This window comes from Micromonospora sp. NPDC050784, assembly GCF_044456765.1.
Lineage (GTDB): Bacteria > Actinomycetota > Actinomycetes > Mycobacteriales > Micromonosporaceae > Micromonospora > Micromonospora foliorum.
Genome location: NZ_JBITGG010000004.1, coordinates 1 through 114,400, shown reverse-complemented (window position 1 = coordinate 114,400; position 114,400 = coordinate 1). Strand labels below are relative to the sequence as shown.

General features: G+C 72.2%; 108 protein-coding genes, 3 tRNA genes and 1 pseudogene (1 of these 112 cut by a window edge). 74 read left to right on the top strand and 38 right to left on the bottom strand.

Annotation, left to right across the window (positions count from 1 at the left end):
• From ACIBD9_RS06895 to ACIBD9_RS06880, 4 genes are all read right to left on the bottom strand, one after another.
• A protein-coding gene (locus ACIBD9_RS06895) for a tyrosine-protein phosphatase (protein ID WP_396715231.1) crosses the window boundary here: on the bottom strand, positions 1-279 show its start. It extends 492 nt beyond the left edge of the window; 279 of the gene's 771 nt are visible here — the first part of the coding sequence; the start codon lies at positions 277-279; its stop codon lies off the left edge, out of view.
• 55 nt (positions 280-334) lie between these two features.
• The gene (locus ACIBD9_RS06890) at positions 335-793 is read right to left on the bottom strand and encodes a PRC-barrel domain containing protein (RefSeq protein WP_141908179.1); all 459 of its coding nucleotides are present in this window, start codon (positions 791-793) and stop codon (positions 335-337) included.
• A 143-nt stretch (positions 794-936) separates the two neighbouring features.
• Positions 937-1,467 (bottom strand): carboxymuconolactone decarboxylase family protein, encoded by a 531-nt coding sequence (locus ACIBD9_RS06885; RefSeq protein ID WP_396715229.1) that lies wholly within the window; start codon positions 1,465-1,467, stop codon positions 937-939.
• 2 nt (positions 1,468-1,469) lie between these two features.
• Positions 1,470-1,661 carry a hypothetical protein gene (locus tag ACIBD9_RS06880; protein WP_396715227.1) on the bottom strand — a complete coding sequence of 64 codons (192 nt, stop codon included), beginning with the start codon at positions 1,659-1,661 and terminating at the stop codon, positions 1,470-1,472.
• 317 nt (positions 1,662-1,978) lie between these two features.
• Between ACIBD9_RS06880 and cimA the strand changes: the two genes are divergently transcribed.
• The gene (gene cimA / locus ACIBD9_RS06875; protein WP_396715225.1) at positions 1,979-3,562 is read left to right on the top strand and encodes a citramalate synthase; all 1,584 of its coding nucleotides are present in this window, start codon (positions 1,979-1,981) and stop codon (positions 3,560-3,562) included.
• Positions 3,563-3,813: 251 nt separating this feature from the next.
• On the opposite strand, the gene ACIBD9_RS06870 is transcribed toward cimA, so the two are convergent.
• Positions 3,814-4,800 (bottom strand): endonuclease/exonuclease/phosphatase family protein, encoded by a 987-nt coding sequence (locus ACIBD9_RS06870; RefSeq protein ID WP_396715223.1) that lies wholly within the window; start codon positions 4,798-4,800, stop codon positions 3,814-3,816.
• A 337-nt stretch (positions 4,801-5,137) separates the two neighbouring features.
• Between ACIBD9_RS06870 and ACIBD9_RS06865 the strand changes: the two genes are divergently transcribed.
• The 7 genes from ACIBD9_RS06865 to arfB all read left to right on the top strand — a co-directional run bounded on the left by ACIBD9_RS06865 (position 5,138) and on the right by arfB (position 10,697).
• Complete coding sequence (locus ACIBD9_RS06865) at positions 5,138-5,647, top strand: hypothetical protein (protein ID WP_396715221.1); 510 nt, start codon at positions 5,138-5,140, stop codon at positions 5,645-5,647.
• A gap of 286 nt (positions 5,648-5,933) precedes the next feature.
• Positions 5,934-6,983: an AAA family ATPase gene (locus tag ACIBD9_RS06860; RefSeq protein ID WP_396715219.1), complete on the top strand. Its 1,050-nt coding sequence runs from the start codon at positions 5,934-5,936 to the stop codon at positions 6,981-6,983.
• A gap of 14 nt (positions 6,984-6,997) precedes the next feature.
• The gene (locus ACIBD9_RS06855) at positions 6,998-7,993 is read left to right on the top strand and encodes a DUF58 domain-containing protein (RefSeq protein ID WP_396715670.1); all 996 of its coding nucleotides are present in this window, start codon (positions 6,998-7,000) and stop codon (positions 7,991-7,993) included.
• Entirely contained in the window at positions 7,990-8,949 is a 960-nt protein-coding gene (locus tag ACIBD9_RS06850) for a VWA domain-containing protein (RefSeq protein WP_387167987.1), read from the top strand. Before ACIBD9_RS06855 ends, ACIBD9_RS06850 begins: the two co-directional genes overlap by 4 nt.
• Positions 8,950-8,987: 38 nt before the next feature.
• A complete protein-coding gene (locus ACIBD9_RS06845; protein WP_396715216.1) occupies positions 8,988-9,842 on the top strand; it encodes a S1C family serine protease in 855 nt (284 codons plus the stop codon).
• Positions 9,843-9,940: 98 nt separating this feature from the next.
• Complete coding sequence (locus tag ACIBD9_RS06840; protein ID WP_238659950.1) at positions 9,941-10,237, top strand: hypothetical protein; 297 nt, start codon at positions 9,941-9,943, stop codon at positions 10,235-10,237.
• A gap of 34 nt (positions 10,238-10,271) precedes the next feature.
• The gene (gene arfB / locus ACIBD9_RS06835) at positions 10,272-10,697 is read left to right on the top strand and encodes an alternative ribosome rescue aminoacyl-tRNA hydrolase ArfB (RefSeq protein ID WP_396715214.1); all 426 of its coding nucleotides are present in this window, start codon (positions 10,272-10,274) and stop codon (positions 10,695-10,697) included.
• Positions 10,698-10,727: 30 nt separating this feature from the next.
• Here the strand turns inward: arfB and ACIBD9_RS06830 are convergent, their stop codons facing one another.
• Both ACIBD9_RS06830 and ACIBD9_RS06825 read right to left on the bottom strand, forming a co-directional pair.
• On the bottom strand, positions 10,728-11,594 hold the full coding sequence (locus tag ACIBD9_RS06830) for a 3-methyladenine DNA glycosylase (RefSeq protein ID WP_396715212.1): 867 nt from the start codon (positions 11,592-11,594) through the stop codon (positions 10,728-10,730).
• 34 nt (positions 11,595-11,628) lie between these two features.
• Positions 11,629-13,107 (bottom strand): hypothetical protein, encoded by a 1,479-nt coding sequence (locus ACIBD9_RS06825; protein WP_396715210.1) that lies wholly within the window; start codon positions 13,105-13,107, stop codon positions 11,629-11,631.
• Positions 13,108-13,281: 174 nt separating this feature from the next.
• Between ACIBD9_RS06825 and ACIBD9_RS06820 the strand changes: the two genes are divergently transcribed.
• The 4 genes from ACIBD9_RS06820 (at position 13,282) to ACIBD9_RS06805 (ending at position 14,718) form a co-directional block, all read left to right on the top strand.
• Positions 13,282-14,085, top strand: a complete 804-nt coding sequence (locus ACIBD9_RS06820) for a fumarylacetoacetate hydrolase family protein (RefSeq protein ID WP_396715208.1) — start codon at positions 13,282-13,284, stop codon at positions 14,083-14,085.
• A gap of 108 nt (positions 14,086-14,193) precedes the next feature.
• A tRNA-Gln gene (locus ACIBD9_RS06815) sits at positions 14,194-14,265 on the top strand.
• Positions 14,266-14,398: 133 nt separating this feature from the next.
• Positions 14,399-14,471 (top strand) — tRNA-Glu (locus ACIBD9_RS06810).
• Positions 14,472-14,645: 174 nt separating this feature from the next.
• Positions 14,646-14,718, top strand: a tRNA-Glu gene (locus tag ACIBD9_RS06805).
• Positions 14,719-14,926: 208 nt separating this feature from the next.
• On the opposite strand, the gene ACIBD9_RS06800 is transcribed toward ACIBD9_RS06805, so the two are convergent.
• Positions 14,927-15,613, bottom strand: coding sequence for an IclR family transcriptional regulator (locus ACIBD9_RS06800; protein WP_007456408.1), 687 nt, complete (start codon positions 15,611-15,613; stop codon positions 14,927-14,929).
• A 49-nt stretch (positions 15,614-15,662) separates the two neighbouring features.
• On the opposite strand from ACIBD9_RS06800, the gene leuC reads away from it, so the two are divergent.
• From leuC to ACIBD9_RS06780, 4 genes are all read left to right on the top strand, one after another.
• Positions 15,663-17,108, top strand: coding sequence for a 3-isopropylmalate dehydratase large subunit (gene leuC, locus ACIBD9_RS06795; protein WP_196921480.1), 1,446 nt, complete (start codon positions 15,663-15,665; stop codon positions 17,106-17,108).
• A gap of 14 nt (positions 17,109-17,122) precedes the next feature.
• A complete protein-coding gene (gene leuD, locus ACIBD9_RS06790; protein ID WP_396715206.1) occupies positions 17,123-17,710 on the top strand; it encodes a 3-isopropylmalate dehydratase small subunit in 588 nt (195 codons plus the stop codon).
• A gap of 172 nt (positions 17,711-17,882) precedes the next feature.
• Complete coding sequence (locus ACIBD9_RS06785) at positions 17,883-18,566, top strand: HU family DNA-binding protein (protein ID WP_238660403.1); 684 nt, start codon at positions 17,883-17,885, stop codon at positions 18,564-18,566.
• Between the two features lie 162 nt (positions 18,567-18,728).
• Positions 18,729-20,684 carry an endonuclease/exonuclease/phosphatase family protein gene (locus ACIBD9_RS06780; protein WP_396715204.1) on the top strand — a complete coding sequence of 652 codons (1,956 nt, stop codon included), beginning with the start codon at positions 18,729-18,731 and terminating at the stop codon, positions 20,682-20,684.
• A 103-nt stretch (positions 20,685-20,787) separates the two neighbouring features.
• Here ACIBD9_RS06780 and ACIBD9_RS06775 read toward each other — a convergent pair whose 3' ends face one another.
• The 5 genes from ACIBD9_RS06775 to cofC are packed head-to-tail and all read right to left on the bottom strand — an operon-like array spanning position 20,788 to position 26,520.
• Positions 20,788-21,666 (bottom strand): NUDIX domain-containing protein, encoded by an 879-nt coding sequence (locus ACIBD9_RS06775; RefSeq protein WP_396715202.1) that lies wholly within the window; start codon positions 21,664-21,666, stop codon positions 20,788-20,790.
• Positions 21,654-23,174, bottom strand: coding sequence for a CHAD domain-containing protein (locus ACIBD9_RS06770; RefSeq protein WP_396715200.1), 1,521 nt, complete (start codon positions 23,172-23,174; stop codon positions 21,654-21,656). The genes ACIBD9_RS06775 and ACIBD9_RS06770 overlap by 13 nt, the downstream gene beginning before the upstream one ends.
• A gap of 24 nt (positions 23,175-23,198) precedes the next feature.
• Entirely contained in the window at positions 23,199-25,562 is a 2,364-nt protein-coding gene (locus ACIBD9_RS06765) for an RNA degradosome polyphosphate kinase (protein WP_396715198.1), read from the bottom strand.
• 54 nt (positions 25,563-25,616) lie between these two features.
• Positions 25,617-25,814 (bottom strand): cold-shock protein, encoded by a 198-nt coding sequence (locus ACIBD9_RS06760; protein WP_030335323.1) that lies wholly within the window; start codon positions 25,812-25,814, stop codon positions 25,617-25,619.
• Between the two features lie 58 nt (positions 25,815-25,872).
• Positions 25,873-26,520: a 2-phospho-L-lactate guanylyltransferase gene (cofC, locus tag ACIBD9_RS06755; protein WP_396715196.1), complete on the bottom strand. Its 648-nt coding sequence runs from the start codon at positions 26,518-26,520 to the stop codon at positions 25,873-25,875.
• 128 nt (positions 26,521-26,648) lie between these two features.
• Between cofC and ACIBD9_RS06750 the strand changes: the two genes are divergently transcribed.
• The 5 genes from ACIBD9_RS06750 (at position 26,649) to ACIBD9_RS06730 (ending at position 31,560) form a co-directional block, all read left to right on the top strand.
• The gene (locus tag ACIBD9_RS06750) at positions 26,649-27,386 is read left to right on the top strand and encodes a lysophospholipid acyltransferase family protein (RefSeq protein WP_396715194.1); all 738 of its coding nucleotides are present in this window, start codon (positions 26,649-26,651) and stop codon (positions 27,384-27,386) included.
• Positions 27,383-28,390, top strand: coding sequence for an NAD(P)H-dependent glycerol-3-phosphate dehydrogenase (locus ACIBD9_RS06745; protein ID WP_387168029.1), 1,008 nt, complete (start codon positions 27,383-27,385; stop codon positions 28,388-28,390). The genes ACIBD9_RS06750 and ACIBD9_RS06745 overlap by 4 nt, the downstream gene beginning before the upstream one ends.
• A gap of 8 nt (positions 28,391-28,398) precedes the next feature.
• Positions 28,399-29,517, top strand: a complete 1,119-nt coding sequence (locus ACIBD9_RS06740; protein WP_396715192.1) for a cystathionine gamma-lyase — start codon at positions 28,399-28,401, stop codon at positions 29,515-29,517.
• A gap of 7 nt (positions 29,518-29,524) precedes the next feature.
• A complete protein-coding gene (locus ACIBD9_RS06735; protein ID WP_396715190.1) occupies positions 29,525-30,304 on the top strand; it encodes a putative protein N(5)-glutamine methyltransferase in 780 nt (259 codons plus the stop codon).
• A gap of 206 nt (positions 30,305-30,510) precedes the next feature.
• Positions 30,511-31,560 (top strand): ROK family protein, encoded by a 1,050-nt coding sequence (locus ACIBD9_RS06730; protein ID WP_396715188.1) that lies wholly within the window; start codon positions 30,511-30,513, stop codon positions 31,558-31,560.
• A gap of 41 nt (positions 31,561-31,601) precedes the next feature.
• On the opposite strand, the gene ACIBD9_RS06725 is transcribed toward ACIBD9_RS06730, so the two are convergent.
• Together ACIBD9_RS06725 and ACIBD9_RS06720 are read right to left on the bottom strand one after the other, a co-directional pair.
• Positions 31,602-31,802 carry a DUF397 domain-containing protein gene (locus ACIBD9_RS06725; RefSeq protein ID WP_124817266.1) on the bottom strand — a complete coding sequence of 67 codons (201 nt, stop codon included), beginning with the start codon at positions 31,800-31,802 and terminating at the stop codon, positions 31,602-31,604.
• A gap of 5 nt (positions 31,803-31,807) precedes the next feature.
• Positions 31,808-32,653 carry a helix-turn-helix domain-containing protein gene (locus ACIBD9_RS06720; RefSeq protein ID WP_396715185.1) on the bottom strand — a complete coding sequence of 282 codons (846 nt, stop codon included), beginning with the start codon at positions 32,651-32,653 and terminating at the stop codon, positions 31,808-31,810.
• Between the two features lie 278 nt (positions 32,654-32,931).
• On the opposite strand from ACIBD9_RS06720, the gene ACIBD9_RS06715 reads away from it, so the two are divergent.
• Positions 32,932-33,150, top strand: coding sequence for a hypothetical protein (locus ACIBD9_RS06715; protein WP_238657534.1), 219 nt, complete (start codon positions 32,932-32,934; stop codon positions 33,148-33,150).
• 196 nt (positions 33,151-33,346) lie between these two features.
• Positions 33,347-34,447 (top strand): D-alanine--D-alanine ligase family protein, encoded by a 1,101-nt coding sequence (locus tag ACIBD9_RS06710; protein WP_387168046.1) that lies wholly within the window; start codon positions 33,347-33,349, stop codon positions 34,445-34,447.
• A gap of 54 nt (positions 34,448-34,501) precedes the next feature.
• On the opposite strand, the gene ACIBD9_RS06705 is transcribed toward ACIBD9_RS06710, so the two are convergent.
• Together ACIBD9_RS06705 and ACIBD9_RS06700 are read right to left on the bottom strand one after the other, a co-directional pair.
• Positions 34,502-35,185 carry a DUF3515 family protein gene (locus tag ACIBD9_RS06705; protein ID WP_396715183.1) on the bottom strand — a complete coding sequence of 228 codons (684 nt, stop codon included), beginning with the start codon at positions 35,183-35,185 and terminating at the stop codon, positions 34,502-34,504.
• A gap of 9 nt (positions 35,186-35,194) precedes the next feature.
• Complete coding sequence (locus tag ACIBD9_RS06700) at positions 35,195-35,428, bottom strand: Lrp/AsnC ligand binding domain-containing protein (protein WP_030487446.1); 234 nt, start codon at positions 35,426-35,428, stop codon at positions 35,195-35,197.
• A gap of 96 nt (positions 35,429-35,524) precedes the next feature.
• Between ACIBD9_RS06700 and ACIBD9_RS06695 the strand changes: the two genes are divergently transcribed.
• Positions 35,525-36,514, top strand: a complete 990-nt coding sequence (locus tag ACIBD9_RS06695; RefSeq protein ID WP_387168052.1) for a thiamine-phosphate kinase — start codon at positions 35,525-35,527, stop codon at positions 36,512-36,514.
• 29 nt (positions 36,515-36,543) lie between these two features.
• Entirely contained in the window at positions 36,544-37,005 is a 462-nt protein-coding gene (locus tag ACIBD9_RS06690) for a GNAT family N-acetyltransferase (RefSeq protein ID WP_387168055.1), read from the top strand.
• Between the two features lie 256 nt (positions 37,006-37,261).
• On the opposite strand, the gene rpmB is transcribed toward ACIBD9_RS06690, so the two are convergent.
• A complete protein-coding gene (gene rpmB / locus ACIBD9_RS06685) occupies positions 37,262-37,453 on the bottom strand; it encodes a 50S ribosomal protein L28 (RefSeq protein WP_007456456.1) in 192 nt (63 codons plus the stop codon).
• 287 nt (positions 37,454-37,740) lie between these two features.
• Here rpmB and ACIBD9_RS06680 point away from each other — a divergent pair, with 287 nt between their 5' ends.
• Together ACIBD9_RS06680 and recG are read left to right on the top strand one after the other, a co-directional pair.
• Positions 37,741-39,354 (top strand): DAK2 domain-containing protein, encoded by a 1,614-nt coding sequence (locus tag ACIBD9_RS06680; protein WP_396715180.1) that lies wholly within the window; start codon positions 37,741-37,743, stop codon positions 39,352-39,354.
• Positions 39,351-41,549, top strand: coding sequence for an ATP-dependent DNA helicase RecG (recG, locus tag ACIBD9_RS06675; protein ID WP_396715178.1), 2,199 nt, complete (start codon positions 39,351-39,353; stop codon positions 41,547-41,549). The genes ACIBD9_RS06680 and recG overlap by 4 nt, the downstream gene beginning before the upstream one ends.
• Before the next feature lie 65 nt (positions 41,550-41,614).
• On the opposite strand, the gene ACIBD9_RS06670 is transcribed toward recG, so the two are convergent.
• A complete protein-coding gene (locus ACIBD9_RS06670; RefSeq protein ID WP_396715176.1) occupies positions 41,615-42,757 on the bottom strand; it encodes a cell wall anchor protein in 1,143 nt (380 codons plus the stop codon).
• Between the two features lie 397 nt (positions 42,758-43,154).
• On the opposite strand from ACIBD9_RS06670, the gene rsmD reads away from it, so the two are divergent.
• From rsmD to ACIBD9_RS06625, 9 genes are all read left to right on the top strand, one after another.
• Positions 43,155-43,718, top strand: coding sequence for a 16S rRNA (guanine(966)-N(2))-methyltransferase RsmD (gene rsmD / locus ACIBD9_RS06665; protein ID WP_396715174.1), 564 nt, complete (start codon positions 43,155-43,157; stop codon positions 43,716-43,718).
• Positions 43,715-44,197: a pantetheine-phosphate adenylyltransferase gene (coaD, locus tag ACIBD9_RS06660; protein WP_091393067.1), complete on the top strand. Its 483-nt coding sequence runs from the start codon at positions 43,715-43,717 to the stop codon at positions 44,195-44,197. Before rsmD ends, coaD begins: the two co-directional genes overlap by 4 nt.
• A gap of 260 nt (positions 44,198-44,457) precedes the next feature.
• The gene (locus tag ACIBD9_RS06655; protein WP_030335287.1) at positions 44,458-44,955 is read left to right on the top strand and encodes a hypothetical protein; all 498 of its coding nucleotides are present in this window, start codon (positions 44,458-44,460) and stop codon (positions 44,953-44,955) included.
• Between the two features lie 109 nt (positions 44,956-45,064).
• Positions 45,065-45,628 carry a DUF177 domain-containing protein gene (locus ACIBD9_RS06650; RefSeq protein WP_091393061.1) on the top strand — a complete coding sequence of 188 codons (564 nt, stop codon included), beginning with the start codon at positions 45,065-45,067 and terminating at the stop codon, positions 45,626-45,628.
• 5 nt (positions 45,629-45,633) lie between these two features.
• Positions 45,634-45,807: a 50S ribosomal protein L32 gene (gene rpmF, locus ACIBD9_RS06645; protein ID WP_030335284.1), complete on the top strand. Its 174-nt coding sequence runs from the start codon at positions 45,634-45,636 to the stop codon at positions 45,805-45,807.
• A gap of 114 nt (positions 45,808-45,921) precedes the next feature.
• Entirely contained in the window at positions 45,922-46,905 is a 984-nt protein-coding gene (locus ACIBD9_RS06640; protein ID WP_238659900.1) for a phosphate acyltransferase, read from the top strand.
• Positions 46,902-47,825: a ribonuclease III gene (rnc, locus tag ACIBD9_RS06635; protein ID WP_396715171.1), complete on the top strand. Its 924-nt coding sequence runs from the start codon at positions 46,902-46,904 to the stop codon at positions 47,823-47,825. Before ACIBD9_RS06640 ends, rnc begins: the two co-directional genes overlap by 4 nt.
• A complete protein-coding gene (gene mutM / locus ACIBD9_RS06630) occupies positions 47,818-48,675 on the top strand; it encodes a bifunctional DNA-formamidopyrimidine glycosylase/DNA-(apurinic or apyrimidinic site) lyase (RefSeq protein WP_387168079.1) in 858 nt (285 codons plus the stop codon). Before rnc ends, mutM begins: the two co-directional genes overlap by 8 nt.
• 220 nt (positions 48,676-48,895) lie before the next feature.
• Positions 48,896-51,115 (top strand): MMPL family transporter, encoded by a 2,220-nt coding sequence (locus tag ACIBD9_RS06625; protein WP_396715168.1) that lies wholly within the window; start codon positions 48,896-48,898, stop codon positions 51,113-51,115.
• Positions 51,116-51,166: 51 nt separating this feature from the next.
• Here the strand turns inward: ACIBD9_RS06625 and ACIBD9_RS06620 are convergent, their stop codons facing one another.
• Together ACIBD9_RS06620 and ACIBD9_RS06615 are read right to left on the bottom strand one after the other, a co-directional pair.
• Positions 51,167-52,009 (bottom strand): endo alpha-1,4 polygalactosaminidase, encoded by an 843-nt coding sequence (locus tag ACIBD9_RS06620; protein WP_396715166.1) that lies wholly within the window; start codon positions 52,007-52,009, stop codon positions 51,167-51,169.
• Between the two features lie 117 nt (positions 52,010-52,126).
• Positions 52,127-53,290, bottom strand: coding sequence for a CAP domain-containing protein (locus ACIBD9_RS06615; protein WP_396715164.1), 1,164 nt, complete (start codon positions 53,288-53,290; stop codon positions 52,127-52,129).
• Positions 53,291-53,662: 372 nt separating this feature from the next.
• On the opposite strand from ACIBD9_RS06615, the gene ACIBD9_RS06610 reads away from it, so the two are divergent.
• The 3 genes from ACIBD9_RS06610 (at position 53,663) to ACIBD9_RS06600 (ending at position 58,441) form a co-directional block, all read left to right on the top strand.
• The gene (locus ACIBD9_RS06610; RefSeq protein WP_030487463.1) at positions 53,663-53,857 is read left to right on the top strand and encodes a hypothetical protein; all 195 of its coding nucleotides are present in this window, start codon (positions 53,663-53,665) and stop codon (positions 53,855-53,857) included.
• Between the two features lie 349 nt (positions 53,858-54,206).
• Complete coding sequence (gene smc / locus ACIBD9_RS06605) at positions 54,207-57,821, top strand: chromosome segregation protein SMC (RefSeq protein WP_396715162.1); 3,615 nt, start codon at positions 54,207-54,209, stop codon at positions 57,819-57,821.
• Entirely contained in the window at positions 57,821-58,441 is a 621-nt protein-coding gene (locus tag ACIBD9_RS06600; protein ID WP_396715160.1) for an HAD family hydrolase, read from the top strand. The genes smc and ACIBD9_RS06600 overlap by 1 nt, the downstream gene beginning before the upstream one ends.
• A 7-nt stretch (positions 58,442-58,448) precedes the next feature.
• On the opposite strand, the gene ACIBD9_RS06595 is transcribed toward ACIBD9_RS06600, so the two are convergent.
• The 5 genes from ACIBD9_RS06595 to ACIBD9_RS06575 all read right to left on the bottom strand — a co-directional run bounded on the left by ACIBD9_RS06595 (position 58,449) and on the right by ACIBD9_RS06575 (position 63,493).
• Positions 58,449-58,970: a DinB family protein gene (locus ACIBD9_RS06595; protein WP_396715158.1), complete on the bottom strand. Its 522-nt coding sequence runs from the start codon at positions 58,968-58,970 to the stop codon at positions 58,449-58,451.
• Positions 58,971-59,014: 44 nt separating this feature from the next.
• The gene (locus tag ACIBD9_RS06590) at positions 59,015-59,509 is read right to left on the bottom strand and encodes a universal stress protein (protein ID WP_238661341.1); all 495 of its coding nucleotides are present in this window, start codon (positions 59,507-59,509) and stop codon (positions 59,015-59,017) included.
• Between the two features lie 9 nt (positions 59,510-59,518).
• Entirely contained in the window at positions 59,519-61,138 is a 1,620-nt protein-coding gene (locus ACIBD9_RS06585) for an MDR family MFS transporter (RefSeq protein ID WP_396715155.1), read from the bottom strand.
• Positions 61,139-61,314: 176 nt separating this feature from the next.
• Positions 61,315-61,755 carry a MarR family transcriptional regulator gene (locus ACIBD9_RS06580; protein ID WP_354971450.1) on the bottom strand — a complete coding sequence of 147 codons (441 nt, stop codon included), beginning with the start codon at positions 61,753-61,755 and terminating at the stop codon, positions 61,315-61,317.
• Positions 61,756-61,765: 10 nt separating this feature from the next.
• Complete coding sequence (locus tag ACIBD9_RS06575; protein WP_396715153.1) at positions 61,766-63,493, bottom strand: alkaline phosphatase D family protein; 1,728 nt, start codon at positions 63,491-63,493, stop codon at positions 61,766-61,768.
• Between the two features lie 182 nt (positions 63,494-63,675).
• Here ACIBD9_RS06575 and ftsY point away from each other — a divergent pair, with 182 nt between their 5' ends.
• The 9 genes from ftsY to ACIBD9_RS06530 all read left to right on the top strand — a co-directional run bounded on the left by ftsY (position 63,676) and on the right by ACIBD9_RS06530 (position 75,047).
• Entirely contained in the window at positions 63,676-64,857 is a 1,182-nt protein-coding gene (gene ftsY, locus ACIBD9_RS06570) for a signal recognition particle-docking protein FtsY (RefSeq protein WP_396715151.1), read from the top strand.
• Positions 64,858-64,863: 6 nt separating this feature from the next.
• Positions 64,864-65,727 (top strand): aminoglycoside phosphotransferase family protein, encoded by an 864-nt coding sequence (locus tag ACIBD9_RS06565; protein ID WP_196921516.1) that lies wholly within the window; start codon positions 64,864-64,866, stop codon positions 65,725-65,727.
• 309 nt (positions 65,728-66,036) lie between these two features.
• The gene (locus ACIBD9_RS06560) at positions 66,037-67,449 is read left to right on the top strand and encodes an ammonium transporter (protein WP_396715148.1); all 1,413 of its coding nucleotides are present in this window, start codon (positions 66,037-66,039) and stop codon (positions 67,447-67,449) included.
• A 25-nt stretch (positions 67,450-67,474) separates the two neighbouring features.
• On the top strand, positions 67,475-67,813 hold the full coding sequence (locus tag ACIBD9_RS06555; RefSeq protein ID WP_172862163.1) for a P-II family nitrogen regulator: 339 nt from the start codon (positions 67,475-67,477) through the stop codon (positions 67,811-67,813).
• A gap of 17 nt (positions 67,814-67,830) precedes the next feature.
• Positions 67,831-70,161, top strand: a complete 2,331-nt coding sequence (locus tag ACIBD9_RS06550; RefSeq protein WP_396715147.1) for a [protein-PII] uridylyltransferase — start codon at positions 67,831-67,833, stop codon at positions 70,159-70,161.
• A gap of 250 nt (positions 70,162-70,411) precedes the next feature.
• Positions 70,412-71,575, top strand: coding sequence for a sensor histidine kinase (locus ACIBD9_RS06545; protein ID WP_396715145.1), 1,164 nt, complete (start codon positions 70,412-70,414; stop codon positions 71,573-71,575).
• Positions 71,572-72,228, top strand: coding sequence for a response regulator transcription factor (locus tag ACIBD9_RS06540; RefSeq protein ID WP_124776265.1), 657 nt, complete (start codon positions 71,572-71,574; stop codon positions 72,226-72,228). Before ACIBD9_RS06545 ends, ACIBD9_RS06540 begins: the two co-directional genes overlap by 4 nt.
• Before the next feature lie 114 nt (positions 72,229-72,342).
• A complete protein-coding gene (ffh, locus tag ACIBD9_RS06535) occupies positions 72,343-73,902 on the top strand; it encodes a signal recognition particle protein (protein WP_328650570.1) in 1,560 nt (519 codons plus the stop codon).
• Positions 73,903-73,967: 65 nt separating this feature from the next.
• Complete coding sequence (locus tag ACIBD9_RS06530) at positions 73,968-75,047, top strand: amidohydrolase family protein (protein WP_396715142.1); 1,080 nt, start codon at positions 73,968-73,970, stop codon at positions 75,045-75,047.
• Positions 75,048-75,623: 576 nt separating this feature from the next.
• On the opposite strand, the gene ACIBD9_RS06525 is transcribed toward ACIBD9_RS06530, so the two are convergent.
• The gene (locus ACIBD9_RS06525) at positions 75,624-76,226 is read right to left on the bottom strand and encodes a TetR family transcriptional regulator (RefSeq protein WP_396715140.1); all 603 of its coding nucleotides are present in this window, start codon (positions 76,224-76,226) and stop codon (positions 75,624-75,626) included.
• 261 nt (positions 76,227-76,487) lie between these two features.
• On the opposite strand from ACIBD9_RS06525, the gene proS reads away from it, so the two are divergent.
• The 12 genes from proS to ACIBD9_RS06465 all read left to right on the top strand — a co-directional run bounded on the left by proS (position 76,488) and on the right by ACIBD9_RS06465 (position 84,713).
• Positions 76,488-77,894: a proline--tRNA ligase gene (gene proS, locus ACIBD9_RS06520; protein ID WP_238658287.1), complete on the top strand. Its 1,407-nt coding sequence runs from the start codon at positions 76,488-76,490 to the stop codon at positions 77,892-77,894.
• A gap of 1 nt (position 77,895) precedes the next feature.
• A complete protein-coding gene (locus ACIBD9_RS06515) occupies positions 77,896-78,564 on the top strand; it encodes a DUF402 domain-containing protein (protein ID WP_396715138.1) in 669 nt (222 codons plus the stop codon).
• 229 nt (positions 78,565-78,793) lie between these two features.
• The gene (rpsP, locus tag ACIBD9_RS06510; protein WP_196921527.1) at positions 78,794-79,282 is read left to right on the top strand and encodes a 30S ribosomal protein S16; all 489 of its coding nucleotides are present in this window, start codon (positions 78,794-78,796) and stop codon (positions 79,280-79,282) included.
• Positions 79,257-79,517, top strand: coding sequence for an RNA-binding protein (locus ACIBD9_RS06505; RefSeq protein ID WP_172862164.1), 261 nt, complete (start codon positions 79,257-79,259; stop codon positions 79,515-79,517). The genes rpsP and ACIBD9_RS06505 overlap by 26 nt, the downstream gene beginning before the upstream one ends.
• On the top strand, positions 79,517-80,071 hold the full coding sequence (rimM, locus tag ACIBD9_RS06500) for a ribosome maturation factor RimM (RefSeq protein ID WP_396715135.1): 555 nt from the start codon (positions 79,517-79,519) through the stop codon (positions 80,069-80,071). Before ACIBD9_RS06505 ends, rimM begins: the two co-directional genes overlap by 1 nt.
• Before the next feature lie 11 nt (positions 80,072-80,082).
• Positions 80,083-80,856, top strand: coding sequence for a tRNA (guanosine(37)-N1)-methyltransferase TrmD (gene trmD, locus ACIBD9_RS06495; RefSeq protein WP_396715133.1), 774 nt, complete (start codon positions 80,083-80,085; stop codon positions 80,854-80,856).
• 144 nt (positions 80,857-81,000) lie between these two features.
• A complete protein-coding gene (gene rplS, locus ACIBD9_RS06490) occupies positions 81,001-81,357 on the top strand; it encodes a 50S ribosomal protein L19 (protein ID WP_030487486.1) in 357 nt (118 codons plus the stop codon).
• 181 nt (positions 81,358-81,538) lie between these two features.
• A complete protein-coding gene (gene lepB, locus ACIBD9_RS06485; RefSeq protein WP_396715131.1) occupies positions 81,539-82,408 on the top strand; it encodes a signal peptidase I in 870 nt (289 codons plus the stop codon).
• A gap of 10 nt (positions 82,409-82,418) precedes the next feature.
• Positions 82,419-83,054 (top strand): signal peptidase I, encoded by a 636-nt coding sequence (gene lepB / locus ACIBD9_RS06480; protein ID WP_396715129.1) that lies wholly within the window; start codon positions 82,419-82,421, stop codon positions 83,052-83,054.
• Positions 83,055-83,101: 47 nt separating this feature from the next.
• The gene (locus tag ACIBD9_RS06475) at positions 83,102-83,587 is read left to right on the top strand and encodes an NUDIX hydrolase (RefSeq protein ID WP_387168135.1); all 486 of its coding nucleotides are present in this window, start codon (positions 83,102-83,104) and stop codon (positions 83,585-83,587) included.
• Positions 83,581-84,393 carry a ribonuclease HII gene (locus ACIBD9_RS06470; protein WP_396715127.1) on the top strand — a complete coding sequence of 271 codons (813 nt, stop codon included), beginning with the start codon at positions 83,581-83,583 and terminating at the stop codon, positions 84,391-84,393. The genes ACIBD9_RS06475 and ACIBD9_RS06470 overlap by 7 nt, the downstream gene beginning before the upstream one ends.
• On the top strand, positions 84,390-84,713 hold the full coding sequence (locus ACIBD9_RS06465) for a DUF2469 domain-containing protein (RefSeq protein ID WP_007075222.1): 324 nt from the start codon (positions 84,390-84,392) through the stop codon (positions 84,711-84,713). Before ACIBD9_RS06470 ends, ACIBD9_RS06465 begins: the two co-directional genes overlap by 4 nt.
• A gap of 63 nt (positions 84,714-84,776) precedes the next feature.
• Here the strand turns inward: ACIBD9_RS06465 and ACIBD9_RS06460 are convergent, their stop codons facing one another.
• Positions 84,777-85,919 (bottom strand): sulfite oxidase, encoded by a 1,143-nt coding sequence (locus tag ACIBD9_RS06460; RefSeq protein ID WP_396715125.1) that lies wholly within the window; start codon positions 85,917-85,919, stop codon positions 84,777-84,779.
• 134 nt (positions 85,920-86,053) lie between these two features.
• Between ACIBD9_RS06460 and ACIBD9_RS06455 the strand changes: the two genes are divergently transcribed.
• Positions 86,054-86,494: a DUF4240 domain-containing protein gene (locus ACIBD9_RS06455; protein ID WP_396715668.1), complete on the top strand. Its 441-nt coding sequence runs from the start codon at positions 86,054-86,056 to the stop codon at positions 86,492-86,494.
• 142 nt (positions 86,495-86,636) lie between these two features.
• Positions 86,637-87,311, top strand: a complete 675-nt coding sequence (locus tag ACIBD9_RS06450; RefSeq protein WP_396715123.1) for a murein hydrolase activator EnvC family protein — start codon at positions 86,637-86,639, stop codon at positions 87,309-87,311.
• On the opposite strand, the gene ACIBD9_RS06445 is transcribed toward ACIBD9_RS06450, so the two are convergent.
• The 6 genes from ACIBD9_RS06445 to ACIBD9_RS06420 all read right to left on the bottom strand — a co-directional run bounded on the left by ACIBD9_RS06445 (position 87,232) and on the right by ACIBD9_RS06420 (position 93,559).
• Entirely contained in the window at positions 87,232-88,413 is a 1,182-nt protein-coding gene (locus tag ACIBD9_RS06445; protein WP_396715121.1) for an aminotransferase class V-fold PLP-dependent enzyme, read from the bottom strand. The genes ACIBD9_RS06450 and ACIBD9_RS06445 overlap by 80 nt on opposite strands.
• 119 nt (positions 88,414-88,532) lie before the next feature.
• The gene (locus ACIBD9_RS06440; RefSeq protein WP_396715119.1) at positions 88,533-89,510 is read right to left on the bottom strand and encodes a tyrosine recombinase XerC; all 978 of its coding nucleotides are present in this window, start codon (positions 89,508-89,510) and stop codon (positions 88,533-88,535) included.
• A gap of 370 nt (positions 89,511-89,880) precedes the next feature.
• A complete protein-coding gene (locus ACIBD9_RS06435; RefSeq protein ID WP_396715117.1) occupies positions 89,881-90,084 on the bottom strand; it encodes a hypothetical protein in 204 nt (67 codons plus the stop codon).
• Positions 90,085-90,428: 344 nt separating this feature from the next.
• Positions 90,429-91,652, bottom strand: coding sequence for a DNA-processing protein DprA (gene dprA / locus ACIBD9_RS06430; RefSeq protein ID WP_396715115.1), 1,224 nt, complete (start codon positions 91,650-91,652; stop codon positions 90,429-90,431).
• A complete protein-coding gene (locus ACIBD9_RS06425) occupies positions 91,649-93,169 on the bottom strand; it encodes a YifB family Mg chelatase-like AAA ATPase (RefSeq protein ID WP_396715113.1) in 1,521 nt (506 codons plus the stop codon). Before ACIBD9_RS06425 ends, dprA begins: the two co-directional genes overlap by 4 nt.
• A 30-nt stretch (positions 93,170-93,199) precedes the next feature.
• Positions 93,200-93,559 (bottom strand): YraN family protein, encoded by a 360-nt coding sequence (locus ACIBD9_RS06420; RefSeq protein ID WP_124817753.1) that lies wholly within the window; start codon positions 93,557-93,559, stop codon positions 93,200-93,202.
• Between the two features lie 334 nt (positions 93,560-93,893).
• On the opposite strand from ACIBD9_RS06420, the pseudogene ACIBD9_RS06415 reads away from it, so the two are divergent.
• From ACIBD9_RS06415 to frr, 5 genes and pseudogenes are all read left to right on the top strand, one after another.
• Positions 93,894-95,106, top strand: a pseudogene (locus ACIBD9_RS06415) (hypothetical protein).
• A gap of 421 nt (positions 95,107-95,527) precedes the next feature.
• On the top strand, positions 95,528-96,430 hold the full coding sequence (rpsB, locus tag ACIBD9_RS06410) for a 30S ribosomal protein S2 (RefSeq protein WP_238660328.1): 903 nt from the start codon (positions 95,528-95,530) through the stop codon (positions 96,428-96,430).
• Positions 96,431-96,564: 134 nt separating this feature from the next.
• The gene (tsf, locus tag ACIBD9_RS06405; RefSeq protein WP_387168164.1) at positions 96,565-97,392 is read left to right on the top strand and encodes a translation elongation factor Ts; all 828 of its coding nucleotides are present in this window, start codon (positions 96,565-96,567) and stop codon (positions 97,390-97,392) included.
• A gap of 161 nt (positions 97,393-97,553) precedes the next feature.
• Positions 97,554-98,321, top strand: coding sequence for a UMP kinase (pyrH, locus tag ACIBD9_RS06400; protein ID WP_030487501.1), 768 nt, complete (start codon positions 97,554-97,556; stop codon positions 98,319-98,321).
• 82 nt (positions 98,322-98,403) lie between these two features.
• Positions 98,404-98,961, top strand: a complete 558-nt coding sequence (frr, locus tag ACIBD9_RS06395; protein ID WP_088946658.1) for a ribosome recycling factor — start codon at positions 98,404-98,406, stop codon at positions 98,959-98,961.
• A 52-nt stretch (positions 98,962-99,013) separates the two neighbouring features.
• Here frr and ACIBD9_RS06390 read toward each other — a convergent pair whose 3' ends face one another.
• Positions 99,014-99,460, bottom strand: a complete 447-nt coding sequence (locus ACIBD9_RS06390) for a hypothetical protein (RefSeq protein WP_396715110.1) — start codon at positions 99,458-99,460, stop codon at positions 99,014-99,016.
• 380 nt (positions 99,461-99,840) lie between these two features.
• Between ACIBD9_RS06390 and ACIBD9_RS06385 the strand changes: the two genes are divergently transcribed.
• From ACIBD9_RS06385 to ACIBD9_RS06375, 3 genes are all read left to right on the top strand, one after another.
• Entirely contained in the window at positions 99,841-101,220 is a 1,380-nt protein-coding gene (locus ACIBD9_RS06385) for a phosphatidate cytidylyltransferase (RefSeq protein WP_396715108.1), read from the top strand.
• A 104-nt stretch (positions 101,221-101,324) separates the two neighbouring features.
• On the top strand, positions 101,325-102,482 hold the full coding sequence (gene rlmN, locus ACIBD9_RS06380; protein WP_396715106.1) for a 23S rRNA (adenine(2503)-C(2))-methyltransferase RlmN: 1,158 nt from the start codon (positions 101,325-101,327) through the stop codon (positions 102,480-102,482).
• A 31-nt stretch (positions 102,483-102,513) separates the two neighbouring features.
• Positions 102,514-103,689, top strand: a complete 1,176-nt coding sequence (locus ACIBD9_RS06375) for a DivIVA domain-containing protein (RefSeq protein WP_396715104.1) — start codon at positions 102,514-102,516, stop codon at positions 103,687-103,689.
• An 85-nt stretch (positions 103,690-103,774) separates the two neighbouring features.
• Here the strand turns inward: ACIBD9_RS06375 and ACIBD9_RS06370 are convergent, their stop codons facing one another.
• Positions 103,775-103,996: a DUF2631 domain-containing protein gene (locus ACIBD9_RS06370; protein WP_091400308.1), complete on the bottom strand. Its 222-nt coding sequence runs from the start codon at positions 103,994-103,996 to the stop codon at positions 103,775-103,777.
• Positions 103,997-104,194: 198 nt separating this feature from the next.
• Between ACIBD9_RS06370 and ACIBD9_RS06365 the strand changes: the two genes are divergently transcribed.
• Both ACIBD9_RS06365 and ACIBD9_RS06360 read left to right on the top strand, forming a co-directional pair.
• Positions 104,195-105,775, top strand: a complete 1,581-nt coding sequence (locus tag ACIBD9_RS06365) for a Rieske 2Fe-2S domain-containing protein (protein ID WP_396715102.1) — start codon at positions 104,195-104,197, stop codon at positions 105,773-105,775.
• Between the two features lie 133 nt (positions 105,776-105,908).
• Positions 105,909-106,607 carry a TMEM175 family protein gene (locus ACIBD9_RS06360; protein WP_396715100.1) on the top strand — a complete coding sequence of 233 codons (699 nt, stop codon included), beginning with the start codon at positions 105,909-105,911 and terminating at the stop codon, positions 106,605-106,607.
• Here ACIBD9_RS06360 and ACIBD9_RS06355 read toward each other — a convergent pair.
• Both ACIBD9_RS06355 and ACIBD9_RS06350 read right to left on the bottom strand, forming a co-directional pair.
• A complete protein-coding gene (locus ACIBD9_RS06355) occupies positions 106,596-108,191 on the bottom strand; it encodes a phytoene desaturase family protein (protein WP_396715098.1) in 1,596 nt (531 codons plus the stop codon). The genes ACIBD9_RS06360 and ACIBD9_RS06355 overlap by 12 nt on opposite strands.
• Before the next feature lie 148 nt (positions 108,192-108,339).
• Positions 108,340-109,194: a YhjD/YihY/BrkB family envelope integrity protein gene (locus ACIBD9_RS06350; protein ID WP_396715096.1), complete on the bottom strand. Its 855-nt coding sequence runs from the start codon at positions 109,192-109,194 to the stop codon at positions 108,340-108,342.
• Positions 109,195-109,245: 51 nt separating this feature from the next.
• On the opposite strand from ACIBD9_RS06350, the gene ACIBD9_RS06345 reads away from it, so the two are divergent.
• Together ACIBD9_RS06345 and ACIBD9_RS06340 are read left to right on the top strand one after the other, a co-directional pair.
• A complete protein-coding gene (locus ACIBD9_RS06345) occupies positions 109,246-109,797 on the top strand; it encodes a GNAT family N-acetyltransferase (protein WP_396715094.1) in 552 nt (183 codons plus the stop codon).
• A 450-nt stretch (positions 109,798-110,247) separates the two neighbouring features.
• On the top strand, positions 110,248-114,219 hold the full coding sequence (locus tag ACIBD9_RS06340; RefSeq protein WP_396715092.1) for a CARDB domain-containing protein: 3,972 nt from the start codon (positions 110,248-110,250) through the stop codon (positions 114,217-114,219).
• Positions 114,220-114,400 lie beyond the last annotated feature (181 nt).

Genomic DNA, 114,400 nt, shown 5'->3' with positions numbered 1-114,400 from the left:
GTCGTGCTCCGGGTGGATGTGCCGGTAGGTCAGCCCCTGGTACGCCGGCACCCGGCCGTCGCGCTCCACCTCGGTGGGGCGGCGCAGGTCGATGACGGTGCGGATCCCGATCGCGGCGAACGCGTCCTGGTCCTGCTCGGTGAGGCGGTGCAGCGAGTCGGAGCGGTAGAGGCGGCCCCGGCGTACGGATCTGTCGTCGTGGCCGACGTAGCCACCGACGTCGCGGAAGTTGAAGGTGGCCGGGAGCGAGAGCTGGGGGTTGTCCTCGGTGGTGTCCACGTCCACACGGTAACGGCCGGTGGGACAGCGCCCCACCGGCCGTCGGGTCGAACGGTCAGCGCGCCGTGCCGGGCGGGAGCGCGCCGTACGTCTCGTCGTAGTAGCCACCCAGCTGATCCCGGTAGCTCGGGTCGCTGTGGCTGGTCTCGTCGTACTCCGGGGCGGCCTTGATCTGGTCCCGGGTCCGGTCGACGGAGACGGTGCGCTGGTCGTGGTCGACCTGGTTGACGGTGCCGGCCGGCAGCATCACCTTCTTGCCGAAGATCCAGGGCCCGGTGTCCACGACCAGATAGCTGCCGCCCACCTCGTGGCTGGCGCTGTCGATCTTGCCGATGCCGCCGTCGGTGGCCTCGACCTTGTAGCCGACCAGGTCGGCGTCGGCCACCCCGGCCTGGTCGCGGTAGCGCCAGGGGTCGAACGTGCCGGCCGGCGCGCCGCCGGGCACCGTGCCCTGGTCGCCGCCGCGCAGCGGGTCCGGCCCGGCGTGGGTGGCGTGCGGATCGATCCTGTCCATGCCGTTCACTCCTGACTGTCACCGATCACCTCATGTCTCCGCAGGAGCTACCCGGCCGTCGGCGGCCGGAAACGGCGACAGGCTCCGGCACGGGGACGGGCGAGGCCGCGAGGTGCGGCATCGGCCCACCGGGGCGTACCTGCTCAGGCCAGTGCGGCCTCGGCGTCCAGGGTGACCGCGGCGGCGTTCACCACGGCGGAGATCCGCAGGGCCTCGTGCAGCTGATCCCGGGTGAAGCCGCTGGCGCGCAGCTTCTTCTCGTGCAACTCCAGGCACACCCCGCAGCCGGTGATGGCGGACACGGCGAGGCACCAGAGCTCGAAGTCGCCCTTGTCCACGCCTGGCCTCGCGATGATCCGCATCCGCAGTCGGGCCGGCATCGAGGTGTACCCCTCGTCGCCGATGAGGTGCTTGGCCCGGTAGTAGATGTTGTTCATCGCCATGATCGCCGCGGCGCCCTTGGCCGCCTCGACACCCTCCGGCCCGAGGTGCCCGAGCGCCTCGGCCGCGATCTCTCGCAGCACCACCGGGTTACGGGCGGTCACCGCACAGGCCAGCGCGGTGCCCCAGGTCTGCGCCGGGGTCAACGCCGAGGTGCCGATGGTGGAGCCCAGGTTGAGCTCGATGTCCCTGGCGTACTCCGGCAGGGCCGCCCTGATCGCGTCCAGGCCCATGGTCAGACCCCGGCGAGGGTCTCGTCGGCGATCTCCGCCGGGCTGATGGAGGTGAAGTCCATCGGCCCGACGAAGACCACACGCCACGTGCCCTCGTGGGACGGGTGGTTGATCGTCTTGGACGCGTTGTTGGCGCCCAGCGATTCGCAGGCGGTGAGGTTGTGCTCAGGTAAGCGGTCACTGACGGTGAGCACAGGTCCTCCTTGCCGACGGCACGGTGGCCGTCGTTGGATCCGTTCCCGATGCTTCCGCATGGCTGTTTCTCCCGATGGGTGGCCCGGGTGGCTTGTGAAGCCGATCACGAGCAGCGGTTCGGGCTGCACGAACCCTCCGTGACCATCCCGCTATGTGGATTGTTCCTCCCAAATTCGCGGGAGGGGTGGCAGAGTGGCGAACGTGACCAGCACCGTCCTGATTATTGCGACCTAGCGCGCCGGCTCTCCCCTCTGCCGAGCGCGCAGACCTCCCGCATCCGCGGGAGGTCTTTTTGTTGCTCCGAGAAAGGATCCTGATGACGTTCCAGGTCTTCGACACCACGTTGCGCGACGGCGCCCAGCGCGAGGGGCTCACCTACTCGGTGGTCGACAAGCTGGCCGTGGCCCGGCTGCTCGACGAGTTCGGCGTCGGCTTCATCGAAGGCGGCTGGCCGGGCGCGGTGCCCAAGGACACCGAGTTCTTCCGCCGCGCCCGCACCGAGCTGGACCTGCGGCACGCCGTACTCGTCGCGTTCGGCGCCACCCGCAAGGCCGGCGTTCCGGTCGCGGACGACCCCCAGGTGCGCGCCCTGCTGGACGCGCAGACCGCGGCGGTGGCCCTGGTCGCCAAGGCCGACACCCGGCACGTCGAGCGCGCGTTGCGCACCACCGGCGCGGAGAACCTGGCGATGATCCACGACACCGTCAGCCACCTCGTCCGCGAGGGCCGACGGGTCTTCGTCGACGGCGAACACTTCTTCGACGGCTACCGGCACGACCCCGCGTACGGTGCGGCCGTGGTGCAGACCGCGCTCGCCGCCGGCGCCGAGCGGATGGTGCTCTGCGACACCAACGGCGGCATGCTGCCGTCCCAGGTGACCGCCGTGATCCTCGACCTGACCGACCGGCTGGGGATCGACGCCGGGCTGCTCGGCATGCACGCCCAGAACGACACCGCCTGCGCGGTGGCCAACACGATCGCTGCCGTGGAGGCGGGGGTCCGCCACGTGCAGGGCACCGCCAACGGGTACGGCGAACGCCCCGGTAACGCCGACATCTTCGCGGTCGTCGCCAACCTCCAACTCAAGCTCGGCATGCCCGTCCTACCGGAGGGCTGCCTGGCGCAGATGGTGCGGGTCTCGCACGCCATCGCCGAGATCGCCAACATCGCCCCCGACACCCACCAGGCGTATGCCGGGGCCGCTGCCTTCGCCCACAAGGCGGGGTTGCACGCGAGCGCGATCAAGGTCGACCCGTTGCTCTACAACCACGTGGACCCGTCGGTGGTGGGCAACGACATGCGGATCCTGGTCACCGAGATGGCCGGTCGGGCCAGCGTCGAGCTCAAGAGCCGTGAGCTTGGCCTGGACCTGGCCGGCAGTCCGGACGCCCTGACCCGGGTCACCAAGCGGGTCAAGGAGTTGGAGGCGGGTGGCTGGTCCTTCGAAGCCGCCGATGCCTCCTTCGAGTTGCTGGTCCGCTCCGAGCTGCCGGAGGGCAGCCCGGCCCGACCGTTCACCCTGGAGTCGTACCGGGTGTTGGTCGAGCACCGTGAGGACGGCGCGGTGGTCTCCGAGGCGACCGTCAAGATCCGGGTTCGCGGTGAGCGGGTGATCGCCACCGCCGAGGGCAACGGCCCGGTCAACGCCCTCGACGAGGCGCTGCGGGTGGGGCTGGCGCGGCACTACCCGCAGCTGCGCGACTTCGAGTTGGCCGACTACAAGGTGCGCATCCTGGAGGGCAGCCACGGCACCGGCGCGGTCACCCGGGTCCTGCTCGAAACCTCCGACGGCGGCGGGCGGGACTGGACCACTGTCGGCGTCCACCCGAACGTGGTCGAGGCCAGCTGGCACGCCCTGGTGGACGCCCTCACCTACGGCCTGGCCCCCACCTCCGTCTGAAACCCTCTGCCTCCCCGCCCCACCCCGCCCACCCCACCCCACCCCGCCCACCCCACCCCGCCCACCCCACCCCGCCCACCCCACCCCACCCAGCCCCGCCCGCCTCGCCCCACCCCCTGCCGGCGTCGATCATGGAGTTGTGGTGGTGGGCGTTCCGGGCTCCGGTGCCCAAAACGCCCACCACAAGTCCATGATCGACCGGGGCGGGGCGGGGCGGGGTGGGGTGGGGTGGGGTGGGGTGGGGTGTGGGGTTAGGGGGTGGGGAGGGTGAGGGTGGTGTGGACGGCGCGGTGGTCGCTGCCGGGTACGGCGAACACCCGTACCGAGCGGACCGCTATCCGGTGGTCGACCAGGACGTGGTCGATGGTGACCGGCGGGATGAGATCCCCGTCGTACGGACCCCAGGTGCCGGTCAACCCTTCCCCGGCGGCGTCGGCGGCGTCGACGTAACCGGTGCGGAGCAGGGCCCGCAGGGGGCTGTGGTCGAGGGTGGCGTTGAAGTCACCGGCGAGGATCCGCAGGCCACCGTCCGGGGTGGCCGGTGGTTGGGCGGTCAGGTCGGCACGCCAGGCGTCCACCTGGTCCAGCGCGTACGGCGCCGAGGGGTGGGCCGATTCGACGCGGACCGGGGGTGCGCCGGGGACGGTCACCGTCGCGTACGCCTGGGTGAAACCCCAGCCGTCGAGGTTGCGTCGCACGCCCGGATCGGTGACCGGCCACCGCGAGTAGAGCCCGGAGCCGGGTGTGCCGACCTCCGCGTTGAGCTGCCGGTGCGGCAGCAGGGTGGCGAGGCCGAGTTGGTCCAGGGCGGCCTGCGCGTCCGGTGTGAACTCCTGCACGGTGAGCACGTCCACCTGGTGTCGCCGGACCAGCTCCACAAGCGTCCGCGCGTCGCCGGCGCCGGCGAGCAGGTTGGCGGTGAGCAGCCGCACGGTCGGTCCGGCTGCCGTCGGCTGCGGGCTGGCCAGCGCCCGAGGTGCGACGGCGCCGAGCAACGCCACCGCCGCCAGGGCCGCGAGCGCCGCCGGCCACCAGCGCCGCAGCGCGAGCGCGAGGCCCAGGACCAGCACACTGACACCCGCGACGTACGGCGTGAAGGCGAGCGCCTGCACCAACGGCCCCCGGTCCAGGCCGATCAGCCGGACGGCGGCCCAGAGAGCTGTCGGCCCGGCCGTCAGCCAACAGAGCACGCTGCCGAGCCGAGCGCTCCGGCGTGGGGGTGCGGCGTCGACGATCATGGCGGTGATCATAGCCGGCGCGCCGAAAGCATTTCATGAATGGTGATGCGCTCACCTTTCACAATTATCTGACGGTTGCTCTACAGCCCGGAAAAGTGAGATCAACTATTGACGTAAAGCTTTTTGCGGTGCTACGTTCCATCTGGCTTAAACGACGCAACTCTGAGTAGTAATCCCAGCTCAGAGGGGATGTAGATCGTTAATAAATCGACCTCGCCGGGTGTAAGTGAATCGACTTTCCCCCGCTCCACCGCCGTCGTTCGCCTATTTGTGGGCAGCCATCCGTCCCGCCCCGCGGGTCGGCCGAATTCGCACGGTCACACAAGGGGGACCTGTTATGGAAACATCCTTCCGACGCAAGGCGGCAGCGGTCACGTTCGCTGTCCTGGCGCTCACTCTGGTCGGCGGAGGGATCGCCGTCGCCCAGCCGTCGGCGAAGGCGCCGCAGGCCGCCGCCAAGCCGGTGGACCGGGGTACGAACAGCCAGCCGCCGGTCACCGCCGAGTCCGCACGCTCGGCGAAGGCCGCGCTGAAGGCCGGCGGGGTCACCACGATGGCCGCCGCCACCTGGTTCACCGTCGTCAACGCCAACGGCACCAAGGCGCGCGGCACCGGCACGGTGATCAAGTACGGCCCCGGCCAGTACGAGGTGCAGTTCGGCTCCAACGTGTCGGCGGGTGCCTTCCTGGCCACCATCTCCCGGCCCGACGCCTGCTGCATCCCGCCGGGTGGCGAGGTCTCCGTCGCCCCGCGGCTGCAGACACCCAACGGGGTCTACATCGAGACCCGCAACTCGGCCGGAACGCCTGCCGACCGGGGCTTCACCCTGCTCACCCACACACCCTGACCGAACCGACACCCGGCCCCCGTCGCCTCCGGCACGGGGGTCGGACCCTGTCCGCCCCGCGCCCTGCCTGCCCCGCCTGTTCGGCCGGTGCGTGCGCGCCCAGGAGTGCAGGACGTCGTGCGTTTGGTGCCTAGGTGGGGCATCCCACGACACGATTGTGCTCTCCTCGGCCGGGTCGCGCCGGTCGTCACCCTTCCGCGCGGCTCATCCCCATTCCGGCCACTCCGGGCCGGTCCGGGCCGCACAATCCGACGTTTGCCGGGCGTGTGCCAGGGAAGCAAGCACCGTGACGGACATCTCGGACACCCTGGCCAGCATGCCCAGCCCGGTCGATCCGGAGCCGACCGGCATCGAGCTGGAACAGACCCTCTTCGAGGTCAAACGCGTGATCGTCGGGCAGGATCGCCTCGTCGAACGCCTGCTCACCGCCCTGGTCGCCAACGGACACTGCCTCCTGGAGGGGGTACCCGGCGTGGCCAAGACACTGGCCGCGCAGACCCTCGCGACAGTGGTCGGCGGCACCTTCTCCCGGATCCAGTTCACCCCGGACCTGGTGCCCTCCGACATCGTCGGCACCCGGATCTACCGGGCGTCCAAGGAGACCTTCGACATCGAGCTGGGCCCGATCATGGCCAACCTGGTGCTGGCCGACGAGATCAACCGGGCCCCGGCCAAGGTCCAGTCGGCGCTGCTGGAGGCGATGGCCGAACGGCAGGTTTCGATCGGCGGGCGCAGCTGGCCGGTCCCGGAGCCGTTCCTGGTGCTGGCCACCCAGAACCCGATCGAGTCCGAGGGGGTCTACCAGCTCCCGGAGGCGCAGCGTGACCGATTCCTGATGAAGGTGGTGGTCGACTACCCCAGCGACGCCGACGAGCTGGCCATCCTCTACCGGATGAGCACCGACCGGCCGACCCCGCGCCGGGTGCTCGACGCGCAACGGCTGCGCGACCTCCAGGTCCACGCCGAGCGGGTCTTCGTCCACCACGCGTTGGCCGAGTACGTGGTGCGCCTGATCCTCGCCACCCGCGACCCGGGCCGCTTCGGGCTGCCGGAGATCGCCCCGCTGTTGGCGTACGGGGCCAGCCCCCGGGCCACCCTGGGCCTGGTCGCGGCCGCCCGGGCACAGGCCCTGTTGCGGGGGCGGGAGTACGTGCTGCCCGAGGACATCCGTGAGCTGGCCGTCGACGTCCTCGCCCACCGGCTGGTGCTCTCCTTCGACGCGGTGGCCGACGGGGTGTCGGCCGAGAGCCTGGTGCGCCGGCTCGTCGAGGCGGTGCCACCGCCCCGGCTGGCCGCCGGACACCCGCAGCAGGCGCCGGATCTGGCGGCGGCATGAGACGCGCGACCGCCGTGCCCGCCGACCCCGGCCTCGCCGAGCTGGCCCCGGACCAGCGCCTGCGCCGCCTGGAGTTGACCGTCACGCGCCGACTGAACGGCCTGCTGCACGGCCAGTACCGCGGCCTGCTGCCCGGTCCGGGCAGTGAACCGTCCGGCAGTCGCGAGTACCGGCCGGGCGAGGACGAGGTCCGCCGGATGGATTGGGCGGTGACGGCCCGAACCGCCGTGCCGCACGTCCGACAGGTCGACGCCGACCGGGAGTTGACCACCTGGCTGCTCGTCGACGGCAGCGCCAGCATGGAGTTCGGCACCGCCGAGCTGGACAAACGGGAGCTGGCCGTGGCCGCCGTCGCGGCGGTCGGTTTCCTGACCGCGGGCGTCGGCAACCGCCTCGGTGCCCAGGTGCTGCGCGCCGACGGGGTACGTCGCTTTCCGGCCCGCAGCGGGCGTACCCATCTGCTCGCTCTGCTCCGCGCGCTGCTCGCCGCCCCGCGGGCCACCGCCCCCACCGACCGGCCGGGGCGCGGACCGGCGGCCAGACCGCCCGATCTGGCCGACGGGCTCGACGCGCTGCACCGGATCGCCAACCGGCGCGGGCTGGTCGTGGTGGTCTCCGACTTCCTCGACGGCCTGCCCGACGACCCCGGCCAGGCAGCTCCGTGGGAGCGGACCATGCGTCGGCTGGCCGTCCGGCACCAGGTGCTCGCGATCGAGGTGACCGACCCGCGTGAGCTGGAACTACCCGACGTCGGCCTGATCACGCTCGTTGACCCGGAGACCGGTCGGCACCGCGAGGTGTGCACATCGGACCGTGGGCTGCGTGAGCGGTACGCCGAGGCCGCCGCCGTCCAGCGCGAACAGGTCCACCAGGCGTTGCGCCGCAGTGGGGCCACCCATCTGCCGCTGAGCACCGACGGGGACTGGAGCGCGGACATCGTCCGGCACGTGCACGCCCAGCGTCGGTTGGCCGCCGCGCCGGTCGGTCAGCCCCGGGGAGGTGCCGCGTGATCTGGCAGTCGCCGCTGCGACTCTGGCTGCTGCTCGGCGTGCTCGCCCTGGTCGTCGCGTACCTGGTCGTGCAGCGCCGACGCAGCCGGTACGCGGTCCGCTTCACCAACCTGCGGCTGCTGGACCGGGTGGCGCCGGAGCGGCCCGCCTGGCGTCGGCACGTACCGGCCGGTCTCTTCCTGGCCATGCTGGCGCTGCTCGTGGTCGGCTTCGCCCGCCCGAGCGCCGAGGTCCGGGTGCCCCGGGAACGGGCCACGGTGATGGTGGCGGTGGACGTCTCCACGTCGATGCTCGCCACCGACGTCGAACCGGACCGGTTGGCCGCGGCGAAGGAGGCTGCCCGGCGCTTCGTCGAGGGCCTGCCCGACGAGTTCAACGTGGGTCTCGTCGCGTTCGCCGGCAGCGCCGCCGTGCTGGTGCCCCCGGGCACCGACCGGGACGCCCTCGACGAGGGGATCGACCGGCTCGCCGAGGGCATCACCGGCGTCCAGGGCACCGCGATCGGCGAGGCCATCAACACCTCGCTCGGCGCGGTCAAGAGCCTGGACAGCGAGGCCGCGAAGGAGACCCCACCCGCCCGGGTCATCCTGCTCTCCGATGGCGCCAACACCTCCGGGATGGACCCGATGGAGGCGGCCGCGGAAGCGGTAAAGGCGGAGGTGCCGGTACACGCGATCTCGTTCGGCACACCGTCCGGGTTCGTCGACCGAGGGGGACGGCCCATCCAGGTGCCGGTGGACGGACAGACCCTCAAGGCGGTCGCCGAGGAGACCGGCGGGATGTTCCACGAGGCCAGCACCACCGAGGAGCTACGGGCCGTCTACGACGACATCGGCAGCTCGGTCGGCTACCGCACCGAGCGGCAGGACATCTCGGCCCGGTTCATCGGCCTCGGACTGGTGTTCGCCATGGGCGCCGCCGCCGGCTCGATGCGCTGGTTCTCCCGGCTGCCCTGACCGCCGCGCACAACCGACGTCGACCGTGAGGAGTACGCATGGCAGTGCAGACCGGACTGGGCGAACCGCGCGGTCCCTGGTTCATCTCACCGGAACTCGACCCGGACGGGCGCGGGTGGTGGGACGCGCCCGAACGGGACCCGGGCGGGCGACGGCCTGGGCGGCTACTCGCCGTGTTGGGCGTGGTGGCGGTCTCGGCCGTCTCCGGTGCTCTCGCCGGTGGCGTGGTGGCCAGCCGGGACGGGGCTGGTGGCCCGGCCGCGGCGTCCGCAGCCCCGGTGCCGGCCGAACTGGTCACCGCGGCCGAGCGGACCGTACCCGGGGTGGTGTCGGTGCTGGCCGGCGGCGCGACCGGCGGGTCCGCGACCGGCTCCGGCTTCGCCGTGGACGACCAGCAGCACCTGATCACCAACGACCACATCCTGGCCAAGGGGGGTGGCGGGCCGGTGACCGTGGAACTGCCCGACGGCCGCCGGTTCGCCGCCGAGGTGGTCGGCCGGGAGCCGCGCTCCGACCTGGCGGTGCTGAAGGTGCCGCCGTCGGCCGGTCTCACCCCGCTGCCCCTGGCCAAACCGGGCGCGACCCGGGTCGGTGAGCCGGTGCTCGCGGTGGGTTCACCGCTCGGTCTGGCCGGAACGGTCACCGCGGGCATCGTCAGCGCTCTCGACCGGCAGGTACGGCTCGGCAACAACCGGCACAGCGCGGTGCAGACCGACGCGTCCATCAACCCCGGCAACTCCGGTGGGCCACTGGTCAACGCGCGCGGGGAGGTGGTCGGGGTGAACACCGCCATCGCCACCATCGACGGCAACGGCTCGATCGGCATCGGGTTCGCCATCCCGATCGACCAGGTGCAGCAGACCGCCGACACGATCATCGGCAAGGGCGGCTGAGCTGCCCGAACGCCCTGACGGGGGCCGCCACTGTCAGATATCCGGCCGGACGGCATCGGGCCATGGAAATATTACGCTCGGTATGGATACTGGCGGAGGTGGAGCGTCCTCTTCTCACGGTCCTCCTGCTGGTGGGCCTGGTCATCGGATGTGCAGTGGGGTCGGCGTACGCCCGGGCACGACGCGGGTGGAACGATTACCAGACCGTCAAGAAATCGGTGCCGGGCGCCCGCCGGGGCGCCTGGTCGCTGATCCGCGGCGTCGCCGTGAAGGCCGCGGTCATCGGGGTGCTGCTCTTCGGCGCGGTGGCGTACGCGGCGGTCGGCTCCGACGAGGAGACCGCCGGGCCAGCGCCCAGCCAGTCCCCGACGCAGAGTGAGCCTCCGCACCGGTAACCCCTGGCGGGTCGTGGCGGGTTAGCCTCGGGACGTGGACGACGGACTGCGGGTGACCGACCGGTGGGTCGTCCCCGCCGGAGAGCTACGGGAGCGCTTCTCCCGCTCGTCGGGGCCGGGCGGGCAGGGTGTGAACACCGCCGACTCCCGGGTCGAGCTGAGCTACGACCTGGCCAACTCCCCGGCCGTGCCCGAGTGGCTGCGACCGCGGGCGCTGGCCCGGCTGGCCAACCGCCTGGTCGACGGGGTGCTGACGATCGCCGCCAGCGAGCACCGGGCCCAGCTGGCCAATCGCGAGGCGGCCCGGGCACGGATGACCGCCCTGCTGCGCGAGGCTGCCGCGTCCCCACCTCCAGCCCGCCGAGCGACCCGCCCGTCCCGCGGGGCCAAGGAGCGCCGGCTGGCCGAGAAGAAACGCCAGTCCCAGCGCAAGCGGGACCGCCGCGCCGACGACGACTGATCCGCGCCGACGACTGATCCCGGGACGACGCTAGTCCGGGACGGCGGCGAGCAGCCGGTCGCGCAGGAGCGCGGCCCGCTCGGCGAACCCGCGCTGCGCCGCCGCGTACTCCGCCCGACCGTCCGGAGTCTCCACCCGCACCGGCGGGTAGCCCAGTGCCGCCAGGTCGTACGGGCTGGCCCGCATGTCCAGCGTGCGGATGTCCCGGGCCAGGTCGAACGCGTCGGCCACCAGCTCCGAGCAGACCAACGGCGACAACTTGTACGCCCACTTGTACAGATCCATGTTGGCGTGCAGGCAGCCCGGCTGCTCGTGCGCGTGCTGCGTGTCCCGGGTCGGGGTGAGCAGGTTCAACGGCCGGGCCGGCGGGGTGAAGAACCGGAACGCGTCGAAGTGGCTGCACCGCACGCCCCGCTCCTCGACGACCGCCGCGGTGCGCTCCGCGCTCAGCCGCAACGGCCAGGCGTTGTGCCGCAGCTCCTCCCGGGTCTGCCGGTAGACCATCGCCCACTCGTGCATCCCGAAGCAGCCGAAGTGCGGTGCCCGTCCACGCGTCGCCGCCAGCAGGGAGCGGATCCAGGCGATCGACTCGCCGCGGCGCGCGCGTACCCCATCGGTGTCGAGGGTGACCCCGGCGGCGCCGGCGCGGTAGTCGCGGCCGAATTCGGCCGGATCGGCGTCTCGCAGCTCGACCCCGGGCCCCGGGTGCCAACGACGCAGCTGGGCCGGGCGGTGCGAGTAGTAGGTGAACAGGAAGTCGGCCACCGGATGCCGCTCACCGCGTCGTCGCCGGGCCAGGTGCGGGGTCAGCCACACGTCCACCCGCTCCTCGTGGGCCCGCCGGCGGGCCTGCCACTGCGCCACGTCGAGCACGGCGGGGGCGAGGGCGGCGGTCACGCACCCCAGGGTACGACCGCCGCCCGCACACCGGTCAGGGCATGTGCACCCGGACGCCGGCGGAGAACACCCCGCTGCGCAGCTCCAGCTGCTGGGGCGGGTCCCGCCCGTCGACAGTGAAGACCAGCGGGAGCACCATCCGGGTGCCTGCCGCCATCGGGTCGGCGAAGACGTCCCGACCCAGGTTCGCCGTCCGGGTGGCCGACTCGTCGGCGCTCACCCAGCGCCCGCCGGGCAGGTACGCCCGTTGCAGCTCGCTGTGCCAGGGCTGGTGGTCGCCGGTGACGTTGCGCACCCCCACGGTGGCCTCGCAGTGCCGGCCGTTGGCCGGTGCGGCACCGCCGCCGTTGGCCTTCCCGGCGGTGCCGGGCGCGCCGCAGGTCATCCGGTACACGGTGAATTCGAACGCCGACTCGCGCAACGGCACGCCCAGCGCCCCGGTGACCCCGGTGCCCATCCACGCGCCGCTGGTGGGCTGCTTCTGCGTGTCGATCGCCGCGACCTGCCGGGTCGCCGTCCAACCCGCGGTGCCGACGACGCCGGCCAGCACTACGACTGCCGCGCCCACCAACACCCAGACCGGCGGGGTACGCCGACGCCGTACCGGGCTCGGGGCGGCCGCCCGGGGATAGATCGTCCCGCGGTCACCCCCGGCCCCACCGGCGGTGGATAGTGCGGCAGCCGTCACCCGACGCCCGCGCCGACGTCGCCACACCCACACCAGGGCGGCGCTGATCAGCAGCAGGACCGCCAGTCCGGCGAGCAGCACCGGGTAGCGGCGCCACGGCGGTGCCTCGGTCACCTCGGCCGCCGGTGCCGCTGCCGCCTGCCAGGTGGCCGTGGCGCAGTCGTACGGCCGGCTGCCGTCACTGGTGAACGCGCAGGTCGGCGCGGTCAGCGGCCGGCCTGGCGCGGTCGCGGCGAGTGCGGTGCCCAGCGTGGTGGTGCTGTGTGCGGGCAGCCGCAACCGCCAGGTCACCTCCGTGGCCGATCCGGCGGCCGGGGTGGACCGGCCACCACCGCTGATCGCGGTGGTCGACGCCCCGGGCGGCAGTTCCTGACGCACGGTCGTCTGAAGCGGCGAGTTGCTCACGTTGCGCACCTGGATCCGGTACCTCGGTGCCGGGCTGCTCTCCGTCGCGACCGCCACGGTGACCTGTTGCGGGGGCGCCGACGCCGGTGCCCGGGTCGGCGGTGCCATCGCCGGTGGTGCCGAGGGCGGAGTGGGCTGGGTCACCCGCGCGACCATCGCCACCGGTCGCCGGGTGGCCGCCGGTGTGGCCCCCGCCGGCTCTGGCGTGGCGGCCGTTGGTCGTGGCGTGCCGGCCAGCGGTTGTGGCGTGGTGGCCGTTGGTCGTGGCACGGCGGCCGGTGGTTGTGGCGTGGCGGCCGGTGGTCGTGGCGCGGCCGCCGCCTCCGGAGCCGCCGTCGGCAGGGCCGGCACGGCGGCGAGGATGCCGAGGCAGTGCACGAACACTGCGAGGGCTCTGTGGTGTCGTGTCGATGCAGGCATACGAACGAACCTCCGGAGCCGACGCTAGGTGCGGGTCGCCTCCGTGCGGGTACGAAGTCGGGAAGTCCGCCCCGGTCACCTCCAGCTCCGGTAGGGTGCCGCGTGCTGACGGGTTGAGCACACCCGACCGCCGGTCCTGGCCGGTTGGGGTGCCGGCGGGGCTAGATTGGCCGGGTGCGTATCGCTCGTTTTGCCCATGCCAAGGGAATGTCGTTCGGTGCCGTCGAAGGCGAACCGGAGGCCGGGCCGCAGGGCCTGACCATCGCCGAGATCGAGGGCCACCCGTTCGGCCAACTCACCTTCAGTGGGGCCCGGTGGGCCCTCTCCGACGTTCGGCTGCTCTCGCCGATCCTGCCCAGCAAGGTCGTCTGTGTCGGCCGCAACTACGCCGACCACGCCGCCGAGCTCGGCAACGACGTGCCCAAGGAGCCGCTGCTCTTCCTCAAGCCGTCCACCTCGGTGATCGGCCCCCGGGACGCCATCCGACTGCCGATCTTCTCCAAGCAGGTCGAGCACGAGGCGGAGTTGGCGGTCGTGATCGGGGCGCCCGGCGCGCGCCGCGCCGACCGGGCCGCCGCCGAACGCGCCATCTTCGGCTACACCTGCGCCAACGACGTCACCGCTCGGGACCTCCAGCGTTCGGACGGGCAGTGGACCCGGGCCAAGGGCTTCGACTCGTTCTGCCCGATCGGCCCGTGGATCACCACCGGGCTGGACGTCTCCGACCTGGAGATCCGCTGTGAGGTGGGTCGCAACCCGGAGGAGATGGAGGTACGCCAACTCGGCCGGACGAAGGACATGGTCTTCGACGTCCCGGGCCTGGTGTCGTACATCTCGCACGTGATGACTCTGCTGCCCGGCGACGTCGTTCTCACCGGCACTCCGGCCGGGGTTAGCCCGCTTGTCGAGGGGGATACCGTCACCGTGCGGATCGACGGCATCGGTGAGCTCACCAACCCGGTGGTCCCCGTCGCCTGATCCGTCTGATGCCCCTGTTTCCGCAGCTCACGGGTGGTTCGGGGGGATCGGATTTGGCCTGCCGGCACCGGGAGGGTAAAGTTCACTCCCGGCGCCGCAAGGGGCCAATGGGGTATGGGGTAATTGGCAGCCCGACTGATTCTGGTTCAGTTAGTCTAGGTTCGAGTCCTGGTACCCCAGCGCTGCTGGAATTCGCGAGAATTTCCAGACGCTGGATTCTGACGGAGTTCGACTCCGCCCCTTCGGGGGCGGAGGGTGGTCTTCGGTAGAGTGCAGCTCCTCCGCCGCTAAGGTGGGGGAGCAAAGTTGTTCTGGCCCCGTCGTCTAGCGGCCCAGGACGCCGCCCTCTCAAGGCGGTAGCGCCGGTTCGAATCCGGTCGGGGCTACATCGTGCACAGCCCGTCTCACCCCGTGAGGCGGGCTGTTTCGTGTCCGCCGCCGGGCGCGTTCCGGCTCGCCGCCGGGCCCTCGGGTGACCCCGCACCCCGCGCTCGTACCCGGGCGCGGTGCCGCTAGACTACATTCGCACCGCCCGCGAGGGTGGTGAACGGAAAAGTTCTGGCCCCGTCGTCTAGTGGCCCAGGACGCCGCCCTCTCAAGGCGGTAGCGCCGGTTCGAATCCGGTCGGGGCTACAAGCAAAGGCTCATCTCGCTTCCGCGAGATGAGCCTTTCTCGTCCCCCGGCCCTTCTCCGTCCCCCTCCCTGCCCGACCCCCGCTCGCCGCGCTGATCAAGAACTTTGCGTCACCGGCTCCGGCGTGTCGTGACGCAAACTTCTTGATCACCGCCAGCGGACGGGTGGGGGAGAGGGGGGAGGGGAGGGGTGGGGCGGGGGCTGCGGTTAGAGGCCGGATAGGCGTTGGCCGGCTCGGACCACGGCCATGGCGTGGCGTTCGCCGGGGCGGCGGCCGAGGCGTTCGATCGGGCCGGAGATGCTGACCGAGGCGATCACCCGGCCGGTGCGGTCGCGGATCGGGGCGGAGACGCTCGCCACACCGGCCTCCCGCTCGGCGACGCTCTGCGCCCAGCCGCGGCGGCGTACCTCGGCCAGGGTGCGGCCGGTGAACTTGCTGCGCGGCAGCAGCGGCATCACCGCCTCTGGCGGCTCCCAGGCGAGCAGGATCTGGGCTGCGGATCCGGCCGTCATCGGCAGCACCGAGCCGACCGGAACGGTGTCCCGTAGACCGCTGGCGCGCTCCGCCGCCGCCACGCAGATCCGCTCGTCGGCGCGGCGCAGGTAGAGCTGTGCGCTCTCACCGGTGGCGTCGCGCAACGCGGCCAGCAGTGGCTCGGCGGCGGTCAGCAGAACGTCCGGTGCGGCGTTGGCCAGCTCGCCCAGGCGGGGGCCGGGCCGCCATCTGCCCTGGGTGTCCCGCACCAGCATTCGGTGGATCTCCAGGGCCTGGGCCAGGCGATGTGCGGTGGCCCGGGGCAGCTTGGTGCGTTCAACGAGTTCGGCCAGGCTGGCGCCGTCCACGCAGGCGGCCAGGATGACCACCGCCTTGTCGAGAACGCCGACACCGCTCATACTGTGTCCCACAAGCCGAAACTTACCTCCCAGAATTTAGGATGTCCAGATGGTGGGAGTCACTCCTGAGCCGAGGACCCTGGCCGAGAAGGTCTGGGACGCGCACGTCGTACGGTCCGCCGCTGGTGAGCCGGACCTGCTCTTCATCGACCTGCACCTGCTGCACGAGGTGACCAGCCCGCAGGCGTTCGACGGGCTGCGGCTCGCCGGGCGCCGGGTGCGTCGTACCGACCTGACCCTCGCGACCGAGGACCACAACACCCCGACCGGGTACGCCGACCCGGCGTTCCGCCTCCGCCGTGGTGACCTGCTCACCATCGCGGACCCCACGTCGCGTACGCAGATCGAGACGTTGCGCCGCAACTGCGCCGAGTTCGGGGTGCGGTTGCACCCGCTCGGCGACGACAACCAGGGCATCGTGCACGTGATCGGCCCGCAGCTCGGTCTCACCCAGCCGGGCCTGACGATCGTCTGTGGCGACTCGCACACCGCCACCCACGGCGCCTTCGGCGCGCTCGCCTTCGGCATCGGCACCAGCGAGGTGGAGCACGTGCTGGCCACCCAGACGCTGCCGCAGAGCCGGCCGAAGACGATGGCCGTGAACGTCACCGGCCGCCTCGCCCCCGGCGTGACCGCGAAGGACCTGGTGCTCGCGCTGATCACGCAGGTCGGCACGGGTGGGGGTCGCGGGCACATCGTGGAGTACCGCGGCGAGGCGATCCGCGCCCTCTCCATGGAGGGGCGGATGACCATCGCCAACATGTCCATCGAGTGGGGCGCCAAGGCCGGCATGATCGCGCCGGACGAGACCACCTTCGCGTACCTCAAAGGTCGACCGAACGCGCCGCAGGGCGCGGACTGGGACGCGGCGGTGGCGTGGTGGCGGACGCTGCCCACCGACGAGGGCGCGCGTTTCGACGCCGAGGTGACCCTGGACGCCAGCCGGATCACCCCGTTCGTCACCTGGGGCACCAACCCCGGGCAGGGGGCGCCGCTGAGCGCACCGGTGCCGGACCCGGAGGAATTCACCACCGACTCGGAGCGCACCGCCGCCCGTCGGGCCCTGGAGTACATGGACCTGCGCCCCGGCACCCCGCTGCGGGAGCTGCCCATCGACGTGGTCTTCGTGGGGTCCTGCACCAACGGCCGGCTGGAGGACCTGCGGGCGGCCGCCGACGTGCTGCGTGGCCACCGTGTCGCCGACGGCGTCCGGATGCTCGTGGTGCCCGGCTCCGCCGCCGTACGGGAGGCCGCCGAGGCCGAGGGGCTGGACAAGGTCTTCGCCGACGCCGGGGCCGAGTGGCGGTTCGCCGGCTGCTCCATGTGTCTGGGGATGAACCCCGACACGCTGAAGCCGGGCGAGCGCTCCGCCTCCACCTCGAACCGCAACTTCGAGGGCCGTCAGGGCCGGGGTGGGCGTACCCACCTGGTCTCCCCGCCGGTGGCCGCCGCCACCGCAGTGGTCGGCCGGCTGGCCGCCCCCGCCGACCTGTAGAAGGGACCGACGAGATGGACAAGTTCACCACCCACACCGGCACCGCCGTGCCGCTGCGCCGGTCCAACGTGGACACCGATCAAATCATCCCCGCCGTGTACCTCAAGCGGGTGACGCGGACGGGCTTCGCCGACGGGCTGTTCAGCGCCTGGCGGGAAGATCCGGCATTCGTGCTCAACGATGAAAACTATTCCGGGGCGTCGATCCTCATCGCCGGCCCGGAGTTCGGCACCGGCTCCTCCCGTGAGCACGCCGTCTGGGCGCTACGGGACTGGGGCTTCCGCGCGGTGGTGGCCCCGCGCTTCGGTGACATCTTCCGCGGCAACGCCCTCAAGGAGGGTCTGTTGCCGGTCGAGTTGGAATTGAAAGCCGTCGAAGAGTTGTGGGACCTGATCGAGGCGGATCCGACCACTCCGGTGACCGTCGACCTGACCGCCCGTCAGCTCCGGGCAGGGGACGCCAACTGGTCGTTCCCGCTGGACGACTTCAGCCGTTGGCGGCTTCTGGAAGGCCTCGACGACATTGGACTCACCCTCCGCCACGCCGCCGACATCGACTCCTACGAGGCGCGTCGACTGCCGTTCCTGCCCTCCGTGGCATAGCCGTTAGGTCGCTCGCACAGCGGATTTCACCCCCATCGGTCCATCCGGTGGGGGTGAATCCGTTACGACACAAGGGCTTTTTTCTACCGAATGTTTGTGTCCCGGCAGCACAGGGCATACCGTGCGCGCAGAATGGCTCGCGACGAGTCAGTTGCACAATCGGGAGGAAGTCGTGAACAAGGCCGAGCTCATCGAGGCGCTCGCCGTTCGCCTGGGGGACCGGAAGATGGCGACGGCCGCGCTCGACGCGGTCCTCACCGAGGTCCAGGCGGCGGTCACCAAGGGCGAGAAGGTGGCGATCACCGGATTCGGAGCATTCGAAAAGCGTGTGCGTGGCGCGCGAACAGCGCGCAACCCGCGTACCGGCGAGGCGGTGAAGGTCAAGAAGACGTCAGTCCCGACCTTCCGCCCCGGCGCCGGGTTCAAGGAGATGGTGGCCAGCGGCAAGGTGCCGAAGGCCACGGTGGCGGCCAAGAAGACCGCCGCCAGCACCGCCACGGCCAAGGCGGCGGGCACGAAGGCGACCGGTACCAAGGCGACCACCGCGAAGGCGGCGGGCACCAAGGCGACCACGGCCAAGGCGGCCAGCAAGAAGACCGCCCCGGCCAAGGCGAGCAAGACCGCCACGGCGACCAAGACGGCCGCCAGCAAGAAGACCGCCCCGGCAAAGGCGAGCAAGAGCACCACGGCGACCAAGACGGCCGCCAGCAAGAAGACCACCGCGGCGAAGAAGACCACCGCGGCGACCCGGTCGACCGCGGCGAAGAAGACCACCGCGACGGCGAGCAAGAGCACGGCGGCCAAGAAGGCGCCGGCGAAGAAGGCTCCGGCCAAGAAGGCGGCCAGCAAGCGCTGACCGACCCGCACCGCAAGGGCGTCCACCCGTGGGTGGGCGCCCTTCCGGCGTACCGGGGCGGTCTCTCGGTGTACGGAGACCGTTGACCCGGTTGCCCCGCTCGCGCAGAATCGCCGTGCCGGCCCACCCTCCGCCGGTCCGCCGACGGGAAATGGGGCGCCGGTGCGCTACCGCCAGCTCACCACCGGGACGCTCGCGCTGGGCGTGCTTCTCCTCATCGACGTGCTGCGGGTCTGGCTGCCCGGCATCATCACCATCTTCGGTCAGGCGGCGTCCACCCCGGCCGAGCTGATGGGGGCGTTCGCCCTCGGCTGGTTCGTGCTCGCGCTGGGCGCACCCGCCGTGGTCCGCCGAGTCGGAGCCCGCCCGGTCGCGGTCGTCGCCGCTGTCGCGCTCGCCGTCGCCCGGCTCACGCTCACCGCCGCTCCCGGCGGGCGTACGCAGCTCTGGTTGGCCACCGCCGGGTTGCTCGCCGGGCTGGTCTGGCTGGTCGGCGTTGCCGCCGACACCGACCGACCGGTCCCGGGGCTGGCGTTGGGGTTCGCGGTCAACGCGGCTCTGCACGCCGTGCTGGACACCGTCGACCTGGTCTGGCGGGGCGACTGGGTGGCCTGGCTGCTCAGCGCCGTCGCGGTGGTGGGGTTCCTGGTCGGCACGGCGCAACCCGCCCAGCGCCTCGGTCCCGCCCTCGCTGGCCCCGCTGAAGCCCCTACCGGCCCCGCTGGGTCCCCGGTCGGTCCTGGTGGATCTGCGGCCTGGCTGCTGGCCGGGCCCGCGCTGCTGCTGGCCGGAATGGTGGCGCTCTCCCCGGCCCTGGCCCGGACCGGGATGTCGTACCTGGTCGCCGGGGATGGTGTGGCTCGTTCGCCGCTGTTCGGCCTGGCACCGGTGCCGGTGGCGGTCGCCGGGTTCCTGTGCGCCGCGTTGACCCGGCCGCCACACGGGTGGGGCCGAGCGTACGGCCCGGTGGCGTTGCTCGTCGGCGCGGTGCTGTTCGCCCTCGACCGGGGTGACCTGCTCCTGCCGGCCATCCTCCTCGCCGCGGTCGGTCTCGGGGCCTGCCTCGCCCTGACCGACAACGCCAGCCACCCGGACAGCGGCACCGTGAGCGCCGGCACCGTGAGCGCCAGCGCCTCCCGGCGGGGGTACGCGGTCGCCGCCGGCATGCTCGTCTTCGCGCTGGGTGCGGTCGGCTACTACTCGGCCTACGACCTCGGATACCCCAACGCGGCGGTGCCCGTGGTGGTGGCCGTGCTGATCGCCGCCGTGGCGTTCACCGCCCGTCCCGTCGTCCACCGGCTTCCCGGGCCGTTTCCACCGCTACGGACCGCCGCCGCGGTCACCGCGCTGGCCCTGCTGGCGCCGGTGCTCGCCGACGAGGCACCGGTGGCCAGCAACCGGGAGGGCCCGCCGGAGCGGTTGACCGTGGTGGCGTACAACATCCGGATGGGTTTCGGGCTGGACGGCCGGTTCGACCTGACCGGGCTCGCCGAGGTGGTCGACCGGCAACGGCCGGACGTCGTGCTGCTCAGCGAGGTGGATCGGGCGTGGCTGCTCAACGGCGGGCACGACACCCTGGACCTGCTGTCCGACCGGCTTGGTATGCCGTACGTCTTCGGGCCGGCAGCCGACCCCGTGTGGGGTGACGCCGTGCTCAGCCGTTGGCCGGTGCGCGATCCGCGGACCCTGCCGCTGGCCGCCGTCGGTGCGCCCACCGGAGCGCAGGCCCTCGCCGTCACGCTGGACCTCGGCGACGGTGTCCGTACCGCCGTGGTCAGCACCCACCTGCAACCGCCGCCCGGCAAGGGACCGGTGGTCCAGGCCCGCGCGGTCGCCGACTTCGCCACCGGGTACGCGGCCGGTCGGCCGCTGGTGGTGGCGGGTGACCTGAACACCGAGCCGGGCGACGAGGCGTTCGCCGAGTTTGCCAAGGCGGGCCTGGTCGACGCGTTGGCCGCCGCCCGACCTTTGGCGACCAGCCCGGCGGACGACCCGCGCCAGCAGATCGACCACGTCTTCGTCTCGCCCGACCTGAGCCCGGGTGATCCGGTCGCGCCGCGCAGCACGGCCAGCGACCACCTGCCGGTCGCGGTGACAGTGACCCTTCCGCCCCGCTGAAGCCCTTCCGCCCCGCTGAAGCCCTTCCGCCCCGCTGAAGCCCTTCCGCCCCGCTGAAGCCTGCCGCCCCGCTGACGAGAGCGGGCCCGTGCGAACGCGGGCCCTACAGGCGATCGGCGGCCAGCAGCCGATCGGCGGCGAAGGCGAGCAGCCAGCCGCCGCCCTTCGGGGTGGCGAAGTCCTCATCGGTGCGGCCGGCCAGCCGCTTCAGGGCGCCCGGCAGGACCTTGCCCTGGCTGCACACCGCCGCCTGCCCACCGGTGCCGGCCAGCTCCAGCAGCCGAGCGGCGGTGGCCAGAACCTGCTCGTCGCTCTGCTGGCCGGGTTGTGGCTCGTCCAGGTCGCCGCAGACCTCGATCGGCAGGTCGAGCAACGCGGCGGCCGGGTCGAGGGTCTGTACGCACCGTCGCGGCGACGCCGACACCAGCCGGGCCGGTCGGATCAGGGCGATCAGCCCGGCCAGCGCGTTCGCCTGGGCCCACCCCTCGGCGTCCAGCGGCCGTCCGACGTCCGGGCCGGACCAGGTGGCCCGCTTACCGGCGTGCGCGTGCCGGACCAGCGCGACGGTCGCCGTCACCGGCGGCAGCGCGGCGAACGCCGCCAACACCTCGGCGTCGTGGGGGTAGCTGACCAACCGGATCGCGTCGTCCACCGCGAGCCAGCGGATGGCGTCCACCTCGGTGCCCGGTTGGAAACCGCCGCTGGCCACGGCGAGCATCGACCAGTAGTCGACCAGCTTGGGTTGCCCCTCACTGCGGTAGCGCACGGACGGCAGCCGAACCTGCGGCACGCCCCGCACGTCGGACTCCTCGGCCACCTCACGGACCGCCGCGGTCAGCGCGTGCTCGCCCGGCTCCAGCTTGCCCTTCGGCAGCGTCCAGTCGCCGTAGCGGGGGCGGTGCACCACGCAGACGCGTACGCCGTCGTCGGTCGGCCGCCAGGCCACCCCGCCCGCCGCCCGGATGCCCGTCACGGCAGCCAACTGGTCCGCCGTCGCCGGGTGGCCCGGTGCCAGGCGGCCGGGAGGAGACCCCGCATCCGGCGTACCGACAGGCGTTCCCGCTCGGCCAGCCGCCCGGCGGTGACCGCCAGCTCGTGGTCGTCCGGCCGCTCGGCGGCGATCTCCAGCCAGGTGTCCGCCGCCACCGCCGCGTCCTGGTGCTCGCCGAGCACGTCCTGCACCTGGGCGAGGGCGCGGGACAACCGGCGCGCGCCCTTGCCGACCGTCGGGGTTACCGCGTTGACCGCGTACCGGGCCTGCTTGCCCTCCTTGCGAACGGCGTGCCAGCGGTCGTCCGGCGACTGCGCGTCGAGCCCGTCGACGCCGTCCGGCCCGGCCAAGCGCCGCCAGGGGCGCGCCACAAGCGCGGGCAGCGCCTGCGCGGCGGGTGCGGCCGCCCGGCGGGTGAGTCGGGGCGCGCGGGCGGCCAGCACCAGGGCGTCCACCAGGGCCAGGTAGCGCGCGGAGCGCAGCGTCTCGTCGATGGCGGTGAGCGCCCGCCGCTGCCGTTCGGCGAGCACCTCGTCGAGCCGGTCCACCGCGCCCTGGTCGAGCGGGCTCAGCGGGTCGGCGTCGGCGGTACGGCGCAGCCGCGCGCGCAGCACCTCGGCGTCGCGGGCCGCGCCGAGGACACCGGCCAACCAGCGCAGCTCGGTGCGCAGCGGGCGGGACCAGGTCTTGCGCAGCAACGGTTTGAAGGTGCGCAGATCACTGCGCAGGCGTCGACAGGCCACCCGCATCTGGTGCACGGCGGTGTCGTCGCCGGCGGCCGGGGCGCGCAGCCGGACCAGCGGGTCGTGCGCCAACAGTCGGCGGATCTCCTTGCGTACCGCCTCGGTCACCACGTCACCGGCGCTCGGCTCGGCGGGCAGCCCGGCCGGCGCGACCAGGTCCGGATCGGCCTGCGCCGTCGCGCCCAGCGCCCGTACGTGCTTCGGCGTGAACGACCCGCCCTGGGCGCCAGCCTCCCGCAGCACCTCGCCGACCCGGTCGAGCAGCTCCCGCTCGCCGGCCTTCAGCTCCACCTCCAGCTCGCGGAACGTGTCGGTGGTGGTGCCGGCGTCGTCGAGCACGGTCACCCGGTCGTCCACCACCTCGGCGAGCACCGTGCCGGCCCGGTCACACACCTCGTACGCGTGCCGCACCGTCCGCACCACCGTCACCGGGCCCAGCGGCGCTCCCCGGTGCAGGACGGTGACCAACTCCACCAGCTCCGGTGGCGGCTGCCCCTTCGGCCCGGGACGGGAGATCTCGTGCCGGACGCCCGGCGTTCCGGTGGGGAGTTTCACCGTCCAGGGCAGCTCGTCACCCCGGCGGTGACGCAGCGAGGCACCGGCCCGGGCCAGCCGCAGGTCGACCGTGTCGAGGTAGCGGGCCACCAGTGTCACCGGTGGCAGCTCCCGGACCCGACCGCCGGCCGGGGCCGTGCCGGCCAGGTCCGGCAGCACGTAGGCGTCGTCCACCTCGTACTTCTGCTCCTCCTCGACCATCAGCCCAGCCTATGCGCTGCGCGGTCAGCTGGCCGTGCCACCGACGCGGCGCAGCAGCAGTTCCTGCAGATGGGCCCGGGGGGCGTTGTCACCGCCGGTACGCCGGGTCCAGGTGCCGTCGCCGGCCAGCTCGAACGCGTCCACTTCGGGGCTCATCGCGGCGGTGAGCACCTGGTCCAGCTCGGCGCGTGCGATCGGGTCGGTCACCTGCACCAGCGCCTCCACCCGACGGTCCAGGTTGCGGTGCATGAGGTCGGCCGAGCCCATCCAGAACTCGGCCTCGCCGTTGTTGCCGAACCGGAAGACCCGGGAGTGTTCCAGGAACCGGCCGAGGATCGAGCGGACCCGGATGTTCTCCGACAACCCCGGCACCCCGGGGCGCAGCGTGCACATGCCCCGGATGAGCAGGTCGACGTGGACGCCGGCCCGGGAGGCCCGGTACAGCGCGTCGGTCACCCCCTCGTCGACCAGAGAGTTGACCTTGAACTGGACCAGGCCGGGCATGCCCAGGCGGACGTGCGAGATCTCCCGCTCGATCCGCTCGATGAGCCCGCTGCGGATGCCCTGCGGGGCGACCAGCAACCGCCGGTACGCGGTCTGCCGGCTGTACCCGGTGAGCACGTTGAACAGGTCGGTGAGGTCGGCGCCGATCTCCGGGTCGGCGGTGAGCATGCCGAAGTCCTCGTACAGTCGGGCCGTCTTCGGGTGGTAGTTGCCGGTGCCGATGTGGCAGTAGCGACGGATCTGGTTGCCCTCCTGCCGGACCACCAGCGCGGTCTTGCAGTGCGTCTTCAAGCCGACCAGGCCGTACACCACGTGACAGCCGGCGCGTTCCAGCGTGCGGGCCCAGCCGATGTTGGCCACCTCGTCGAAGCGGGCCTTCACCTCCACCAGCACCACCACCTGCTTGCCGGCGGCGGCCGCGTCGACGAGCGCGTCGACGATCGGGGAGTCGCCGCTGGTCCGGTAGAGGGTCTGCTTGATGGCCAGCACGTTCGGGTCGGCGGCGGCCTGCTCGATGAAGCGCTGCACGCTGGTGGCGAACGAGTGGTACGGGTGGTGCACGAGGATGTCCCCGTCGCGCAGGGTGGAGAAGACGCTGCGGGGCACCTCGCCCTCGGCGAGCCGGGGGTGGGTGGCCGGCACGAACGGCGGGTCTTTCAGGTCCGGCCGGTCCGCCTCGCCGTAGACCTGCCACAGCGCGGACAGGTCCAGCAGGCCGGGCACCCGCAGGACGTCCTGGTCGTCCATGTCCAGTTCGCGAACGAGTAGCTCCAACATGTGGTCGGAGATGGACGCGGCGACCTCCAGGCGGACCGGGGGACCGAACCGCCGCCGGGCCAGCTCCCGCTCCAGGGCCTGGAGCAGGTCCTCGTCGCGGTCCTCGTCGACCTCCACCTCGGCGTTGCGGGTGACCCGGAACAGGTGGCACTCGACCACCTGCATGCCACTGAACAACTGCCCCAGGTGCACCGAGATCAGGTCCTCCACCGGCAGCATCCGGACACCCGGCTGGTCCCGGTCCACCCGGACGAAGCGGGGGACGTTGTTGGGCACCTTCACCCGGGCGAACAGCTCCGAACCGCCGTCGGGATCACGAACCGCCACCGCCAGGTTCAGCGACCGCCCCGAGATGTACGGGAACGGGTGCGCCGGGTCCACCGCGAGCGGGGTCAGCACCGGAAAGATGTGCTCCCGGAAGTAGGTGCGCAGCCGCTCCCGCTCGCCGTCGCCCAGCTCACCCCAGCGCAGGATCCGGATGCCCTCGTCGGCCAGCTTGGGCAGCACGTCGTCGACGAAGCAGGCGGCGTGCCGGGCACCCAGGGCGGCGGTCCGCTCGGCGATCAGCTCCAACTGCGTCCGCAGGGGCAGCCGGTCTCCGCCACGCACCGGCAGGCCGGCGGAGAGCCGCCGCTTCAGCCCGGCGATGCGCACCATGTAGAACTCGTCGAGGTTGCTGGCGAAGATGGCGAGGAACTTGGCCCGCTCCAGCAGCGGGGTGCGCTGGTCCTCGGCCAGGGTGAGCACCCGGGCGTTGAAGTCGAGCCAGGACAGCTCCCGGTTGAGGAACCGGTCCTCGGGCAGCGGCGGGGCCGCCGGGGGCTCGTCGTCGTCCTCCTGCCCGGAACCTGTCGGCAGGTCGTCCGGCAGGACCGGGTGGACGTCACCGGCGGACGGGCCGTCCGCCTCGATTTTCGGCGCGGGCTCGATGACCTCGTCCAGCCCGGAGGAGGCGGCGCCGGGATCGTCGGCGAGCGTGTCGGCGCGGGCGGCGCCGGCGCGTTCGGCGCGGGACGGGCGGAAGCGTCCGTCGGTGCCGCGCGTGCGGGAGCCGTTGCGGAGGTCGGTGGCGGGCGGGTGGGCCGGTTGCTCGCGAGGGGTGCTCACCCGCTCATAATCACCCGATTACGGTAAACGCAAAATGAACTTGGGCTCGCCGGCTCAGATCATCGTCGGCAATGTCACCCGGACGACCTCGCCGTCGGGATCGGTGTCGATGCGAACCCGCTGGCCGAGCCGGAGAAGTCGCAGCCCGGAGGCGTCGAAGGCCCGGGCGGGGAAGCGCATCTCGGTGCCGTCGTCGAGCAGCAGGACACCGCTGCGCGTCGCCGCGTCGTAGCTGGCCACCGTGCCCTGCATGTTGGCACCGTACACCCGGGGGTTCACCCCGTGGCGCGGGCTCAGCCCACCGGGTGGCTCAGCCGGCGGCGCGGGCGGGGCGACCGGCGGCCACGAGCGCGGCCGTGCGCGGCCCGAGCCCGAGCCGGGCGGCGGCGGCCAGGTCCGCGGCGGTGTCCACGTCCCGGCGCAGGCTGGGCCAGTCGCCGTCGAGCGGCAATGCCCCGCTTGCCGCGTGCGCGACCGCCGAGCCCACCCCGAAGCGAGGATCCAGCGGCACGCCCGGCGGGGCGGTGAGCAGCACCGTGCCCCCGCCGGGTGCGTCCGGCAGGAACCGGCGCACCGCGGGTCGGCCGTTCTGCGCCGCGAGCAGCGCGCCGGCCAGCTCGGCCGGGCGCAGCGCCGGCACGTCCGCGGTGATCCCGGCCACCCAATCGGCGGCGGCCCCGGCCGCCCCGTGCCGGAACGCGGGGTTCAGACCTGCGTCCGGTTCGTCGGCCAGCACCCGGGCGCCGACGGCCCGCGCCGCCGCCGCCACCCGGGCGTCGTCGGTCACCACCAGGGCCTCGGCGACCGCCGGGCAGGCCAGCACCGCGCGGAGCGTGTCGGCCGCCAGGGCCAGCGCCAACTCCTCGTGGGGTACGCCGGGCAGCGCGCCCCGCAGTCGGCTCTTCGCCACGGCCAGCCGCTTCACCGGCACCACCACGGTCCACCTCGGCTGACTCACGTCCGCAATCCTGCCAGCCGGACGACAGGCCCCTCGCTGGCCGTACCGGGGGCGAGCAGGCATGATTTCCGCTGCGGGTGTCGCGGGCGGGATTTCGCGGCGGGGTTGGGGCGCGACGAGGAGGCACAGTGGCACGGCGGAGGCTGGGGTTCTGGCAACGGTTCGCCGTGGGGCTGGTGAAGCCGGTGATGACCGTCTGGACCCGGCGTACCTGGCGTGGTCAGGAGCATCTCCACCGCGACGGCGGCGTGATCATCGTGGCGAACCACATCTCCCACGCCGACCCGCTGGTGTCCGCGCACTTCATCTACGACTCCGGGCGCTGGCCGCAGTACCTGGGCAAGGCCAGTGTGTTCCGGGTGCCGGTGGTCGGCTGGATCCTGCACCGGTGCCGGCAGATCCCGGTCGAGCGGGGCAGCGTGGACGCCGTCCGTTCGTTGGACGCACTGGTCGCCGCGCTCGACGAGGGTGGCGCGGTGGTGATCTACCCTGAGGGCACCACCACGCGACAGCCGGACCTCTGGCCGATGAAGGCGAAGACCGGTGCGGCCCGGCTGGCCCTGGCCACCGGCGCCCCGGTCGTACCGGTGGTGATGTGGGGGCCGGAACGGATCTTCGACCCGCGGACGACGCGGGTCAGCCTGCGCCCCCGAATCCCGGTGACCGTTGCCGCCGGGGAGCCGATCGACCTGAGCCGTTGGGCGGACGCCCAGCCGACCCGGGCCACCCTCGAGGAGATGACGGACACCATCATGTTGCGGCTGCGGGACATGCTCGCCGAGATTCGTGGTGGTACCCCGCCGCCACTGTGGGAGCGACCGGCCCGGTCCTCCGTCGGCCGCGAGCAGCGGGATGAAGCGGCATGAGCGGTCACGTCGCGGTGCTCGGTGCCGGTTCCTGGGGCACCGCCTTCGCCAAGATCCTCGCGGACGCGGGGCGGGACGTGACGGTGTGGGCCCGCCGCGCGCCGGTCGCCGAGTGCATCCGGGCCGAGCGTCGCAATCCGGAGTACCTACCCGACCTGCTGTTGCCGGCCCGGGTCACCGCCACCGCCGACGCCGTCGAGGCGATCACCGGCGCCGAGCTGGTGGTGCTGGCCGTGCCGTCGCAGACCCTGCGGGGCAACCTCGCCGAATGGGCCGGGCACCTGCACCCGGACTCCACCCTGGTGTCGCTGATGAAGGGCATCGAGCTGGGCACCACCAAGCGGATGAGCGAGGTCATCGTGGAGACCGCCGGGGTCGCCGCGGACCGGGTGGTCGTCGTGTCCGGCCCGAACCTGGCCCCGGAGATCGCCGCCGAGCAGCCCGCCGCGACAGTGGTCGCCGGGACGAACAGCGACCGCGCCACGCTCGTCCAGTCGTCGATCCGGACGCCGTACCTGCGTCCCTACACCAACGACGACGTGATCGGCTGTGAGCTGGGCGGGGCGGTCAAGAACGTGATCGCCCTGTCGTACGGCATCGCCACCGCGATGGGATTCGGTGACAACACCCGGGCCATGCTGATGACCCGCGGGCTGGCCGAGACGGCCCGGCTGGGCGTGGCGCTCGGCGCGGACCCGATCACCTTCGCCGGCCTCGCCGGCATGGGTGACCTGGTCGCCTCCTGCTCGTCTCCATTGGCCCGCAACCGCACCTTCGGGGAGCACCTGGGCCGGGGCGAGACGCTGGAGCAGGCCCAGGCCGCCACCCGGCAGACCGCCGAGGGCGTGAAGAGCTGTCTGGCGATCCGCGACCTGGCCCGGGCGCACGGCGTGGAGATGCCGATCACCGAGCACGTCGAGCGGATCTGCCACGAGGGGATGGACCCGCGCCTCGCCGTGGAGACCCTGATGAGCCGCACCGCCAAACCCGAGTCGTACGAGTGAGGAACCCGATGAGCGAGTGGGGCGACGGCACCCGTTGCGTACGCGCTGGCCTGCCCGAACCGGCACCGGGGGACCCGTTCCTGCCCGGCCCGGTCTTCGCCGCGCCGTACCACCTCGACCCGTTTGAGGGCCAGGGCACGTCGCCGAACGGCTACGGTCGCCCCGACAACCCGACCCGGCGGCTGCTGGAGGCGGCGGTGGGCGAGTTGGAGGGTGGTGACTGCCGGGTCTTCGCGACCGGTCAGGCGGCCATCACCGGCCTGCTGCTCACCCTGCTGCGGCCGGGGGACACCGTGGTGCTCCCCACCGACGGATACTTCCCGGTCCGGGCGTTCGCCACCAGCGTGCTGGAGGCCATCGGCGTCCGGGTGGTGTTCGTGCCGACCGTCGGGCCGTACCCGTCGTTCGAGGGCGTCCGGCTGGTGCTGGTGGAGACGCCCGCCAACCCGGGCCTCGACGTGGTCGACGTGGCGGCCCTGGCCGAGCGGGCGCACGCCGCCGGGGCGCTGCTCGCGGTGGACAACACCACGGCCACCCCGCTCGGTCAGCGCCCGTTGGATCTCGGCGCCGACCTCGTGGTCGCCTCCGGCACGAAGGCGCTCACCGGCCACTCCGACCTGCTGCTGGGCTACCTGGCCAGCCGGTCGTCCGAGCTGATCGACGCGGTGACGACCTGGCGTACCACCACCGGTGCGGTTCCGGGAGCGTTCGACGCCTGGCTGGCCCACCGGTCACTGGCCACTCTCGACCTGCGGCTGGCACGGCAGAGCGCGAACGCCGCCGCGGTCGTCGACCTGCTCGCCAGCCGGTCGGACGTGACCGGCCTGCGGTGGCCGGGGCGTCCGGACGACCCCGCGTACCCGGTGGCCTCGGCGCAGATGCGCCGGATACCGGGGGTGCTCTCGTTCGACCTGGGCGACGCCGACCGGGTGGGTCGATTCATCGAGGCCGCCCGGCTGGTGGCGGCGGCGACCTCCTTCGGTGGCCTGCACACCACGGCGGACCGGCGGGCGCAGTGGGGCGACGACACCGCTCCCGGCTTCGTCCGGCTCTCCTGCGGCGCGGAGGACACCACCGATCTGGTGGCCGACATCGCCGCAGCGCTCGACGCCGCCGGCCCGGCCTGAGTTGGCGTTGCCGTCCTCCTCCGACCGGGCCGCTCTGGTGGGCCGGTTGCGGGCCGCCGGTTGCGTCTACGCCGAGGACGAGGCCGAGCTGCTGCTGGCCGCCGCGCGCAGCCCGGCGGCGTTGGCCGACCTGACCGACCGTCGGGTGGCCGGCGAACCGTTGGAGTACCTGCTCGGCTGGGCGGAGTTCTGCGGCCTGCGGATCGCCGTCGACGAGGGCGTCTTCGTGCCCCGTGCCCGGACCGCGCTGCTGGTCGAGGTGGCGGCCGAACTGACCGGCGCGGCGCCGGCCGTGGTCGACCTCTGCTGCGGCTCCGGGGCCACCACTGTCGCGCTGGCGCACCGGCTCGCGCCGCGCTGGCTGGCCGCCGCCGACATCGACCCGGCGGCCGTGGCATGTGCGCGCCGCAACGTCGTCGGGCTGAACGCCGAGGTGTACGAGGGCGACCTCTTCGCGCCGCTGCCCCGGCAGTGGCGGGGTCGGCTGGACCTGGTGGTCGCCAACGCACCGTACGTTCCGACCGACGCGGTCGCGCTGATGCCGCCGGAGGCGCGACTGCACGAGGCCCCGGTGGCGCTCGACGGGGGCCCGGACGGGCTCTCCGTGCTGCGTCGGGTCGGTGCCGACGCCGCCGGGTGGCTGACCCCCGGCGGCCACCTGGTGGTAGAAGCCGGCACCACCCAGGTAGAAGCCCTCTGCGAGGCATTCCAAGCAGCCGGCCTGATACCAACCGTGCGCCACAACGAAGACCTGGACGCGACAGCCGTACTCGCCCTCCGCCCCTGACCCCAGTCGATCATGGAGTTGTGGTGCCCGTTGAGCGCCGTGACGGGTTCTTTGTCCCCCACCAAAACTCCTTGATCGGCCGTGGAGAACTGCCGGGGCGCTCGGGTGCACGCCGGGCTGAGGCTGCTCGGGCGGGCCGGGCGTGGCGGGGGAGAGGGGTTGGCACTAGCCTCGGCTCACACTCATGACGGCGGGAGGCGGTTTCGGTGGGCAGCGCAGGGGTGCCGGTGGTCGTCGGGCTGGACAACGGCGGCACCAGCAACAACGCCACCGTGCTGACGGTGGACGGCCACTTCCTGGTGGACGGGCTGTTGGAGATCCCCAGCGAGGTGCGGTCCGGGCCGGAGGCGGCGATCGAGGCGTTGGCCCGGGCGCTGGACGGCGCCCTGGCACAGACCGGCGTGCCGCGTGACCTGGTCCGGGCGGTCGGGCTGGACACTCCCGGTCCGGCCAGCGCCGAGGGCGTCATCTCGTCGCGGGGCTCCACCAACTTCTCCCAGCCGGCTTGGCGCGGCTTCGACGTGCGAGGGGCGTTGGAGCGCCGGCTCGGCCTGCCGGTGATCTATCACAACGACGGCAACGCGGCCGCGCTCTACGCCCACCACGTCTACTTCGGCGCCGACGCGATGAACCGCTCGTCGGTGTCCGCGATCGTCGGCACCGGCCTCGGCGGCGGTGTGGTCGAGGGTGGCCGGGTGATCGCCGGTGCGGCCGGGATGGCGGGGGAGTTGGGCCACGTGCACATCCCGCTGAGCGGGCTGCTCGGCCCGGGCCAGCCGGAGCCCACCTGCGCCTGCGGCTTCACCGGGGATGTGGAGAGCGTCGCCTCGCTGACCGGCATCGAACGCAACCTGCTGCCGTACTGGCTGACCCGGTACCCCGACCACCCGCTCGCCGCCGAGCCGGTGGCCCGGGCGGCCAAGCTGGTCCGGGGGTACGGGGAGCGGGAGGACGCCCTCGCGCGGGACCTCTTCACCCAGCAGGCGATGGCGTTGGGGCGGCTGTTCACCGTCGCCGCGAACTTCACCGACCCGCACGCGTACTTCGTCGGCGGCGGGGTGGTGGAGGCGGCACCGGAGTTCCGCGACTGGTTCCTGGCGACGGTCCGCGAGCACACCGTGCTCCGCGAGGAGCAGGCGGCGGTGGCCACCTTCGCGTTGGTGCCGGACCGGGACATGGCCGGTGCCCGAGGCGTCGCGATCGCCGCGCTGGAGACGCTACGCGCCGTTCCCGAGCCCAGTCCGCTGGTTGCCTGAGCCGGCGCGGGGCTCGACCCGCGCCGGCTCGGCACCTCTGGTCAGCGCTGGGGCGGCGCCTGGGCGAAGGCGGCCCAGGCCGCCGTTGGGAACAGCAGGGCCGGGCCGGCCGGGTCCTTGGAGTCGCGGACGGCCACGAGCCGGGGAATCGCGGCCACCTCCACGCAGGCGCCTTCGTCGCCGCTGCGGCTGCTCTTGCGCCACGGCGCCGCGGCCAAGGCCGCTGTGATCATCGGGGTCATCGGTCCTACCGTCCCTTCAGGACTGACAGGAGCATCTCGCGGCTGTCCGCCGGGCTGAGCGCCACGCTTCGGAGATGCTCCATGATCTTGGTGCAGGTACGCGTCTCGCCGGCGCGGTCGAGGATCATCTGCCCCGCCACGGTCTCCACCGACGCGATGATCGGGTCCTCCGGGTCGGCGAACTCGAGGATGTGCAGGGAACCCCGGGTGCCCCGGTGGTAGCCGGCGGAGAGCGGAATCACCTGGACGCTGATGTTCGGCAACTCGGCCATCTTGACCAGGTGCCGTAGTTGCCCGTTCATCACCGACTCGTCACCGACCGGGCGTAGCAGCGCGCCCTCGTCGATGATCGCGTCGAGGATGGGCGGCTGGTCAGCGGTGAGCCGCTGTTGCCGGTCGAGCCGGATCTTGACCCGCTGCTCCACCAGGTCGTCGCCGAGGGTGTGCGGCCCGCCGCGCATCACGCCACGGATGTAGTCCGCGGTCTGCAACAGGCCGGGCACCACCGAGGGCTCGAAGTTGGCGATGGCGGTCGCCTCGGCCTCCAGTGCGATGAAGTCGATGGTGCGTGGATCCAGCAGGTAGGAGTACGACACCCACCAGCCCGGCTTGCGGGCGTCCTTGGCGAGCTGCACCGCCGCGGCCACCTCCTCGGCACCCACCCCGTACGACGTGAGCAGGGCGCGCACGGTGGCCGGGCTGATCAGGGTCTGGGCGTTCTCGTACCGGGAGAGGGTGCTGCGGGTGCTGTTGATCTCATCCGCCGCTGTCTCCAGCGTCAGCCCGGCGGCTTCCCGGTGGTGGCGCAGGGCGATGCCGAGCCGGCGGGCACGGGCGGTCTTCGGGGCCATGCATCGATGGTCGCACACATTTGCGGGAACGTGTGCATGAGAGAACGTCGATGAGAGTTGCATTCACGGCTGTACACGTGTCAATCTGTTATCGCGTCCTCACCGCCGGTTGTCGTGGCGACGGTGGTGGTGAGCGACCGGAGGGGATGGGGCGCGCGGCGATCGGGTTTCTCCCCCGTACCCGATCGTCGCGTGCCGCCCCGCCATCCCGGCCTGCCGGAAGGAGACGACGTGCGAACCCGTCCGGAGCCGACCGCCGTACCATCGGGCGGCGTGCGATGACCCGCTTCCTCGTGGTGCTCACCGACGTGCGTCCCGTAGAGGGCGTCCACCGCAACGAGCGAGTCGCGCCGGAACGGCGCCGGCAGGTCGTCGGCGCCAGCAGCCGGGAGGCCGCCGACCGCATCGCCGGAGCGTTCATGGCGCTGGGCATGGTGCGCGCCGGCCGGCAGCGGGTGAAGGTGATCGCGGTCGGCCGCCGGCACTCCCGGGACTGAGCAGACCCAGGTCAGCGGGTCTTTGACGCCACTACCGACCGATCACGCACCGTATATCCTCCGATGACCGATTGCCGTGTCGTGCCGTGGCTCGCCGGGTATCGCCTCGCCCTGTGGCCACGCACAGTAAGGTCAACCGGGTGAGCGCCACCGGCGAGCACGACCAGCCGCAGTCGCGTACGAAGAGGTGACCGGAGTGACCACCCCAGGCAAGACCCGCGTGGCGATCGTCTTCGGCGGCCGCAGCCCGGAGCACGGCATCTCCTGCGTCAGCGCCGGCAGCGTGTTCGGCGCCCTCGACCCGGACGAGTTCGAGGTGGTGCCGGTGGGCATCACCCGGGCCGGCCAGTGGGTACTGACCAACGGAGACCCCGCCCAGCTCGCGATCAACGCCCGTCAGCTGCCGGAGATCACCGCCGACTCCGGCGACGACATCGTGCTGCGCGCCGACCCCACCGGCAACGGCCTGATGGTGCTCGACCCGACCGAGGGCCCCCGGGCGCTGGCCGACGTGGACGTGGTCTTCCCGGTGCTGCACGGCACCTACGGCGAGGACGGCACCATCCAGGGAATGCTGGAGATGGCCGGCATCCCCTACGTCGGGGCGAACGTGTTCGCCTCCGCGGCCGCCATGGACAAGGAGTTCACCAAGAAGCTCTGCGCCGTCGAGGGCATCCCGGTCGGCACGTACGCCGTGCTGCGCAACGGGATGACGCTCAGCGAGCAGGACAAGGAGCGGCTCGGCCTGCCGGTCTTCGTCAAGCCGTCCCGGGCCGGGTCGTCGTTCGGCGTCAGCAAGGTCACCGACTGGGCCGAGCTGGACGCGGCCGTCGCCGCCGCCCGGCAGTTCGACCCGAAGGTCATCATCGAGGCCGCGATCGTCGGCCGCGAGATCGAGTGCGGTGTGCTGGAGGGCGAGGCCGGTGGCGCGCCCGAGGCGTCCGTGCTGGCCGAGGTGCGGGTCGTCGCCGACCACGACTTCTACGACTTCGAAGCGAAGTACCTCGACGACTCCTGCGAGTACGACATTCCGGCCGACCTGCCGGAGAAGGTGACCCGTCAGGTGCAGGAGTACGCGGTCCGCGCGTTCACCGCGCTGGACTGCGCCGGTCTGGCCCGGGCCGACTTCTTCGTCACCCCGGAGCTGGACGTCTACCTCAACGAGATCAACACGATGCCCGGCTTCACCCCGACGTCGATGTTCCCGCGCATGTGGGCGGCCTCCGGCCTGGAGTACCCGAAGCTGGTCAACCGGCTGATCCGTACCGCCCAGCGGCGCGGCGTCGGCCTGCACTGAGCCGTCCGGCCCCGCCCGCGCAGGTCAGCCGGCGCGGGCGGAGTCGGTTCGAGGTCAGTGCTGGCAGCCGGACGGGATGGCGCCGCCGGAGGGCACGCTCGCCACGATCGTGCTGGAGATCGTCGGCAACCACTGCAACGGCTGCTCGTATGAGCGCGGGACGCGCACGGTGATCAGCGTCTCCCGGTCGACCGTGGAGAGGACCGCCGCGTCGGCCTGCTCGGCGAGGTGCCAGCAGACCTGATTGACCGTCCAGACCTCGTCGGTGCTGGGGAAGGCCGGCTCGGTGCCGCCGCAGGCCACGGTGAGCGCTGGGTCGCCGTACGCGGCGTTCTGCTCCGGACCGGCGGTGACCGGCCGCTGGGCCAGGTCGCGGATGCTCGCCGGAAGCTGGGAGAGCAGGGCCCGGCAGACCGTGGCCGGGCGGGCGGCCAGCGCCGGGGCGGCCATCTCCACCGGGGCGGTGGACTGCACCCGGGCGGTGGTCGCGGAGGGGGTCGGCGCGGCAGCCGGCGTTCCCGGGCCGAGCTTGCTGAAGGCCAGCACGGCCACCAGCAGCGTGATCGGCAGCGCGATCAACGTGGCCAGCAGGGCCGCGCCGCGCATGGTCCGATCGCGGCCGGCCGGCGCGGCGGCGGCGGGATCGGTCGACTCGCGGTTACCGTCAGCCGGCTCGGGCGTCCCGTCGGCCGCGTCGCGCGCCGCGTCGTCGTCCAGAGCCGAGGAGGAGGTCGTCATCTCGTCCACTTACAGCCGCACCACCGAACACGTGAGGGTGCGGGTGATGCCGGGCACCATCTGCACCTTGCTGACAATAAGTTTGCCGAGCTCGTCGACGGTGTTCGCCTCGGTGAGGACGACCACGTCGTACGGCCCGGTGACGGCGTCGACGCGTACCACGCCGGGGATGTCCGCGATGAGACCCGCCACGTCACGTGCGCGGCCGACCTCGGTCTGGATGAGGATGTACGCCTGTACCACGACTCGACCTCCGTCCGTCGCCGCCCGGGAGCGGCCCGAAGGGTGAAACTACCTTACGGAGCAGGTCTGATCCCTATCGGTCGTCAAGGAGCAGCGGTGAGCGAGCACGGCGGAGCCGGGCAGCACGGGCGGAACGCCCGCGGTGGCGTCGGTGTGTCCGGCATCGGGGAGTTCGGGCTGATCGGAAGGATCACCGCCCGGCTGTCGTACGGGCCGACCACCCTGCTCGGGCCGGGCGACGACGCGGCGGTGGTGGCCGCGCCGGACGGCCGGGTGGCGGCCTCCACCGACGTGCTGGTCGACGGGCGGCACTTCCGACGGGACTGGTCCTCGGCGCGCGACGTCGGGCACCGGGCGGCAGCGGCCAACCTGGCGGACATCGCGGCGATGGGTGCCACGCCGACCGCCCTGCTGGTCGCTCTGTGCATGCCGGCGGACCTGGACACCGGCTGGGCGGAGGAGTTGGCCGACGGGCTCTCCGCCGAGGCCGCGACGGTCGGCGCGAGCGTCGTCGGCGGGGACATGTCGGCCAGCCCCACCCTGACCGTCGCGGTCACCGCGCTGGGTGACCTGGCGGGCCGTCCCCCCGTGCTGCGGTCCGGCGCCCGACCCGGGGACGTGCTCGCCCTGGCCGGGCGCACCGGGTACGCGGCGGCCGGGCTGACCGTGCTGACCCGGGGCTTCCGCACCCCCCGGCTGTTGGTCGAGGCGTACCGGCGGCCGCAGGTCCCCTACCAGGCCGGCCCGCAGGCCGCCGAACTCGGCGCCACCTCCATGATCGACGTGTCGGACGGGCTCCTGGCCGACCTCGGGCACGTCTCGGCGGCCAGCGGGGTGGCGATCGACGTACGCCGGGACGGGTTCGAGGTGCCCCGGCAGATGGCCGACGCGGCGCAGGCACTCGGCGTCGACCCGTACACCTGGATCCTCGCCGGTGGCGACGACCACGCGCTGGCCGCGACCTTCCCCCCGGCGGTGGTGCTGCCGCCGGGCTGGCGGCGGATCGGCCTGGTCACGGACGGTGCCGGTGTGACGGTCGACGGCGTCGCCCACGACGGCCCGACCGGCTGGGACCACTTCCGGTGAGGCCCGGGCGTCGCCGTACCCTGGACACCGTGAGTGAGATCGAGATCCGGGCGGTGCGGTTCGACGCACCGGTGGCACAGCACCTGATCCACGCCGCACTGGCCGACCTCGGTGCCCGCTACGGCGGCACCGGCGACGACACCCCGGTGGACGCGGCCGAGTTCGAGCCGCCCAACGGCGCGTTCCTGGTCGCCTACCTGGCCGGCGAGCCGGTCGGCTGCGGTGGCTGGCGCAGCCACGGCGCGGACACCGCCGAGCTGAAGCGGATGTACACGGCCCCGGCGGCGCGGGGGCGGGGGGTGGCCCGCGCGGTGCTGGCGGCCGTCGAGCGCTCAGCCCGCGAGCAGGGCCGCAAGCGGGTGGTCCTGGAATGCGGTGACAAGCAGCCCGAGGCGATCGCCATGTACGGCTCCGCCGGGTACGAGCGGATCCCGAACTTCGGCTTCTACAAGGACGCGGAGGGCTGCATCTCCTTCGGCCGCACCCTCTGAGTCGCGGGCCAGCCAATGGCGGGCCCGGCCTGGCCGGTGTCTCCCTTTGGAGCTGATGTCGTAAACCAATCGCCCAGCGTCCGTGACCGTGGCCTGCGCCAAGCCTGGCCGGTGTGCCGCGTCACGGTCGGCCCGGCCGGACCTGCGGGTCAGGCGTTGGCGGGCCGGCGTGCGGCGTCGGCCCACGGACACGACTCAGCCGGCGAACCCTCGGGGTTCGCCGGCTGAGCCGAACGAGAAGGTGGGTGCTACCGCGTCAGGCGCGGGTGACCTTGCCGGCCTTGATGCACGAGGTGCAGACCTGCAACTTCTTGGTGTTGCCGCCACCGGCCGGGGTACGCACCGACTGGATGTTCGGGTTCCAGCGGCGGTTGGTCCGCCGGTGCGAGTGGGACACGTTGTGGCCGAAGCCCGGTCCCTTGCCACAGACGTCGCACACGCTAGCCACGGGATACTCCTGGGATTGATACGTTCATGAGGTCGCCGGCAGGTGCTGCCCGGGCAACCTGGTCAGGTTACCCGATGAGTCGCCGACCCGGCCAACCGGCCCGGTCCGGCGCTCGCCCGTGCCCCGGCTCACGCCTGGTCGTGGGCCCGTCCGCCCGACGGTGGGCCGGCCCGGCGGCAAGGGTACCGGAGGGGCTCGTCGCCGCCGCGGCCAGCGGCGGATCGGGGCGCGGAGGACACGCCGGACGAGTCCGACGGGTGTCGGTGCGCGCCAGTAGGCTTCTGCCCGTGCTGGACACCCTCGACGCCGCCGCGGTCCGCCGCTGGTGCGCGAGCGGGTTGGCCGCACTGAAGCGCCACCAGGGCGAGATCGACCAGCTCAACGTCTATCCGGTGCCCGACGGCGACACCGGCACCAATCTGGTGCTCACCCTCACCTCGGCCCAGCAGGCCCTCGCCATGGATCTGGACACTCTCCCCGACAGCGGGCCGACCGCCCACGGGCACGCGCTGCGGCTGATGGCCCAGGGCGCGCTGCTCGGCGCGCGGGGCAACTCCGGGGTGATCCTCTCGCAGATCCTGCGTGGTTTCGCCGACCAGGCCGCCGGGGTGCCGGCGGTGCGCGGCCGGGAGTTGGCCGCCGCGCTGCGCTCCGGCACCGCCGCCGCGTACACCGCGGTCTCCCGGCCGGTCGAGGGCACCCTGCTCACCGTGGTCGCGGCCGCCGCCGCCGCGGCCGAGGGCGCCGACAGCGACGACCTGCCGGCGGTGGCCAGCGTCGCGGCCCGGGCGGCGACCGCGGCGCTCGCCCGCACCCCGGAGCAGCTGCCCGCGCTGGCCCGCGCGGGCGTGGTCGACGCCGGTGGCCGAGGGCTCTGCGTGCTGCTCGACGCCCTGGTCGAGGTGCTGACCGGGGAGCGCACGGCCCGGCCCGCGCCGACGCCGCGCTCCGCCCGCCCGGCAGCCACCGTCGCCCGCGAGACCGGTTCCGACGAGTACGCGTACGAGGTGCAGTTCCTGCTCGACGCCCACGCCGAGGCGGTCGCCGGGCTGCGGCGGGCACTGGACGCCCTGGGAGACTCGCTCGTCGTCGTCGGCGACGGGCGTGAGCCGGAAGGCACCTGGAACGTGCACGTGCACGTCAACGACGTGGGCGCGGCGGTCGAGGCCGGTGTCGCCGCCGGTCGGCCTTACCGGATCTCGGTGACCCGTTTCGCCGACCAGCCGGAGTCGCCCTCCGGCCCGGTGGTGGCCGGCCGGGCCGCGGTGGTGGTGGCCACCGGCGGCGGCATCGCCGACCTGTTCGCCGCGGAGGGGGCCACCGTGGTGCCGGGCAACCCGTCCACGGGTGAGTTGCTGGACGCCGTCCGCAGCACCGGCGCGGCCCGGGTGGTGGTGCTGCCCAACGACGCCAACACCGAGGCGGTGGCGAGCGCGGCCGCCCGCGAGGCCCACCGGTACGGCATCAAGGTGAGCGTGGTGCCGACCCGCTCGCCGGTGCAGGCCCTCGCAGCCCTCGCGGTCCGCGACGGTGACCGCCGTTTCGAGGACGACGTCATCGCGATGGCCGAGGCCGCCGGCGCCTGCCGTTACGCCGAGGTCTGCCACGCCAGCCGGGAGGCGCTGACCGTGGCCGGCCCGTGCCGTCCCGGTGACGTGCTGGCGCTGGTGGAGGGGGAGGTGCACCTGATCGGCAGCGACCTCACCGACACCTGCGCGGCAGTGGTCGACCGGATGCTCGGTGGTGGTGGCGAGATGGTCACCCTGTTGGCCGGGGTGGACGCCCCGGCCGGGCTCACCGATGCCGTCCGCGCGCACGTCGCGCGACGCTGGCCGTTCGTCGAGGTGCACGCGTACTCGGGCGGCCAGCCGTTTTATCCGCTCCTGGTAGGGATCGAATGAGCGAACCAGCCACGGTGGACACTCCGCTGAAGAAGCTGGTCGGGGACAAGACAGCCAAGGCGCTGGCCTCGCACCTCGACCTGCACACCGCGGGTGACCTGGTCTACCACTTCCCGCGTCGCTACGACGAGCGTGGTGAGCACACCGACATCCGCTCACTGGACGTCGGTGAGCAGGTCACCGTGCTGGCCCAGGTGCAGCGCACCGCTGTGCGCCCGATGCGTCAGCGGCGGGGCAACCTACTGGAGGTGACCGTCGGCGACGGCTCCGGCGGGGTGCTGACGTTGACCTTCTTCGGCAACCAGGCGTGGCGCGAGCGGGAGCTGCGCCCCGGCCGGTGGGGCCTGTTCGCCGGCAAGGTCACCGAGTTCCGGAGCAAACGGCAGCTCAACGGCCCGGAGTACGTCCTGCTCGGCGAGGGTGGCGACGGCGAGGCGGCGGTCAGCGACGACATCGAGGAGTTCGCCGGTGCGCTGATCCCGGTCTACCCGGCCGCCGCGGCCGTGCCGACCTGGGTGATCGCGCGCTGTGTGCGCGTCGTCCTGGACACGTTCACCCCACCGGACGACCCGCTGCCGAGCGCCGTGCGGGCCAGCCGCAAGCTGGTCGGGCTGGGCGCCGCGCTGACCGAGATCCACCGGCCGTCCAGCAAGGAGGCGCTGCACCAGGCGCGGCGACGCCTCAAGTGGGACGAGGCCTTCGCCGTGCAAGTGACCCTGGTGCAGCGCAAGCACCGAGCCGCCGACTGGCCGGCCCGGCCCCGCCCGGCGCGCCCGGGCGGGCTGCTGGAGGCCTTCGACGCCCGACTCCCGTACGAGCTGACGACCGGTCAGCGTGAGGTGGGTGTGGAGATCGCGGCGGACCTGGCCACCCCGCACCCCATGCACCGCCTGTTGCAGGGCGAGGTGGGCTCGGGCAAGACGGTGGTGGCGCTGCGGGCGATGCTCCAGGTGGTCGACGCGGGCGGGCAGGCCGCGCTGCTGGCGCCCACCGAGGTGCTGGCCGCCCAGCACCACCGCGGCATGCTCGACCTGCTCGGGCCGCTCGGGCGGGCCGGTGAGCTGGGCTCCGCCGAGCACGCCACCCGGGTCGAACTGGTCACCGGCTCGCTGGGCGCGGCCGCCCGCCGCCGGGCACTCGGTGAGGTGGCCAGCGGCGCCGCCGGCATCGTGCTCGGCACCCACGCCCTGCTCTACGAGGGGGTCGACTTCGCCGACCTCGGCCTCGTGGTGGTCGACGAGCAGCACCGCTTCGGTGTGGAGCAGCGCGACGCCCTGCGGGCCAAGGCCGACCAGCCGCCGCACGTGCTGGTGATGACGGCCACCCCGATCCCGCGCACGGTGGCGATGACCGTCTACGGCGACCTGGAGGTCTCCACGCTCTCCCAGCTGCCCCGGGGGCGGTCGCCGATCGCCTCGCACGTGGTGCCGGCCGCCGAGAAGCCGGCCTACCTGGAACGGGCCTGGCGTCGGCTGCGCGAGGAGGTGACCGCCGGCCACCAGGCGTACGTGGTCTGCCCGCGCATTGGTGACGGCCCGACTGGTGACGAAGAACCGCCACCCGAGGACGACAACGGGCGGCGGCCGCCGCTGGCGGTGACCGAGGTGGCTCCGCTGCTGGCCGAGGGTCCGCTGCACGGCCTGCGGATCGGGGTGCTGCACGGTCGCCTGCCGGCCGACGAGAAGGACGCGGTGATGCGTTCCTTCGCGGCCGGTGACCTGGACGTGCTGGTGGCGACGACAGTGGTCGAGGTCGGCGTGGACGTGCCGAACGCGACCGTGATGATCGTGCTGGACGCCGACCGGTTCGGTGTCTCCCAGCTGCACCAGTTGCGGGGCCGGGTCGGCCGGGGCGCCGCCGCCGGGCTCTGCCTGCTGGTCAGCGAGGCGGCCGAGGGGTCGTCGGCGCGGGAGCGGCTGGACGCGGTGGCGTCCACGAGCGACGGTTTCAAGCTCGCCGAGCTTGATCTGGAGCAGCGCCGAGAGGGCGACGTGCTGGGTGCCACCCAGTCGGGGCACCGCTCACACCTGCGGTTGCTGTCCCTGCGCCGCGACGCCGACCTGATCCGCGACGCCCGCGCCGAGGCGATCACCCTGATCGAGGACGACCCGGAGCTGACCCGCAGTCCGGCGCTGGCCGCCTCGGTGGCCGCCCTGGTGGACGAGGACCGCGCGTCGTACCTGGAAAAGGGCTGACCAAGACGGCTGAGGGCGCGCCGACCGGATGGTCGACGCGCCCTCAGGTGTCAGAGCGGGTTGTCTCAGGCGGTGAAGCGAACCCGACGACGACGGGCCACCACGAACAGGGCGACACCGGCGGCGAGCAGCACCACGGCGCCGGTGATGATGCCGCCGGTGGCAGCACCGGTCAGCGGCAGAGCCGGCTCGTCCTTGTCGCCGCCACCCTGACCCGGGGTGCAGTCGGCCGGCTTCTCCCAGGCGATCGGGCTGCTGTCGTCGAGACCCTCGGCGGTCGGGGTCACGGTCAGACCCTCGTGGGCCGGGAAGGTGACGGTGCCGCTCTTGCCCGGCTCGACGGTCAGCGTCTGGGCCTTGCCCTTGTTCGGGGTGAAGGTGATGGTGATCGTCTTGCCATCCGCCGGGTTGGCGATGTCGAAGATCAGCTCGGTGCAGGTCGACTTGTAGCTGCCGGCCGGCTCGCCCGGCTCGACGCAGTTCTCAGCGGTGGCGGGCGTGCCCTCGAAGAGCGGCTTGTCCAGCCCGTCGGCGACCACCTTGATGGAGGTGGCGTTCTTGGCGGGCACCTTCACCGACTTGTTCTCGCCGGGTGCGACGGTGGCGTCCTTGGTGAAGTCGCCGGCACCGGTGATGGTGAACTTCGCCGGAGCGGTGGCGTCCTCGGCGTTGCCGAGCTTGACGACGACGTCGCCGTCACAGTCCGCGGCCACGTTGGCGGTCGGCTTGGGGGTCGCCGGAACCGGCGGCTGCTCCTTGGCGCAGGTGCCACTGAACTCGATCGACGCCGAGCGCAGCTCCTTGTCCTCGAACTCGTTGTTCCACATGGCCCGCACCGCCAGGGTGGCCTTGGTGGTCTTCGCGTCCAGGCGCTGGGTGGCGGTCACCGCGTCCTTGACGGCGTACGGGTAGACCTTCTCGTCGGTCGCCGTGATGCCGGCGATGGTGGCGTCGCTGGCGGTGTCACCGACGTACGTCTTCGCCGAGACCTCGCTGAACTTGTAGCTGGTGACGTCGCCCGGGGCGAAGGTCTTGACGGTCCAGGTGGCCACCCACTCGCCGGTGGCGGTGTCACAGTCGGCCTTGACCTGGATCTCGCTGTGATGGGCGCTGGCGGGTGCGGCGAACGTCACGACGCCGGCGAGGCCGATCAGCGCGCCTGCGGCGATGGCCGCGACGCGCCGGAACGGAGACTTGGGAGGGTTCACGCCTGCTCCTGGTGAGGGGGTACGGATCGCGTGGCGGGAGGCCGGGAGGCATCGTGACCGGGGAGTCACCTGCTCACCGGGGCGTCGCGCGACGCGGTGGTGTTCCCGCAGCGAAAGCGGGGACAGGGGGAGACTGTACTGATGGGTGGTTAATGAGGGGAGTTCAGATCATTGCCATCCGGCAATGTAGTCGATTCGTGATCTTTGATATACCGAAGGTGCCGGTCCGATCACTGGGGACGGTCCGCCCGGTCGCGGCTCCACCGTGGATGCCGCGCCGTCGGGGCTGCTCAGGTGCTCCGCGTCGGCGCCGGCCGGTCGGCTCCCCGGATCCGCGCCGTGCTGACCGCGTCCGCGCCGCATCGCGTAGCGTCGCGGGCATGAGCAGGAGGAAACGGTGACCCGGATCGTGGCCGGGACGCTCGGCGGCCGGCGGATCGCCGCGCCTCCCGGCGCCGGCACCCGACCCACCTCGGACCGGGTCCGGGAGGCGCTCTTCAGTGCCGTCCAGGCCGAGGTCGATCTCGACGGCGCCCGCTTCGCCGACCTGTACGCCGGCTCCGGCGCGGTCGGGCTGGAGGCGCTCTCCCGGGGGGCCCGGCACGTGCTGCTGGTCGAGTCCGACCCGCGGGCGGCCCGGGTGATCCGGGAGAACGTGGCGGCCCTCCGTGCCGGCCCGGCGGCCCGTCTGGTCACCGGCAAGGTGGCGACGGTGCTGGCCGCCGGCCCGGACGGCGAGCCGTACGACGTGGTCTTCGCCGACCCGCCGTACGCGGTGCCGGACGAGGAGATCACCGCCATGTTGTCCGCGCTCGTCGGCGGCGGCTGGCTGGTGCCCGACGCGTTGGTGGTGGTGGAGCGGTCCCGCCGGACCAGGGAGTTCGACTGGGTGGACGGGATCACCCCCGAGCGCAGTCGCCGTTACGGCGAGACCACCCTTTGGTACGGTCGCCGATCATGAGACGTGCGGTGTGTCCCGGTTCGTTCGACCCGGTCACCAACGGACACCTCGACATCATCGGGCGGGCCAGTCGGCTCTTCGACGAGGTGATCGTCGGTGTGTTGGTGAATCAGTCGAAGAGTGGCCTGTTCACCGTCGAGGAGCGCATCGAGATGCTCCGCGAGGTGACCTCGTCGTACGGCAACGTGCGGGTCGAGTCGTTCCGAGGGCTGCTGGTGGACTTCTGCCGGGCCCAGCAGGCCAGTGTGCTGATCAAGGGCCTGCGGGCGGTCAGCGACTTCGACTACGAGTTGCAGATGGCCCAGATGAACATCGGTCTGGCCGGCGTCGAGACGCTCTTCATGCCGACCAACCCGCTCTACTCGTTCCTCTCGTCGAGTCTGGTCAAGGACGTGGCCAAGTGGGGTGGCGACATCTCCGCCCACGTCCCCGATCCGGTCCGCGAAGCCCTCCAGGCCCGCCTGGGCCCCCGCCCCTGACCTGCCCTGACCCCGTCACCTCCGCGATCTTGCACTTATGGTGCCCGGTTCGCCCCTTCCGGGGTGCTTTGGCGTAACCAAAAGTGCAAGATCGGCGCGGGTGTGGCGGTGGGGTGGGCGCGGGGTGACTATGTCGCGACTCGCCGGGTTGGGGTGAGTGGGGCGGCGGTGGGGCGGGCACGACATGATTGGTGGCGCGGGGAACGGCCGTAGCCCGCATCATGGAGGTCGGCCGACGAACGACAGGAGTGAGGTAGCCGGTGGACCCGCTCGATCGCATCGACGAACTGATCGCCATCCTGGAGCAGGCCCGCTCCGTCCCGATGTCGCGCAACAACTGCATGGTCGACCGGGGTGAGATGATCGCTGCCCTCGATGAGATGCGCGCCGATCTCCCCGCCGACCTGCGTCGCGCCGCCGCGCTCCTGGAGGAGCGCGACAAGATCATGGAAGCCGGTAAGCGCGAAGCGGACCGGATCATCAGCGAGGGTGAGGCAGAACACGCCCGCCTGGTCTCGGTGAACGAGATCACCGTGTCGGCCGAGCACGAGGGTGCCCGGATCATCGGCGAGGCCCGCGCCGAGGCGCAGCGCCTGCGTGAGGAGGTCGACGACTACGTCGACACCGCCCTGGCCAACTTCGAGCAGTTCCTCACCCGGGCGCTGGCCTCGATAGAGCGCGGCCGGGACAAGATGCACGCGCTGCGGGAGATCGGCACCTTCGCTGGGGACGAGGCGGAACGCCCGCTACCCTTCTGAGCGGCACCTCACCAGCCGACTTCTCAGGCGGGCGTCGCCCCCGGTTCGACGGTCCGGGCGTCGTCCAGGTAACCTTTTTTGTCGGCCTCTCACCGGCCGGAGTCTAACTATGCCCAAGCACTCGCCTTCGACACTCAACCCCAGGTCGCCGTTGGTCCTCGACACGAGGGACCTGCCGCGTCGCCCTGGCGCGTTGCGTGAGGTCCGGCGGGTCGTGCCGGCACCGGCGGACCTCGGTGTGGAGTTGATCGGCGTGCCGGAGGGCGCGGACCTCGACCTCGATCTGAGGTTGCAGTCGGTGTCCGAGGGCGTGCTCGTCTCCGGGACCATCACCGGTCCCGTCCGGGGCGAGTGCGGCCGTTGCCTGCGCGAGATCAACGACTCGATGGGCGTGACGATCCAGGAGCTGTACGCGTACGAGGACAGCACCACGGACGCCACGACCGACGAGGACGAGGTGGGCCGGATGCAGGGCGATCTGATCGACCTGGAGCCGGCGCTGCGGGACGCGTTGGTGCTCACGCTGCCGACCAACCCGCTCTGCCGGGAGGACTGCCCAGGACTGTGCCCTGAATGCGGGGCGCACTGGGACGATCTGCCGGCCGACCACAGTCACCAGCAGATCGACCCGCGTTGGGCGGGCCTGTCGCAACTGACCGTTACAGAGGAGTAAGAACCGTGGCCGTCCCGAAGCGCAAGATGTCGCGCAGCAACACCCGGTCCCGCCGGGCGAACTGGAAGGCGACCGTGGTCGCGACCGTTGCGTGCCCGCAGTGCAAGTCCCCGAAGCTGCCGCACGCCGCCTGCTCCGTCTGCGGCACCTACAACGGCCGCCAGGTTCTCGAGGTCTGACCTGGACGCCGAGTGACGCCCCCGACCCCAGGTCGGGCGGCGCGCGCACCCTGGCATTCGCCCGGTGCTCCGGCTCCCTCCGACGCCGGCCGGCCCACTCCGGCCGGCGTTCCGGTGGAGCCGGGCGCCGCGCGGATCGCCGTTGACCTCCTCGGCGGGGACGACGCTCCCGCCGTCGTGGTTGACGGCGCTCTGCGGGCCATGCGCGCCGACCCTGACCTGCATCTGCTTCTCGTCGGTCCGACCGAGGTCGCCGACGAGCTGATTGCTGCCCTCGATCCGGCGCAACGCGCCCGGATCACGGTGCGGCCCGTCCGCGATGTCGTCGGCATGGCCGACCATCCCAGCGCCGCCCGCGCCGAGAGCACCGTCCGGGCCGCGGTCACCGCCGTCCGGGACGGAACCGCCGACGCCCTGGTCTCCGCCGGCGCCACCGGCGCCACCGTCACCGCCGCCGTGCTCGGCCTCGGCCGCTCCCCGGAGATCCGCCAACCCGCGCTGGCCGCCACCCTGCCCGCCGTGGCGGGGCCGGTGGTGTTGCTCGACGTCGGCGGCTCCCTGGAACCCCGTCCGGCCACCCTCGCCCGGCACGCCGTGCTCGGCGCCGCGTACGCCGCGGTGGCCCACTCGATCGCCGCGCCACGGGTCGGGCTGCTCTCGGTCGGCACCGAGGCCGGCAAGGGCGACCGGGTCCGCCGCGCCACCGACCCTCTGCTCGCCGTCGAACCGCTGCCCGGTGGGGCGCGCTACGTCGGTCTGGTCGAGGGGTACGACGTGGCCCTCGGCGCGCGCGCCGATGTGGTCGTCACCGACGGCTTCACCGGTAACGTGCTGCTCAAGGCCATCGAGGGCGCGTACGCGATGGCCGGCGGCCCACCTGCCGAGGGCGGCGCGCCCCGCGCGGCGGCCCTGCTGGGCGTCGCGGGGACGGTGGTCGTCTGCCACGGGTCCGCCCGCGCCGACGACGTCGCCTCGGGCATAGCTCTCGCCGCCCACCTGTGGCGGCGGCGCGCCACCGAACTGGTCTCCGCGTTGCTCGACGGCAACGCCGCGACGGATCGCACCGATCGCTCCACCGACACCGAGGTACGCACATGAGCAACGACAAGCGGCGGCGGGCGTCCGTCGGTCACCTGGAAGCCGCCTTCGGAGTGAGCCTGGAACCCGAGCTGCTCCAGCGCGCGTTGACCCACCGGTCGTACGCGTACGAGAACGGCGGGCTGCCCACCAACGAGCGGCTGGAGTTCCTCGGCGACTCGGTGCTCGGCGTGGTGATCACCACGGCGCTCTTCCACAACCACCCGGATCTGCCCGAGGGGCAGTTGGCCAAGCTGCGGGCCAGCGTGGTCAACATGCGGGCGCTCGCCGACGTGGCCCGCGGCCTGGGCCCGGACGGGCTCGGCGCGTACCTGCTGCTCGGTAAGGGCGAGGAGACGACCGGTGGCCGGGACAAGGCGAGCATCCTCGCCGACACGCTGGAGGCGCTGCTCGGCGCGATCTACCTCCAGTACGGCCTGGACACCACGGGGATCGTCATCCATCGGCTCTTCGACCCGCTGATGGCCGAGTCGGCCGGTCGCGGGGCCGCACTGGACTGGAAGACCAGTCTCCAGGAGCTGACGGCGGCGCTCGGGCTCGGCGTGCCGGAGTACCGGATCGAGGGCACCGGCCCGGATCACCTCAAGACGTTCACGGCCTGGGTGGTGGTGGCCGGCAACCGGTACGGCGGCGCCGAGGGGCGCAGCAAGAAGGAGGCCGAGCAGCGGGCCGCCGAGGCGGCCTGGCGGACGCTCGCCGAGCAGAACGGCCAGAACGGCGACGACGGCCAGGATGGTCGGGCCGGCGACGACCGCCAGGACCAGCCGGTCGACCGGAACGACCCGGGCGACCGGGACGAGCCGTTCGGGCCGCTGGAGCGCGCCGACCGGGCGGCCCAGGCCGAGCGGGCCGACCACCTGGCGCAGGCGCTGCCGGCCGGGGGTGCCGACGGCCACGAGACGGGTTCGCGGCATGCCTGAGCTGCCCGAGGTGGAGACCGTCCGGCAGGGGGTGGCCCAGTGGGTCGTCGGCCGGCGGATCGCCTCGGTCGAGGTTCGACACCCACGCGCGGTCCGTCGGCATGCTCCGGGGGACGTGCACTTCGCCGACGTGCTCGCCGGCCGGACGGTGCTGGACGCCCGCCGTCGCGGCAAGTACCTGTGGCTGCCACTGGACAGCGGTGACGCGATCGTCGGGCACCTCGGTATGTCGGGTCAGCTGCTGCTCCAGCCACCCGGCACGACGGACGAGACCCACCTGCGGGTCCGGTTCCGGTTCGCCGACGACGGCCCGGAGCTGCGCTTCGTCGACCAGCGCACGTTCGGCGGGCTCTCGGTGAGCGAGGGCGGTGCCGAGTTGCCCGACGAGATCGCGCACATCGCCCGCGACCCGATGGACCCGGAGTTCTCCGACGAGGCGTTCGTCGCGGCGCTGCGCCGCCGGCACACCGAGGTGAAGCGGGCCCTGCTCGACCAGACCCTGATCTCCGGGGTGGGCAACATCTACGCCGACGAGGCGCTCTGGCGGGCCCGGCTGCATGGCGGGCGACCCACCGACGCGCTGACCGGCCCGGCCGCGCACCGCCTGCTCGGCCACGTCCGCGACGTGCTGGCCGAGGCGATCAGCGAGGGCGGCACCAGCTTCGACGCCCTCTACGTCAACGTCAACGGCGAGAGTGGCTACTTCGACCGGGCGCTGAACGCCTACGGCCGCGAGGGCGAGCCGTGCCGCCGGTGCGGTTCGCCGATCCGCCGCGAGGCGTTCATGAACCGCTCCTCGTACAGCTGCCCGCGCTGTCAGCCACGGCCCCGGGGTTCCCTTCGGGGATGACCCGGAGCCAGCTCGGGGCGGTGCCGGCGAGTCGCCGCGGGTCGCTCCGGGCTGGACCCCGGTGTCCCTCCGGATCGCGGGCTGACACCCGACGAACGCACCCCCGCTCCCGGTCTGGTGGTTCCAGGGTGGGCCGGGGTCGATCCCCGATGTGACCGCCTCGTCACGCACCTAACGTCAGCACCGTTGACAGGGGGTTGACGTGACAGGGGGACCCGAGATGGGGAGAAGACCGGTGACGGTGCGGCTGGCGCGGTGGAGCGCCGAGCACCCGTGGCGGGCGATCGCACTGTGGGCCGTGTTCGTGGCGGTGTGCTTCGTCGGCGGCAGCGCCGCCGGACTCAACGAGGCCACGAGCAACGACCAGGCGATCGGCGAGGCGGGGCGGGCCAGCCTGATCGTGGACGCCGGTGACTTCGAGGACCCGGCCGTGGACAACGTCCTCATCACCTCCCGGGGTGGCGCGTTGGACCAGGCGGCGGCGAAGGTGGCGGCCGACGACGCGGCGGCCCGGCTGCGTACGGTCGCCGGGGTGGCCGGGGTGGGCCAGCCGGTCACCGCGCGGGACGGCTCGGCGCTGCTTCTGCCGATCACCATGTCGGGCGACCCGGAGACGGCCTCGGAGCGGGTACAGCCGTTGCGGGACACCACCGCCGCCGTGCAGGCCGCGCACCCCGAGCTGCGCGTCGAGCAGGTCGGCGGGCCGTCGATCGGTCAGGCCCTCGACGACACCCTGGGCAAGGACTTCAAGCGCGCCGAGCTGCTCAGTCTGCCGGTCACCCTGGCGATCCTGATCATCGCGTTCGGCGCGCTGATCGCGGCGAGCGTGCCGGTGCTGCTGGCACTCTCCTCGGTCGCCGCCGCGATGGGTCTGTCCACCCTCGCCTCGCACCTGGTGCCGGCGACCGACACCACGGCACCGGTGATCCTGCTGATCGGCATGGCGGTCGGGGTCGACTACTCGCTGTTCTACATCCGTCGGGAGCGGGAGGAACGCGCCAAGGGCCGGTCCGGTCTGGACGCGGTGGAGATCGCCGCGGAGACCTCCGGGCACGCCGTGGTGGTCTCCGGCTTCGCGGTGATCATCTCGATGGCCGGGCTGCTGCTCGCCGGCGACGTGGTCTTCTCGTCCCTCGCCATCGGCTCGATCCTCGTGGTCGCCGTCGCGGTGATCGGTTCGCTGACCGTCCTGCCCGCCCTGCTGGCCCGGCTCGGTCGCTGGGTGGACCGGCCCCGGGTGCCGTTGCTCTGGCGACTGACCGCGCCGCGTACCGGCCGGCACGGTGAGCCCCGCGCGCCCCGGCTGTGGCCCGCGGTGCTCCGGCCCGCGCTGCGCGCCCCGGTGGTGACGCTTGTCATCTCGGTCGGGCTGCTGCTCGCGTTGGCCGCGCCGGCGCTCGGGATGAAGCTGAAGTTCCCCGGCATGGAGGACCTGCCCCGCACCACCCCGGCCATGCAGGCGTACGACCGGCTCACCGCCGCCTTCCCGAGCGCCGGCACCAATCACGTGGTGGCCGTCCGGGCGCCCGCCGACCAGACCGACCGGGTGCGCGCCGCCCTCACCGACCTGTCCACCCGGGCGGCCGGCGATCCGCTGTTCGCCCCGGCCGAGGCGGACGGCCCGAAGATCGAGGTATCGGCCGACCGGCGGGTCTCGGTGCTGGACATCCCCACCCCGTACGCCAGTCGGGACGACAGGTCGGTGCAGTCGTTGGAGAAGCTGCGCGGGGACCTGGTCCCGGCCGAGCTGCGCGGCATCCCCGGCATCGAGTACGCGGTGGGCGGGGGCGTGGCCGACAGCGAGGACTACGCCCAGCACGTCCGGGACAAGTTGCCGCTGGTCATGGGGTTCGTGCTGGTGCTGACCTTCCTGGTCATGGCGTTCACCTTCCGGTCGGTGGTGATCGCGGCCAGCTCGATCGCGCTGAACCTGCTCTCCGCCGGCGCCGCGTACGGCCTGCTGGTGCTGATCTTTCAGGGCGAGTGGGCGCAGGGTTTGCTCGGCTTCACGTCGATGGGCGCGATCGTGTCCTGGCTGCCGCTGTTCCTCTTCGTGGTGCTCTTCGGCCTCTCGATGGACTACCACGTCTTCGTGGTCAGTCGGATCCGCGAGGGTGTCCGGTCCGGCCTGTCCAACCGCGACGCCGTGTCGTACGGGATCACCTCGTCGGCCGGGGTGGTGACCAGCGCGGCGATCGTGATGGTCGGGGTCTTCTCGATCTTCGCCACGCTGAGCACGATCGACATGAAGCAGCTCGGCATCGGTCTGGCGGCGGCGATCCTGCTGGACGCCACCATCATCCGGGGAGTGGTGCTGCCGGCGTTGATGACCATGCTCGGCGACGCCAACTGGTGGGCCCCGCGCTTCCTGCGTCCGCGTCCGGCGCCCGCGCCCACCGATCCGCCGGCCACCGCCCCGGAGCTGGTGCCGGTGCCCTGACCTCCGAACGCTCTGGGCCGGGCCGCGACCGCGGCCCGGCCCGGCCGTGGCTCAGGGCAGGGGGCAGGCTTCCCGGGACGCGTCCAACGTGCGGTCCTTGCGGATCGACGCGAAGCCGTAGCCGACGGTGGTGACGCAGAAGTCGTCGGTCGAGCCGGTGTACTCGACGTGGAAGACCGGCTTGCCGGCGTCGGTGAACGGCAGCAGCTTGGCGCACTGGGCCAGCCGGACGCACTCCTCGTTGACCGCGAAGTCGAAATCCGGGGCCAGCGCGGCGAGCTGCGGCACGTCGTTGGCCAGCCCGGGGGAGAGGCTCAGCGAGCGGGCCAGCTCGGCCAGCCGGCGGTTGAACAGCAGTTGGTCGTCGAAGTCGAGCGGAAATCCGGTGCGGGCCGCGTACCCGTCGGCGTCGAAGAGCGCCACCGCGCCGAAGCCCTTGCCCCGGCAGAGGCGGAACCGGTCGGCCAGCACCGGCCGGAGCGCGTCCCAACTCCGGACGTCCAACCACCGGCTGTCGGGTCGACGCCCGGCCGCCCCCCGGACGACCTCGGGGAACCGGCTGGCGTCCGGGTCGGCGGAGCGGACCGAACCCACGCTCACCTGACAGATCAACCGGCGGTCCCGGGAGCGCAGCTCGGCGGTCTGCGCGGCGGTGGTGGCCACCGGGTCGAGCAGGAAGACCTCGGCGTCCACCGCCGGGTCGAGTGGGCCGCTGACCTGCCACTGCCACTGCCAGTGCCGGGCCTGTTCCGCCGGCCACGCGGTGGGCGCGCCGGGCGGGGTCAGTGCGGGCCGGCACCCGTACACCGGCACCACCAGCACGAGAGCGACGCCGGCGGACAGGACGCGGCGCAGTGGGCGTACGGCGATGCGTCGCCGCGGCCGGATCCGCATCGGCAGCTCCCGGGTCCCGGACGGCCGGTCGCCGCCCGCACCGGTACGCGGCCCCCACGCTCCGGCCCGACGTACCTCACCGGGTCAAACGAGCGCGGGGGCGGGAACGACGCGCGGTCAGCGCGGTGCCGCGAAGACCTGCGTCCAGTACGGTCCGTTGCTGCTGGCGATGCCGACGCCGATCTGCGTGAACGCGCAGTTGAGGATGTTGGCCCGGTGACCGGAGCTGTTCATCCAGGCGTCCATCACCGCGGCCGGGTTCTGCTGGTTCCAGGCCACGTTTTCGCCGTACGTGCGCCAGGCGTAACCGACCCGGTCCAGCCGCGTGCCGGCGTTGCTGCCGTCGCTGCCGGTGTGCGACATGTTCTGGTGGTCGGCCTGGTCCTGGCTGTGCCGCTGGGCGGCCGTCATCAGCTTGGTGTCGATGCTCAGCGCCTTGCAGCCGGCCTTGGCCCGCTCGGCGTTGACCAGGTCCACCACCTCGCGGGCCTGGGCGCTGACGGTGCCGCCGGTGCCGTTGGTACCGGTGGAGCTGCCGGTGTTGCTCGGCGCGCTGCTGCGCTGGACGCTGCGGCGCGACGCGGCGGTGCTCCGCGTCGACGCCGGCGTGGGCTTGACGACCCTGCTCGGCGACGGGCTCGGAGAGGCCGTGCTGGGGGTGGCGGACGGGGAGGGCGCGGCGAGGGTGTCCAGTGCCGGCTCCTCGGTCGGCGGCGCCGACGTGACGAAGGTGTCGTCGATGGCCGTCGGTTGCGCGGCCCCGTCGTCACCGCCGGGCAGGGTGAGCGCGCCGACGCCGAAGCTCACCACGAGGGTGGCGGCCGCGGCGGCGCCTCCGATCATCAGTGGCCGGCGCCAGCGGCGTGGGGAGCGGTGCCGTCCCTCGCCGGGTCGTCCGGTCTCGGCGGTGCCGTGCCAGCCGTCGGTGGTCTGCGGGTCGGTGTCGGTGTGCCAGCCGCCGGGCGTCTCGGTGTGCCAGCCGCCGGTGGTGTCCTGGGCCGGGCGGCTGTCGCCCCAACCGCCGGTCTCGCCTTCCGGCTGGTGGGCCGGCCCGGCGAGGGTGTGGGCGTCGGCCGGCTCGGCGGGGGTCGCCGGGCCCGACTGCCAGCCACCGGTGGGCTGTTCGCGGTGCCACTCGTCGCCCGGCTGACCGGGTTCGTCGCCGAAGAGGTAGGCCGAGCGGGGCTCCGGGCGGTCGTGCAGCCAGGCCGGCTCGTCGGTCGGTCCCTCGGCGCGCCGGGGGGCGCCGTTCGGGTCCATCGGATCGGTCCAGCCGTACACGCCTATGCCTCCAGGGGTCGGTTGCGGGCCGGGCTGACGCTACGGCGCGCCTACGACCTGCGGCAACGTGGCTAAGAAAGAGTTAAGGGGAAGTCGGACGCCAGGGTGCGGACTTCCGCGGATCCGGGCGTACAGTAAAGGCGTCCGGACAGAGAGTGTCCGTGCCTTGCGGCAGCCCCCCGACAAGTGGACAGGTCGACGTGGAGATGATCTACGGCCTGCGAGAACTTGACGAAGGAGGGGTTTGCGGCTCAATATATAGGTGTCGCCAGTCGCGCCCGGTCATGCCCAGATACAGCCTGGAATGACAGCCGCGTATGAATTGGGCGCGCGTTGGCCGGCCTTTCCGGCAGCGCATATCAAGGAGTCAGCATGGCGAAGGCCCTCTACGGCCACGTAGGTGCAGCGCCCGACCGGCGTCTGCTCGACGAGGTCACCCGACTGCGTTCCAGGGTTCAGGCACTGGAGTTCGAGATCACGCGTCTGCGTGCCGACAATGATCGGCTCGCGGCGGCTGCGGCGGAGGCGGACGATCTACTCCGTCTGGCCGAGCCGGCGCTGACCTGATCTCCAGGTCGTAAAAACTGAATCGCACCATCGCAAAAATGCGCGCCGACACCTCTGTGCCGGCGCGCAACACTGTCCGGCACCTTTTCGACGGCGAACGATTCATGATCTTGCGATGGGTCGCCCGGGAAGCACTCCTCGCAGTTCCCGAAAAGCGCCTCGACGGATAAGCCGATCATGAAAGGCGTTTGTCTTTCTCGCGGCTGACGGAACAACAGCGCGCCCACGGTCGACGCGACGTGGGGCGGGTCGCGTGCCGGCCCGCTCCCACCGCCGGGTTAGTCTGCGAGTTCACCCAGGTCCCCGCAGCCGGCGACGGTACGGCGGCCACCGGACGAGGATCGAGTAGGTGTATCTCAAGAGCCTGACGGTGAAGGGGTTCAAGTCCTTCGCCTCCGCCACGACGTTGAAGCTGGAGCCCGGGATCACCTGTGTGGTGGGCCCGAACGGCTCAGGCAAGTCCAACGTCGTCGACGCCATCGCCTGGGTCCTCGGCGAGCAGGGCGCCAAGGCCCTGCGGGGCGGCAAGATGGAGGACGTCATCTTCGCCGGCACCGCCGGCCGGGCGCCGCTGGGTCGCGCCGAGGTCACCCTCACCATCGACAACACCGACGGCGCGCTGCCGATCGAGTACACCGAGGTCTCCATCACCCGCCGGATGTTCCGCTCCGGTGAGAGCGAGTACGAGATCAACGGCAACTCCTGCCGGTTGCTCGACATCCAGGAGCTGCTCTCCGACTCCGGCATCGGCCGGGAGATGCACATCATCGTCGGGCAGGGCCGCCTCGACGGCATGCTGCACGCCAAGCCGGAGGACCGCCGGGCGTTCATCGAGGAGGCGGCCGGCGTCCTCAAGCACCGCAAGCGCAAGGAAAAGGCGCTGCGCAAGCTCGACGCGATGCAGACCAACCTCAACCGCCTCACCGACCTCACGGCCGAGCTGCGTCGTCAGCTCAAGCCGCTGGGCCGGCAGGCCGAGGTGGCCCGGCGCGCCGCCGCCATCCAGGCCAACCTGCGTGACGCCCGGTTGCGCCTGCTCGCCGACGACCTGGCCACGCTGCGGACCACACTGGACCGGGAGATCGCCGACGAGACCGCGCTGCGCGAGCGGCGCGAGCAGATCGAGGGTGAGCACGCCGAGGTGCAGGGCCGGCTCGGCGAGCTGGAGGCCGCCCTGGCGGAGGACGCTCCGCTGCTGGCCGCCGCCCAGGACACCTGGTACAAGCTCTCCGCCCTGCAGGAACGCTTCCGCTCGATCGAGCAGTTGGCCCGCGAGCGGTTGCGGCACCTCAGCGCCACCGGCGACGACGAGCGACCCGGCCGCGACCCGGACCAGCTGGAGGCCGAGGCGGAGCGCGTCCGCGAGCAGGAGGAGGAGCTGCGCGGCGCGCTCACCGACGACCAGATCCGCCTGGCCGAGGCGGTCGAGCACCGTCAGGAGCTGGAGCGGCAGCTGGCCGCCGCCGAGCGCGAGCTGGTCGCCGCGGCCAAGGCCATCGCCGACCGACGGGAGGGGATGGCCCGGCTCACCGGCCAGGTCAACTCCGCCCGGGCCCGGACCACCAGCGCCGGCGAGGAGATCGAACGCCTCGCCATCGCGCACGCCGACGCGCTGGGCCGCGCCGAGCAGGCGCAGGCCGACCTGGACGCGGTCGCCGCCCAGTCCACCGAGGCCGACCGGGACAACGCCGACCTGGACGCCCGGCACGCCGAGGCGGTCGCCGTGCAGGAGCGGGCGCAGGCCACCGTGCGGTCGCTGTCCGACGCCGAGCGGGCGGCGGAGAAGGACGCCGCCACCTGGAAGGCCCGGGAGGAGGCACTGGCGCTCGGGCTGCGGCGCAAGGACGGCGCCGGGGCGCTGCTCGCCCGCGCCGGCGACGTGCCCGGCCTGCTCGGCAGCCTCGCCGGGCTGCTCACCGTCGCGCCGGGCCACGAGGCCGCGCTGGCCGCCGCGCTCGGCGGTCTCGCCGACGCGGTCGCCGTCAGCGGGGTGGACGAGGCCGTCGAGGCGATGCGCCTGCTCAAGATCTCCGACGCCGGTCGGGCCGGCCTGCTGGTCGGTAGCCCGGCGGGGCCCGGTATGACCGGCTCCGCGGACGCGCTGCGCCCGAAGCTGCCGGACGACGCCCGGTGGGCGCCCGACCTGGTGGAGTGCAGCGCCGAGCTGCGTCCGGCGGTGCACCGGGCCCTGCGGGACGTGGCACTCGTCGACGATCTCGCCGCCGCCGCCGAGCTGGTCGCCAGCAACCCCGAGCTGCGGGCGGTCACCCCGGACGGTGACGTGGTCGGGGCGTACGCGGCGGCGGGCGGGTCGGCCAAGGCCCCCAGCTACATCGAGGTGCAGGCCGCCGTCGAGGAGGCCCGCGCCAACCGGCTCACCGCCGAACGCGCTGGCCTGGAGCTGCGTGACCAGTTGGTCGAGGCGCGCGCCGAGGTGGCAGCCGCCAAGGAGGCCGTGCAGCACGCCGCCGCCGAGAAGCGCGAGGCGGAGAGCCACCGCAACGCCGCCGCTCGCCGGTTGGCCGAGCTGGGCGCGGCGGCCCGGTCCGCGAAGGCGGAGACCGACCGGCTCGGCGACTCCCGCTCCCGCGCCGAGGCGGCCCGGCAACGGGACCTCACCGCGCTCGCCGAGCTGGAGGAGCGGCTACGGCTGGCCGAGGAGACCCCGGTCGACGCCGAGCCGTCCACCGAGGAACGGGACCAACTGGCGGCCATGGTGCCGCAGGCCCGGCAGAACGAGATGGAGGTCCGGCTCGCCGTGCGTACCGCCGAGGAGCGGGTTTCCTCGATCGCCGGCCGGGCCGACTCACTCGCCCGGCAGGCCACCGCGGAGCGGGCCGCCCGGGAACGTGCGGCGGCCCGGCGGGCCGCCCGCGCCCGGGGGGCGGGCATCGCGCGGTCCGTCGCCGGTGGCGCCCGGGAGGCGTTGACCCGGTTGACCACCTCGATCGCGACCGCCGAGGAGCACCGCGACGCGGTCGCCCTGGAGCGCGCCGCGCGGGAGGCGGAGCTCCAGGAGGTACGCGGAGCGGCCAAGCGGCTCGGCGCGGAGCTGGAGCGGCTGACCAGCCAGGTGCACCGCGACGAGGTGGCCCGGGCCGAGCAGCGACTGCGCATCGAGCAGTTGGAGGCGAAGGCCGCCGAGGACTTCGGGCTGGACGTGGAGACGCTGGTCGCCGAGTACGGCCCCACCCAGCCCGTTCCGCCGACCCAGGTGGACGTCGCGGCGGCCGAACGGGACGGTCTGCCGGTGCCCGAGCCGGTGCGCTACGAGCGGCCGGTGCAGGAGAAGCGGGCCGCGAAGGCGGAACGCGAACTCGCCCTGCTCGGCAAGGTCAACCCGCTCGCGCTGGAGGAGTTCGCCGCCCTGGAGGAGCGTTTCAAGTTCCTCTCCGAGCAGTTGGAGGATCTCAAGGCCACCCGTCGGGACCTGCTCACCGTGGTCAAGGATGTGGACGAGCGGATCCTGGAGGTCTTCGCCAGCGCCTTCGAGGACACCGCCCGGGAGTTCGAGCAGGTGTTCACCGTGCTCTTCCCCGGCGGCGAGGGCCGGCTGATCCTCACCGAGCCGGATGACCTGCTCACCACCGGCGTCGAGGTGGAGGCGCGCCCGCCGGGCAAGAAGATCAAGCGGCTGTCGCTGCTCTCCGGTGGTGAGCGGTCGCTGACCGCGGTGGCCATGCTGGTGGCGATCTTCCGCGCCCGACCCAGCCCGTTCTACATCATGGACGAGGTGGAGGCGGCCCTGGACGACGTCAACCTGGGCCGGCTGATCCTGTTGCTGGCACAGTTGCGGGAGAAGAGTCAGCTGATCGTCATCACGCACCAGAAGCGGACGATGGAGATCGCCGACGCGCTCTACGGCGTGACCATGCGCAGCGGGGTCACTCAGGTGATCAGCCAACGGCTCAACCGGGCCGACGAGGACGACCAGCGGCACGGCCGCGGCGAGGAGAACGGGTAGTGGCTCGGGAACGCGCGACGGCGCTCCTGCTGGATCTGGATGGCGTGCTGCGCCGGTTCGACCCGGCGGTCGCCGCCGAGGTGGAGCGGGAGTACGGCCTCGCCGACGGGGTTCTCCTCGAGATCGCCATGCAGTGGGGCCGGCTTCAGCCGGTGCTCACCGGCCGGCTCAGCCACGCCGAGTGGGTGAGCAGCGTGGCGGACGCGCTCGCCGAGCCGGCCGGTGGCCCGGACCGGGCCCGCGCGGCGGTGGAGCAGTGGCAGCGCTACCGGGGTGAGGTGGACACCGAGGTGCTCGACTTCGTCCGCGAGGTACGTGCCGCCGGGATCAGGGTCGGCCTGGCCACCAACGCCACCGACCTGCTCGACGCCGACCTGACCGCGCTCGGCCTGGTCGGCGAGCTGGACGTGGTGGTCAACTCCTCCACGCTCGGGGTGCACAAGCCCGCCCCGGAATACTTCCAGGCCGCCTGCCAGGCGCTGGCCACCCCGCCGGCCCGGGTGCTCTTCGTCGACGACGAGGACTGGGCCGTACGGGGTGCCCGGTCCGCCGGGCTGTCGGCGCACCGTTGGGGCGGCCACGCCGACCTGCGCTACCTGCGGGCGGCCCTGGACTACTGAGCGCCTGTCACTCGCCGGTGACGCCGTCGATGCGTTCCCGGATCAGGTCGGCGTGACCGTTGTGCCGGGCGTACTCCTCGATCATGTGGACGTACACCCAGCGGAGGTTGAAGGTGCGCTTCTTCGCGCTGACCTCGGTGAACGTCTCGTCGAGCGAGTGACCGGCGGCAGCCTCGCGGGCCAGCGCCACCTCGCGGTGGAAGGTGGCGAAGTCGGCCTCGGCGTTGGCCGCGCTGACGTCGTGGTCGGCGTCCGGTGTCTCCGGGGTGAAGTACGGGTAGTCGACCTGCTGGCCGGCGAAGTTCTCCCGGAACCACCAGGCCTCGACCTCGGCCAGGTGCCGGACCAGGCCGAGCAGTGTCAGCCCGGAGGGTTCCACGCTCGGCGTCCGCAACTGCTCCTCGGTCAGGCCGGCGCACTTGAGCAGCAGTGTCTGTCGGTGGTAGTCGAGCCAGCCGTCGAGCATGGTGCGCTCGTCGCCGACGTACGGTTCGGGGGTCCGGGTGATCTCCGGTGCGATCCAGGTCATGCCGCGCATCCTGCCCGGCACCTCGGACACGCCGCGACGGGTTATCAGGGCACCACGACGACGGGCCAGCGTCCGGCGCGGACCAGCCGGGTGGCGACCGAGCCGACCAGCCGGTGTCCGGCCTGCTCGGAGGCGCCGACCACCACCATGTCGGCCTGGAACTCGTCGGCCGCCGCGCGCAGCTCGGCGTACGCGTCGCCGCGCCGCACCAGCAGGGTCACCGGAATGCCCCACTGCTCGGCGCCGCGCCGACACTCCCGGCGCAGCTCGTCGGCCAACTCGTCGTGGGTGCGCTGGACCGCGCCGGCGTCCATGCCGGGCACCAGGGCGGTCAGCCCGCTCGGCGAGCTGACGAAGACCACCACCAGGGCGGCGCCCTGCCGACGGGCCAGGCCCGCGGCGTAGGAGCCGGCCCGCTCGGAGGTACGGGTGCCGTCGACGCCCACCATGATCATTCGAGGCCCGTCCGTGCCGCGCTCGAAGGGCAACGGTCGGGTCCGGGGGCCGTACTCCTCGCGGTCCGGTGCTCCCACGCCCATGGCTCTACCTCACCTCTGCTCGCCGGTACGGATCACGGGTGCGCCAGCCCCGGCGGCGAGTGTCGATTCCCGCTCGACCTCGTCGGAAACCGGGTTGCCGTTGTGCTGGCGCAGTGGCACCTCCTTGATGAAGGCCACCGCGATCAGCGCGATCAGGGCGAACGGGGCGGCGGCCAGGAAGATGTCACCGGCGCCGTGGCCGTACGCGCTCTCCACCACGGCCCGCAGCGGGCCGGGCAGGGTGTGCACGTCGGGCAGGGCGCCACCGCTGCCGGAGCTGGACGCCGGGATGCCGAGTTGGGCCAGCCCGTCGGCGGTGTAGTCCTTGACCTTGTGGGCGAGCACCGCGCCGAGGGCGGAGACGCCGATCGCGCCACCCAGGCTGCGGAAGAACGCCACCACCGAACTGGCCGCGCCGAGTTCGTGCGGGCCGACGGTGTTCTGCACGGCGAGGACCAGGTTCTGCATGGTCATGCCCAGGCCGACGCCGATCACCAGCATGTAGACGCTGAGCAGGGTGAAGCTGGTGTCGGCGCGGAGGGTGCCCATCAGCGCGAAGCCGACGGTGAGCAGCGCCGAACCGATCACCAGATACCGCTTCCAGCGGCCGGTCTTGCTGATGACCCGCCCGATGACCGTGGAGGCGACCAACAGGCCGAGGATCATCGGCAGGGTCATCAGACCGGACATGGTCGGGCTCTGACCGCGGCTGATCTGGAAGTACTGGCCCAGGAAGATCGACGCGCCGAACATGCCCACACCGACCGCGATGCTGGCGACGACGGCGAGGGTGATGGTGCGGTTGCGGAACAGCCGCGGCGGGATCATCGGCTCGGCGGCCCGGGTCTCGACCCGGATCGCCAGCGCGCCGAGGACCAGGGCACCGACGACCATGGCGGCGGTCTGCCAGGAGGCCCAGGCGAACTGGTCGCCAGCGAGCGAGACCCAGATCAGCAGCACCGAGACGGCCGCGGTGATCAGGGTGGCGCCCCACCAGTCGATCTCGGCCTTCCGCTTGACAACCGGCAGGTGCAGGGTCTTCTGGAGCACGATGAGCGCGAGGATGGCGAACGGCACCCCGACGTAGAAGCACCAGCGCCAGCCGAGCCAGGAGGTGTCGACGATCACGCCGCCGATCAGCGGGCCGCCGATGGTGCCGACGGCCATCACGGCGCCGAGGTAGCCGCTGTAGCGGCCGCGTTCGCGGGGCGCGATCATCGTGGCCATGATCACCTGAGCCAGGGCGGTGAGGCCGCCGGCACCGACGCCCTGGAGCACCCGGCAGGCGATCAGCTCACCGGTGCCCTGGGCGAGGCCGGCGAGCACCGAGCCCAGCACGTAGATCCCCAGGGCCAGCTGGACCAGGGTCTTCTTGCTGGTCAGGTCGGCCATCTTGCCCCAGATGGGGGTGGTCGCGGTGGTCGCGAGCAGGGCCGAGGTCACCACCCAGGTGTACGCGGACTGGCCGCCGTGCAGTTCGGTGATGATCCGCGGCAGCGCGTTCGAGATGACCGTGGAGGAGAGGATCGCGACGAACAGGCCCAGCAGCAGGCCGGAGAGTGCTTCCAGAATCTGCCGGTGGGTCATGGTCACGGCGGTCGCCTGGGGAGGCGCTGTCGCCTGGCTCATCGTTTGTTGCCTCCGAGCGGAGTCGAGGTGGAACGGCGGGGCTGGTACGCACGGGCCGCCTGTGAGTTGCCTGAGGCAACCGTATGCCTTGGTTGCCTGAAGCAACAACTTGTGGGACCGGTGCCCTATTCCCCGGTCCTGTACGGCTACTGCCAGGCGTCCCTGGCGGTGTGCGGCTACTGCCAGGAGTCGTTGAACCGGCCGAGCAGCCGGGCGAACTCCTCCACGTCCCGTTCTGGCCAGCCGTCCAGGGCGCGCAGGAACTCGCCCAACCGGGCCGAGCGGGCGACGTCGAACCGGCGCTGCCCCTCCTCGGTGAGGCTGATCTGCGCGGCCCGCCGGTCACTCGGATCGGGGTCGCGGTGAACCAGACCGAGGACCTCCAAAGCGTTGATCTGCCGGCTCAGCGTCCCCTTGCCCACGCCCAGCCGCGCCGCCAACTCGGTCAACCGGATCGACCCGCTACGACGCAACCAGAGCAGCAACCCGTAGGTGTTCGGCTCCAGGTTCGGGTGCACCTCCCGGGCGATCTCCCAGGAGACCGCCCGGCCACGGCGCAGCAGAGCGGTCAACTCGTGCTCGACCGCCCGGATCGGCTCCGGCAGGTGCTCGTCCACGGCGTAGAGACTACGGCGCTGCCGGCTCGCCACTGGCGGAGAGTCGACGCCGCATCACCGGGCGTAGGTGCCCGTCCTTCGTCGTGCCCTCGATGACCACGTCGGCCCCGCGCCCCCGATGGGTCAGGGTGGCCACCGCGTTGCCGAAGTACGGGCCGGCCAGCTTGCGCCAGCGCAGACCCGGTCGGCGTACGCCCGCCGAACGGGCCAACGCCCGGGTGGCCCCGGCCGGACCGGGCGACCAGCCCAGCCGCATCAGCGGACGGATGCCCGCCGGCACCTGGTTGTGGATCGGCGAACAGGTGAGCTGGTGCACCGGGGTGACCACCGCAGGGTCGGCGAACCGGGCCCGCGCCACGTACGAGTGGTGCACGTCACCGGAGAGCACGCTGATCGACGCCGGTGGGGCGTACGCCGGGCCGGCCCCGATCCGGGCGCCGGACTGCCGCGGCGTGCCGGTGCCGATGCGGGCGAACGTCTCGGCGAGCGCCTCGAAGGACCGTCGGAAGGCCGCCCAGTGCTCCAGGTCCAGGGCGCGGCGCAGCTTCTCCGCCCCGCGCGCCACCCACGGCCGGCGCGAGTCCGCCAGTTTCTCGTTCCACGCCTCGATGTGGTGGATGCCCTGCGGCAGTAGCCAGGGCAGTGAGGCGCCCACCACCAGGTGGTCGTAGACCCCGTGCGCCTGGTCGAGGAACCAGGCCCACTCGCCGGGGGGCAGCATCGCCCGGCTGTTGGGCTCGAGCACCCGGCTGCACCGGTTGTCCAGCATGACCAGCCGGGTCCGGCCCAGGTCCAGTGCGTAACTCCACTGATACTGCACCGCGCGCCAGCGCTCGGTGTCGTGCGCGAGGTCGGACTCCTGGTCGACCCGGTGGCCGAACTCGCGCAGCACGCCTGTGGCGTCCTCGGCGGCGGCGACCTTCGCGAAGACCGGATCGGCGACGATCTCGTCCGGGGAGAGGTTGCCCAGGTGCTGGTAGACCCAGTACGAGGCGAGCCCACTGCCGATCCGCTCCTGCCACCACGGCTGCTCGCGCACCTCGGCTCGCCACGCCGCCGAGGTGTTCCAGTCGTCGATGATCTCGTGATCGTCGAAGATCATCACGCTCGGCACGGTGGAGAGCAGCCAGCGGATCTCCGGATCACGCCAGGACTCCAGGTAGAGCTTGGTGTACTCGTCGAAGCTCACCACCTGGTCGGCCGGAGCGCCCTTCGGCCGCCGCCGCCGTCGACGCAGCAGCCGGCGCACGGTCGGCGAGGTGACGTCGGCGTACACCTGGTCACCGAGCAGCACCAGCAGGTCGGGCAGCGGGTGCGACTCCGGGTCGGCCATCAACCGCCGGGCGTACGCGTCCAGGGCGTCCGGTGGCAGCTTGCGGGTGGTGGCGTGCTGGGTGGTCTCCCGGCACGAGCCGAAGATCAGATTGACCGGCTGGTCCCGATCGTCCGCGGCGCGGGTGCGGATCACGCTCGGCGGGAACCCGCTGCTCGGCACCGGCCAGACGATCTCGTCGTCGACCAGCACCTCGTAGGTGGTCTCGCTGTCCGGGGCGAGCCCCTCCACCACGACGAGGGCGTAGTGGTGCTCGTACGCCGAGAAGGTGGGCGCGGTGCCGGTGGCGCCGCTGGCGGTGCGGACGGTGACCACGGCGGGCGCCGCCGTCTCTACCCAGATCGTCGCCCGGGTGTCCACCACTCGCCGCAGAAGTGGGCCGATGAGGAGGTGTGCGGCGGACATGCGGCCGAGCCTACCGCCGGTTAGCTGGCGCCGGCCGCGTGCGGTGCTGAGACCCCGGGCACCGCTCGGGGTGCGGTGGCTGAGGCTCCGGGCACCGCTCGGGATGCGGTGGCTGGGGCTCCGAGCACCGCTCGGGGTGCGGTGGCTGGGACGCCGCCGCCCGCATCTGACAGGATTCCGGCATGGCCGAATATCTCGTCCTCGCTCTGGTCCTGCTCGGTGTGCTGATCGCCGGCACAGTCGGGCTGGTCGTGCCGCGGTTGCGGCGGCGGCCCGAGCCCCCGCTGCCGCGCACCGAGGTCGACACCAGGGCCGAGGAGGATCTCGCCGGGCCACCGGTCGAGGCACCGGAGTCCGATCTGTCCACCGGCGTCCTGGTCGAGCCGCCGCCGGTGCTCGCACCGCAGGTCGAGGTCCCCGAGCCGACCGCCGGGCGGCTGGTCCGGCTCCGCTCGCGGCTGTCCCGTTCACAGAACGTGTTCGGCAAGGGCCTGCTCGGCCTGCTCGCCCGCGACCACCTCGACGAGGACGTCTGGGAGGAGATCGAGGACAGCCTCATCACCGCCGACGTCGGCGTCGACGCCACCCGCGACATCGTCGACCGGCTCCGCGAGCGCACCCGGGTCCTCGGCACCCGCTCGGCCTCCGAGCTGCGGGCACTGCTCGCCGCCGAGCTGGTCAACGCGCTCGACCCGAGCCTGGACCGCTCGTTGCGGACCGCCCCCAAGGACGGCGTGCCGGCGGTGGTCCTGGTCGTCGGCGTCAACGGCGCCGGCAAGACCACCACCTGCGGCAAGATCGCCCGGGTGCTGGTGGCCGACGGTCGCAGCGTGCTGCTCGGGGCGGCGGACACCTTCCGGGCCGCCGCCGCCGACCAACTGGAGACCTGGGGCTCGCGCGTCGGCGCGGAGACCGTCCGGGGGCCCGAGGCCGCCGACCCGGCCAGCGTCGCCTTCGACGCCGTCAAGCGCGGCATCGACACCGGCGTGGACACCGTGCTCATCGACACCGCCGGCCGCCTGCAGAACAAGGTCGGCCTGATGGACGAGCTGGCCAAGGTCAAGCGCGTGGTGGAGAAGCAGGGCCCGATCGACGAGACACTGCTCATCCTGGACGCCACCACCGGGCAGAACGGCCTGGAGCAGGCCCGGGTCTTCACCGACGTGGTCAACGTGACCGGTGTGGTGCTGACCAAGCTCGACGGCACCGCGAAGGGCGGCATCGTGATCGCCGTGCAGCGCAAGCTCGGCATCCCCGTGAAGCTGGTCGGCCTCGGCGAAGGCAAGGACGACCTGGCCCCGTTCGACCCGGCGCAGTTCGTCGACGCGTTGCTGGGGACCGAGGCCACCGGCCGGGACGCGTAGTCTCGGGTGACCACTGACGATCGCGCGTACGCGGGCTGGCGTGACCCCGGCCATCCGTCGCAGCGCCTCGGGAGACCGTACGTGACTTCGCAGGAGATCCCGCTGCACGGCGGCAACGTGAGCACCGTTGTCCGCGTGGGTGACACGGTCCGGCGCAACGCCGGGCCGTGGACCCCGTCCGTGCACGCGCTACTGCGCCACCTGGAGTACGTGGGGTTCACCGGCGCCCCCCGAGCCCTCGGGATGGACGAGCGCAACCGTGAGGTGCTGTCGTACCTGGAGGGGGAGTGCGGAGAGTATCCGCTCGCCCCGCACTGGGTGACCGACGAGGCCCTGGTCACCGTCGCCACCATGCTGCGGATGTTCCACGACGCCCAGTACGGCTTCACGCCTCCGCAGTCGGCGGTCTGGCGCTCGTTCGGGCCCCCGCCACCGGACACCGAGGTGATCTGCCACCACGACGCCGCGCCGCACAACGTGATCTGGCGTCCGGACGGCACCCTCGGGCTGATCGACTTCGACCTCGCCTCGCCCGGAGCGCGGATCTACGACGTGGCGTACGCGGCCTGGACCTGGGTACCGATCTTCGCGGACCGCGACTCGATCACGCTGGGCTGGAAGCACCCGGACCGGCCCCGCCGCCTCCGGCTCTTCGCCGACGCGTACGGGCTGATCCCGCGGGACCGGCACCGGCTGATCCGGACCATCCGGAAACGGATCGTCGACCACGTCGAGGGGATCCGCCGGATGGCCGCCGCCGGTGAGCCGGCGTTCGTCCGGATCGTGCACAAGGGCCACCTGCGCCGGCCGATGCGCGATCTGCGGCTGCTCGACTACGAGCGGCACGCCCTGGAGAACGCCCTCCGCTGAGCGCCGGTCGGTCGATGCCCGGCCGGGCCCGTAACCCGTACCGGTCCTTTGCTCGGCCGGGCCCGGCACGCGCACCGGTCGATGCCGCTGACCGGTCAGCCATCGACGTTCGCCGTCCGGTCGATCCACAATCGTCCATGCTGCTGACTGTGCGGAGTTCGTGACACGTCCGAAACAACCCGTCACGAAACGGAAACCCGCACGGGACCCAAAGTGAAACAGCCGGCCGCGAAGCTTCCGCGCAACCGGCCTACGGGCGACGCTGCCCCGGAAAGCCGCGAAGGAGGACTTCACCTTTAGGAGGCCAGCGTGCCTGAAGCACCGACGATCGACGGCGCCAATACCACGTGGCTGCTGGTTTCGACCGCGCTCGTGCTGCTCATGACCCCCGGACTGGCGCTGTTCTACGGCGGCCTCAACCGGGCCAAGGGCGTACTCAACATGATGATGATGAGCTTCTCGGCTATCGGGCTCATCTCTATTCTGTGGTGGTTCTACGGATTCAGCGTCGCCTTCGGGGCCGACGTGAACGGTTTCTGGGGCGACCCGGGCGCGTACCTCGGCACCAAGACCTTCCTCGCCGAGACCGACCTGTGGGGTGCCACGGCGGAGAACCCCAGCGGCATCGGGGTCCCGCTCTACGTGTTCATGGCCTTCCAGATGGTCTTCGCGGTGATCACCGTCGCGCTGATCAGTGGTGCCATCGCCGACCGGGCCAAGTTCGCCGGCTGGCTGCTGTTCGCCTTCGGCTGGGCCACCCTGGTCTACTTCCCGGTCGCCCACTGGGTGTGGGGCGGCGGCATCATCGGCGGTGACATCCACGCACTGGACTTCGCCGGTGGCACCGCGGTGCACATCAACGCCGGTGCGGCGGCCCTGGCCGTGGCCCTGGTCCTCGGTAAGCGGCTCGGTTGGCCGCGTGAGGGCATGAAGCCGCACAACATCCCGCTGGTCGCGCTCGGTGCGGGTCTGCTGTGGTTCGGCTGGTTCGGGTTCAACGCCGGCTCGGAGCTGACCGTCGACTCGGTCGCCGGTCTCGCCTTCATCAACACCCAGCTCGCCACGGCGGCGGCGGTGCTCGGCTGGATCGCTGTCGAGTGGGTCAAGACCCGCAAGCCGACGATGGTCGGTGCCTCGTCCGGCGCCGTCGCCGGTCTGGTCGCCATCACCCCGGCCTGTGGCTTCATCGCGCCGTGGGCGTCCGTCCTGCTCGGCATCGTCGCCGGCGCGGTGTGCGCGCTCGCCGTCAGCCTCAAGTACAAGCTCGGCTACGACGACTCGCTCGACGTGGTGGGCGTGCACTTCGTCGGTGGTTGGATCGGCTCGCTCTGGCTGGGCCTCTTCGCCACCAACTCGGTCAACGCCGCGATCACCGACGTGGTGGGCGCCTCCGACGGTCTCTTCTACGGCGGCGGCGCGACCCAGCTGGGGCGTCAGGCCCTCGCCGGCCTGATCGTCACCGCCTGGTCGTTCGGCATCGCCTGGGTGCTCGCCTTCGTCATCGAGAAGACGATCGGCTTCCGCGTCAAGGGCGAGGCGGAGGTCGAGGGCATCGACATCGCCGAGCACGCCGAGAGCAGCTACGACCTGTCCCCGGCCGGCGGCGGCACGGGTAGCGCGTTCGCGATGGCCGGCATCGGCACCCCCGGTGGCGGCACGGCGAGCGGTGCCAAGCCGGAGGCGGAGCCCGCCGAGCCGGTAAGCGAAAAGGTCGCCGGTTAACGTTCCTGGGATGGAGGGGTTGGACATGAAGCTGGTGACCGCAGTCATCAAGCCGTACCAGCTGGACGCGGTGAAGGAGGCCCTGCACGCCCTCGGGGTGGCCGGGCTGACCGTCAGCGAGGTTCAGGGGTACGGGCGGCAGAAGGGGCACACCGAGGTCTACCGGGGTGCCGAGTACACGGTCGAGTTCCTGCCCAAGATCCGGGTCGAGGTGCTCACCGACGAGATCGACGTGGACAAGGTGGTGGACGCCATCGTCGGCGCTGCCCGTACGGGCAAGATCGGTGACGGCAAGGTCTGGGTCACCGGTGTCGAAGAGGTCGTCCGGGTACGTACCGGCGAACGCGGCCTAGACGCACTCTGACCTCGGCCACGACTGACATGACCTCGTTGATCAAGAAGAACGCGTCAGGAAACGCCGACGACGGCGACGCGAACCTCTTGATCAACGAGGTCGTCGGGGTTCCCGGGGGGATCGGGGAGGCGGCCCGGCGGGGGCGGGCCGCCGCTTACGACACCTTCTTACGAGGGTTGTTGCCGGCGCGGGACGGGGTGGCACTGCTAGCCGTCGGGGGGTTGGGTCGGCGGCAGTGCGCCCCGTACGGCGACCTCGACCTGGTGCTGGTGCACGCCGGGGTGCCCGGCACGGACGAGTTGGCCGCCTCGGTCTGGTACCCGATCTGGGACGCGGGCCTGCGGCTCGACCATTCCGTACGCACCGTCGCCGAGGCGCTCTCGGTGGCCCAGGACGACGTCAAGGTCGCCCTCGGGCTGCTCGACGCCCGGCTGATCGTGGGCGACCAGGCGCTGGCCGACGCGCTGATCCGCACCGCCGCCGACCACTGGCGGCGTACCGCCGTGCGGCACCTGCCCGGCCTGCGGGAGGTCACCGAAGCCCGCTGGCAGGCCCACGGTGAGCTGGCGTTCCTGCTGGAGGGTGACCTCAAGGAGGCCGCCGGTGGTCTGCGCGACGTGGGGCTGCTGCGGGCGATCTCCGCCGCCGGCATCACCGACGCGCTGCGTCCCGCCGTACGCGCCGCCCACCTGCGCCTGTTGGACACCCGCGACGCCCTGCACCAGCAGGTCGGCCGACGGGTCGACCGGCTGGTCGCCCAGGAGCGCGACGGGGTGGCCACCCTGCTCGGCCTGCGACAACTCCAGCCCGGCGCGTCTGACGCCGCGAGGCGGCCTGGAGCCGTCGTGGAAGACGGCGACGCGCTGCTGCGTCGGGTCGCCGGTGACGCCCGCACGGTCAGCCACGCCCTGGACGACGCCTTCCGGGCCGCCGACCGGCTGCGCTCCGGTCGGTCCCGGGGCGGAAACGGCCGCCCGGCCCGCCGCCCGGTCGCCCGCGACGTGGTCGAACACGACGGCGAGCTGGTGCTCGCCCGTACGGCGATCGGGGCGCGCCCCGACCCGAGCCTCTCGCTGCGGGTGGCCGCCGCGTCGGCCACGACCCGAATCCCCATCGCGCGGGCCACCTGCGAGTGGCTGGCGGCCTACTGCCCGCCACTGCCGGCCCCTTGGCCGGCCGAGGCCCGGGCCGCGCTGATCACCCTGCTCGGCGCCGGTGCCGGCCTGGTGCCGGCCTGGGAGACCTGCGACCGGTACGGGCTGGTCGACGGTTGGCTGCCGGAGTGGACCCGGCTGCGCAGCCTGCCCCAGCACAACCCGGTGCACCGCTTCACCCTCGACCGGCACCTCGTGCAGACCGCGCACGAGGCCAGCCGGCACGCCCGCGAGGTGGAGCGCCCCGACCTGCTGCTCCTCGGCGCTCTCCTGCACGACATCGGCAAGGGCCTCCCCGGTGACCACAGCACCGTCGGTGTGCCGGTTGCCCAGGCGGTGGCCACCAGGGTCGGTCTGCCCGCCCCGGAGGTCGAGCTGATCGGCAAGCTGGTCCGGCTGCACCTGCTGCTGCCCGACGTGGCCACCCGCCGGGACCTGTCCGACCCGGTCACCATCGCCTCGGTGGCCGAGGCGGTCGGTGACACCGGCACCCTGGATGTGCTGCACGCGTTGGTCCGCGCCGACGCGGCGGCGACCGGGCCGGCGGCCTGGTCCGACTGGAAGGGCCGACTCGTCGCCGAACTGGTCGCCCGGGTACGCACCGCGCTGGACACCGGCGTACTCCCCGAGCCACCCGCCCCGGACCCGGAGCTGCTGGCCGGGCCACTGCCGGTCGTCCACCTGACCGGCGACCGGGTGTCGGTCGCGGCGGCCGACCGGCGTGGCCTGCTCGCCACGGTGGCCGGCTGCCTGGCGCTGCACCGGCTGGAGGTGATCTCCGCGGACGCCTCCGCCGTCGACGGCCGGGCCCTGGTCGAGTGCCGGGTGCAGCCGCGCTACGGCCTTCCTCCGGACCCGGTCCCCCTCCGCGCCGACCTGCGTCGGGCCGTCGCCGGTGACGTATCGGTCACCCAACGGCTGCGTGGCCGTGCGCTCGCCAGCCGTGGCGGCGGCGCGGCTCCACGAGTGGTCTGGCACCGCGAGGCGGCCACCGACGCCGTACTGCTGGAACTGCGCGCCGCCGACGCCGCCGGGTTGCTCTACCGGGTCGCCTGTGCGCTCGACGAGGCCGGTGCCCTGGTCCGCGCAGCCCGCATCTCCACCCTCGGCGCCGACGTGGTCGACGCCTTCTATCTGGTCGGCGGTTGGCCGGACGACGCCACCCGGGCCCGCCTGGAGGCCGCGGTCCTCGCCGCCGTCTAACCGCCCCGCCCCCGCCCCGCCCCGCCCCCGCGCCGCCCCCGCACTCCCGCGTCGATCTTGCACTTACTGTCCCCGCTTACCGCGCAAAAGCCGCATAGTGGCGACACAAAGTGCAAGATCGCGAGGGCGAGGGCGAGGGCGAGGGTGGGGTGGGGTGGGGTGGGGTGGGTGGGGGTACGTCCGGGGGCGTAGCGGCGGTGCCGCTCGTGGACGCACGTCGAGCGGCGTCGACGCGGGCAGAATGACGGCCATGCGACGAGGCGGGCAGTGGCGGTGGCCGGAGGTGGCGGCGGATGCCGCGCTCGCCCTGGTGCTGCTCGGGTTCGGGCTGCTCGCCACCGGTCTGGCCGGGGACAACCAGCCGGGGTCGAGGCCCGTGGACGCCGCCTGTCGGGTGCTGATCGCCATCGCCGCGCTGGCCCTGCTGGTCCGGCGGCGCGCCCCGGTGACCACCCTCGCCGTGGTCACCGTGGCCACCTCGACGTACCTGCTGATCGGCTACCCGTACGGGCCGATCCTGGTCACGTTCCTGGTCGCGGTGTACACCGTGGCGGTGCGACTGCCGGTGCGCCCGGCGGCGCTCGCCGCCGGTGGCGCGTTCGTCCTGTTGTTGGCGCACGTCTTCTTCGGCCGAGGGCCGGCGCCGGGTTGGACGGAAGTGCTGCCCGCGTCGGCCTGGGTGGTCGTACCGTTCGCGGTGGGGGTGGTGGTACGGGTGAGTCGTGAGGCGGCCGCGCGTACCCGCGCCGAAGAGGCCCGCGGCCGTGCCGAACAGGCACGGCGGCAGGCCGACGAGGAGCGGCTGCGCATCGCGCAGGAGGTGCATGACGTGGTGGGGCACGGGCTCGCCGCGATCAGCATGCAGGCGGAGATCGCCCTGCACCTGCTGCCGAAGCGGCCGGAGCAGGCGGAGGTGGCCCTGACCGCGATCAGCCGGACCAGCCGCGAGGCGCTGGACGAGCTGCGGGTCACCCTGGGCGCGGTGCGGCGGGGCGCCGAGCGCGAGCCGGTACCCGGCCTGGCCCGGCTCCCCGCGCTGCGCGACCGGCTCGCCGGGGCGGGGCTCGCGGTCGAGGTGCGCGTGGTCGGTGCACCTCGGGAGCTGCCGACCGCGGTGGACCTGGCCGCGTACCGGGTGGTGCAGGAGGCGCTGACCAACGTGCTGCGGCACGCGGGGGTGGCGAGCGCGGAGGTGACCGTGAACTACCGCGCCGACGAGGTGACCGTCGAGGTCACCGACCGGGGGACGGGAACGGGCCGCGCCGGGACGGCTCTCGCCGACGACGAGAGTGGTCACGGTCTGGCCGGGATGCGGGAGCGGGTCGCGGCGCTGGGCGGGCGGTTGACCACCGGGCCGCGCGCCGGGGGCGGGTTCCGGGTGTACGCCGGGCTGCCCGTGGAGCCGGCCACGTGATCCGGGTGCTGATCGCCGACGACCAGGACCTGGTCCGGCTCGGGCTGCGCGCCCTGGTGGAGAGCGAGGACGACCTGGCGCTGGCCGGCGAAGCGTCCGACGGGCTGCGGGCGGTCGAGCTGGCCCGTCGGGAACGGCCGGACGTGGTGCTGATGGACATCCGGATGCCCGGTATCGACGGCATCGAGGCGACCCGCCGTATCGTCGCCGACCCCGACCTGACCGGTACGCGGGTGGTGGTGCTCACCACCTTCGAGCTGGACGAGTACGTCTTCGACGCGCTGCGGCACGGTGCGAGCGGGTTCCTCACCAAGGACACCAGACCGGCCGAGCTGCTGCGCGCCATCCGGCTCGTCGCCGAGGGGGAGGCGCTGCTGTCGCCGTCGGTGACCCGCCGGGTGGTGCGGGAGTTCGCCACCCGGCCGTCCCGGGTGCTTCGTCCGCACCCCCGACTGGACACGCTGACCGATCGGGAGCGCCAGGTCGTCGGCCTGGTCGGTGAGGGCCTGAACAACGAGGAGATCGCCGCACAGCTGGTGGTCAGCCCGGCAACCGCGCGGACCCACGTCAGCCGGGCGATGGGCAAGCTGGGAGCCCGGGACCGGGCCCAGCTCGTCGTGTTCGCGTACCAGTCGGGGTTGGTGTCGGGGTGAGGCCCGGGCCGGGCGACAGCGGCCCTACGGTCGGGCGGTTACCCTAGCGGTGGCCGGACTCCGCAGTGCCGGCCGCGTTGTGCCCGCCGGAACACTGACAAACGGGATGTTCGCGTGTTTGACACCTTGAGTGACCGCCTGTCCGGGATCTTCACCAAGCTCCGCGGCAAGGGGCGGCTCACCGACGCCGACATCGACGCCACCGCGCGCGAGATCCGCCTCGCGCTGCTGGAGGCGGACGTCGCGCTGCCGGTGGTCAAGGGCTTCATCGCGGCCGTCAAGGAGCGGGCCCGCAGCTCCGAGGTCTCGCAGGCGCTGAACCCGGCCCAGCAGATCATCAAGATTGTCAACGAAGAGCTGATCACCGTGCTCGGCGGCGAGGGGCGGCGGCTCCAGTTCGCCAAGCAGCCGCCAACGGTGATCATGCTGGCCGGCCTCCAGGGTTCCGGTAAGACGACCCTCGCCGGCAAACTGGCCCGCTGGCTCAAGGGCCAGGGGCACCAGCCGCTGCTCGTCGCCGCCGACCTCCAGCGCCCCAACGCCGTCGGGCAGCTCCAGGTGCTCGGTGGCCGGGCCGGGGTCGAGGTGTACGCCCCGGAGCCCGGCAACGGCACCGGCGACCCGGTGCAGGTGGCCCGCGCGTCGATCGAGCACGCGAAGCGCGCCGCCCGCGACATCGTCATCGTCGACACCGCTGGCCGGCTCGGCATCGACGCCGAGATGATGCAACAGGCCGCCGACATCCGCGACGCCGTCTCGCCGGACGAGGTCATCTTCGTCATCGACGCGATGGTCGGTCAGGACGCCGTCCGCACCGCCGAGGCGTTCCGTGACGGCGTCGGCATCACCGGCGTGGTGCTCTCCAAGCTCGACGGCGACGCCCGTGGTGGTGCCGCGCTGTCGGTCCGCGAGGTCACCGGGCAGCCGATCCTGTTCGCCTCCACCGGTGAGAAGCTGGAGGACTTCGACGTCTTCCACCCCGACCGGATGGCCAGCCGGATCCTCGGCATGGGCGACGTCCTCACTCTGATCGAGCAGGCCGAGCAGGCCTTCGACTCCGATCAGAAGGAGAAGATGACCGCCAAGCTGATGGGCGGTGAGCAGTTCACCCTGGACGACTTCCTCGACCAGCTCATCGCGGTGCGGCGGATGGGCCCGATCGCCAACGTGCTGGCCATGATGCCCGGCATGGGGCAGATGAAGGACCAGCTCGCCGACCTGGACGACAGCCACTTCGACCGGGTCACCGCCATCATCCGGTCGATGACCCCGGGCGAGCGGACCAACCCGAAGATCATCAACGGCTCCCGCCGGGCGCGCATCGCCAACGGTTCCGGGGTCACCGTGATGGACGTCAACCAACTGCTCAACCGCTTCGCCGACGCGCAGAAGATGATGAAGCAGATGGGCGGCATGATGGGCCTGCCCGGCGGTGGCCGCCGCAAGGCGACCAAGTCGCCGAAGAACAAGCGCAAGGGCACCAAGGGCGGCGGTCGTCCGCGTACCGGGGCCGGCGCCGGGATGCCCGCCGGCTTCCCGGGTGGCATGCCGCAGCTCCCGCCGGGGATGGACCCGAACGACCTCGCTGGCGGCCAGGGCCTGCCGCCCGGCTTCAAGCTCCCGAAGATCGACTTCAACAAGCTCGGCAAGGGCGGCGACAACCGCCCCCGCTGACCTCCGTGCCGGTCGGGGGCGGCCTGCTCGCCCCCGACGGGGAGTGATCGGGTAGGACTGTGCGCATGGCTCTTCATGTGCGCGGCGTGCTGCTCCCCGACGACGAGGTACGCGATCTCTGGCTGGTCGGCGACCGGGTGACCTTCACCCCGGTGCCCGGTGCGGAGACCGTCGTCGACGGCGGTTTCGTGCTGCCGGGCCTGGTCGACGCGCACTGCCACATCGGCATCGCCCGAGGTGGCGCCCCGATCACCTCGCTCGACCAGGCCCGCGAGCTGGCCCACACCGACCGGGACGCCGGGGTGCTGGCGATCCGCGACGCCGGCTCGCCGTACCCGTACCCCGAACTCGACGACGAGCCGGGCCTGCCGCGACTGGCCCGCGCGGGCCAGCATGTCGCCCCACCGAAGCGCTACCTACGCGACATCGGCGTGGAGGTCGACGCGACCGAGGTGGCCGCCACGGTGGCCGCGCAGGCGCGGGCCGGCAACGGCTGGGTCAAGCTGGTCGGCGACTGGATCGACCGGGGCGTCGGTGACCTGGCGCCGGCCTGGGACGTGGACACCCTCACCGCCGCCGTGCGGGCAGCCCACGACGCCGGGGTACGCGCCGCGGTGCACACCTTCTCCGAGTCGGCCGTCGAGATCATGGTGCGGGCCGGCGTGGACTCGGTGGAGCATGGCACCGGGCTGAGTCTCGACCTGATCGACGAGATGGCCCGCCAGGGCACCGCGCTGGTCCCCACAATGATCAACATCGCCACCTTCGGCGGCATCGCCGAGCAGGCGCGAGACAAGTTCCCCGGGTACGCCGAGCACATGCTCGCGCTGCGCGACGGCTTCCCCGAGGTGGTGCGCGCCGCGCACGAGGCAGGGGTTCCGATCTACGTGGGCACCGACGCCGGTGGCGGCATCGACCACGGGCTGGCCGCCGAAGAGATGCTGCTGCTGCACGAACGGGCCGGCATGGCACCCACCGACGTACTCGCCGCCGCCTCATGGGGCGCCCGCGAATGGCTCGGCTTCCCCGGCCTGGTCGAGGGCGGCCTCGCCGACCTGACCGTCTACCCCGAAGACCCCCGTAGCGACCTGCGGGTCGTCCGCGCCCCGTCCCGCACGATCCTCCGCGGCCGCGTCATCCGCTGACCCCCGCGAGCGCTGCGCCGTGCCGTGTCGCCCGGGCCGTGCCGTGCCGTGTCGTGCCGTGCCGTGCCGCCCCGGCCGTGCCGCGCCGTGTGCGCCGCAAGATCGCGCTCGAACCAGGATGTAGTGGCCTCAGCGTTGGGGGATGCCACTACATCCAGGATCGAGCGCGATCTTGGCGTGCGGCGAGACCAATCTGGAAGATCCCGGCAACATCAGGGATGTTGCTGCCTCCTGCGAGCCGGAAGCAGCAACATCCGGGAAGTTGCTTGGATCTTGGTGCGGGGTGCGGGGTGCGGGGTGCGGGGTGCGGGGTGCGGGGTGCGGGGTGCGGGGTGCGGGGTGCGGGGTGCGGGGTGCGGTGTGCGGGGTGCGGGGTGCGGGGTGCATCGGCCGGCGGCCGGGGAAGGGCGGGGCGAGCGGGCGCGGGCCAGGGGTGCCCGTGGTGCGAGGGCTTAGGGGGTGCCGGTGGTGCGAGGGCCAGGGGGTGCCGGTGGTGCGAGGGCCAGGGGGTGCCGATGGTGGAAGGGCCAGGGGTGCCCGTGGTGCGGGGGCCAGGGGGTGCCCGTGGTGCGGGGGTCAGAGGGCTGGGCGGGCGGCGGCGCTGAAGAGGCGTACGGCCAGGTCGGCGAGGGCCGTCGCGGTCTGCTCGACTGGTTCGCGGGGTAGCACGATGTGGCTGACCACCAGGCGGACGATGGTGTCGGCGGCGAACGCCAGCGCGGCCTGGTCCGCTCCGGGCAGGTGGTCGCCGGCCCAGTCGATCAGCGCGCCGGACGCCTCGGTGAGCACCACCTCGGCCCGGGTGGTGAGGTACGGCAGTAGCTCGTCCGACCCGCCCCGGGCGCTGGTCAGGATCGCCTTGACCAGGGGGTTTTCCGCCGCTGTGGAGAGGGTGCGCACGATGGCGGCGTACGCGCCGGCCCGTACGTCGGAGCCGTGTGCGAGCAGCGCGTCGCGCACGTCGCCGACGAACCGGTCCACCTCGGCACGGGCGAGCGCTTCAGCGAGGCCCGCCTTGCTACCGAACTCGTTGTAGACGGTCTGCCGGCTCACCCCGGCCGTGGTGGCCACTCCGCCCATCCGGACCGCGTCCCATCCGGCGGCGATGGTCCGCGCGCGGGCGGCATCCACGATCGTGTCCCGCAGCCGCTGGCGAGGGGCGCCCGTCGAGGTAGCCATGGTGGTCGAATTCTACGGGCGCACCCTCGGCCCGCCCAGCGTCGTCGGCCCGCCCGGCACCCTCGGCCCGCCCAGCGTTGTCAGCCCGCCCGGCACGCTCGGCCCGCCCAGCGTCGTCGGCTCGCGCGGCGTTGTCGGCCCGGCCAGCGGCGTGGCTAGCCATCGGCGGAGTGGCACCGCGGGGGCGCGGAGTGCGGCACCGCACGGCGTGGCGACTCCCGGACGCGGTGTCCGCCCGCGTGGCGCATAGGATGTGCGGTCATGGCTCGCGTGCTCACTCCCCGTGCGGAGGATTTCCCCCGCTGGTACCAGGACCTGATCGCCAAGGCGAAGCTGGCCGACAACGGCCCGGTTCGCGGCACCATGGTCATCCGACCGGCCGGCTACGCCATCTGGGAGCGTATGCAGGCTGAGATGGACGCTCGGATCAAGGCGGCGGGTGCGGAGAACGCGTACTTCCCGTTGTTCATCCCGGAGAGCTACCTCAAGCGCGAGGCGCAGCACGTCGAGGGCTTCTCGCCGGAGCTGGCGGTCGTCACCCACGGTGGTGGCAAGCCCCTGGCCGAGCCGATCGTGGTGCGTCCGACCAGCGAGACGGTCATCGGCGAGTTCATGGCCAAGTGGATCGACTCGTACCGGGACCTGCCGCTGCTGCTCAACCAGTGGGCGAACGTGGTCCGGTGGGAGCTCCGTCCGCGGATCTTCCTGCGTACCAGCGAGTTCCTCTGGCAGGAGGGGCACACCGCGCACGCCACCCGCGAGGACGCCCGGGCGTACGCGCGGCGGATCCTGCACGAGGCGTACGAGGACCTGATGGTCAACGTGATCGGCATTCCGGTGGTGGTCGGCCTGAAGACGACGCGCGAGCGGTTCGCCGGGGCGACGGCCACGTACACCTGCGAAGGCATGATGGGCGACGGCAAGGCGTTGCAGCTGGGCACCAGCCACGAGCTGGGCCAGAACTTCGCCAAGGCGTTCGACATCAGCTACTCCTCCAAGGAGGGCGGCCGGGAGCACGCCTGGACCACCTCCTGGGGCACGTCCACCCGGATGTTGGGTGGCCTGATCATGGCGCACGGCGACGACAACGGCCTGCGCGTGCCGCCGAGGCTGGCGCCCATCCAGGCGTACGTCATGATCGTCAAGGACGGTGACGGCGTCGGCGAGGCGGCGGCCAAGCTGCGCGACGGCCTGCGCGACGCCGGTGTCCGGGTCGCGCTCGACGACCGGACCGACACCCCGTTCGGCCGCCGGGCCGTCGACGCCGAGCTGCGCGGTTATCCGGTACGCGTCGAGGTGGGCCCCCGCGACCTGGCCGTGGGCAACGCGACGGTGGTGCGTCGGACCGACGGTTCGAAGACCCCGACGCCGGTGGCCGACGTGGTCGCCGCGGTGCTGGCCGCCCTGGAGACCGACCAGCAGGTGCTGCACGACCAGGCGCTGGCCAACCGCGAGTCGCGCACGGTGGAGGTGGCCACCCTGGCCGAGGCGATCGAGGCCGCCGCGACCGGTTGGGCGCGGGTGCCGTGGTCGGCGGTGGGCGTGGCCGGCGAGGCCGAGGCGAACGGTCAGGGCGTCACGGTGCGCTGCCTGCTGCGCGCCGACGGTTCGGTACCGGACTCGGAGGACGAGCCCGATCTGGTCGCCATCCTCGCCCGCGCCTACTGAGGTGCGGCCGGGCGACCCGGTCGACCGGTTCGCGCCGGGCCGGCTGATCGTGCACCGCAACGTGCGGCTGGGGCGGATCGGGTGGGCCCGGTCGGCGCGGGTGGTCCTCGACGACGAGCGAGGGTTGCTGCTCTGGATCGCCCGGGACTCGCCGGTGGCGCACGAGGTGAACGCGGCGGGCCTGACCATGCGCGCGCTGCCGTTCGCCGACTGGATCACCCCGACGTACCGGCTGGCGGAGGGCCGCTGGAATGGCCCGCCGCTGTTGAAGTTCCTGCCCACCGGGGCGGCGCACTCCGTCTGGTGGTTCCGGGACGAGCGGGGCCGGTTCGCCAACTGGTACGTCAACCTGGAGGAGCCCGCCGTCCGCTGGGACGACGGCCCGGTCGCCGGTGTCGACATGGTCGACCAGGACCTGGACGTCGTGGTGCGACCGGACCTCAGCTGGGAGTGGAAGGACGAGGACGAGTTCGCCGAGCGGCTCGCCTTCGGTGACGACTACTGGGTGACCGACGAGAAGGCGGTCCGCGCCGAGGGGGAGCGGGTGATCGCGCTCGCCGAGGCCGGCGCGTTCCCGTTCGACGGCACCTGGTGTGACTTCGCACCGCCGACGGAATGGGGCGTACCGGACGAACTGCCGCCTGGGTGGGATCGTCCGCCGGTGCGCTGAGCGGTGTTCCGGGTCACCGGGAACGCGGTGTCCGGGTCCGATGCGGGAGATCGGCAGCGGATCTGGCAGAATGGGTCGCTGGTATCCGGCGCGCGTCCGGCGCCCTCTAACCCGGGCACGTCGCCAGTCCACCGAGTAGTCTCCGGCCCAACCCCACGGGTCCGGTCGGCGCTCACCCATGCACACCGCCCGCCTGGGCCGGTGAGATCGCAACAGGAGCGAAACAACTGTGGCCGTAAAGATCCGGCTCCTGCGGATGGGCAAGATCCGCAACCCGCAGTACCGCATCGTCATCGCCGACTCGCGCACCAAGCGTGACGGTCGGGCGATCGAGTTCGTCGGGGTTTACCAGCCCAAGGAAGACCCCTCGATCATCGAGGTCAAGTCGGAGCGGGTCCAGTACTGGCTGTCCGTCGGCGCTCAGCCGAGCGAGGCGGTGCAGCGTCTGCTGGAGCTGACCGGTGACTGGCAGAAGTACAAGGGCCTGCCGGCCCCGCCGCCGCTCCTGGTCGCCCCCGAGCGGGCCGACCGCAAGGCGGCGTACGAGGCCGAGGCGAAGGCCGCAGCCGGGCTCGCCCCGGAGACCCCGGCCAAGCCGGCCAAGAAGGCCGCCAAGGCTGCTGAGGCTCCGAAGACCGAGGCTCCGGCCGAGGCTCCGGCTGCCGAGGCGCCGAAGACCGAGGCCCCGGCCGCTGCCGACGCCGGTGAGCAGGCCTGACATGCCACTGCGTCCGGCGTTGGAGCACCTGGTCAAGGGCATCGTCGACCACCCGGACGACGTCCGGGTGCGGATGGTCGATTCCCGTCGGGGCAAGCGGCTCGAAGTCCGCGTGCACCCCGAGGACCTCGGCACTGTGATCGGGCGGTCCGGCCGGACCGCCAAGGCGCTGCGCCAGGTGATCGGCTCCATCGGCGGGCGCGGGGTTCGCGTCGACATCGTCGACTCGTACTGATGCAGCTCGTCGTCGGCAGGATCGGCAAGCCGCACGGTGTCCGCGGTGAGGTCACCGTGGAAGTGCGGACCGACGAGCCCGAGGCACGGTTCGCCCCCGGTACGGTGCTGCGCACCGAGCCGGGGGCGACACCCCCTCCACCCACCGATGAGCCCGGGGTGCCGTTCCAGGTTCCCGCGGAGCTGACCATCGAGGAAGCCCGCTTCCACCAGGGTCGTGTGCTGATCGCGTTCGACGGCATCCTGGACCGCAACACCGCCGAGGCACTGCGCGGGACGCTGCTCGTGGTGGACAGCGCCGACGTGGCCCCACCGGACGACCCGGAGGAGTTCCACGACCACCAGTTGGTCGGGTTGGCCGTGGTGACCCCGGCCGGCGAACGCCTGGGCGAGGTCGCCCGTATCGACCACGCGCCCTCGTCCGACCTGCTGGTGCTGCGGCGGCCCGAGGGGCGTACCGCGTTGATCCCGTTCGTCCGGGCGATCGTCCCGGAGGTCGACATCGCCGGCGGACGTGTGATCGTCGACCCGCCAGCCGGACTGCTCGACCTTTAGGACCAGCCCGCATGCGCGTCGACGTCGTGTCGATCTTTCCGGAGTACTTCGCCCCGCTCGGCCTGTCGCTGATCGGACGGGCGCGGGCCAACGGCGTACTCCAGCTCGCCGTGCACGACCTGCGGACCTGGACCCACGACGTGCACCGCACGGTCGACGACACCCCCTACGGTGGCGGGCCGGGGATGGTGATGCGCCCGGAGCCGTGGGGTGAGGCACTGGACGCCCTCGCGCCGGTCGACGCCCCGCCGCCCCGGCTGCTGGTGCCGTCGCCGGCCGGTGCCCCGTTCACCCAGGCCATGGCGTACGAGTTGGCGGCCGAGCCGCATCTGCTCTTCGCCTGCGGCCGGTACGAGGGGATCGACCAGCGGGTCCTGGCGCACGCCGCCACCCGGATGCCGGTCACCGAGGTGTCGCTCGGTGACTACGTGCTCTTCGGCGGTGAGGTCGCGGTCCTGGTGATGCTGGAGGCGGTCACCCGGTTGCTGCCGGGGGTGCTGGGCAACGCCGGCTCGTTGGACGAGGAGTCGCACGCGCACGGGCTGCTGGAGGCGCCGATCTACACCAAGCCGCCGAGTTGGCGTGGGCACGACGTGCCGGAGGTGCTCCGCTCCGGTGACCACGGCAAGATCGCCCGCTGGCGGCGCGAGGAGGGTCTGCTGCGGACCGCCGCCCGCCGTCCGGACCTGCTGGCCGCGCTGCCGGCCGATCGGCTCGACAAACGGGACATCGCGGCCCTGGACCAGGCCGGATTTCAGCCTCCGCCGGGGGATGTGGCAAAGTAGTGGGGTTGCCGCATCCGTCCGCGCCCGCGGTCGGCTGCGAGGATCCCCGACCGGGGGTCGGTCCGCCGATCACCACCCGGGAATCAGAATCACCCACCCGCGCACCGAGTGACGGTGCGCCGTGAGCCTTACGAGGACGCAGCGATGAACATCCTGGACGCCCTTGACGCCCAGTCGAAGCGGACCGACCTTCCCGACTTCCGGGCCGGTGACACCGTCAAGGTGCACGCCCGCGTCGTCGAGGGCAACCGGTCCCGTGTCCAGATCTTCCAGGGCGTCGTGATCCGCCGCCAGGGTGACGGTCTGCGCGAGACCTTCTCGGTCCGCAAGGTCAGCTTCGGCGTCGGCGTCGAGCGGACCTACCCGATCAACGGCCCGGGCATCGACCGGATCGAGGTCGTGACCCGCGGTGACGTGCGTCGCGCCAAGCTCTACTACCTGCGCGAGCTGCGCGGCAAGAAGGCCAAGATCAAGGAGAAGCGGGAGAAGCAGCCCAGCTGACTTCCCGCTCGCCACGCCGCCCGAGCTGCGCGTATGCCGTACCGACCAGAGCGCACTACCCTGGTCGTACGGGCGCAGCGAGGCGGCGGTCCCGCCCACGTGGCGGGCAGTTGTCCACTACCGCCCGTGGAGCCTCGACGAGGCTCCCGGGCGGTGGTGTTTCTGCGGACCGGGGAGTGGCGTGGTGCAGACGCTTGACGAGGACGGCACCGTCGATCCGTGGCGCCGACGGGCTCGCCGCACCCGCCGGCAGATGCCCCTCTGGCAGGAGTTGCCGCTGCTGCTGGTGGTCGCGTTCTGCCTCGCGGTGCTGATCCGCACCTTCCTGCTCCAGGCGTTCTTCATTCCGTCCGGCTCGATGGAGGACACCCTCCTCGTCGGAGACCGGGTGCTGGTCAACAAGGTCGTCTACGACGTTCGTGACCCGCTGCGCGGCGAGGTGGTGGTCTTCCGGGGCACCGACCGCTGGGCGCCGCAGGTGGACGATCAGCCGAAGCCCGGTGTCGCCGGCCGGCTCGCCCGCACCGTCGGCGATCTGGTCGGGGTGAGTCGCCCCGGTGAGAAGGACTTCATCAAGCGGGTGATCGGTCTCCCCGGTGACCGGGTCAAGTGCTGCGACAGCCAGGGGCGGGTGACAGTCAACGGCACCCCGCTCAACGAGTCGTACGTCCTGCGGGACTCACCACTGGACCTGCCGCCCAACCCGGCGGAGTGTCGCTCCCGGCGCTTCGACGAGATCGTCGTGCCACCCGGTCAGATCTTCGTGATGGGCGACCATCGCGAGGTCTCCCAGGACGCGCGTTGCCAGGGGCCGGTGCCGATCGACAACGTGGTCGGCCGGGCCTTCATGGTGGTCTGGCCGTCGTCGCGATGGAGTGCGCTGTCGGTGCCGTCGACGTTCGAGGACGTGTCCGGGCCGGCCACGGCGTCCTCCGGTGCGCCGCCGGCGCGACCGACTCCGCAGGGCGGTGCGCTGCTGATGCTTCCGTTGGCAGTCGCGCTACGGGGTTCCCGCGCGTTCCGGACGGTGCCGTCCAGCCGGGCAACGTAGGCTCCTTGGCGTGATTGACGAGCAGACCGACAAGCCGCGCAGCTCCTTCTGGAAGGAGCTGCCGATCCTGCTGGGTGTGGCGATCCTGGTCGCGGTGCTGGTCCGCGCCTTCGTGCTGCAGACCTTCTTCATCCCCTCCCCGTCCATGGAAAACACCCTCAAGATCGATGACCGGGTGCTGGTCAACAAGCTGGTCTACGACTTCCGATCACCGCACCGCGGCGAGGTGATCGTGTTCAAGGCTCCGATCGAGTGGAGCGGCAACCCCGACGGTGAGGACTTCATCAAGCGGGTGATCGGCATCCCCGGCGACCACGTGGTCTGCTGCGACCCGGAGGAACGGTTGATGATCAACGGCAAGTCGCTGGACGAGCCGTACATCTTCTCCATGGACGGGATTCGCGACAAGCCCGCCGACCAGGAGTTCGACATCACCGTGCCGGAGGGCCGACTGTGGGTGATGGGCGACCACCGGTCGGCCTCCGGCGACTCCCTGGAGCACTGGCAGCAGTCCGGGCAGAACATCACCGAGGCCACGATCCCCGAGAACGACGTGGTCGGGCGGGCGTTCACCGTCTTCTGGCCGGTCAACCGGGCCACCTGGCTGACCGTGCCCGACGGGTTCGACGGCATTCCCAAGCCGTAGGCCGACGGGGCGTGGGCGATCCGTCCTCGGTCTGGCAGGCTGGTGCGGTGACCGTCTACACCCCTCGACGCGCGGCCCGCGTGCTGCTCGTCGACGCGGCCGGCCGGGTCCTGCTGTTCGAGGGCTTCGACCCGGCCCGACCCGGGCACCGATACTGGTTCACCCCTGGCGGCGGGCTCGACCCGCTGGAGTCCCCGGCGGCGGGCGCCGCCCGGGAGTTGGCCGAGGAGACCGGCCTGCGGCTCGACCCGGTCGAGTTGGGCGAGCCGGTCTGGTCCGACGCGACCGAGTTCTCCTTCGACGGCATCTGGTACCGCCAGGAGCAGGATTTCTTCCTCTTCCGGGTGGACTCCTGGCAGGTGGACACCACGGGCTTCAACGACATCGAGCGACGCAGCATCGCCGACCACCGCTGGTGGCTTCCCGACGAGTTGGCGGCCAGCGGCGACCGGTTCTACCCGCCCGAACTGCCCGCCCTGCTGACCCGGCTGGGGCAGTCGACCACCGCGGGCCAGGACGAGGCGTCGTGCTGACCCCGCCGCGTACCGTGGTGCGCCGCGAGGCCGGCCTGTACGCCCTGGAGCGGGCGTTGCAGCGGCGCGGCTTCCGGCACGTCGCCGGTGCCGACGAGGCGGGCCGGGGAGCGTGCGCCGGTCCGCTGGTCGCCGCCGCGGCGGTGCTGCCCGAGGGGCGGCGCGGCGAGATCGACGGGCTGGCCGACTCGAAGCTGCTCACCCCGGCCAGCCGGGAGCGGGTGTACGCGGAGGTCGTGGACCGCGCGCTCGCGTACGCCGTGGTGGTCATCCCGGCCGAGGAGGTCGACGCCCGGGGCCTGCACGTGTGCAACCTGGCCGCGATGCGCCGCGCCCTCGCCTCGCTCACCACCCGCCCGGAGTACGTGCTGACCGACGGCTTCGGCGTGGACGGCCTGGGTGTGCCCGGGCTGGCGGTGTGGAAGGGCGACCGGGTGGCCGCGTGTGTGGCGGCGGCAAGCGTGCTGGCCAAGGTCACCCGGGACCGGCTGATGGTGGAGCTGGACGACGTGTACCCGGCGTACGGGTTCGCCGAGCACAAGGGCTACATCACTCCGGAGCACTCGGCGGCGCTGCGGGAGCACGGGCCGTGCCGGGAGCACCGGTTCTCGTACGTCAATGTCGCCGCGGTCTCCGGCCGCGACGGCCGGCCGCCACGCGCCCGACGGCCCGGCGGCCACGCCCCGGATGAGCCGATGGAGCGCTCGTGGGCGTCAGGGGGTACCGTCGGCGTGGCGTTGGGCGAGCAGCCTCGGCCTCCGACGCCGGTGGGGGAAGATGTGGCCATGGAAGGCGGAGTGCGATGAGCGCGGAAGATCTCGAGAAGTACGAGACCGAGATGGAGCTGCAGCTCTACCGGGAGTACCGCGACATTGTCCGCCAGTTCTCCTACGTGGTGGAGACGGAGCGCCGGTTCTACCTGGCCAACCAGGTCGACCTGCACGTGCGTAACTCCGACGGCGAGGTCTACTTCGAGGTCGAGATGCACGACGCCTGGGTGTGGGACATGTACCGTCCCGCCCGCTTCGTGAAGAACGTCCGGGTGATGACCTTCAAGGACGTCAACGTCGAGGAGCTGGAGAAGCCCGACATCTCGCTGCCCGCCGACTCCGGCTTCGGCGGCTGAGCGCACCCGAGCCGCCGGGCCGTGCCACGGGCCCCCCACCCGTGGCGTGACACCCGCCGCCGATCACTCGGCCGGCACCACGACCTCGACCCGCTGCACCATGTTGTTGGCGAAGCCGCCACGGTTCCACGGTTGCTCGACCGGCTGGGTTCGCCCGGACGCGTCGGTCGCCCGCGCGCCCAGCACGTACCGGCCGGGGGTGGCGACCCACTCGTGGCGCCAGCGCCGCCAGGCGAAGTCCCCCGCGTCCGTCGGGTCCAGCTCGGCCGGCGTCCAGCTCTCCCCGCCGTCGGTGGTCACCTCCACGGCGACCACCGGCGCGTGCCCCGACCAGGCCCGACCATCCAGGGTGCACGGGCCGGGCCGCAGCACCCGGCGGCGGGACATGAAGTCGGGGAAGCCGGGCGGGCGGACCAACGCACGCGGCTCGATCCGGGTGACCGGCACGCCCGGGTCGTCGGCGTCGCGGCGTACCCGGTAGGCCACCGCGTTCTGGTACCCCTCGAACGGCTCGGTCCGCAGCTCGATGGAGTGGACCCACTTCACGTGCGCCATGCCGTACCAGCCAGGCACGATCAGCCGCAGCGGCGCACCGTGCTGCGGCAGCAGGGGAGCGCCGTTCATCTCGTACGCCAGCAGCACCTCCTCGCGCAGCGCGTCGGCGACCGGAAGCGCCCGCTGGTAGTCCTGCTCGACCCCGCGCTCCACGCCGTGATCGGCGCCGGTGAAGACCACGTCCACCGCGTCCGGGGCGATGCCCGCCTCCCGCAGCAGCGGGGCGAGCGGGGTGCCGGTCCACTCCGCGTTGCCGACCGCCTCGACCAGCCAGGGCTGGCTGACCGGCCGGGGGTGCAGCAGGGCACGACCGTTGCCGGCGCACTCCAGGGTCACCTGCCGGGTGACCCGGGGCCGCTCGCGCAGGTCGGCGAGGGTGACCGTCAGCGGCCGATCCACCGCCCCGCCGATGGTCAGCGTGTGCGTCGCCGGGTCGAGTTCCGGGATGTCGTAGTGGATCAGCAGGTAGTGCAGCCCGGCCGGGGTGACGTCGTAGCGCAGCGCCTCCAACGGGATGCCGTGGTTGCGGGCCGCGAGCTGCAACTCCTCGGCGCTGATCGTCTCGTCCGGCTCCGCGAGCCGGGACGGGCCGCTCACGTCGGCCACCGTCGGCCCGGTGGGGGACGGCGTCCGGTCATCGAGAGTGGTCATGCGAGCCTCCCCGGTACAGACGGCGGCACCCGCCGTACGCGGCTCAGCCTAGGCCCTCCGTGGCAGCCCGAAAACGGCACCGGCGTGGGGTCAACGGGCTGGACCCCTTCGTCCCAGCGATCATTAGGGTTGTGATGCTTGCGGATGAGGAATTCTGGCGGCTCGTCGCGGTGCTGGGCGGTCGGCCCGAGGCGCAGGACGACCGGCCGTACGAACGGTTGACCGCCGTGCTGACGCAAGAGCCGGTGGAGCGGATCATCGACTTCGCCGAGATGCTCGCGTTCACGCTCCACCAACTGGACCGTCGGGTGCTCGCTGAGGCGCCGCACGCCGACGGACTGTCCGACGACGACTTCCTGTACGCGCGTTGCGCGGTGGTGGTGGCCGGACCGGCGGCGTTCGCGGCCGTGCTGGCCGATCCGGCGGCGTTCGCGCGTTTCACCACCGAGGAGGCCGCTCACGCGGAATCGATCCTCGACGTCCCCTCCAACGCCTACCAGAAGGCGACCGGCAAGGAGTGGGAGCACGTCGAGGAGTACGACTACGAGACCGGGTCCAACGAACAGTGGTGGTGACCTGCTTCGGTAGGCGTCGGGCCGTGGACGGCGCATAACAGATCATCGAAGCCGTCGGGTGGTCATCCACAGCACCTCTGGTTGTCCACAGCTCCGCCGACCGGGCTGGCGGACGACCCGATGTCGGCCGCAGGCTGCCGTCATGCAACCACCGCCCGTCCGTTCGATCCGCCGTACCGTGCTGCTCTGCGCCGCGCTCCCGCTCGCACTGACCGTCCAGCTCTGCGGGCTGGCGGTGCTGGTCGCGGCGATGCCCGGCCAACCACCGACGCCGACCGTGCCGGTCGCGGCCCTGACGGTCCAGGTCGCGGATCCAGCGCCCGCCGGGCGGTTCCGCTGGCCGGTCGACGGGCCGCCCCGTCCGGTGCGCCGGTTCGACCCGCCGCCCCGACCGTGGCTGCCCGGCCACCGCGGCGTCGACCTGGCCGTCCCCGCCGGAGCGGTGGTCCGCAGCGCCGGGCCGGGCACCGTGCTCTTCGCCGGTCTGGTGGCCGGTCGACCGGTGGTCACCGTGGGGCACGCCGGCGGGCTGCGGACCACTCACGAGCCGGTCCAACCCGCGGTACGTCCCGGCCAGCCGGTCACCGCCGGCGCGCCGCTGGGCGAGCTGCTGCCCGGGCATCCGGGTTGCCCAGCCGAGGCGTGCCTGCACTGGGGCCTGCGCCGAGGCGAGGAGTATCTCGACCCACTCGCCCTACTCGGCCTCGGCCCGGTGCGCCTGCTCCCGGTTGGTCCGGTCAGCGCTGGGCGAGCAGTGCCGGCAGTCGTGCGCCCAGCCGCTCGTACTCGTCGGCGGCGTTGTAGACCTGGCCGGTGAGCCGCAGCCACCCCCGGCCGTTCCAGCTCATCACCGCCACCTCCGCGGCGAGCCGCTCACCGATCCGCGCCTGCAACGCCCGCGCGGCGTCGATCGTGGTGCCCGTGCCGGTCGGCAGCGGAATGAGACGCAGCGCCACCCCCGGCCCGCCGGGGTCGGGCAGATCGGCGGGGGCCACCCCCAGAGCGTCCCCCACCACCCGCTGGCCGTACGCGGCGAGCGCGGCGTTGTGCGCCCGCACCCGGTCGACGCCGAGACTGCGCATCGTGAACAGGCCCGCCGGGGCGGCCAGCCAGGGCGTGTAGTCGAGAGTCGCCTGCCACTCGAGCCGGGCCGGGAAACCCGACTCCTGCTCCCAGGACACCACCAGCGGCTCGATCCGGTCCCGCCACTGCGGTGCCACCGCCAGCAGAGCGGTCCCGCGCGGGGCGTACGCCCACTTGTGCAGGTTGCCCACCCAGAAGTCCGCGCCGATGCCGGCCACTGGAGTGGGCAGCATGCCCGGGGCGTGCGCGGCGTCCACCAGGACCGGCACGCCGTGTTCGCGGGCCACCCCGACGATGGCGGCGGTCGGAAAGAGCTTGGCGGTTGCCGAGGTGAGCTGGTCGACGACGAGCAGCCGGGTCCGCCCGGGGCGCAGGCCGGCGCGGACGCTCTGCACGACCTGCTCGTCGGTGGCGGCCAGGGGGATCGGCAGGACCCGGCTGACCGCCCCCGTGCGGCGGCACTCGCGCTGGATGGCCAGGCTCACCGCCCCGTACCCGTGGTCGGTGCTCAGCACCTCGTCACCGGCCTGCAGGCCCACCGACTGGAGCACCACGGCGACGCCGGTGGTGGTGTTGCCCACCAGGGCGCTGCCGTCCGGGTCGGCGCCCAGGAACCCGGCGAGGTGCCGACGGGTGTGCGCGATCCGGTCGACCAGCCCCTGGGTGAAGAAGCGCAGCGGGTTCGCCTCCATCTCGTCGCGCAGCCGCTGCTGGGCGCGCTGCACCCCGATCGGCACCGCGCCGAACGAGCCATGGTTGAGGTGGCTGACCGCCGGGTCGAGGGAGAAGAGCAGGCGGGCGCCCGGGATCGGCTCAGGGGGCTGCGGGACGCTCACTTGATGATCGTAACCGCCGCGCTCGCGCGCCCTCCGGCCGTTGATCAGGCGCGCGGGTGCCGCCCTCCGGCCGTTGGTCAGGCGCGCCTGCCGGTGGACGGCGCGTGGCCCGCTCGACGTCAGGCGCGTGGGTGCGCCTGCCGGTACGCGGCACGCAGGCGCTCGACCGAGACATGGGTGTAGATCTGGGTACTCGCCAGCGACGAGTGACCGAGCAACTCCTGCACGGCGCGCAGGTCGGCGCCACCCTCCAGGAGGTGGGTAGCCGCGGAGTGGCGTAGATCGTGCGGGCTGGTTCGGGGCAGCCCGGCGGCCTCGGCGTACGCACCGACGATCTGCCGCGCGGTCGTCGGGTTGAGCCGACCGCCCCGGGCACCCAGCAGCAGCGCTTCCCCGGAGCGGGCACCCACCATCGCCGGGCGGCCCCGGCGCAGCCAGTCGTCCAACGCCCGCTGGGCGGGCACCCCGTACGGCACCGAGCGCTCCCGCCCGCCCTTGCCGAACACCCGGATCACCCGCCGGCCGTGGTCGACGTCCCCGACGTCCAACCCGCACGCCTCGCTGACCCGTACGCCGGTGGCGTAGAGCAGCTCCAACAGCACCCGATCCCGCAGCGGCACTGCCTCGGCCCCCTCGCTCGGGCCCGGCGGGTTCGGGGGCGGCGACTGACGGGACGGTGTCTCGACCAGAGCGGCGGCCTGGTCGGCACGCAGCACGCTGGGCAGTTCCCGGTGCGCGCGAGGGCTGGCCAGTGCGGCGCCCACGTCGGCGGGGAGCAGCCCGGCCCGGTGCGCCCAGGCGCTGAACGCCCGCGCCGACGCGGCCCGCCGGGCCAACGACGTGCGGGCCGCACCGGTGGTGCGCTGCCGCGCCAGCCAACTGCGCAGCACCGACAGGTCCAGCTCGGCGAGGTCGACGCAGCCCATCCGGACGGCGTGGTCGAGCAGCGAGACCAGATCGGTGACGTACGCGCGGACGGTGTGCGCCGACCGGTTACGGACCCGGGACAGGTGCTCGGCGAAGTCGTCGACCGCGTCGCGCAGCGCAGGCGGCAGTGCCTGGTGCATGGCCCGGGTGCCCCGGTCCGCCCGGCTCATCGTGGCCGCGCCGACGCGCTGGCCGGTCCACCGGCCCAGGCACCCTCACTCACAGCTGGCACGGCACCAGCCTACGGCCGACCGTCGTGGATCACCGGCTCCGTCGGTGCCAGTGATCATCGGCCCGGATCACCTGCGGTTGCTCCTCTTGAGCAGGAGCGCGACCAAGCCACCGATGAGTGCGGTGGACATGACGAGACACAGCAGGACCGCGATATGCCACGGCTTGATAGCACCCATGACCACGGACCGTACCGGTATTGCGGGTTGGCCGGCGTCCCGAGCAGCCCCCGCGCGAATGGCAGTGACGCGACGTGGCAGGGGCCCTTCGGGCCCGAGGAAACGGCGGACCACCAACAGGTGCTGGGAGTCAGGCGTCAGGATCCATGACGAAGCTGAACGCGGTAATGAGCAGCGCCAGCGTCCCGCCGAACGCGGTGCCCCCGGCGATCAGTGCCCTGCCGTTGCTTGGCTCGACGGTCCGAGCGGCCCAGCCGACGACTACGCCGACCAGGCTGGCCGCCAGCACAGCGACGACCAGCAGCAGCAACCGGATGGCGACCTTGTAGCCCATCGAGGGGAACCTCCACCTAGACACAGTGATCCAAATTGGATCAGCCATGCCCTCCCTCGGGCTTCGCCTTGCTTCGCAAGATGTCAGGTGCTCGTGACCCGCGTCAATAGGACCTGCAAGATCTCTGCAAAAGTCGGACCGTTTGGAACGGAGAGGTCAGTAGGCCGGACGTGCAGATATGCAGTCAGCTGTTCGGTCGACCCCAGCCACCACAGGGGAGTCTCTGCCGTGCCAGAGAAATCCGCCACGGCAGAGCTCGACTGAGCACGGTTGCCCCTGCCGTGTAATGGAATCCGCCAGCCATGCGCCATGTCTGCCTGGTGGGGCCGCTTGAATGACATCGCCTAGGTCGAGCCGGACACCTCCGTCGCCGCCGGTGGCGGCATCCCCCGCTTCGGTTTGGCGGGTGGGGCGAGGGCGTAGCCGTCGTCGCGACGGACCACCATGGACAGCTCCTCCAGCAGGGACAGCTTGCGCAACGCGGTCCGTACGTCGACACCGGCGCGGGAGGAGAGCCGGTCCACGCCCACCGCGCCTCGGCGGGGCAGCGCCTCCAGCAGCGACCGCGCGTCGTCGTCCAGCGCGTCGGTGGCCCGCTGGGGTCCACGCGCCAGCGGGGCCAGGTCCGTGCCGATCCGGCCCACCTCCTCCAACACGTGCGCAACCCCGGTGACCAACCGGGCCTTGGAGTACTCGCGCAGGAACTCGTGCGCGCCGACGGACATCGCCGAGGTCACCGGCCCGGGCACCACCATCGCCACCCGATTGGCGTGGATGGCTCGCCGCGCGGTCTGCGTCGCGCCACTGCGCGCCGACGCCTCCACCACGACGGTGCCGCGGGTGCCTGCGGCGATCACCCGGTTGCGGATCAGGAACCGGGGCCGCAGCGGCTCGGCACCGGGCGGCCACTCGCTGACCAGCAGCCCCGTCTCGGCGATCCGGTCGAAGAGCGCGGCGTTGCCCATCGGGTATGGGCGGTCGAGCCCGCAGGCGAGCACCGCGACGGTCAGACCGCCCGCGGTGAGGGCGCCCCGGTGGGCGGCGGCGTCGATGCCGAACGCGCCACCGGACACGACCGTCCAGTCCCGCTCCGCCAAGCCGTACCCCAACTCGGTCGCGACGTGCTGCCCGTAACCGGTGGCCGCCCGCGCCCCCACCACGGCCACCGAGCGATCCAGCGCCTCGCCGAGCGGCCAGCATCCGCGTACCCAGAAGCAGAGCGGCGGGGCGGTCTCACCGTCCACCCGGCGGCTGACGTCCGGCAGCCGCAACGTGGCCAGGCTGGCGACCTGGGCCGGCCATTCCTCGTCGTCCGGCGTGACCAGCCGGGCACCCAGTCGTTCCGCCCGCTCCAGGGCCTCCGCGGCCACCGCCCGCGCGTCGCCGGACGCCGAGCGTGCGGCGACCGTGGTGTGCAGCCAGCCGTCCGGGCTGCCGCCGTCGAGCAGCAGATCCAGGGTCGCCACCGGGCCGTGCCGTTCGACCAGATGGTGCACCGTGCGCGTGCCCGGCTCCGCCAGCCAGGTCAGGGCGACCCGGGCCAGCCTGCGTTCATCCTCGGCGCTCACGTCGCCTCCCCCGTCCGTAGTTGAAGCGCTTCCCGGACGTCGTCCCGGTCCGGCCGGTCGCGACCGTCGAGATCAGCGATGGTCCAGGCCATCCGGATCACCCGGTCGAAGCCGCGCGCCGACAGCGAGCCGGAGTCGAGCCGGCCACGTAGCTCGACGGTGACCCGGGCCGGCAGCCGCCACGGCGGCCGGCGCAGGTGCGGACCTTCCACCTCGGCGTTGAGTCGCCGGCCAAGGTCGGCCCAGCGAGCAGCCGCCGCCTGCCGGGCCGCCGCCACCCGGGCGGCGACCGTCGCCGAAGGCTCGAGGTCACCGTCGGTCGCCATCAACTCAGCCGCCCGCACCGGCATCAGCCGCACCTGGACGTCGATCCGGTCCAGCAGCGGCCCGGAGAGCCTTCCCAGGTAGCGGCGGCGGACCAGCGGCGAACACTCGCAGTGCGCGTCGCCGGCCGGTTTCGCGCACGGACACGGGTTGGCCGCCAGCACCAACTGGGTGCGGGCCGGGTACACGGTGCCGCCCCCGCTGCGGCTCAGCTGGATGTGGCCGTGCTCCAGCGGCTGCCGCAGGGCCTCCAGCGCGCCCTTGCTGAATTCGGGAGCCTCATCGAGGAAGAGCACTCCGCGATGCGCCAGCGACACCGCCCCGGGTCGGGCCAGCCCCGAACCGCCGCCCACCAGCGACGGCACGGTCGCGGTGTGGTGCGGCGCCTGGAACGGCGGGCGACGCAGCAACCGACCGCCCGGCGGCAGCAGCCCGGCAACCGAGTGCAGCGCGGTGACCTCCAGCGCCGCGTCGTCGTCCAACTCGGGCAGGATCGACGGCAGTCGTTCGGCGAGCATTGTCTTGCCGGCGCCCGGGGGGCCGAGCAGTGCCACGTGGTGCCCGCCGGCCGCGGCGACCTCCAGGGCGCGCCGACCCATCTGCTGCCCGGCGACGTCGGCGAGATCCGGCCCACCGACCGGCGGTGTCGGGATGTCTGCCGGTGGCTCGATCAGCGGGGTCCCGTCGCGCACGAAGGCGACCAGCCGGTGCAGGGTGTCCACCGCTCGCACCCGTACCCCGGGGATGACGGCGGCCTCGGCGGCGTTGCCGACCGGGACGATCACCCGCGCGACACCGGCCTGGGCTGCGGCGGCGACCATCGGGAGTACGCCGCGCACCGGCCGGACCGTCCCGTCGAGCCCCAACTCGCCGAGCACCACCACGCCCTCCAGGGGGAGCAGCGGCAGCTCACCCGAGCCGCCCAGCAGCGCTGCGGCGATGGCCAGATCGAAGGCCGAACCGAACTTCGGCAGCGTGGCGGGCAGCAGGTTGAGGGTGATCCGTCGGTTGGGCCAGCGCTGGCCGGAGTTGACCACGGCGGCGCGGACCCGGTCGCGGGCCTCGTGCAGGGCGGTGTCCGGCAGACCGGAGATCACCACCGCAGGCAGCCCGGCGGCCAGGTCAGCCTCCACCTCGACGAGGTGGCCGGTCACCCCGACCAGCCCCACGCAGAGCACCTTCGCGTAGCTCACCGCGCGCCACCGATCCTTCGGGTGCGCATGTCAGAACGCGCCCTTGAGGTGGTCGACCTGCGCCGGACCGGCGTCGGGCAGCCGCACCGACAGCACGTCGAAACGCACCTCCTCGGCGGTCGTACCGGTCTCGGTCAGCCACCGCGCGGCGAGCCCTCGCAGCCGGCGGGCCTTGGCCGGCACGACCGCCTCGGCCGGGGTGCCGAAGCCCTCACCCCGGCGGGTCTTGACCTCGCAGAAGGCGAGCACGGGCCCGTCCCACGCGATGATGTCGATCTCCCCGGCCGGGCAGCGCCAGTTTCGGGCGATCGGGCGTAGCCCCGCCTCGGTCAGGTGCCGGGCCGCACACCGCTCGCCGTACGCGCCGACCGCCTGGTTCCGCTTCGTCATGGCCGGCACGGTGCCCGCCGAAGGGCGATCGCCGCGACCCGGCGGCAGCCCAACTGTGGATAACGGGTGGGCTGTGGACAGTCGGACGATCATGCTTGCGCTGTGCTAGGGCGTGAGCCTCCGACCGAGGCCGGCAGCGTGGCTGGCCGCACTCCAGGGCAGGCCGCCCTCCAGGCGGGCTGCCCTGATCAGGTGATGAAAAGTAGGTCGGCGGCGGCTCTGACACCTACTTCTCATCACCTGGTCAAGGTGCGGAGCGCGGCAGCCCCATCGCGGCGCGGTTCATGCCCCGTGCGCTATCTGGGTGATCGGCGGCGCGGTTGGCTGGGCTGAAATGGCGCGGGCGTGGCCGGTCGCATACGGTGCCTGACGTGGACGGACGACGGAGTTTTCCGGAAGATCAGGAGTCGCGCTGGTACCCCGACGAGCGGGGGCGCGGTTACGGCGATTCGGAGTGGCGCGGCGCGGGCGAACCGCGATACCGGGACGGCGAGATCCCCGAGCAGCGTGGCGTGGAAGACGGCCGCTCCGTCGAGGACACCGGCGTCGGCCGCCGCCGCGAGCCGGACTCGGGACGCTTCAGCGCCGTCGACGCGAACCGCTTCGGCGGTACGCCGGAGTCGGACTCGGGTCGGATGAGTGCGGTGGACGCGGGTCGCTTCGGTGCGTCGGAGTCGGACTCGGGTCGGCTGGGCGTGGTGGACGCGGGTCGCTTCGGTACGCCCGAGTCGGATTCGGGTCGGTTGAGTGCGGTGGATCCGGGTCGCTTCGGTACGCCCGAGTCGGACTCCGGTCGCTTCGGTGCTCTGGACGATCAGACCGGTCGGTTCGGGGCGAGTGAGGCTGATTCGGGGCGTTTCGGTGCGGTGGACCCGTTGGGTGCCGGGCGGCCAGAGCTGGACGGTTACCGGGCCACCCGGTCGCGGCGGGCGGACCGGGACCCCTCGGAGACCTCCGGTGAGCTGCCGGGTCGCCGGGCCGCCCGTGAGACGACCACAGCGGGAACTCCGGTGACCAGCGCGGCGCCGGAGACGTCCCGCGACAGCACATCGACAGCGCCGGCCAGCGTGCTCGCTGACCAGGCTCGTCCCGCTCCGCTCGCTGGTTACCCGATCATCGAGCCGGCCCGGGGCGGCGGCGACATGCCGCACCCGCTGGAGATGCCGACCGGCCCGATGCCGGGGATCGGCCCTCGACCCGACCTGCCCGCAGGCGAGCCGCCCGTGTATCCGCCGGCCGCCGACGGCGTCTATCGGACCCGTCGACCCGTGCTGGCCGTACTCTTCGCTTTGCTGGTGTTGATCTTCGAGGTGCCTGCGCTGCGGGTGTTGCTGGCGGGCGTGACCGGCGACCCGGTGGACGCCGGGAACGTGGTGGTGGGCATCGCCCTGGTCGCCGGACTGCCGATCTTCGCGACCGGGCTGTACGGGCTCCGAACGGGAGGGCTGGCGCTCGCCGACAACGGTCGGGGCTGGCTGCGCCCACCGACGGCCTACCTGACCGTCGGCCTGGTGCTCTTCGTGGCCGCCGCGCTCGCCGCCGGCTGACCCGGCTTGACCCGAGATCGCCCGTCGCGGTCTGACCCGCCGCCGGCTGGTGCGCGCTGATGATTCGGACATCCGGGAAGCAAGCCCGCTGATGAGTCGGACAACAACCACGAAATAGTGACCTCCGGCGCCGCGAAGGCCACTATTTCCATGAAGTAGCGCGATCTCCCGGCAAGTCGCACAGGCGGAGCGGCAGGCCACGCGCACCCCGAGGCGGCTGAACGGGTGAGGGGCGTACACTGGCCAACTGGCGACCGCCTCGTGCGGTCGACCTCGCGCGCCCTCTTCACGAATCGTCGTGGAGCGACGGCCTCCCTGGTCCCGATCTTGATCGGGTCCACCATGGGTCGGCGACCAGGCGCCAGGACGCCCGGCCACCGGCCGGGCGTGACAACCAGGGACCTTGAGGAGTACCCCAACCATGGCCGTCGTGACCATGCGTCAGCTGCTGGAGAGCGGTGTCCACTTCGGGCACCAGACCCGGCGCTGGAACCCGAAGATGAAGCGCTTCATCATGACCGAGCGCAACGGCATCTACATCATCGACCTGCGCCAGACCCTCGAGTACATCGAGAAGGCGTACGAGTTCGTGCGTGGGACCGTCGCCGAGGGTGGCAGCATCCTGTTCGTCGGCACCAAGAAGCAGGCCCAGGAGGCGATTGCCGAGCAGGCGACCCGGGTCGGCCAGCCGTACGTCAACCACCGCTGGCTCGGTGGCATGCTGACCAACTTCCAGACCGTGTACAAGCGGCTCCAGCGGATGAAGGAGCTGGAGGGCCTGGGTGACCTCAGCGGCACCGCCGCCGGTTACACCAAGAAGGAGACCCTGCAGCTCTCCCGCGAGAAGATCAAGCTGACCCGCACCCTCGGTGGCCTGCGGGACATGCAGAAGCTTCCCGCCGCGGTCTGGATCGTCGACACCAAGAAGGAGCACATCGCCGTCGACGAGGCCCGCAAGCTGGGCATCCCGGTGATCGCGGTGCTGGACACCAACTGTGACCCGGACGAGGTCGACTTCCCGATCCCGGGTAACGACGACGCGATCCGCTCGGCCGAGCTGCTGACCAAGGTCGTCGCGGCCGCCGTCGCGGATGGCCTGATCGCGCGTTCCGGCCGTCGCCGGGGCAACGACGAGAAGCCCGAGGGTGTCGCGAGCGACGAGCCGCTGACCGAGTGGGAGCGCGAGCTGCTCGAGCCGAAGAAGGCCGACGAGACGGCCGCCCCGGCCGAGCAGCCGGCCGCTGCCGCCGCCGAGCAGCCCGCCGCCCCGGAGCAGCCGGCGCAGGCCGCCACCGAGCAGCCGGCGACCGCCGCCGCGGAGTGATCGCACCGTCGCTGCCCCGCCGTCCGTTTTCGCGAACGGCGGGCAGCGACGGTACGCCGGGCACGATCCGCCCGGATCCGGGTAACCGGCACCTCTGACCATCCACACGCCGTCTCAACATCGAAGAGAGAGCCATGTCCCAAATCACCGCCGCGGACGTCAAGAAGCTCCGCGACCTCACCGGCGCCGGCATGATGGACAGCAAGAAGGCGCTGACCGAGGCCGAGGGCGACTTCGACAAGGCCGTCGAGATCCTGCGCGTCAAGGGCGCCAAGGACGTCGGCAAGCGGGCCGGCCGTACGGCCGCGAACGGCCTGGTTGCCCACTCCGGCAAGGCGCTGCTCGAGCTCAACTGCGAGACCGACTTCGTCGCCAAGACCGAGTCGTTCATCGCGCTGGGCCAGCAGCTGGTCGAGCACGGTGAGCGCGCCGGCGTGAACTCCGCCGAGGAACTGCTCGCCACCGAGCTCGACGGCAAGGTCATCGCGGACCTGATCCAGGAGCAGTCCGCCAAGATCGGCGAGAAGCTGGTGCTCAACCGGTTCGCCCGGGTCGAGGGCACCACCGCTGTCTACCTGCACCGTAAGGCTCAGGACCTGCCGCCGGCCGTTGGCGTGCTGGTGTCGTACACCGGCAAGACCGACGAGGCCGGCGACGCCGACGCCCGTGGTGTGGCGATGCAGATCGCCGCGATGCGGCCGAAGTACCTCACCCGGGACGAGGTTCCGGCTGAGGTCGTCGAGTCCGAGCGGCGCATCGCCGAGCAGACCGCCCGCGAGGAGAACAAGCCCGAGGCGGCTCTGCCGAAGATCATCGAGGGTCGGGTGAACTCCTTCTTCAAGGACTTCGTCCTGATCGAGCAGTCGTCCGTCTCTGACAACAAGAAGTCGGTGAAGCAGCTGCTGGCCGAGGCCGGCATCGAGGTCACCCGCTTCGTGCGGTTCGAGGTCGGCCAGGCCTGAGCCGTCACCGGGCGCCGCTGGCGCCCGTGGGCAGGAGACATCAACGAGGAGGCCGCCGGTGTACGTGACAGGCACCGCGGCCTCCTCGTCACATAGGGTCGGCAGCGGCAGGTTCGCGGTACGCGCCGCACGGGGCGTGCGCGTGGGGAAGGGCGGGGCGGATGACGCAGGTTGTGAGTGACCGGACGCTGGAACTGGACGATCCGACGGCACCGCCGCCGGGGCGTGCCCGCCGGGTGGTGCTGAAGCTCTCCGGTGAGGTCTTCGGCGGCGGCGCGATCGGCGTCGACCCGGACGTCGTCCAGGCCATTGCCCGGCAGATCGCCACCGTGGTCCGCCGCGGCGTGCAGGTCTCCGTGGTGGTCGGCGGCGGCAACTTCTTCCGCGGCGCGGAGCTGCAGAAGCGTGGGATGGACCGGGCCCGCGCCGACTACATGGGCATGCTCGGCACCGTGATGAACTGCCTCGCGCTCCAGGACTTCCTGGAGAAGGAGGGCATCGAGACCCGGGTGCAGAGCGCCATCACGATGGCCCAGGTCGCCGAGCCGTACATCCCGCTGCGGGCCATCCGGCACCTGGAGAAGGGCCGCGTGGTCATCTTCGGCGCCGGCGCCGGGATGCCGTACTTCTCCACGGACACGGTGGCCGCCCAGCGGGCGCTGGAGATCCGGGCCGACGTGGTGCTGATGAGCAAGAACGGCGTGGACGGCGTCTACACCGCCGACCCGCGGATCGACCCCACCGCCAGCAAGCTCGACTCGATCACCTTCTCCGAGGCGCTGCGCCGCAACCTGCGGGTGGCCGACGCGGCGGCGTTCAGCCTCTGCATGGAGAACGGCCTGCCGATGCTGGTCTTCGGCGCGCAGGGTGACGACACCATCATCCGCGCGGTGGGTGGCGACAAGATCGGCACCCTGATCACCGCCTGAGTCCCGCCGACGGCGACGACACGAGCGGTCTGACGACTTTCCGCAGAGCCCACCACGAGCACAGAAGGAGGCGAGGAGACCGGTGATCGACGACACCCTCCTCGAGGCCGAGGAGAAGATGGAGCGTGCGGTTGAGCACGCCAAGGAGGAGTTCGGCGCCATCCGTACCGGTCGCGCCAACGCCGCCATGTTCTCGAAGGTCATCATCGACTACTACGGCACGCCCACGCCGCTGACGCAGATGGCGTCCATCGCGGTTCCCGAGCCGCGGATGGCCATCATCAAGCCGTACGACAACTCGCAGATCAACGCGATGGAGAAGGCGATCCGCGACTCGGACCTCGGGGTGAACCCGAACAACGAGGGCAACCAGCTGCGCATCCTGCTCCCGCAGATGACCGAGGAGCGCCGCCGCGACATGATCAAGGTGGCCCGGCACAAGGGCGAGGAGGCCAAGGTGGCGATCCGCAACGTCCGCCGCCGTGGCAAGGAGGAGCTGGACCGGATCGTCAAGGACGGTGAGGCCGGCGAGGACGACGGCCGCCGCGCCGAGAAGGAACTCGACGACCTGACCCAGCGGTACGTGGCCAGCATCGACGACCTGGTGAAGCACAAGGAAACCGAGCTGCTCGAGGTGTGACCCACGCTCCGAGGCCCGTTCCCGACATCGGGAACGGGCCTCGTTCCATAGGTCAGCAGGGGATCCAGACGGTCCTGGTGCTCTCGGCGAACTGCTCGCCGGTGTTCGAGTCGCGCAGCGAGAAGTGGGCGGTGGCCCGGCCGGGGTGCAGCGCCGGAGCGATCCGGGCGAACGCCATCCCGAGTTCGACGGTGCCGCCGTCGCAGAGGATCTCGCCGGCGCCGTGTCCCGCGGTGGCCCAGAGGGTCGGCAGGCCGTCCTGCACCAGCGAGGCCGACATGAGGACGATGCCGGCTGGGCAGTGCCGGGCGGTGGCGGTGACCCCTGCCGCCGGGTACGTCACTCCCGGCGGCTCGGCGTACGGCGGCTCGAACGGGAACAGCTCGCTGGTGTGGCGGTCGATGGTGATCCTGGTCCGTGCCGTGGTGGCGGCGGCCGGTGACCCCGCTCCCAGGACCATGGCGGCCACCGTCAACACCGCGAGACCGAACTTGTACATGTGAGTGCCCTTCCCCGTTCCGGAGCGCGGGCTGGCGCCAGCGCGGCACCAGCGGACCACGTCGGGCGCGTTCGGTCAGTACTCGATCGCGCACCGGAGGAGTCGGATCGACGGCTGCGGATCGCCTGCGGTCTGCCGTACCGGATGGGTGTGCGTCGCTGGCCGGCGGCCTGGCGGCGAGGGTGGCGTCCGTCGGCGTGCCTCGTCCGCCGTGCCGGTCCGGTGTGTGCAGTAGGCTCGGCAGGATTCCCGGCCACCGGGTGGTGAACACCGGGGATCGACCGACCGTCGGGGCGGTCAATCGGAGGAACATCGCACGTGTAGGGGATGCTTGTGGTCTTGCGTCATGTGGTGGTTCTCGTGCCGCGTCGCGGTGCGTGATGTCCCACCCCGACCCCTACGGCAGCGAGCCTCGCGGCTGGGACCGGCCGGAGCGCCCGGTGGCGCTGCCCTGGCCGGAGCAGGAGCTGGAGGCCGGCCAGTGGAGCCGCCGTCCGGCCGCCGGCCCTGAGCTGTACGCCGACCCGCACGCCCGGCCGTACGCCGACCCGTACCCCGCGGACCCGTACGACGAGCGTGGCCGCGCGGTCCGCCCGGACGACCGCTTCGACGACCGCGAGCGGCACGATCGTTTCGACGACCGCGACCGGCACGTGGACGACCGGAACCAGCCCGACCGGTACGACGACCGGGGTCGCGGTGACCGCTACCCGGACCGGCCTCCCGCCGCGGGCGACGGGCCGCCCCGTTACGACGGCCCGGACCGCGAGGGCTTCGACGAGCCGAGCCGTCCGGCCCGCCTCGACGACCCGGGGTACCCGACCGAGCAGCTCGCGCCCGTCCGGGCCGAGGTGGCACCGGACGAGGCGCCGACGACCGGTCGACGGCCGAAGGGGCGCCGTCGGGCCAGCCTCGACCGACCGGCCACCCAGCAGGTGGGCAGCGGTCGGGCCGGGCGCAACCTTCCCGCGGCGATCGGGGTCGGGCTCGGCCTCGGCGCGCTGATCGTGGTGCCGCTGGTCGTCTACCCGTTGGCGTTCCTGCCGGTGATCGCCGCCGCGGTCGCCATCGGCATCTGGGAGATGGCCCGCGCGGTTCGACGCAGCGGCGCGCACCCGCCGCTGGTGCCGCTGATCGCCGGTGGCGTCTTGACGGTGGGTCTGGCCTGGTTCGCCGGCCCGGACGCGCTCAGCCTGGGGCTGCTGGTCACGGTGCTGGGCACCATGATCTGGCGGTTGGGCGACGGGCCGGCCGGCTTCCAGCGGGATCTCACCGCGGCCACCCTGATCGCCGTCTACGTACCGTTCCTCGCCGGTTTCGCGGCGCTGCTGGCGGCGGCCCCCGACGACGGGCGCCTGCGCATCCTGGCCACGCTGATCGGGGTGGTTCTCTCCGACACCGGTGGGTACGCGGCCGGCGTCTCGTTCGGCCGTCACCCGATGGCCCCGTCGATCAGCCCGAAGAAGTCCTGGGAGGGCTTTGCCGGCTCGGTCACCGCGGCGGCCCTGGGCAGCGCGTTGCTGCTGTGGCTGATGTTCGAGGTGGCGCCCTGGTGGGGTGCGCTGTTCGGGGTGGCCGTCTCCTGCGCGGCGGTCCTCGGCGACCTGGCCGAGTCGATGATCAAGCGGGATCTCGGTGTGAAGGACATGAGCAACCTGCTGCCCGGCCACGGCGGTCTGATGGACCGACTCGACTCGATCCTGTTCGCGGTGCCGACGGCCTACCTGCTGTTGGCGGTCTTCGTGCCGGTGGTGAGCTGAGGTATGAATCACGGCGACCTGGTCATCCGGCTCGGGCGGTCGCGGCCCGTTCGACACCTCCGGACCGGCACCCGCGGCCGACGGCGTGACACACTGGACCAGCCATGACGAGCCTGCCCCTGATCCCCGCCATCTCGGTCGCCCCCGCCGCGCGCCGGGCCTCCATGCCCCCTCAGCACCTCGCTGACCTGGATCTGGCCGGCCGCCAGGCGTTGGTCGCCGGGCTGGGTGAGCCGGCCTTCCGCGCCAAGCAGATCTCCAACCACTACTTCGGGCGGTTGGTCCGCGACCCGCAGGAGATGACCGATCTGCCGGCGGCGACCCGGGAGCGGCTGGCCGACCAGTTGCTGCCGACGTTGCTCAACCCGGTGCGCGAGTTGGCCTGCGACGACGGCGCGACCCGCAAGGCGCTCTGGCGGCTGCACGACGGTGCGCTGGTGGAGAGCGTGCTGATGGGGTACCCGGACCGGGTGACCGTCTGCATCTCCAGCCAGGCGGGTTGTGGCATGGCCTGTCCGTTCTGCGCGACCGGCCAGGCCGGGCTGACCCGCAACCTGTCGACGGCGGAGATCGTCGACCAGGCGGTGTACATGGCCGGGGTGGCGGCCTCCGGCGTGGTCGCGGGCTCCCCGCCGAGGCTGTCGCGGGTCGTCTTCATGGGCATGGGCGAGCCGCTGGCCAACTACAACCGGGTGATCGCGGCGATCCGTCGGCTGGTCAGCCCGGCTCCGGAGGGGCTCGGCCTGTCCCAGCGGCACATCACCGTTTCCACGGTCGGCCTGGTTCCGGCCATCCACCGACTGGCCAGCGAAGACCTCTCAGTGACCCTTGCGCTGTCGTTGCACGCGCCCGATGATGATCTGCGCGACGAACTCGTGCCGGTAAACCAGCGCTGGAAGGTAGCCGAGGTGCTGGACGCAGCGTGGGACTACGCCGCCCGGACGGGCCGTCGCGTGTCGATCGAGTACGCGATGATCAAGGACGTGAACGACCAGCCGTGGCGAGCCGACCTGCTCGGGCGGCTGCTGGCCGGCAAATTGGCCCACGTGAACCTCATTCCGCTCAATCCGACGCCGGGCAGCCGCTGGGACGCGAGCCCGAAGCCGGTCGAGCGGGAGTTCGTCCGGCGGTTGCGCGACGCCGGGGTGTCCACCACAGTTCGGGACACCCGAGGTCGCGAGATCGACGGCGCGTGTGGCCAGCTCGCCGCCGCCGAGGACAACGACACCAACACCGACCGCGCCGGAGAGGCACCGGCGTGACCGGGCGTGGCGAACGAGACCAGGAGACATAGTGGCGAGTCAGGGTCAGCGTTTCCGGCGCAAGGCGCTCCGCCGGGGATACAAGGTCGACGAGGTGGATGCCTTCCTCGACCGGGTCGAGGCGACGCTCGACGGCCGACAGGTCGGCGCCCCGGTGGCCTCCCAGGAGGTTCACGACGTCGTCTTCCGGGTCCGCTTCAACGGCTACGACGAGTGGCAGGTCGACCTGCACCTGGACCGGGTCGAGCGGCAGCTGGCCGAGCTGGAGGAGCGCAACAGCGCCGGGCGCGGTGGCGACCCCCGGATGGGTGACCGGATGGGCCCACCGGACCGGATGGGTCCGCCGATGCGGGACGACCGGGGCATGGTTCCGCAGCCGATGCCGCCCCGGCCGATGCCCGCGCAGGCCGGTCCGCCCTATGGCCGCTACGACGAGCCGACCGGTGCCTTCGCCGGTGGGTACGACGCCCCCCGTGGTGGTGGTTACGACGCGCCGCGTGGCCCGGCCGGCCCCCCGATGGGTCCTGGTGGCCCGATGGGCCCTGGCCCGATGGGCCCCGGCATGCCGCAGCGCGGCCTGCCCGCCGGTCCCAGTGGGTACGGCCCCCCCGACGACCAGCGCTCACCCGGTGGGTACGGCCCGGATGACCAGCGCGGCGGGTACGGCCCCGACGACCAGCGCGCGCCCGGCGGGTATCCGCCGCCGCCGGAGGAGCCGCGTTTCGACGGCTTCGAGGCCGGCCGGCACGGTCGCGCCGACATGACGGCCGAGATTCGGATGCCGGAGCGGGACCTTCGCGACATGCGCCGTGGTCCGGCCGGTCCGCCTCCGCTGCCGCAGCAGGGCATGGGTGGTCCGCCGATGGCCGGTCCGCCCGCGGTGGCCGGCCCGCCGATGGGTGGCCCGCCGATGGGTGGTCCCCCGATGGGTGGCCCGCCGATGGCCGGTCCGCCCGGGAGCGACCTGTACCGGGTCGACCAGATCCGCCGCAGCTTCCAGGTGCGCCGGTTCGGCAGCGGGTACGACCCCGACCAGGTGGACCGGTTCTTCGACACCCTGCTCGGTGGCATGCAGCGCCGCAACCCGATGCCGGTCGACCCGAAGGACCTGGACACGCTCCGGTTCGGCCTGGTGCCCGGCGGCTACTTCGAGGCCGAGGTCGACGCCGCGCTCAAGGACGTGCAGGACATTCTCTTCGGGCGCTGACCCGGACGCGTACGGACGAGGGCCCGTCCCCCGGGTGGGGGCGGGCCCTCGGCGTTCTCGGCCGGTCGTCCGGCGGTGGGTCGGGTCAGGAGCGCAGACCGCTGCGGCGCAGCACGACGTCGCCGATCACGATGATCAGCAGCAGCGCGGCCAGGCCGATCAGCCAGATGTCCTCGACCCTGCCCTCGTGGTTGCCGCAGATCATCGCCAGCAGCGCCAGTGCGGACAGCACGGCGCCGATCTGCCCGGCCTTGCGGTGCCCGGGCTTGTGCTGGTCTGGCGACGTTACCGGCTCGCTTCCTGCCACTGTCGGTCCTTCCCTCGCGATCGGATCTTTGGTTAGTCTGGCACGCCTCGTACGCGGTGCGGTGGGGTGGGGGTTTCCTGGCCGTCGGCCCTGGCCCACCTGGGCTGGACGGCACTACCGGCGTCGCGGGGCGGCGGTCAGACTCGCTCCGGTAGCGTTTGGCGTACACCTGATTGTCTGTTTGAGGGGGACTGTGCGGTGCGAGTGACCGGAACCGGGCACGCCAGCATGCGGATCGACACGGCCGCGGGCAGCATCCTGTGCGACCCGTGGGTCAATCCGGCCTACTTCGCGTCGTGGTTCCCGTTCCCGGACAATTCTCTGCTGGACTGGGAGAGCCTGGGGCAGGTCGACTACCTGTACGTCTCCCACCTGCACCGGGACCACTTCGACGCGAAGCACCTGCGGGAGTTCGTCTCGAAGGACGCCACGGTCCTGCTCCCCGAGTTTCCGACCTCGGAGATGGAGGACGAGTTCCGGGCGCTGGGCTTCACCAAGTTCCTGAAGGCGCCCAACGAGCAGGTGGTGGAGCTGCCCGGCGGCCTGAAGATCATGATTCAGGCGTTGACCAGCCCGACCGACGGGCCGATCGGCGACTCCTCGCTCTGGGTCGAGTACGAGGGTGTGCGGCTGCTCAACCAGAACGACGCCCGCCCCACCGACCTGAGCGTCTTCGCCGAACTGGGGCACGTGCACGCGCACCTGCTCCAGTTCTCCGGTGCGATCTGGTACCCGATGGTCTACGAGCTGCCGCAGGCGGCGAAGACCGCGTTCGGCAAGCAGAAGCGTGACCGGCAGTTCGACCGGACCTGGCGGTACATCGACGACCTGAAGGCGTCGCACGTCTTCCCGATCGCCGGCCCGCCGTGCTTCCTCGACGACGCCCTGTGGCAGTTCAACGACATCCACGGCGACGAGGGCAACATCTTCCCCGACCAGTCCGTCTTCCTGTCGGAGTACGCCAAGGTCGGCGGCACCAACGGGATCGTGCTGCTGCCGGGCAGCGTCGCCGAGGTCACCACCGAGGGCGCGAGCACCACCCACCCGGTGCCGGTGCAGGAGTTCTTCGCGAACAAGGTCGCGCACCTGGAGGAGATGCGGGAGCGCAAGCGCCCGATCATCGAGGCGGAGAAGGCGTCCTGGCGGCACCCCGAGGTGGACGTGCTCGGCGAGATGAAGCGCCGGATCGAGCCGCTGCTCGACGAGTCGATCTACCTGGCCAAGGGGGTCGGCGGCCCGGTCCGTTTCGACCTGGTGGGCTATGACGGCGAGAGCGTCGAGTCGATCGTGGTGGACTTCCCCGGCAAGGAGGTCCGGCCGTACGCGGACGAGAAGGTGCGCTACCGGTTCCGGACCGAGCGGTCGCTGATCGAGCACCTGCTCTTCATCGACGAGGTGGACTGGGTCAACTCGCTCTTCCTGTCCTGCCGGTTCTCGGCGGCCCGGATCGGCCAGTACAACGAGTTCGTCTACGCGTTCTTCAAGTGCCTCTCCGAGGAGCGGCTCCAGTACGCCGAGGGCTGGTACGACGAGCACGAACGCAGCACCGACGCCGAGGACATCACGCTGGGCGACTGGGTGGTGCAGCGGCGCTGCCCGCACCTGAAGGCGGACCTGACCCGCTTCGGCATCGTCGACGGTGACCAGCTCACCTGCCAGCTGCACGGCTGGCGCTTCGACCTGCCCAGCGGTCGCTGCCTCACCAGCGTGGGCCACAAGGTCCGCGCGCACCGCGTGGACGCGGAGACCCCCGCCCCGGCCGGCGAGGCCGTGATCTGACCCCGGTGGCCGGGGCGCGCGACGTCGTGCCCCGGCCGCACCGGTTCCGGGTTCACGCCGTCCCCGCGTACGCCACGATGCAGTGGTGTGGCGCAAGCCGTAGACCGGCAGCAACCGGGCATGGGGGCGGGTAGTGGCGGGGGCGGACGCGCGGGAGAGCGAGTACCGGTACGGGCGCGGCCGGGAGAAGACCCGGGACGCTGCCCGGGTGGAGACGTTCAGCGACGGGGTCTTCGCGGTCGTGCTGACGGTGATGGCCGTCGAGCTGCTCCAGACCGGTCCGGCCCGGGAGAGCGGACGAGAGCTTCCGGACGCCCTGGCCCACGCCTGGCCGTCCTACCTGGCGTACGTGATCACTTTCGCGATCGCCGGCCAGGTGTGGCTCACTCATCACAACCTCTGGCGGTACGTGGTCCGGGTCGACCAGATGCTCCTGGTTCTCAACCTGCTCGTGTTGCTCTTCATCGCCACGATCCCGTTCACCGCCGACCTGCTGTCGGACAATCTGCGCGGCAACCCGACCGAGCAGCGGCTGACCGCCGCTCTCTACGTCGGCACCGTGCTCGGTGAGGCGATCTTCGTCAATCTGACCTGGTGGTGGGCCCGCCGACGCGGGCTGCTCCACCCCGACCTGGATCCCCGGCTGGCCCGGGCGATCGCCCGGCGGGCACTGCTGAAGCCCCTGCTCTACCTGGTCGCCTTCGCCGTCGTCTTCGTCAACCCCATCCTCAGCCTCGGCGCGTACCTCCTGCTGGTCGGCTTCTACCTGATCGGAGGCCCGGGTGACCTCCGGCCGTCCGCCGGCGCGGCCGAGGAGGGGTCAGCGGCCTAGGTCGGTGAGGATCCGGCGGGCGGCGTTGTGGCCGGCGGCGCCGATGACGCTGCCGGCCGGGTGACAGCCGGCGCTGCCGGCGTACACGCCGTCGACGCCTGTGGCGTAGGGCATCCGGTCGGTGAACGAGACGGTGTTGTCCACGTGGTGGATGTGCCCGCCGGTGATCCCGAAGTGCTCCTCGATCCCGGGCGGCGGCAGGGGCACCGCGTCGGCGATCAGGTCGGCGGTGCCGGGGGCGTACCGCTCGACGATCCCGATCAGCCGGTCGACGTAGCCGGGCAGCTCCGCCTCCCAGGTGGTGCCGGCCAGCTGGTAGGGGACGGACTGGACGAAGAGCGCCGACGAGTGGTGCCCGGCGGCGTCGGAGAGCGACGGGTCGACGGTGGTGTGCAGGTACCACTCGATGGTGGGCTCCGCCGGCAGTAGCCCGGCCTGCACGTCCGCCCACATCGCGCGCAGCGCGGTCATCGGCGAGGCCGCGGCCCCGCCGACCAGCGACGCCGACCCGGGCAGCAGGTGGATGGTCGAGCCGAACGGGCTCGGCGTACCGTCCGGCAGGCAGGAGAACCGGGGCAGCCCGGTGAGCGCCAGGTTGAGCTTGAGCGTGGTGCCGGGCCGGCGGACCGCCGCCATCCGTTCGCCGAGCCGCGCCGGCAGCGCGCCGTCGGGCAACAGGTCCATCAACCGGTACGGGTCACACGCGCCGAGCACCACCCGGGCGGCGACCTCCCGACCGTCGGCCAACACGACTCCGCTCGCCGCGCCGCCGTCCAGGGTCACCGCGTGCACCGGCGTACCGGTCCGGATCGTCGCCCCGGCGGCGCGCGCGGCCTCGGCGAACGTGCGCGAGACGGTGCCCATGCCGCCCTCGGCGATCATCCAGGTGCCACCGGAGCCGGGCAGCCGGCACATGTTGTGCACGAGGAAGTTGTGGCCGGTGCCGGGGTCGTCCGGGCCGGCGTTGAGCCCGGACAGGCCGTCGGTGACCGCGTACATGCTGACCAGCAGCTCGGAGCGGAACTCGAACCGGGCCAGGTAGTCGGCGACGGAGCCCTGCACGAGGTCGACGAAGACCTGGCGCAGCGCCGGGCGGACGTGCCGCTCGGCGGTCTCGTGGACGCTCAGCGGCTCGGCCAACCAGGCCGGGGCGAGGTCTTCGCGCAGCGCGGCCAGCTCGGCCTGCATGGCATCGTCGGCGGCCACGTCGGCGGGGGAGAAGAACTCGGTGAGCTGCGCCCGGGTGGCGGCGGTGTCACTGCCGAAGAGCAGGTACGGCGAGCCGAGGCCACCCGGGGTGGGGAGGAAGTAGTGCGGGTCGCGGCGCAGCACCGGGATCCGTACGTCGAGCGTGGCGAGCAGCTCCGGGGGCATCAGCCCGAGCAGGTACGAGCCGGTGGAGTGGCGCAGCCCCGGCACCTTCGGGAACGGGTTCTCGGTGCGGGTCGCGCCGCCGATCACGTCGGCGGCCTCCAACACGAGGACGTCCAGGCCGGCCCGGGCCAGCAGGACCGCGGAGACCAGACCGTTGTGCCCGGCACCGACGATCACGACGTCGGCGCGGGCCGGAATCTCACTGCTCATGCCGCGGCAGCCTAGTCCGCCCCGCCGAACCGGTCACCCCTTCCGCCCACCATCCCACCCCCTCCCACCCCCGCCCCACCCCGCGGTGATCATGAAGTTATTGCCACGACACGCCGGGGCGGGTGGCAACAACTTCATGATCAACTGGCTAGGGGGATGGGGTGGGGGTGGGGGTGGGGGTGGTTTGGGCGCGCCAGCGGGAGAGGGCCAGGGTGGCCGAGTAGCCAGCCAGGACGATCACGTGGAACAGGTAGAGCCAGAGGAGTACGGCCACGCCGGCGCCGATGTCGTCGAAGCCGCCGAAGGGCACTCCCAGGTCCAGCGGGAGCGAGGCGAAGAGCACGAAGCCGTGCAGGAAGCCGGAGAGGTTCGCCGCGGTGAACGACCCGATCCCGAGGGTGGAGAGCCAGTCCGGTGAGGCCGGTCCGACCACCCGGAACACCCAGACCAGCACCGGCGTGAGCACCAGCCAGACCGCCAGGAACGACAGCACCACGCCGAGCGCACCGAGCCAGCCGCCCTGGCGTACGAGGCGGGTGGTGAGCGGGAGCGCCAGCAGGATCGACAGCAGCAGCGCGGGGGCCGGCGCGAGCAGTGGCAGCAGCAGGAGCCGGCCCCGCCAGCCGACCAGGTGCTCGTCGGAGCGGGGTGCGGCCACCGAGACGAACGCCCGGCGCAGTCCCTCGCCGTACAGCGAGGCGGGCAGCAGGGAGGCCAGCGCCAGCAGCGGGGTCAACCCCACCCCGGCGTCGACCAGCGCCTCCACCGCCCGGGGCGCGCCGATCGCGGTGGGCAGGGCCTCCACGGCGTACGAGGTGAGCCGGCGTACCCGGTCGGCCCCGGCCACCAGTGCGGTGAGCCAGATCGCCAGCAGCGCGACCGGCACCACGGCGATCGCCCCGTAGAAGGTGATCGCGGCGGCGTGCAGCGACAGGTCCCGTCCGCGCACCGGACGGAACGCGGCACTGCTGATCCGTTTCGCGCGCTGCCATCCGTTGCCCATCGGGTCCTCCTTCCCTGTCGTCGGGGCCGTCACTCCTTAAGATCGCCGGTCATGACTGTTCTCACCACCGAACGCCTGATCCTGCGCGACTGGACCGACGATCCGGCCGACCTGGCCCGGATCTACGACATCTACTCGCGTCCCGAGATCAGCCGATATCTGGGCGTGGCGTCGGGTCTGCCAATGACCACCCCGGCCCAGGCCGTCGAGCGGCTGCGGATCTGGCAGGAGCGGCACGCCGCCGACGGCGGCCGGTACGGCACCTGGGCGATCGAGGTACGCGAGAGGGGTCAGGTGGTGGGCACCCTGTTGCTCAAGCCGTTGCCGGGGCGCGACGAGTCGCGCCGGACCGACGACATCGAGGTGGGCTGGCACCTGCACCCGGACGCGTGGGGTCACGGCTACGCCACCGAGGCGGCCCGCGCGGCGGTAGCCCGGGAGTTCGCCGCCGGCACCCGGGAGATCTACGCGGTTGTGTCGCCGGACAACGAGCCGTCGATGGCGGTCGCGCGGAGGCTGGGCATGACCCATGTGGGCCAGCGCACCGACTGGTACGGCGGGGAACTGCTGGAGACGTTCGTGCTGACGGCGCCAGATGCCTGATCGTTACCGCACGACCTGACGCAAGATCCGCGCAACTTCGGGGAAGGTGTGGCCTCCAGTGGTCGGGAGGCGGCACCTTCCCCGAAATTGTGGGCAGGTCAGCGCCGACGGAGGCCATCAGGGCAGACATGTCCGTCAATAGTCACGGTGGTCGAAGTGTTGACGCTCCGGTAGCACGTCAGTAACCTTTGGCCAAAGTCGCGCAAGATTTTGACAAAGGCATGCACGGTTCTGTGCATGCTCTCGGAAGATTCAGCGGGCCTCCTGGGGAGGTCCGTTGATGGTCGTACCCATCTGGTGTTTCCCGGGACGAGCGGTGCCCCCGCGCCGCCCGTACCACCCGTCTCTCTCCACACCGGCCCTCGCGCATCGGGCCGGCGCTGCACCGCCGCACCCCCACCCCGTGGTCACAGCCACCGCGGCATCCGTCCCCCGACGACAAGGACAGTGATGAGACGAACGAATCTGTTCAGGATGGTGGCGGCCACGGCCGCCGCCGCGCTGATCGCCACGGCCGGGGCGACCGCCGTCGCGAACCCGGCCGCTGCCGCCCGCCCGACCGCCCCGGCCGCCGCGCCGAGCGCCGGCTTCGCCGCAGCGGCCACCAACCTCGCCCAGGGCCGTCCCACCCAGGAGAGTGGCCACGCCGACGTCTACGACTCGTCGAAGGTCGTCGACGGCAACGCGGGCAGCTACTGGGAGAGCCTCAACAACGCGTTCCCGCAGTGGGTGCAGGTCGACCTCGGCTCGTCGCAGAGCGTCAACCAGGTCGTGCTGAAGCTGCCCACCTCCGGTTGGGGGACCCGGACGCAGACGCTGAGCGTGCGGGGCAGCGCCAACGGTTCGTCCTTCACCGACCTGGTCGGGTCGCAGACGTACACCTTCAACCCGGCGAGCGGCAACACCGTCACGATCAACTTCAGCTCGACCTCCACCCGCTACGTCCGGATCACCATCACCGCCAACAGCGGTTGGCCGGCCGGGCAGCTCTCCGAGCTGGAGGTGTACGGCAGCGGCGGCACCACCCCGGACACCACCGCGCCGAGCGTTCCGGGCAACCTCTCGTACACCCAGTCGGGCACCACCATCAGCCTCAACTGGGTCGCGTCGACCGACAACGCGGGCGGCAGCGGCATCGCCGGCTACGACGTCTACCGCAACGGCGCGTTCCTCCAGTCCGTCGGCGACGTGACCACCTTCAACGACACCCAGCCGGCCACGGCGACCGTGTCGTACTACGTCCGGGCGCGCGACGCCGCGGGCAACCTCTCCGGCAACAGCAACACGGTGACCCGGACCGGCAGTGGTGACACCACCGCGCCGAGCGTCCCGGGGACGCTGTCGCACAGCACGTCGGGCAGCACGATCACGCTCAACTGGGGGGCCTCCACGGACTCCGGTGGCAGCGGGCTCGCCGGCTACAACGTCTACCGGGGCGGCAGCCTGATCGCGACGCTGGGCACCGTCCTCACCTATCAGGACACCCAACCGGCGACGGCGACCGTCTCGTACTATGTGCGCGCCCGCGACGGCGCCGGCAACCTCTCGGGCAACAGCAACACCGTCACCCGGACCGGCAGCAACCCGCCGGCCTGCACCAACGTGGCGCAGGGCAAGAGCGTGACCGCCAGCGGCTCCACCTTCAGCTTCACCCCGGACAAGGCGAACGACGGGCAGCTCACCACCTACTGGGAGGGCGCGGCGAGCTACCCGCAGAACCTGACCGTGGTGCTGGGCGCGAACCACTCCATCTCCGGTGTCACCGTGAAGCTCAACCCGGACCCGGCCTGGGGCACCCGTACCCAGACCATCCAGGTCCTCGGCCGCGACCAGGCGTCGTCCTCGTACACCAGCCTGGTGTCGGCGGCGGCCTACCAGTTCGTCCAGGGCACCAACCTGGTGACCATCCCGGTCAGCGCGACCACTGCGGACGTGCAGTTGCGGTTCACCGGCAACACCGGTGCCCCGTCCGGCCAGGTCGCCGAGCTTGAGGTGTGCGGTACGCCGGCACCCAACCCGGACCTGGTCGTCAGCTCGGTGACCTGGTCGCCCACGTCGCCCAGCGAGGTCTCCCCGGTCACGCTCTCGGCCGTGGTGCAGAACATCGGCTCGGCGTCCGCCGGTGCGACCACGGTGAACTTCAGCCTGGCCGGCGCGGTCGTCGGCAGCGCCTCGGTGGGCGCGCTCGCCGCGGGCGCCTCGACCACGGTGTCGTTCAACGCCGGTACCCGGCCGATGGGCAGCTACGCCGTGTCGGCCGTGGTGGACCCGGCGAACACGATCGTCGAACAGAACAACGGCAACAACAGCTTCACGGCCGCGTCGCCGCTGGTGGTGGCGCAGGCCCCGGGCCCCGACCTCGAGGTGCTCAGCATCGCCTCGAACCCGCCGAACCCGGCCGTCGGGGCGTCCGTCACCTTCACCGTGGCGGTCCGCAACCGCGGCACCACCGCGACCGGCGCGACCACTGTCACCCGGCTGGTGGCGGGCAGCACCACGCTCAACACCAACACCGCCTCGATCGCCGCCGGCGCGACGGTCAACGTGGCCGTCACCGGTAGCTGGACCGCCACCAGCGGTGGCGCCACCATCACCGCCACCGCCGACGCCACAAACGTGGTCACCGAGACCAACGAGACCAACAACGCGTTCAGCCAGTCGATCGTGGTCGGCCGTGGGGCTGCCGTTCCGTACGTCTCCTACGAGGCGGAGGCCGGCCGTTACCAGGGCACGCTGCTGGAGGCCGACCCGCTGCGCACCTTCGGGCACACCAACTTCGCCAGCGAGTCCTCCGGTCGTAAGTCGGTACGGCTCGCCAGCACCGGCCAGTTCGTCGAGTTCACCTCGGCCAACCAGGCCAACTCCATCGTGGTCCGCAACTCCATCCCGGACGCGCCGGGTGGCGGCGGCATCGAGGCGACCATCAGCCTCTACGTCAACGACGTCTTCTCCCGGAAGTTGACCCTGTCGTCGAAGCACAGCTGGCTCTACGGCAACACCGACGGGCCGGAGGCGCTGACCAACACCCCGCAGGCCGACGCCCGACGGCTCTTCGACGAGTCGAACGCGCTGCTGGCGCAGTCGTACCCGGCCGGCACCCGGTTCAAGTTGCAGCGCGACTCGGGTGACACCGCCTCCTTCTACGTCATCGACATGATCGACTTGGAGCAGGTGGCCCCGGCGGCGAGCCAGCCGGCCGGTTGCACCTCGATCACCTCGTACGGCGCGGTCCCGAACGACGGGCTCGACGACACCGCCGCCATCCAGCGGGCGGTGACCGACGACCAGAACGGCGTCATCAGCTGCGTCTGGATCCCCGCCGGGCAGTGGCGGCAGGAGCAGAAGATCCTGACCGACGACCCGCTGAACCGGGGTACGCACAACCAGGTCGGGATCAGCAACGTCACCATCCGGGGCGCCGGCATGTGGCACTCGCAGCTCTACACGCTGACCGAGCCGCAGAACGTGGTGGGCGGCATCAACCACCCCCACGAGGGCAACTTCGGCTTCGACATCGACAAGAACACCCAGATCTCCGACATCGCCATCTTCGGCTCTGGCCGGATCCGCGGCGGTGACGGCAACGCCGAGGGCGGCGTCGGTCTGAACGGTCGGTTCGGCACCGGCACGAAGATCAGCAACGTCTGGATCGAGCACGCCAACGTGGGCGTGTGGGTCGGCCGCGACTACGACAACATCCCCGAACTGTGGGGGCCGGCCGACGGGCTGGAGTTCACCGGCATGCGGATCCGCAACACCTACGCCGACGGCATCAACTTCAGCAACGGCACGCGCAACTCGCGGGTGTTCAACTCGTCCTTCCGCACCACCGGTGACGATGCGCTCGCCGTCTGGGCCAACCCGTACGTCAAGGACCGCAACATCGACATCGCCCACGACAACCACTTCGTCAACAACACCATCCAGCTGCCCTGGCGGGCCAACGGCATCGCCATCTACGGCGGCTACGACAACTCGATCGAGAACAACCTGATCTACGACACCGCCAACTACCCGGGCATCATGCTGGCGACCGACCACGACCCGCTGCCGTTCTCCGGCACGACGTTGATCGCCAACAACGGGCTCTACCGCACCGGCGGCGCCTTCTGGAACGAGGACCAGGAGTTCGGTGCCATCACCCTCTTCCCGGCCACCAGGGACATCGTCGGCGTCACGATCCGCGACACCGACATCATCGACTCGACGTACGACGGCATCCAGTTCAAGAACGGTGGCGGCAACATGCCGAACGTCGCCATCACCAACGTGCGGATCGACAGGTCCGTCAACGGTGCCGGCATCCTCGCGATGAGCGGCGCACGCGGCAACGCCAACCTGACCAACGTGACCATCACGAACTCGGCCGACGGCAACATCGTCATCCAGCCGGGCTCGCAGTTCGTCATCAACGGCGGCTGACCCCGACCGGGGGCCGCTCCGGCGGCCCCCGGTCAACGTTTGCGCTTGATCAACACGATCTCAGCGAAGTCGGGGGGGGGGGGGGGGGGGGGCCCCCCCCCCCCCCCCAAAACCCCCCCCCCCCCCAAAAAATCCGCCCCCCCACAAGGGGCCGGGCCGCCCCCCCCAACAGGCCCCCCCC

Coding starts and splice junctions, on each gene's coding strand:
- ACIBD9_RS06890 (WP_141908179.1), bottom strand. CDS start 793: ATGGACAGGATCGATCCGCACGCCACCCACGCCGGGCCGGACCCGCTG.
- ACIBD9_RS06885 (WP_396715229.1), bottom strand. CDS start 1,467: ATGGGCCTGGACGCGATCAGGGCGGCCCTGCCGGAGTACGCCAGGGAC.
- cimA (WP_396715225.1), top strand. CDS start 1,979: ATGACGTTCCAGGTCTTCGACACCACGTTGCGCGACGGCGCCCAGCGC.
- ACIBD9_RS06870 (WP_396715223.1), bottom strand. CDS start 4,800: ATGATCGTCGACGCCGCACCCCCACGCCGGAGCGCTCGGCTCGGCAGC.
- ACIBD9_RS06865 (WP_396715221.1), top strand. CDS start 5,138: ATGGAAACATCCTTCCGACGCAAGGCGGCAGCGGTCACGTTCGCTGTC.
- ACIBD9_RS06845 (WP_396715216.1), top strand. CDS start 8,988: ATGGCAGTGCAGACCGGACTGGGCGAACCGCGCGGTCCCTGGTTCATC.
- ACIBD9_RS06825 (WP_396715210.1), bottom strand. CDS start 13,107: ATGCCTGCATCGACACGACACCACAGAGCCCTCGCAGTGTTCGTGCAC.
- ACIBD9_RS06800 (WP_007456408.1), bottom strand. CDS start 15,613: ATGAGCGGTGTCGGCGTTCTCGACAAGGCGGTGGTCATCCTGGCCGCC.
- leuC (WP_196921480.1), top strand. CDS start 15,663: ATGGTGGGAGTCACTCCTGAGCCGAGGACCCTGGCCGAGAAGGTCTGG.
- leuD (WP_396715206.1), top strand. CDS start 17,123: ATGGACAAGTTCACCACCCACACCGGCACCGCCGTGCCGCTGCGCCGG.
- ACIBD9_RS06770 (WP_396715200.1), bottom strand. CDS start 23,174: ATGGTCGAGGAGGAGCAGAAGTACGAGGTGGACGACGCCTACGTGCTG.
- ACIBD9_RS06760 (WP_030335323.1), bottom strand. CDS start 25,814: ATGCAGGGCACGGTGGCCAGCTACGACGCGGCGACGCGCAGCGGTGTC.
- ACIBD9_RS06745 (WP_387168029.1), top strand. CDS start 27,383: ATGAGCGGTCACGTCGCGGTGCTCGGTGCCGGTTCCTGGGGCACCGCC.
- ACIBD9_RS06740 (WP_396715192.1), top strand. CDS start 28,399: ATGAGCGAGTGGGGCGACGGCACCCGTTGCGTACGCGCTGGCCTGCCC.
- ACIBD9_RS06725 (WP_124817266.1), bottom strand. CDS start 31,802: ATGACCCCGATGATCACAGCGGCCTTGGCCGCGGCGCCGTGGCGCAAG.
- ACIBD9_RS06720 (WP_396715185.1), bottom strand. CDS start 32,653: ATGGCCCCGAAGACCGCCCGTGCCCGCCGGCTCGGCATCGCCCTGCGC.
- ACIBD9_RS06715 (WP_238657534.1), top strand. CDS start 32,932: ATGACCCGCTTCCTCGTGGTGCTCACCGACGTGCGTCCCGTAGAGGGC.
- ACIBD9_RS06705 (WP_396715183.1), bottom strand. CDS start 35,185: ATGACGACCTCCTCCTCGGCTCTGGACGACGACGCGGCGCGCGACGCG.
- recG (WP_396715178.1), top strand. CDS start 39,351: ATGAGCGAACCAGCCACGGTGGACACTCCGCTGAAGAAGCTGGTCGGG.
- coaD (WP_091393067.1), top strand. CDS start 43,715: ATGAGACGTGCGGTGTGTCCCGGTTCGTTCGACCCGGTCACCAACGGA.
- ACIBD9_RS06650 (WP_091393061.1), top strand. CDS start 45,065: ATGCCCAAGCACTCGCCTTCGACACTCAACCCCAGGTCGCCGTTGGTC.
- rnc (WP_396715171.1), top strand. CDS start 46,902: ATGAGCAACGACAAGCGGCGGCGGGCGTCCGTCGGTCACCTGGAAGCC.
- mutM (WP_387168079.1), top strand. CDS start 47,818: ATGCCTGAGCTGCCCGAGGTGGAGACCGTCCGGCAGGGGGTGGCCCAG.
- ACIBD9_RS06625 (WP_396715168.1), top strand. CDS start 48,896: ATGGGGAGAAGACCGGTGACGGTGCGGCTGGCGCGGTGGAGCGCCGAG.
- ACIBD9_RS06620 (WP_396715166.1), bottom strand. CDS start 52,009: ATGCGGATCCGGCCGCGGCGACGCATCGCCGTACGCCCACTGCGCCGC.
- ACIBD9_RS06610 (WP_030487463.1), top strand. CDS start 53,663: ATGGCGAAGGCCCTCTACGGCCACGTAGGTGCAGCGCCCGACCGGCGT.
- ACIBD9_RS06595 (WP_396715158.1), bottom strand. CDS start 58,970: ATGACCTGGATCGCACCGGAGATCACCCGGACCCCCGAACCGTACGTC.
- ACIBD9_RS06590 (WP_238661341.1), bottom strand. CDS start 59,509: ATGGGCGTGGGAGCACCGGACCGCGAGGAGTACGGCCCCCGGACCCGA.
- ACIBD9_RS06585 (WP_396715155.1), bottom strand. CDS start 61,138: ATGAGCCAGGCGACAGCGCCTCCCCAGGCGACCGCCGTGACCATGACC.
- ACIBD9_RS06575 (WP_396715153.1), bottom strand. CDS start 63,493: ATGTCCGCCGCACACCTCCTCATCGGCCCACTTCTGCGGCGAGTGGTG.
- ftsY (WP_396715151.1), top strand. CDS start 63,676: ATGGCCGAATATCTCGTCCTCGCTCTGGTCCTGCTCGGTGTGCTGATC.
- ACIBD9_RS06555 (WP_172862163.1), top strand. CDS start 67,475: ATGAAGCTGGTGACCGCAGTCATCAAGCCGTACCAGCTGGACGCGGTG.
- ACIBD9_RS06550 (WP_396715147.1), top strand. CDS start 67,831: ATGACCTCGTTGATCAAGAAGAACGCGTCAGGAAACGCCGACGACGGC.
- ACIBD9_RS06545 (WP_396715145.1), top strand. CDS start 70,412: ATGCGACGAGGCGGGCAGTGGCGGTGGCCGGAGGTGGCGGCGGATGCC.
- ACIBD9_RS06530 (WP_396715142.1), top strand. CDS start 73,968: ATGGCTCTTCATGTGCGCGGCGTGCTGCTCCCCGACGACGAGGTACGC.
- ACIBD9_RS06525 (WP_396715140.1), bottom strand. CDS start 76,226: ATGGCTACCTCGACGGGCGCCCCTCGCCAGCGGCTGCGGGACACGATC.
- proS (WP_238658287.1), top strand. CDS start 76,488: ATGGCTCGCGTGCTCACTCCCCGTGCGGAGGATTTCCCCCGCTGGTAC.
- rimM (WP_396715135.1), top strand. CDS start 79,517: ATGCAGCTCGTCGTCGGCAGGATCGGCAAGCCGCACGGTGTCCGCGGT.
- trmD (WP_396715133.1), top strand. CDS start 80,083: ATGCGCGTCGACGTCGTGTCGATCTTTCCGGAGTACTTCGCCCCGCTC.
- rplS (WP_030487486.1), top strand. CDS start 81,001: ATGAACATCCTGGACGCCCTTGACGCCCAGTCGAAGCGGACCGACCTT.
- ACIBD9_RS06465 (WP_007075222.1), top strand. CDS start 84,390: ATGAGCGCGGAAGATCTCGAGAAGTACGAGACCGAGATGGAGCTGCAG.
- ACIBD9_RS06460 (WP_396715125.1), bottom strand. CDS start 85,919: ATGACCACTCTCGATGACCGGACGCCGTCCCCCACCGGGCCGACGGTG.
- ACIBD9_RS06455 (WP_396715668.1), top strand. CDS start 86,054: ATGCTTGCGGATGAGGAATTCTGGCGGCTCGTCGCGGTGCTGGGCGGT.
- ACIBD9_RS06450 (WP_396715123.1), top strand. CDS start 86,637: ATGCAACCACCGCCCGTCCGTTCGATCCGCCGTACCGTGCTGCTCTGC.
- ACIBD9_RS06440 (WP_396715119.1), bottom strand. CDS start 89,510: ATGAGCCGGGCGGACCGGGGCACCCGGGCCATGCACCAGGCACTGCCG.
- ACIBD9_RS06435 (WP_396715117.1), bottom strand. CDS start 90,084: ATGGGCTACAAGGTCGCCATCCGGTTGCTGCTGCTGGTCGTCGCTGTG.
- ACIBD9_RS06420 (WP_124817753.1), bottom strand. CDS start 93,559: ATGACGAAGCGGAACCAGGCGGTCGGCGCGTACGGCGAGCGGTGTGCG.
- rpsB (WP_238660328.1), top strand. CDS start 95,528: ATGGCCGTCGTGACCATGCGTCAGCTGCTGGAGAGCGGTGTCCACTTC.
- tsf (WP_387168164.1), top strand. CDS start 96,565: ATGTCCCAAATCACCGCCGCGGACGTCAAGAAGCTCCGCGACCTCACC.
- pyrH (WP_030487501.1), top strand. CDS start 97,554: ATGACGCAGGTTGTGAGTGACCGGACGCTGGAACTGGACGATCCGACG.
- ACIBD9_RS06390 (WP_396715110.1), bottom strand. CDS start 99,460: ATGTACAAGTTCGGTCTCGCGGTGTTGACGGTGGCCGCCATGGTCCTG.
- ACIBD9_RS06385 (WP_396715108.1), top strand. CDS start 99,841: ATGTCCCACCCCGACCCCTACGGCAGCGAGCCTCGCGGCTGGGACCGG.
- rlmN (WP_396715106.1), top strand. CDS start 101,325: ATGACGAGCCTGCCCCTGATCCCCGCCATCTCGGTCGCCCCCGCCGCG.
- ACIBD9_RS06355 (WP_396715098.1), bottom strand. CDS start 108,191: ATGAGCAGTGAGATTCCGGCCCGCGCCGACGTCGTGATCGTCGGTGCC.
- ACIBD9_RS06350 (WP_396715096.1), bottom strand. CDS start 109,194: ATGGGCAACGGATGGCAGCGCGCGAAACGGATCAGCAGTGCCGCGTTC.
- ACIBD9_RS06345 (WP_396715094.1), top strand. CDS start 109,246: ATGACTGTTCTCACCACCGAACGCCTGATCCTGCGCGACTGGACCGAC.
- ACIBD9_RS06340 (WP_396715092.1), top strand. CDS start 110,248: ATGAGACGAACGAATCTGTTCAGGATGGTGGCGGCCACGGCCGCCGCC.